Origin of the sequence: Neorickettsia findlayensis (genome assembly GCF_009856525.1) — a bacterium.
GTDB lineage: Bacteria > Pseudomonadota > Alphaproteobacteria > Rickettsiales > Anaplasmataceae > Neorickettsia > Neorickettsia findlayensis.
Map to the genome: position 1 here is coordinate 1 of NZ_CP047224.1, position 115,343 is coordinate 115,343.

Annotated in this window: 99 protein-coding genes, 2 tRNA genes, 1 rRNA gene, 2 other RNA genes and 2 pseudogenes; 57 read left to right on the forward strand and 49 right to left on the reverse strand. The window is 41.3% G+C overall.

All coding sequences use genetic code 11. From position 1 onward, the window contains the following. Positions 1-3: 3 nt before the first annotated feature. The gene (locus tag GP480_RS00005) at positions 4-774 is read left to right on the forward strand and encodes a ParB/RepB/Spo0J family partition protein (protein ID WP_160096043.1); all 771 of its coding nucleotides are present in this window, start codon (positions 4-6) and stop codon (positions 772-774) included. 65 nt (positions 775-839) lie between these two features. Continuing rightward, a complete protein-coding gene (locus tag GP480_RS00010) occupies positions 840-2,219 on the forward strand; it encodes a hypothetical protein (RefSeq protein ID WP_160094734.1) in 1,380 nt (459 codons plus the stop codon). Between the two features lie 20 nt (positions 2,220-2,239). On the opposite strand, the gene GP480_RS00015 is transcribed toward GP480_RS00010, so the two are convergent. Further along, the gene (locus GP480_RS00015) at positions 2,240-3,583 is read right to left on the reverse strand and encodes a sensor histidine kinase (RefSeq protein ID WP_160094736.1); all 1,344 of its coding nucleotides are present in this window, start codon (positions 3,581-3,583) and stop codon (positions 2,240-2,242) included. A gap of 58 nt (positions 3,584-3,641) precedes the next feature. On the opposite strand from GP480_RS00015, the gene GP480_RS00020 reads away from it, so the two are divergent. Beyond that, the gene (locus tag GP480_RS00020) at positions 3,642-4,889 is read left to right on the forward strand and encodes a hypothetical protein (RefSeq protein ID WP_160094738.1); all 1,248 of its coding nucleotides are present in this window, start codon (positions 3,642-3,644) and stop codon (positions 4,887-4,889) included. Between the two features lie 41 nt (positions 4,890-4,930). On the opposite strand, the gene GP480_RS00025 is transcribed toward GP480_RS00020, so the two are convergent. Next, positions 4,931-5,926, reverse strand: a complete 996-nt coding sequence (locus tag GP480_RS00025; RefSeq protein ID WP_336603231.1) for an extracellular solute-binding protein — start codon at positions 5,924-5,926, stop codon at positions 4,931-4,933. Between the two features lie 49 nt (positions 5,927-5,975). After that, a complete protein-coding gene (locus tag GP480_RS00030; RefSeq protein ID WP_237111348.1) occupies positions 5,976-6,401 on the reverse strand; it encodes a RuvX/YqgF family protein in 426 nt (141 codons plus the stop codon). Positions 6,402-6,700: 299 nt separating this feature from the next. Here GP480_RS00030 and GP480_RS00035 point away from each other — a divergent pair, with 299 nt between their 5' ends. After that, positions 6,701-7,825, forward strand: a complete 1,125-nt coding sequence (locus tag GP480_RS00035; RefSeq protein WP_410522088.1) for a phage portal protein — start codon at positions 6,701-6,703, stop codon at positions 7,823-7,825. Between the two features lie 75 nt (positions 7,826-7,900). On the opposite strand, the gene GP480_RS00040 is transcribed toward GP480_RS00035, so the two are convergent. Together GP480_RS00040 and pgsA are read right to left on the reverse strand one after the other, a co-directional pair. Next, entirely contained in the window at positions 7,901-8,143 is a 243-nt protein-coding gene (locus tag GP480_RS00040; protein ID WP_237111349.1) for a hypothetical protein, read from the reverse strand. A gap of 62 nt (positions 8,144-8,205) precedes the next feature. Then, on the reverse strand, positions 8,206-8,754 hold the full coding sequence (gene pgsA, locus GP480_RS00045) for a CDP-diacylglycerol--glycerol-3-phosphate 3-phosphatidyltransferase (protein WP_160094744.1): 549 nt from the start codon (positions 8,752-8,754) through the stop codon (positions 8,206-8,208). Positions 8,755-8,968: 214 nt separating this feature from the next. Between pgsA and GP480_RS00050 the strand changes: the two genes are divergently transcribed. The 4 genes from GP480_RS00050 to GP480_RS00065 all read left to right on the forward strand — a co-directional run bounded on the left by GP480_RS00050 (position 8,969) and on the right by GP480_RS00065 (position 13,045). Further along, positions 8,969-9,538 carry an NADH-quinone oxidoreductase subunit J family protein gene (locus GP480_RS00050; RefSeq protein WP_160094746.1) on the forward strand — a complete coding sequence of 190 codons (570 nt, stop codon included), beginning with the start codon at positions 8,969-8,971 and terminating at the stop codon, positions 9,536-9,538. Positions 9,539-9,749: 211 nt separating this feature from the next. Next, positions 9,750-10,049, forward strand: coding sequence for an NADH-quinone oxidoreductase subunit NuoK (nuoK, locus tag GP480_RS00055; RefSeq protein ID WP_160094748.1), 300 nt, complete (start codon positions 9,750-9,752; stop codon positions 10,047-10,049). Between the two features lie 296 nt (positions 10,050-10,345). After that, the gene (gene nuoL, locus GP480_RS00060; protein ID WP_237111397.1) at positions 10,346-12,295 is read left to right on the forward strand and encodes an NADH-quinone oxidoreductase subunit L; all 1,950 of its coding nucleotides are present in this window, start codon (positions 10,346-10,348) and stop codon (positions 12,293-12,295) included. 192 nt (positions 12,296-12,487) lie between these two features. Beyond that, a complete protein-coding gene (locus tag GP480_RS00065; protein ID WP_237111351.1) occupies positions 12,488-13,045 on the forward strand; it encodes an ankyrin repeat domain-containing protein in 558 nt (185 codons plus the stop codon). 26 nt (positions 13,046-13,071) lie between these two features. Here the strand turns inward: GP480_RS00065 and tgt are convergent, their stop codons facing one another. Continuing rightward, a complete protein-coding gene (gene tgt / locus GP480_RS00070; protein WP_160094754.1) occupies positions 13,072-14,280 on the reverse strand; it encodes a tRNA guanosine(34) transglycosylase Tgt in 1,209 nt (402 codons plus the stop codon). A gap of 495 nt (positions 14,281-14,775) precedes the next feature. Beyond that, positions 14,776-16,686, reverse strand: coding sequence for a molecular chaperone DnaK (gene dnaK / locus GP480_RS00075; protein WP_160094756.1), 1,911 nt, complete (start codon positions 16,684-16,686; stop codon positions 14,776-14,778). Between the two features lie 220 nt (positions 16,687-16,906). Between dnaK and truA the strand changes: the two genes are divergently transcribed. Then, positions 16,907-17,638: a tRNA pseudouridine(38-40) synthase TruA gene (gene truA, locus GP480_RS00080; protein WP_160094758.1), complete on the forward strand. Its 732-nt coding sequence runs from the start codon at positions 16,907-16,909 to the stop codon at positions 17,636-17,638. A gap of 898 nt (positions 17,639-18,536) precedes the next feature. Further along, entirely contained in the window at positions 18,537-20,825 is a 2,289-nt protein-coding gene (locus tag GP480_RS00085) for an ankyrin repeat domain-containing protein (protein ID WP_160094760.1), read from the forward strand. Positions 20,826-21,340: 515 nt separating this feature from the next. Here GP480_RS00085 and GP480_RS00090 read toward each other — a convergent pair. The 10 genes from GP480_RS00090 to GP480_RS00135 form a co-directional block, all read right to left on the reverse strand. Then, a complete protein-coding gene (locus GP480_RS00090; protein ID WP_160094762.1) occupies positions 21,341-21,961 on the reverse strand; it encodes a hypothetical protein in 621 nt (206 codons plus the stop codon). 229 nt (positions 21,962-22,190) lie between these two features. Continuing rightward, positions 22,191-23,066: a hypothetical protein gene (locus tag GP480_RS00095; RefSeq protein WP_160094764.1), complete on the reverse strand. Its 876-nt coding sequence runs from the start codon at positions 23,064-23,066 to the stop codon at positions 22,191-22,193. Positions 23,067-23,092: 26 nt separating this feature from the next. After that, positions 23,093-23,449: RNase P RNA component class A (rnpB, locus tag GP480_RS00100), an RNA gene on the reverse strand. A 346-nt stretch (positions 23,450-23,795) separates the two neighbouring features. Further along, a complete protein-coding gene (locus tag GP480_RS00105) occupies positions 23,796-24,617 on the reverse strand; it encodes a queuosine precursor transporter (RefSeq protein ID WP_237111352.1) in 822 nt (273 codons plus the stop codon). 186 nt (positions 24,618-24,803) lie between these two features. Next, a complete protein-coding gene (gene purM, locus GP480_RS00110; protein WP_160094766.1) occupies positions 24,804-25,772 on the reverse strand; it encodes a phosphoribosylformylglycinamidine cyclo-ligase in 969 nt (322 codons plus the stop codon). A gap of 214 nt (positions 25,773-25,986) precedes the next feature. Beyond that, positions 25,987-26,313, reverse strand: coding sequence for a cation:proton antiporter subunit C (locus GP480_RS00115; protein WP_160094768.1), 327 nt, complete (start codon positions 26,311-26,313; stop codon positions 25,987-25,989). 209 nt (positions 26,314-26,522) lie between these two features. After that, positions 26,523-26,963 (reverse strand): Na(+)/H(+) antiporter subunit B, encoded by a 441-nt coding sequence (locus GP480_RS00120; protein ID WP_160094770.1) that lies wholly within the window; start codon positions 26,961-26,963, stop codon positions 26,523-26,525. Further along, entirely contained in the window at positions 26,953-27,489 is a 537-nt protein-coding gene (locus GP480_RS00125; protein WP_160094772.1) for a DUF4040 domain-containing protein, read from the reverse strand. The genes GP480_RS00120 and GP480_RS00125 overlap by 11 nt, the downstream gene beginning before the upstream one ends. 30 nt (positions 27,490-27,519) lie before the next feature. Then, positions 27,520-27,789 carry a monovalent cation/H(+) antiporter subunit G gene (locus GP480_RS00130; protein WP_160094774.1) on the reverse strand — a complete coding sequence of 90 codons (270 nt, stop codon included), beginning with the start codon at positions 27,787-27,789 and terminating at the stop codon, positions 27,520-27,522. Between the two features lie 215 nt (positions 27,790-28,004). After that, positions 28,005-28,703 (reverse strand): RsmE family RNA methyltransferase, encoded by a 699-nt coding sequence (locus GP480_RS00135; RefSeq protein WP_160094776.1) that lies wholly within the window; start codon positions 28,701-28,703, stop codon positions 28,005-28,007. Between the two features lie 536 nt (positions 28,704-29,239). Here GP480_RS00135 and GP480_RS00140 point away from each other — a divergent pair. The 4 genes from GP480_RS00140 to GP480_RS00155 all read left to right on the forward strand — a co-directional run bounded on the left by GP480_RS00140 (position 29,240) and on the right by GP480_RS00155 (position 32,154). After that, the gene (locus tag GP480_RS00140) at positions 29,240-29,542 is read left to right on the forward strand and encodes a helix-turn-helix domain-containing protein (protein WP_160094778.1); all 303 of its coding nucleotides are present in this window, start codon (positions 29,240-29,242) and stop codon (positions 29,540-29,542) included. Between the two features lie 50 nt (positions 29,543-29,592). Then, positions 29,593-29,979 (forward strand): DNA-directed RNA polymerase subunit omega, encoded by a 387-nt coding sequence (gene rpoZ / locus GP480_RS00145; RefSeq protein ID WP_067980382.1) that lies wholly within the window; start codon positions 29,593-29,595, stop codon positions 29,977-29,979. Between the two features lie 21 nt (positions 29,980-30,000). Beyond that, complete coding sequence (gene ribF / locus GP480_RS00150) at positions 30,001-30,912, forward strand: riboflavin biosynthesis protein RibF (RefSeq protein WP_160094780.1); 912 nt, start codon at positions 30,001-30,003, stop codon at positions 30,910-30,912. Positions 30,913-31,098: 186 nt separating this feature from the next. Beyond that, positions 31,099-32,154: a hypothetical protein gene (locus GP480_RS00155; RefSeq protein WP_160094782.1), complete on the forward strand. Its 1,056-nt coding sequence runs from the start codon at positions 31,099-31,101 to the stop codon at positions 32,152-32,154. Positions 32,155-32,158: 4 nt separating this feature from the next. Here GP480_RS00155 and GP480_RS00160 read toward each other — a convergent pair whose 3' ends face one another. Further along, positions 32,159-33,892: a type I secretion system permease/ATPase gene (locus GP480_RS00160; RefSeq protein ID WP_160094784.1), complete on the reverse strand. Its 1,734-nt coding sequence runs from the start codon at positions 33,890-33,892 to the stop codon at positions 32,159-32,161. Positions 33,893-34,155: 263 nt separating this feature from the next. Between GP480_RS00160 and GP480_RS00165 the strand changes: the two genes are divergently transcribed. Further along, entirely contained in the window at positions 34,156-34,956 is an 801-nt protein-coding gene (locus GP480_RS00165) for an enoyl-ACP reductase FabI (protein ID WP_160094786.1), read from the forward strand. Between the two features lie 44 nt (positions 34,957-35,000). On the opposite strand, the gene thiS is transcribed toward GP480_RS00165, so the two are convergent. Continuing rightward, entirely contained in the window at positions 35,001-35,219 is a 219-nt protein-coding gene (gene thiS, locus GP480_RS00170; protein ID WP_160094788.1) for a sulfur carrier protein ThiS, read from the reverse strand. A gap of 39 nt (positions 35,220-35,258) precedes the next feature. Beyond that, positions 35,259-35,783 (reverse strand): gamma carbonic anhydrase family protein, encoded by a 525-nt coding sequence (locus GP480_RS00175; protein ID WP_160094790.1) that lies wholly within the window; start codon positions 35,781-35,783, stop codon positions 35,259-35,261. 327 nt (positions 35,784-36,110) lie between these two features. Between GP480_RS00175 and GP480_RS00180 the strand changes: the two genes are divergently transcribed. From GP480_RS00180 to argS, 4 genes are all read left to right on the forward strand, one after another. Further along, positions 36,111-37,607: ribosomal RNA gene (locus GP480_RS00180) — 16S ribosomal RNA — on the forward strand. Positions 37,608-37,672: 65 nt separating this feature from the next. Next, a complete protein-coding gene (gene sdhC, locus GP480_RS00185) occupies positions 37,673-38,050 on the forward strand; it encodes a succinate dehydrogenase, cytochrome b556 subunit (protein WP_237111353.1) in 378 nt (125 codons plus the stop codon). Then, positions 38,047-38,376: a succinate dehydrogenase, hydrophobic membrane anchor protein gene (gene sdhD, locus GP480_RS04070; protein ID WP_160094794.1), complete on the forward strand. Its 330-nt coding sequence runs from the start codon at positions 38,047-38,049 to the stop codon at positions 38,374-38,376. Before sdhC ends, sdhD begins: the two co-directional genes overlap by 4 nt. Before the next feature lie 4 nt (positions 38,377-38,380). After that, positions 38,381-40,096 carry an arginine--tRNA ligase gene (gene argS / locus GP480_RS00195; protein ID WP_160094796.1) on the forward strand — a complete coding sequence of 572 codons (1,716 nt, stop codon included), beginning with the start codon at positions 38,381-38,383 and terminating at the stop codon, positions 40,094-40,096. Between the two features lie 84 nt (positions 40,097-40,180). On the opposite strand, the gene GP480_RS00200 is transcribed toward argS, so the two are convergent. Both GP480_RS00200 and GP480_RS00205 read right to left on the reverse strand, forming a co-directional pair. Further along, positions 40,181-40,885, reverse strand: a complete 705-nt coding sequence (locus GP480_RS00200; RefSeq protein ID WP_410522089.1) for a Bax inhibitor-1/YccA family protein — start codon at positions 40,883-40,885, stop codon at positions 40,181-40,183. Positions 40,886-41,050: 165 nt separating this feature from the next. Then, positions 41,051-43,879, reverse strand: a complete 2,829-nt coding sequence (locus GP480_RS00205; protein ID WP_160094800.1) for a hypothetical protein — start codon at positions 43,877-43,879, stop codon at positions 41,051-41,053. Positions 43,880-44,189: 310 nt separating this feature from the next. On the opposite strand from GP480_RS00205, the gene GP480_RS00210 reads away from it, so the two are divergent. The 5 genes from GP480_RS00210 to ffs all read left to right on the forward strand — a co-directional run bounded on the left by GP480_RS00210 (position 44,190) and on the right by ffs (position 48,228). Next, positions 44,190-44,402 carry a hypothetical protein gene (locus GP480_RS00210; protein ID WP_067980387.1) on the forward strand — a complete coding sequence of 71 codons (213 nt, stop codon included), beginning with the start codon at positions 44,190-44,192 and terminating at the stop codon, positions 44,400-44,402. Positions 44,403-44,409: 7 nt separating this feature from the next. Beyond that, the gene (gene nuoG, locus GP480_RS00215) at positions 44,410-46,449 is read left to right on the forward strand and encodes an NADH-quinone oxidoreductase subunit NuoG (protein WP_160094802.1); all 2,040 of its coding nucleotides are present in this window, start codon (positions 44,410-44,412) and stop codon (positions 46,447-46,449) included. Next, the gene (gene nuoH, locus GP480_RS00220) at positions 46,427-47,437 is read left to right on the forward strand and encodes an NADH-quinone oxidoreductase subunit NuoH (RefSeq protein ID WP_160094804.1); all 1,011 of its coding nucleotides are present in this window, start codon (positions 46,427-46,429) and stop codon (positions 47,435-47,437) included. Before nuoG ends, nuoH begins: the two co-directional genes overlap by 23 nt. Positions 47,438-47,471: 34 nt before the next feature. After that, the gene (locus GP480_RS00225; protein WP_237111354.1) at positions 47,472-48,125 is read left to right on the forward strand and encodes a BON domain-containing protein; all 654 of its coding nucleotides are present in this window, start codon (positions 47,472-47,474) and stop codon (positions 48,123-48,125) included. A 16-nt stretch (positions 48,126-48,141) separates the two neighbouring features. Beyond that, positions 48,142-48,228, forward strand: an RNA gene (gene ffs / locus GP480_RS00230) — signal recognition particle sRNA small type. Between the two features lie 11 nt (positions 48,229-48,239). Here the strand turns inward: ffs and fumC are convergent. The 7 genes and pseudogenes from fumC to rpsF form a co-directional block, all read right to left on the reverse strand. Next, positions 48,240-49,622: pseudogene (gene fumC / locus GP480_RS00235) on the reverse strand (class II fumarate hydratase); the annotation flags it as partial. Between the two features lie 330 nt (positions 49,623-49,952). After that, entirely contained in the window at positions 49,953-52,229 is a 2,277-nt protein-coding gene (pnp, locus tag GP480_RS00240) for a polyribonucleotide nucleotidyltransferase (RefSeq protein ID WP_160094806.1), read from the reverse strand. A 3-nt stretch (positions 52,230-52,232) separates the two neighbouring features. Further along, the gene (gene rpsO / locus GP480_RS00245; RefSeq protein ID WP_067978495.1) at positions 52,233-52,493 is read right to left on the reverse strand and encodes a 30S ribosomal protein S15; all 261 of its coding nucleotides are present in this window, start codon (positions 52,491-52,493) and stop codon (positions 52,233-52,235) included. Between the two features lie 198 nt (positions 52,494-52,691). Continuing rightward, positions 52,692-53,990, reverse strand: coding sequence for an adenylosuccinate lyase (gene purB / locus GP480_RS00250; RefSeq protein WP_160094808.1), 1,299 nt, complete (start codon positions 53,988-53,990; stop codon positions 52,692-52,694). A gap of 11 nt (positions 53,991-54,001) precedes the next feature. Next, positions 54,002-54,484: a 50S ribosomal protein L9 gene (gene rplI / locus GP480_RS00255; RefSeq protein ID WP_160094810.1), complete on the reverse strand. Its 483-nt coding sequence runs from the start codon at positions 54,482-54,484 to the stop codon at positions 54,002-54,004. Between the two features lie 12 nt (positions 54,485-54,496). Beyond that, positions 54,497-54,751 (reverse strand): 30S ribosomal protein S18, encoded by a 255-nt coding sequence (rpsR, locus tag GP480_RS00260; RefSeq protein ID WP_067978502.1) that lies wholly within the window; start codon positions 54,749-54,751, stop codon positions 54,497-54,499. A 12-nt stretch (positions 54,752-54,763) separates the two neighbouring features. Beyond that, on the reverse strand, positions 54,764-55,084 hold the full coding sequence (gene rpsF / locus GP480_RS00265) for a 30S ribosomal protein S6 (RefSeq protein ID WP_237111355.1): 321 nt from the start codon (positions 55,082-55,084) through the stop codon (positions 54,764-54,766). Positions 55,085-55,312: 228 nt separating this feature from the next. Between rpsF and GP480_RS00270 the strand changes: the two genes are divergently transcribed. Both GP480_RS00270 and GP480_RS00275 read left to right on the forward strand, forming a co-directional pair. After that, on the forward strand, positions 55,313-56,332 hold the full coding sequence (locus GP480_RS00270) for a substrate-binding domain-containing protein (protein ID WP_160094814.1): 1,020 nt from the start codon (positions 55,313-55,315) through the stop codon (positions 56,330-56,332). Further along, positions 56,295-57,527, forward strand: coding sequence for a multidrug effflux MFS transporter (locus GP480_RS00275; protein WP_237111356.1), 1,233 nt, complete (start codon positions 56,295-56,297; stop codon positions 57,525-57,527). The genes GP480_RS00270 and GP480_RS00275 overlap by 38 nt, the downstream gene beginning before the upstream one ends. Before the next feature lie 26 nt (positions 57,528-57,553). Here GP480_RS00275 and GP480_RS00280 read toward each other — a convergent pair whose 3' ends face one another. Continuing rightward, positions 57,554-58,447, reverse strand: coding sequence for a DMT family transporter (locus GP480_RS00280; protein ID WP_164500976.1), 894 nt, complete (start codon positions 58,445-58,447; stop codon positions 57,554-57,556). Between the two features lie 309 nt (positions 58,448-58,756). On the opposite strand from GP480_RS00280, the gene GP480_RS00285 reads away from it, so the two are divergent. Then, positions 58,757-59,425 (forward strand): SURF1 family cytochrome oxidase biogenesis protein, encoded by a 669-nt coding sequence (locus tag GP480_RS00285; protein WP_160094816.1) that lies wholly within the window; start codon positions 58,757-58,759, stop codon positions 59,423-59,425. 91 nt (positions 59,426-59,516) lie between these two features. Here the strand turns inward: GP480_RS00285 and rho are convergent, their stop codons facing one another. Next, on the reverse strand, positions 59,517-61,028 hold the full coding sequence (gene rho, locus GP480_RS00290) for a transcription termination factor Rho (protein WP_237111358.1): 1,512 nt from the start codon (positions 61,026-61,028) through the stop codon (positions 59,517-59,519). Positions 61,029-61,399: 371 nt separating this feature from the next. On the opposite strand from rho, the gene GP480_RS00295 reads away from it, so the two are divergent. From GP480_RS00295 to GP480_RS00320, 6 genes are all read left to right on the forward strand, one after another. After that, positions 61,400-62,899, forward strand: a complete 1,500-nt coding sequence (locus GP480_RS00295; protein WP_160094818.1) for a YifB family Mg chelatase-like AAA ATPase — start codon at positions 61,400-61,402, stop codon at positions 62,897-62,899. Positions 62,900-63,143: 244 nt separating this feature from the next. Then, positions 63,144-63,728: a hypothetical protein gene (locus GP480_RS00300; protein ID WP_160094820.1), complete on the forward strand. Its 585-nt coding sequence runs from the start codon at positions 63,144-63,146 to the stop codon at positions 63,726-63,728. Positions 63,729-64,019: 291 nt separating this feature from the next. After that, positions 64,020-64,772: a hypothetical protein gene (locus GP480_RS00305; RefSeq protein WP_160094822.1), complete on the forward strand. Its 753-nt coding sequence runs from the start codon at positions 64,020-64,022 to the stop codon at positions 64,770-64,772. Between the two features lie 290 nt (positions 64,773-65,062). After that, positions 65,063-66,541 (forward strand): putative sodium/potassium/calcium exchanger, encoded by a 1,479-nt coding sequence (locus GP480_RS00310; RefSeq protein ID WP_160094824.1) that lies wholly within the window; start codon positions 65,063-65,065, stop codon positions 66,539-66,541. Positions 66,542-67,239: 698 nt separating this feature from the next. Continuing rightward, positions 67,240-68,307: a hypothetical protein gene (locus GP480_RS00315; protein ID WP_160094826.1), complete on the forward strand. Its 1,068-nt coding sequence runs from the start codon at positions 67,240-67,242 to the stop codon at positions 68,305-68,307. 720 nt (positions 68,308-69,027) lie between these two features. Continuing rightward, the gene (locus tag GP480_RS00320; RefSeq protein WP_160094828.1) at positions 69,028-69,846 is read left to right on the forward strand and encodes a hypothetical protein; all 819 of its coding nucleotides are present in this window, start codon (positions 69,028-69,030) and stop codon (positions 69,844-69,846) included. A gap of 776 nt (positions 69,847-70,622) precedes the next feature. On the opposite strand, the gene GP480_RS00325 is transcribed toward GP480_RS00320, so the two are convergent. The 4 genes from GP480_RS00325 to GP480_RS00340 all read right to left on the reverse strand — a co-directional run bounded on the left by GP480_RS00325 (position 70,623) and on the right by GP480_RS00340 (position 74,486). After that, positions 70,623-71,300, reverse strand: coding sequence for a hypothetical protein (locus GP480_RS00325; RefSeq protein WP_160094830.1), 678 nt, complete (start codon positions 71,298-71,300; stop codon positions 70,623-70,625). A 203-nt stretch (positions 71,301-71,503) separates the two neighbouring features. Further along, positions 71,504-72,163 carry a hypothetical protein gene (locus GP480_RS00330; protein ID WP_160094832.1) on the reverse strand — a complete coding sequence of 220 codons (660 nt, stop codon included), beginning with the start codon at positions 72,161-72,163 and terminating at the stop codon, positions 71,504-71,506. A gap of 658 nt (positions 72,164-72,821) precedes the next feature. Further along, the gene (locus GP480_RS00335; RefSeq protein ID WP_160094834.1) at positions 72,822-73,484 is read right to left on the reverse strand and encodes a hypothetical protein; all 663 of its coding nucleotides are present in this window, start codon (positions 73,482-73,484) and stop codon (positions 72,822-72,824) included. Between the two features lie 285 nt (positions 73,485-73,769). Then, positions 73,770-74,486 (reverse strand): hypothetical protein, encoded by a 717-nt coding sequence (locus GP480_RS00340; protein WP_160094836.1) that lies wholly within the window; start codon positions 74,484-74,486, stop codon positions 73,770-73,772. Between the two features lie 1,023 nt (positions 74,487-75,509). Here GP480_RS00340 and gatB point away from each other — a divergent pair. The 3 genes from gatB to GP480_RS00355 all read left to right on the forward strand — a co-directional run bounded on the left by gatB (position 75,510) and on the right by GP480_RS00355 (position 78,654). After that, positions 75,510-76,976: an Asp-tRNA(Asn)/Glu-tRNA(Gln) amidotransferase subunit GatB gene (gene gatB / locus GP480_RS00345; protein WP_160094838.1), complete on the forward strand. Its 1,467-nt coding sequence runs from the start codon at positions 75,510-75,512 to the stop codon at positions 76,974-76,976. Next, the gene (locus tag GP480_RS00350; RefSeq protein ID WP_160094840.1) at positions 76,969-77,403 is read left to right on the forward strand and encodes a nucleoside deaminase; all 435 of its coding nucleotides are present in this window, start codon (positions 76,969-76,971) and stop codon (positions 77,401-77,403) included. The genes gatB and GP480_RS00350 overlap by 8 nt, the downstream gene beginning before the upstream one ends. Positions 77,404-78,024: 621 nt before the next feature. Continuing rightward, entirely contained in the window at positions 78,025-78,654 is a 630-nt protein-coding gene (locus tag GP480_RS00355; protein WP_160094842.1) for a hypothetical protein, read from the forward strand. A gap of 421 nt (positions 78,655-79,075) precedes the next feature. Here the strand turns inward: GP480_RS00355 and fmt are convergent, their stop codons facing one another. The 3 genes from fmt to nadE all read right to left on the reverse strand — a co-directional run bounded on the left by fmt (position 79,076) and on the right by nadE (position 81,365). Next, positions 79,076-79,942 (reverse strand): methionyl-tRNA formyltransferase, encoded by an 867-nt coding sequence (fmt, locus tag GP480_RS00360; RefSeq protein ID WP_160094844.1) that lies wholly within the window; start codon positions 79,940-79,942, stop codon positions 79,076-79,078. 44 nt (positions 79,943-79,986) lie between these two features. Continuing rightward, positions 79,987-80,060 (reverse strand) — tRNA-Ile (locus GP480_RS00365). A gap of 243 nt (positions 80,061-80,303) precedes the next feature. Beyond that, complete coding sequence (gene nadE / locus GP480_RS00370) at positions 80,304-81,365, reverse strand: NAD(+) synthase (RefSeq protein WP_237111359.1); 1,062 nt, start codon at positions 81,363-81,365, stop codon at positions 80,304-80,306. Between the two features lie 280 nt (positions 81,366-81,645). On the opposite strand from nadE, the gene lipB reads away from it, so the two are divergent. Together lipB and truB are read left to right on the forward strand one after the other, a co-directional pair. Continuing rightward, entirely contained in the window at positions 81,646-82,275 is a 630-nt protein-coding gene (gene lipB, locus GP480_RS00375; RefSeq protein WP_160094846.1) for a lipoyl(octanoyl) transferase LipB, read from the forward strand. 23 nt (positions 82,276-82,298) lie between these two features. Beyond that, positions 82,299-82,994 carry a tRNA pseudouridine(55) synthase TruB gene (truB, locus tag GP480_RS00380; RefSeq protein WP_237111360.1) on the forward strand — a complete coding sequence of 232 codons (696 nt, stop codon included), beginning with the start codon at positions 82,299-82,301 and terminating at the stop codon, positions 82,992-82,994. Here the strand turns inward: truB and GP480_RS00385 are convergent. Further along, positions 82,984-83,151, reverse strand: coding sequence for a hypothetical protein (locus tag GP480_RS00385; protein WP_160094850.1), 168 nt, complete (start codon positions 83,149-83,151; stop codon positions 82,984-82,986). The two genes, truB and GP480_RS00385, sit on opposite strands and share 11 nt — an antisense overlap. Positions 83,152-83,622: 471 nt before the next feature. Here GP480_RS00385 and GP480_RS00390 point away from each other — a divergent pair, with 471 nt between their 5' ends. The 10 genes from GP480_RS00390 to GP480_RS00435 all read left to right on the forward strand — a co-directional run bounded on the left by GP480_RS00390 (position 83,623) and on the right by GP480_RS00435 (position 94,913). Then, entirely contained in the window at positions 83,623-84,564 is a 942-nt protein-coding gene (locus GP480_RS00390; protein ID WP_160094852.1) for a hypothetical protein, read from the forward strand. Between the two features lie 831 nt (positions 84,565-85,395). Continuing rightward, complete coding sequence (locus GP480_RS00395; protein ID WP_160094854.1) at positions 85,396-86,346, forward strand: hypothetical protein; 951 nt, start codon at positions 85,396-85,398, stop codon at positions 86,344-86,346. A gap of 487 nt (positions 86,347-86,833) precedes the next feature. After that, a complete protein-coding gene (locus tag GP480_RS00400) occupies positions 86,834-87,250 on the forward strand; it encodes a hypothetical protein (protein ID WP_160094856.1) in 417 nt (138 codons plus the stop codon). Between the two features lie 180 nt (positions 87,251-87,430). Then, positions 87,431-88,321, forward strand: a complete 891-nt coding sequence (locus GP480_RS00405) for a hypothetical protein (RefSeq protein ID WP_160094858.1) — start codon at positions 87,431-87,433, stop codon at positions 88,319-88,321. A 188-nt stretch (positions 88,322-88,509) separates the two neighbouring features. Next, on the forward strand, positions 88,510-89,391 hold the full coding sequence (locus GP480_RS00410) for a hypothetical protein (RefSeq protein ID WP_160094860.1): 882 nt from the start codon (positions 88,510-88,512) through the stop codon (positions 89,389-89,391). Between the two features lie 157 nt (positions 89,392-89,548). Further along, on the forward strand, positions 89,549-90,463 hold the full coding sequence (locus GP480_RS00415) for a hypothetical protein (RefSeq protein ID WP_160094862.1): 915 nt from the start codon (positions 89,549-89,551) through the stop codon (positions 90,461-90,463). Positions 90,464-90,950: 487 nt separating this feature from the next. Then, positions 90,951-91,142: a hypothetical protein gene (locus tag GP480_RS00420; protein WP_160094864.1), complete on the forward strand. Its 192-nt coding sequence runs from the start codon at positions 90,951-90,953 to the stop codon at positions 91,140-91,142. Between the two features lie 304 nt (positions 91,143-91,446). After that, the gene (locus GP480_RS00425) at positions 91,447-92,310 is read left to right on the forward strand and encodes a hypothetical protein (protein ID WP_237111361.1); all 864 of its coding nucleotides are present in this window, start codon (positions 91,447-91,449) and stop codon (positions 92,308-92,310) included. 623 nt (positions 92,311-92,933) lie between these two features. Then, positions 92,934-93,707 (forward strand): hypothetical protein, encoded by a 774-nt coding sequence (locus tag GP480_RS00430; RefSeq protein WP_160094868.1) that lies wholly within the window; start codon positions 92,934-92,936, stop codon positions 93,705-93,707. A gap of 309 nt (positions 93,708-94,016) precedes the next feature. Beyond that, the gene (locus tag GP480_RS00435) at positions 94,017-94,913 is read left to right on the forward strand and encodes a hypothetical protein (protein ID WP_160094870.1); all 897 of its coding nucleotides are present in this window, start codon (positions 94,017-94,019) and stop codon (positions 94,911-94,913) included. A gap of 465 nt (positions 94,914-95,378) precedes the next feature. On the opposite strand, the gene clpB is transcribed toward GP480_RS00435, so the two are convergent. Next, on the reverse strand, positions 95,379-97,943 hold the full coding sequence (clpB, locus tag GP480_RS00440; protein ID WP_160096060.1) for an ATP-dependent chaperone ClpB: 2,565 nt from the start codon (positions 97,941-97,943) through the stop codon (positions 95,379-95,381). Between the two features lie 339 nt (positions 97,944-98,282). On the opposite strand from clpB, the gene GP480_RS00445 reads away from it, so the two are divergent. After that, positions 98,283-99,932, forward strand: a complete 1,650-nt coding sequence (locus GP480_RS00445; RefSeq protein ID WP_160094872.1) for an Rne/Rng family ribonuclease — start codon at positions 98,283-98,285, stop codon at positions 99,930-99,932. Between the two features lie 13 nt (positions 99,933-99,945). Here the strand turns inward: GP480_RS00445 and GP480_RS00450 are convergent, their stop codons facing one another. Further along, positions 99,946-101,157: a hypothetical protein gene (locus tag GP480_RS00450; protein WP_160094874.1), complete on the reverse strand. Its 1,212-nt coding sequence runs from the start codon at positions 101,155-101,157 to the stop codon at positions 99,946-99,948. 251 nt (positions 101,158-101,408) lie between these two features. Here GP480_RS00450 and nadC point away from each other — a divergent pair, with 251 nt between their 5' ends. The 4 genes and pseudogenes from nadC (at position 101,409) to GP480_RS00470 (ending at position 104,361) form a co-directional block, all read left to right on the forward strand. After that, positions 101,409-102,251, forward strand: a complete 843-nt coding sequence (gene nadC, locus GP480_RS00455; RefSeq protein ID WP_160094876.1) for a carboxylating nicotinate-nucleotide diphosphorylase — start codon at positions 101,409-101,411, stop codon at positions 102,249-102,251. Between the two features lie 150 nt (positions 102,252-102,401). Then, positions 102,402-102,629: pseudogene (rpsP, locus tag GP480_RS00460) on the forward strand (30S ribosomal protein S16); the annotation flags it as partial. Between the two features lie 17 nt (positions 102,630-102,646). Further along, positions 102,647-103,129: a ribosome maturation factor RimM gene (rimM, locus tag GP480_RS00465; protein WP_160096062.1), complete on the forward strand. Its 483-nt coding sequence runs from the start codon at positions 102,647-102,649 to the stop codon at positions 103,127-103,129. 5 nt (positions 103,130-103,134) lie between these two features. Continuing rightward, positions 103,135-104,361 carry a DNA recombination protein RmuC gene (locus tag GP480_RS00470; RefSeq protein WP_160094880.1) on the forward strand — a complete coding sequence of 409 codons (1,227 nt, stop codon included), beginning with the start codon at positions 103,135-103,137 and terminating at the stop codon, positions 104,359-104,361. Positions 104,362-104,382: 21 nt separating this feature from the next. Here the strand turns inward: GP480_RS00470 and GP480_RS00475 are convergent, their stop codons facing one another. Beyond that, positions 104,383-105,210 (reverse strand): hypothetical protein, encoded by an 828-nt coding sequence (locus tag GP480_RS00475; protein WP_237111362.1) that lies wholly within the window; start codon positions 105,208-105,210, stop codon positions 104,383-104,385. Between the two features lie 204 nt (positions 105,211-105,414). On the opposite strand from GP480_RS00475, the gene tatC reads away from it, so the two are divergent. Both tatC and prmC read left to right on the forward strand, forming a co-directional pair. After that, entirely contained in the window at positions 105,415-106,206 is a 792-nt protein-coding gene (tatC, locus tag GP480_RS00480) for a twin-arginine translocase subunit TatC (protein ID WP_160094882.1), read from the forward strand. An 82-nt stretch (positions 106,207-106,288) separates the two neighbouring features. After that, positions 106,289-107,149: a peptide chain release factor N(5)-glutamine methyltransferase gene (gene prmC, locus GP480_RS00485; protein ID WP_237111363.1), complete on the forward strand. Its 861-nt coding sequence runs from the start codon at positions 106,289-106,291 to the stop codon at positions 107,147-107,149. 344 nt (positions 107,150-107,493) lie between these two features. Here prmC and GP480_RS00490 read toward each other — a convergent pair whose 3' ends face one another. The 5 genes from GP480_RS00490 to ispF all read right to left on the reverse strand — a co-directional run bounded on the left by GP480_RS00490 (position 107,494) and on the right by ispF (position 112,013). Next, a complete protein-coding gene (locus GP480_RS00490) occupies positions 107,494-108,438 on the reverse strand; it encodes a hypothetical protein (RefSeq protein WP_160094886.1) in 945 nt (314 codons plus the stop codon). Positions 108,439-108,724: 286 nt separating this feature from the next. Beyond that, the gene (gene atpA / locus GP480_RS00495; RefSeq protein WP_160094888.1) at positions 108,725-110,248 is read right to left on the reverse strand and encodes a F0F1 ATP synthase subunit alpha; all 1,524 of its coding nucleotides are present in this window, start codon (positions 110,246-110,248) and stop codon (positions 108,725-108,727) included. Between the two features lie 10 nt (positions 110,249-110,258). Further along, positions 110,259-110,783: an ATP synthase F1 subunit delta gene (atpH, locus tag GP480_RS00500; protein ID WP_160094890.1), complete on the reverse strand. Its 525-nt coding sequence runs from the start codon at positions 110,781-110,783 to the stop codon at positions 110,259-110,261. A gap of 112 nt (positions 110,784-110,895) precedes the next feature. Next, positions 110,896-111,444 carry a 5-formyltetrahydrofolate cyclo-ligase gene (locus GP480_RS00505; protein ID WP_160094892.1) on the reverse strand — a complete coding sequence of 183 codons (549 nt, stop codon included), beginning with the start codon at positions 111,442-111,444 and terminating at the stop codon, positions 110,896-110,898. A 62-nt stretch (positions 111,445-111,506) separates the two neighbouring features. Continuing rightward, on the reverse strand, positions 111,507-112,013 hold the full coding sequence (gene ispF / locus GP480_RS00510; RefSeq protein WP_160094894.1) for a 2-C-methyl-D-erythritol 2,4-cyclodiphosphate synthase: 507 nt from the start codon (positions 112,011-112,013) through the stop codon (positions 111,507-111,509). A 245-nt stretch (positions 112,014-112,258) separates the two neighbouring features. On the opposite strand from ispF, the gene GP480_RS00515 reads away from it, so the two are divergent. Together GP480_RS00515 and GP480_RS00520 are read left to right on the forward strand one after the other, a co-directional pair. Then, positions 112,259-112,330 (forward strand) — tRNA-Thr (locus tag GP480_RS00515). A gap of 13 nt (positions 112,331-112,343) precedes the next feature. Then, a complete protein-coding gene (locus GP480_RS00520; RefSeq protein WP_160094896.1) occupies positions 112,344-113,561 on the forward strand; it encodes a lipoprotein-releasing ABC transporter permease subunit in 1,218 nt (405 codons plus the stop codon). Positions 113,562-113,784: 223 nt separating this feature from the next. On the opposite strand, the gene GP480_RS00525 is transcribed toward GP480_RS00520, so the two are convergent. Then, a complete protein-coding gene (locus GP480_RS00525) occupies positions 113,785-114,699 on the reverse strand; it encodes an RluA family pseudouridine synthase (RefSeq protein WP_160094898.1) in 915 nt (304 codons plus the stop codon). A 96-nt stretch (positions 114,700-114,795) separates the two neighbouring features. Then, positions 114,796-115,341: a hypothetical protein gene (locus GP480_RS00530; RefSeq protein WP_160094900.1), complete on the reverse strand. Its 546-nt coding sequence runs from the start codon at positions 115,339-115,341 to the stop codon at positions 114,796-114,798. Positions 115,342-115,343: the final 2 nt, after the last annotated feature.

Genomic DNA, 115,343 nt, shown 5'->3' on the forward strand with positions numbered 1-115,343 from the left:
GATATGGGATTAAAGGAGAACATCGTTTATTTAAAGTTAAGTGAGATAGATGTAAATGATTTTCAGCCTCGTAAAGTTTTCGATGAGGCATCCATAGTAGAGTTGGAGGAATCTATAAAAAAAAATGGCTTGATACAACCAATAATAGTTAGAAAATTTGGTGAAAGATACAAGCTAGTTGCTGGTGAAAGACGTTTTAGAGCTATGAGAAACTTGGGAGAAGAAACGATCCCATCAATAATTAGGGACTTTACAGATAAGAGTTCCCTTCAGGTTGCGATAGTAGAGAATATACAGAGGAAAGATTTAACACCATTGGAAGAAGCAGAAGCATACAAAAGACTCATCGACGAATTTAATTACAAGCACTTGGAATTGGCAAGTATAGTTGGTAAGAGTCGGTCTCACGTAACGAACCACCTTAGAATACTTTCTTTGCCAAAAAGAGTAAAAGAGCTTTTAGAAGAAAATAAAATCTCACTTGGGCATGTTAAATTACTAATTAATGTGAAAGATAGCGAGAAAATAGCAGAAAAGATAGCTCGTCTCTCGTTGAGTGTAAGGCAGGTCGAAAACCTCCTAAAAGGTGCTTATGAAAAAAAGAACTCACATGTGAACAAGAAAAGTCATGAATTGTGTATGTTAGAAAACAAAATTTCAGAAAGGTTAGGAATGAAAGTGACAATAACCGACAGCGAAAAGGAAAATGGAAATGTTAAAATCACCTTTAAAAATTTAGATGAACTCCAGAATATTTTGGAGAGACTAAGTTAATGAAACATATTTAGGATTGTGGTAACATATGAGCCACTGGAAATGTAGTTGGTCTGGATTGAATAATGTTCTACAGTAAAAGACCTTTTTTAGGATTAAAACACTTCTTTTTTGGGGAAAACCAAAAGTGGAAAATTTCATCTGGTTTCTATTACTCTTCTTTCAAAAGAATATTTATCACTGATACTTCAAATAGGTTTTCGAAAGCTGAGAAGTTTATCTTATCAACGAAGAGAAACTTTTACTCTCATAATAGGGTAGTTAAAATTCCTAGTTTGGATGATATTGACAGCAAGACTGCACGCAGATCTTCCAGGGGTAAACTTGAGATTACAGTCGGTGGTGAGCCGTATACACTTGAGAAAATTAAAATAGGAGGTGGTCAGACCGTTGGAGGAAGGACATTATATGAAATAAAGGGATTAGATAAAGGGATGATAACAACTGCAAGGAGAGATTCAGCAGTTTATTGTCTGTGGTTAGATCCAGATAACAGTATTTCAAGTAGGAAATATAATATTCCAGGGAATCTTAAAATGCATTTCAATGGTCCGGTGAAAGCATTTAGTCCTGTTGTCAGGGATCCAAGAGATAAAAGCATCAATATCCTATCTACACTTATTTCTCTTCCCGTTTATACGTCAACTCTGCTTGTAAAATACACTGCTTATTTTTTATTGGAGTTGGTTTCTAAAGTACTAGTTGGTATAGTAACACGAATCGTCTTACCATCATCTTTCCTTATTTTTTCCAGTTGTTTTTTGACTGTTGGGCTTGTTGGACTACCTCTTATGGGTCCGGATAAAATAAGAGGATACCTAAGGTGCTATCCAAATGTTTTAAATATTTCTCGCAAGATGTTTTTTGTGGGGACAATTACTTACGTAAAAAGTGCCGTTCTTGGATTGGATTGTATAGGTGACAGACACAGTGGGACGATAAGTGGTTCCCTAAAGGTGTTGGACTCTGAAAAGAAAGAGTTAAAAATGAAAAGAACTGTATCCTCCTTACTTGATTCTCTATCTATAGGACTTAATGCCTTTTTGAGTGTAGTAAGGGGATCGATTAATGTATCTTGTTCTTCTGTTCGTGCATGCGCAAGCTTCTTGATTGGAGTTCTTACTCTAAACGTGGATTACTTTCATGCATCTTTATTCCTGATAAAACAGCCCTTCCTTGAAATGCGAGATGATTTCCGTACTTTATTCGGTGATGTGGTAGAACCTACGCATTGTGTGGATCAGATAATTTCCTTTGATAAAGATGCATTTACAGCTGCAATTGAGGAGCGCAAAAATAGTACCGCACCTGCTAGAACGAAAAAAATACCTGGGATCTCTACTCTTGGGTTAAATCTTAGATCCGCAGGTTTTACTGAAGTCGATATTGGATTGTGTGGTTTTGTTCCACCTAGTTGCAGGACTACAAATAGGAATCTCCAGTGAAGACTTAGCTAATTTAGCCTTTAAGCAGTGTTACCTTCTATATACGGAAGCCTTATTTTAACGGCAGTTCCGCTTCCTTCTTTGCTTTCGATCTCGAATGCTCCACCCATCAACTCTACCAGCTTTTTGCTAAGTGGTAATCCTATTCCAGCCCCATCATATTTTCTTGAGAGTTCCGTATTTGACTGACCAAATACAGAAAGCGCCTTTGCTATATCTTTTTCTGGTATACCAACACCGTTATCCGAAATTTCGATTTCAATTTCTGAAGGTAATCTGATTATAGAAATTTTTATTAAGCCATCTTCATTCGTAAATTTTATCGAGTTCGAAAGGATATTTAGGATTACCTGTTTTACCCTCTTATGATCGCTTTTGATAAGTATCTTATTTGAAAAGAAACTCTTCACTATCTTTATCTTTTTTCTCTTTGTTGTTGTCATTCTGATGCAAGTCTCGGTCAAGCGTACTAAATCAAACAATGTTGGCTTTATCTCCAGGTTGTTTAACTCTGACTTTGAAAAATCGAGAATATCGTTGATCAAATTTAGCAGGTGGTTCCCTGAATAATAGATATCATTTGCATATTCTCTATGTTCTGTACCAAGCACCTCTGCTGTGCGTATCAGATCTGAAAAACCGATTATTGCGTTTAAAGGTGTTTTTAGTTCATGACTAACATTTGCTAAAAATTGTGATTTTTGAGAGCTTATTTCTTCTATACTTTCTTTAGCTTTTTTTAGTTTCGTATTTATTGAAAACTGTTCATTCAGGACCTTAGAGCTTTCCCTGATTTTCATCACGCTCCAGAAAAATAAGGATGAACAAATGAGCAATACGACAAGTGTGAACCCTATCCATGTAACTCTGAAAGGCCTTATAAGGCTCTTTGCATCGTATGTAATTTCAATAACTGATGGGGGATTTTCTTCGGGATTTAAAGCCACTGTGACCACTATATTTCCCTCGTCGTCGATAGAAGTGGAGGAAATATTGTTTTTTAGGTCATGACTGTATACGTGATGTGTATGTTCTAAATATTTATTGAGACTGAAAACTCTTGTTTCTCCTCTGTAAAATATCTCGACTTGAATAACATCCAGTGGTTCAAAAAGTAACTTTGCTTCGCTCTCAAAATACATGAATTGTGGCTTTTCATGCATTCTTGTAGGTTCAAAATCATACATCTCAAGCATAAAGGAGTATTTTTCCCATATTAGTCTATTAAAAATATTTCTAATATTTATTGCACTTCTTTCTATACTGCTTTCGAGAAGGTTTTTCTCTGTTTTCATGTATCCAAGAAAGGAAGTCAGTAGTATTGTTACTACAATCAGGATAAACGACTTTATATAGTTAAACATTTTGAGCAGCGATCAAGTTAGCGATTAAAGTATATAACTTTTTATTTAAATCACAGAGATGTACGATTACGTAGTAGTTGGTGGAGGAATAGAATCCTTTTTGTTCTGTTTTCTGATTTTACATAACACTAAAAAAAGCAACATAGCCTTTGTTACAAAAAGTCCATCTGATATGTCAAAGCATTCTTCGCTCTCAAAAGTGGGATTTAGACATGTTAGTGCATCCGAATATACAAATCTGTTTTCAAGATTCCATTTAGAGACTCTTTCGAGAAGGGCCGTTTTAGGTGGATGGAACGAAATAGGTAGGCCATTGAAAACACAAGAAAAATATTGGCTAAAAAAACGCCTCCTAGAAGGGCGTTTTCTTTATCAAAATTTAGATCGCAAATTAAAAAACTTAGCATTCAGAGGTCCCCTTTTGTGGAAGGAATTTTTCTCTAATTACCCAGAATTTGCTGTAGATATTGATTTGATAAAGGGTATCTATGGTGTATCCAATTACTGTGAAAAGGGCGAGGATAGCACACAGCCACTAAAAATAGATGACATAGAGTGGAATTTAGTTTGTGGAAGAGATATATCTTTCGAAAGTGATGGATTTAGTTTTAATTCCCTTAAGTTTTGCAAAAAAATTGGAGACTTCTTAAGTAATAATGGAATTAGCTTTTTTTATAATACTGAAATTTCAAAAGTAGATTTCACCAGCACTAAGAAACTGAAATACATGATTTCGTCACATGGCAAAATTTTTCATGGGAAAAACTACTTTATTGCCATTGGAGACAACTTTTTTGGTTATAATGACTATTTCAATTTACGAAAATTAACACAGCCAATTATTGGTTCATGGCATCTTGTACATGATGTGGATCTAAAACATCCACTCAAATATAGTAACTACGTTGGTCCAAATCTGACTTTTTGGCAAAACTATACTCCTGTTTCCTGTAATAGTTTTACTAAATTTGAGAGTCATGGCTTCCAAGATGGAAAAAAGGCTGTCGTTGTAGGTACTGGCTGTATGTGGAAGGGATCAACCCGTGGTGAATATCACTCAAATGTGGAGTTTGTGAAAAGAAACGAGAAAGTTATAAAGGACTTATTTCCGGCAAAAGAAATAATTTTACTTGACGGAAACTGTACAAGAAATTTTTCATATAATTCTTTGCCGATTGTTAAACGTGGTAGTAGTTTAGAAGGGAAGTACCTTCTCATATCTGGCACCGGAACATTTACAACTGCGAACGCAGTAAACTCAGCATCCGAAGCGGTAGAGTTTTTTCTTGGCAACAAACAACACTAGGGCCTGTTCTTCAGAGTTCCTTTATTTACTCTTAACAGGAATTACTTCCAGCCGTTTTGGTCAGCCATGTACACAGCCGCCGACATATACGGAAAAATTTTTGAGAGACTTGACGAATCAATCTTGTACTCTCCCCAATTTTTTAAAACTTCGGGAATCTCCACAGATGTCACAACGGGGTATTCATAGTTCTTACTGACATATAGTTTCTGCGCTTCTTCAGTTACCATATACTCGAGAAATTTTATTGCGTTCTCCTTGTGCTTCGCATTTTTTGCAACACCAGCGCCACTTATATTCACAAAGGTGCCTCTGTTGTCTTGATTCGGGAATATTACTCCCACTCTCTGTGCAACCTTCTTATATGCCTCCTTGTTTGACGAAAGAATCCTAGCTAAGTAGTAGCTATTCACTACAGTCAAGTCTCCTTCTCCAGATGCAACGCCTTTAATCTGATCGGTATCGCCTCCATATGGTGGTCTAGCCATATTCCTAATGACACCTTTTATCCATGCTTCGGCTTTCTCCTCACCATTGGCAAGTATTACAGATGCTATGAGAGACTGGTTGTACGGAGAATTAGATGATCTGAGCAGAAGCCTATCTTTCCACTTGGAATCAGCTAAATCTTCGTAATTCCTAATATCAGATGGATTAACTCTTTCTTTCGAATAAACTATGACTGCCATGCGTCGTGTTAGTCCAAACCAGTAGCAGTTTCTCAGGTCTGGTGTCAATACATTTTCCAATATGGTAGAGGATACACATTCGAGGAGCCCTTCAGACTCTGCTAGAGCTAAATTCACTACATCAGCTGCCAAAAAAACATCCGCTGATGTGTTAGCCCCTTCACTCTTCATTCTTGAAATTAACTTTGTCGCATCGTCCGTGATATAGTTCACTTTTATACCAGTACGCTCTGTGAAGGCTGCAAAAATCTCTTTTACCATCTCCTCCTTTCTTGAAGAATAAATGTTAACAACATTCTCCTTTTGTTGGGTAGCTTTACTTTGTGTTGGAGCAGGCTTTTTATACAAAAAAAATAACACGCCTACTAGAACTACTAGTACCAAGTAATACAGTTTTTTATACACTGTCGAGCCTCCTCTGGTTGCAGAGATTGTAGTGCATGATTGTACATAACGTTTTTTCCAAAATACAGCAAGCAGCGATTTTATCTTTCCACTTCTTTTGCCTTGATCTGGAAAGAGAACCAAGTAAGACCATCACTTCACTGGTTGACGATGACTCATCACACATAAGGATAGGCTTCTTAGTTACCTCACTTAATTTTTGAGCAAATTTATCTATAGAATGTAACCATCCGTTGTCCCTAGTATGGGAAAACGGGGTTCCAACAATTATTCCTGAAAAATCCGGAACGACCTCCATAATATGAAAAGCATCAGCACCTCTTCCCCGGGAAGTGAACTGAAAATAGTTCTGTACATACCTAAGTTCAGGGTCACTGACCGCAACACCTATGGTACGCTTTCCAGGGTCAATGGACACAACCCTCCCTGTTCCGATAGCATTCAAGAATTTTTGCAGGTCGAAGGTTATCATTTCTTACTGGTACTCGACTAAAAGCAGCTCCAGGGTACTGAAAAAAAAAGCGATTTAAAAGCCCACCATGCAGAAGTTCCAATATGCGAAGATACATGAATTGCTTCCGTAGAAGGTTCTTAGCGTGTATCTATGAGTTCAACCCAGACGTCACAGGACAGATGCTAACAAAAATATTTAAAAAATCAAGAAGCAAAGCTTGCCGCAGTAGTAGAACCCAATTAGGAGGTGAATGTCTATACAGTATGTATACAGAACTCTGGAGCGGGAGAGACTACAGCGCATTTGCCCAAAAAGCGTACATAAGAAATGTGATCGCCTCACGTGCAATCAGTATAGTAGCAGTGGCTGCTTCTTCTGTTCCTATACAACTATTTGAATGTAGTGGGACGGAGAAGAAACGTTGCTCGGTCTCCCATCCGCTCAATGAGCTATTAAACGAACCTAATCCTAATATGTCAAGAGTAACATTGATAAAAAATGCTGTTACGTACAAGCTCATTAGCGGGAATTTATATTTTCTCAAGATTGGAAATAATTTACCAAAAGAACTGCACCTTCTAAGACCTGATAGGGTCACAGTTATACCAGGAAGTGATTGTTTACCTTTGGGATACAGATATAAAGTTGGAAACTACGAAAGGGAATATTACATGAACAAAATCACAGGAGACTGCGATGTTCTACACATAAAGAATTTTCATCCATACAACGATTGGTATGGACTATCACCAGTAGAGGCGGCAATGTACAGTATAGATCAACATAATCAGGCTAGTCTTTGGAACCAAGCTATGCTCAAAAATGGTGCTAGACCTAGCGGGGCGTTTATATCCAGGTCTAAGGATCCAATGCCGCATGAACAATTCATACGTTTAAGCAGGCAACTCGAAAATTGTTCCGGTGCTGAAAATGCAGGGAAGGCTATTCTTGTAGAAGGAGGAATAGAGTGGAAGGAAATGAGTATCTCTCCAAAGGAAATGGATTTCCTTCAGAGTAAGTACAATTCTGCAAGAGAAATAGCGTTGGCGTTTGGTGTGCCACCACAATTACTTGGCATACCAGGAGACAATACCTACAGCAACTTAATAGAAGCTAGACTATCTCTATGGGAAGAAACAGTTCTCCCAATACTCGATGAAATAGTACATAGCCTGAATGTTTGGCTTGCTCCGGTTTTTGGAGATAATTTGGAGTTTGCGTACGAAAAGGACAGTATAGAGGCGCTGTCTAAGAAGAGGGAAAGGCTTTGGGATTGTATAGAAAAAGCATCTTTTTTGACAATCAATGAAAAAAGGCAGGTCTTTGGTTATTCCACTATGGAAGGTGAAGATGAAATAGCAGAGCGCAATAAAAATTTTGAACAGTAATGTGTTTCAAGAACTTGGGGATTTAAGGAATATTTCACCTTAAACAACCCCAAGGTTAATTTGCTGTTTTATTTCCTATTCTTTGCGTGGTTCCACCATGTTTCCAAGAACATAGTCTGCTTTTTTATCTCCATCCAAGTCTATCCCAAGATAAGATGGTGTTCTCAATATGTGTATATCAGGAAGTTTATCACCGGTTAGGTCAATCCCTATCGTTATGTGCAGTATTTCTAGAAAAACTACGAACAACACAGAAATAACAATTATCCAAAGAGATTTCTTCTTTGATAAAAGTGCCACCAAATTCGATATGTTCATTTCTCTATCCAAAAATCACGACCTGATTATAGGACAGCTAATTGGGGTTGGGGCAGCAGTTTTTAACTAAGAGATTTTAGTAGTTCTTCTTTGTTCTCATGAAGATACAAATATGCTGATGCCACACTAGTTAGACCAGCTATCCATATGAAAAACGTCGGGAGAATATCTGGGATCCATTCCTTGTTTAAGAGATAGAGGAGTATAGCAACCATCTGGGATATCGTCTTTAATTTACCAAATCTATTTACAGGAAATGCCACACTGTCACGAGCAAGATATTCCCTGAGTCCAGAAATGAAAAACTCTCTACAAATGATCATGATTGCAGGAATTAGTTGGGCTCCCGTTATGTACTGCATATGTACCAACATAACAATAGCAGTAGAAACAATCATTTTATCGGCTATCGGGTCAAGAAGTTTTCCAAACTTTGATTGAGCCTTTAGCATCCTAGCGAGGTACCCGTCAAAAAAATCCGTCAGACTTGCGATTGAAAAAATTCCTACCGTTATCACCCAAGAGAATCTAGATTGAATGTAAAAACTTAAGCAGAATACTGGGATTATCGCTATCCTTAAAACAGTAAGTAAGTTAGGAAGGTCCTTCATAGAGAAAATGGCAATAAAGAATGGTCCAAAGGTTCCTTAACAGCCCCAAACCCTACCACCTAATTGCCAATCTTGAAAGTTTTTGATGAGAGATCTTATTGGCAAATTCTGTCGGTTTCTTTGTGTACACCTATATCCATCCCAGGCTTGCTACCTCATATTGCAATGGATATGCCACACGTGCTAGAAGTACCATGTTCGTGTGCAAAAATAAATGAACATACTTTGTTTTTTGCTTGTACTAGTTGCAATCTTTTCATCATTTAGGGCTGTTTCATGTAGGAATGTTGTGCACGCAGTTTTGTACTTAGTCCTTGCTTTTTTTACTTCCTCGGTGCTTCTGTTAGTATCTGGCTTGGAGGTTCTCTCGCTGATGCTGCTTGTTGTATACGTTGGTGCAATAGCGATCTTATTCCTATTTGTTGTCATGATGCTTAATTCAGATGATTTCAAGAAGGGTTTAGAGATGTCCGTGCCGAGGTACCTGGGTCTGTTTGTTATAGCCTTACTTCCATTTTTTTTCCTTCTAGCCTCACATGACGAGATACAACAGGAACGTACTTACATAAGCATAAAGGATATAGGAGCCGTGCTCTATACGGATTATGTATATCTTTTTCATCTTTCGGGAGTAGTGCTTTTATTTGCGATGGTGGCGGCAATCAGTATTGCTTTGCCGGGTAAAAGCGGCACTAAATTCCAGGTAGTGAAAGAACAAATTTCGAGGTCTTCTGTTGTGAGATTGTTAAATGTACCTTCAGGAAAGGGTGTAGATTACGACTGATCCACTACTAAGTCTCCATAGATGGAACTTGATCAATTTTTTTGTTTTACATTACTTGACCACGGTTCATCCTATTAAGTCTTCCAATGTGGAAACACGTGTCCATTCGTATGTCTTGTATTGGAGAAAATTTCCCTGGTTTCGCCTTACTTAGGTGTCAAATCATGTGGGATTTTGTTAGACTTGTCGTGTTTCCATTACGTAGAGTCTCATGAGTCCTAGTTTTGCGCTCTTTTTTGTTTCTAGCTGTTTCTTTTCTATTGGACTTTTTGGTGTGCTAATCTCAAGCAGGAATATAGTTACTATGCTTTTAGCAGTAGAAATTATGTTACTTGGTGCAATACTTAGCTTCTGTAGTGCTTCTTTCAACGCTATAGGAGGACAAGTTTTTTCCATCCTGGTGATTACAGTTGCTGCTGCTGAAGCTGCGGTGGCACTTGCGGTAGTTGTTTTGTATTTTAAAAAAGCCGGAAATGTGGATGTAAAAAAGCTCGACAAACTGGGAAATTGAGTTCATCGTTTTTCTTTGTTGTGTTGGCAAGTTTTGTTGTTTTGAACTCTAGGAAGTCCTATAGTGTAAGAATGGAGAAACGTGGTAGCTCAGAGTATTGATGTAGTTATTTCAGTAGCGCGTGTCCTACTCTTGTGGTTAGTTCTTTGAACTCCCTTTTTGAGTTTACTTTGGAGATTCGTTATCTATAATAGTTGGTTGTCCGCCCTGAGGGGTGGTACATATTCTTACTCTCTTTGGGTAAGTCTCTGTGCACTTGTCTGTGTTCTCTAAATTAAGTGTCGAACATTTTGCGTATGTTGGGTTATTCGATAGTTTTCCTGCCACTTTTGTCATGTTTGTTATGTTGTTTTCTTATCAAGTGTAGGGAATCAATCTGTTTACAGCTATCGAGCTCGTTCTTGATTGGTCTTGCTGCAGTTTTTTCTTGGAGTCTATTTTTCACGCTTAAAGATGGTGAGGCTTTTTTACTTCCCATTTTTGAGTGGATTTCCGTTATGTCATTGCAAACCCTTTTTAGGGTGAACATAGACAAATTAACGGTGCTGATGTTCGTAGTTGTTAATACCGTTTCGTTTGTTGTGCACTGTTACTCAATCGGATACATGAAGAAAGATCCTTGTAAGTCCAGGTTTTTCGCGTACCTTTCCCTCTTTACCTTTGCCATGCTTGCTCTTGTTTCCGCAGGTGATTTGTTGCAGCTTTTTTTGGGATGGGAAGGCGTTGGAGTTTGTTCCTATCTCCTTATAGGGTTTTGGTTCAGGAAGGAGTCTGCCAATGCTGCTTCTATGAAGGCTTTTCTTGTAAACAGAGTTGGAGATTTTTGCTTCTTAATAGGAATTTTCTCAGTATACAAAATTTTTGGGACACTAGAGTTAAAGAAAATTATTTCGGATGTTGGTTTGCACTCAGGTGAAACAATTTTGGGTTTTGATTCTCTCACTTTTATCAGTTTAATGCTCTTTATTGGTTGCATGAGTAAGTCCGCTCAGCTTGGCTTACATACCTGGCTTCCTGACGCAATGGAGGGCCCTACACCAGTATCGGCACTTATCCATGCAGCCACAATGGTTACTGCTGGTGTATTTCTTCTGGCGAGGTTGTCTCCTTTATTTGAGTGCGCTGAACTGGTCAGGTATATAATTATGTGGGTTGGTGTATCTACAGCTGCTTTTGGGGCTGTGGTTGCGCTCTGTCAGGATGATATAAAGAGAATTATAGCATACTCAACTTGTAGTCAGCTTGGGTATATGTTTGCTGCATGTGGTGCATCGGCATATGGCTTAGCTATCTTTCATTTATCCACACATGCTTTTTTTAAAGCACTGCTCTTTTTGTGTGCCGGTAACGTGATTCATTCCACTGGTGGGGAACAAGACATTCATAAAATGGGTGCATTGAAAAATAAGATTTTTTCCACTTATTGCATGATGTTTATAGGAAGTCTTGCCTTGTGTGGAATTTTTCCATTTGCTGGGTTCTATTCAAAGGATTTAATAATTTCCTCCCTCTCACATGCGGAGGTTCCGTTTATTTTGTCAATACTCACAGCTTTTTGTACTTCTGTTTACTCGTGTAGACTACTTATGTTGGTATTCTTCGGTGAGCAGAAATTCAGTCTTAAGAAGTTTCATGTCCCTTCTGTAAGCATGGTTTTGCCCCTTGTGCCGCTGGTCCTCCTTTCGCTCATTTCTGGTTATTTTGGGGTGAAGCTTTTGGTAAACTCATCATTTTGGATGCAAACTGGTTTAATTTTTCAGCAAGTTGTAGAAGTGCATGGGTTGATGCATTTCCTTCCTCTGCTTTTTGCTTTGGCTGGTTTCTTTTTTGTTTTTGTTCTTGGTGGTGGAAGAATTTCTTTCTCCAGAATATTCGTTTGTTTATCACTCTTTACACTCTTGTCATTTCTTTTGCACTTTTATTTAGGTGTGGTAACGTGCATTTTCTTAATCGGGTTTGTATTAGTTAATCGCAACAGTGTTGTTCTGAACTTTTTCAAAAGGATCCTGAGTTGTGGGTTTTACTTTGACGAAGTGTATAAAATGTTGTTTGTTGGTCCATTAACGCGGTGTAGTAGGTTCTTCTGGAAAGTGATTGACGTTGAGTGTATTGACCTCGTGCCGACATTGCTTGCTAAGATTTCGCAGAAACTTTCGTCTGGCGTTCTGACGTTGCAAGCTGGGTTTCTATACCATACCGTGCTCTTTTTTCTCTTGGGTATATTGTTTTTATTTTTGGTCGCGTGATTGTTCCATGCTATTTAGTTTTGTGGACGAGTGGCCAGATGTGTAAACTTTGCTTTGATTTCACACATAAATTATAAGAATTTATACCAATTTAGACTACTATTTTGGGTATATTATTAAGATCTATAAAACCCGGAGATATAAATGAAGCTTAGCAATTCTTGCTCGTTTAATGAGGTCAGGGCGTCCGTTTTGGATCAGAACACAGAGCTTTTCTGTGACCTTCTAGATAAGTTGCGGACTGATAACTTATTTAGGATGGTTGACAGTAATGGTGATACGATTCTCCATATTGCTTGCAATGCAGGTAATGTCAAAGCAGTAATCACTGCTTTGGAGAGCGGTGCAGATCTGAACGCGAGAAATGGAAGTGCTGGAGATACCCCTCTGCATGTTGCAATGAGAAGAGGAAATGTCGTCATAATAATGCACTTGCTTAACAATGGAGCCTCAGTTGTGGAGAAAAATTTCTTGGGTAACACCGCTATACACGAGGCGGTAATTTCAAAGGTAGAAAAGAAAATACTGAAAAAGGTCGTGGAAAGTTTTCTATCGAGCAATGCATTAAGTAAGCATCTTTGTCTACTGAATAAAGCTGGTAAAACGCCAATAGATATTGCAACTGAAGCGGCCGACATTGAGATTATTAACATGCTTATGCCTCTTAAAACTGCACTTGTGCAAAAAGATTGTTTTTCAGGTTCATATAAATCTCAAATCTGTTCCAATGATGTTCATCGTGGTAACTGAAAAAAGAGTTTCTTAGGAGATATCATCTATCCACAGTAGAGTTTTTTTAACTCTTCGAGATCTAAGTTCTTCTCTATTGCGTGTCTTATTTTCTCCATGAGTTTATTCATAAAATATATATTGTGGTAGGTGATTATATTGAATGCGATGTTTTCTTTGGCAGAGAGTAAATAGTTTAGGTATCCGCGAGAATAAGTTTTACAGATTTTACAATCGCAGGATTCATCGATTGGTAAGTCGGAGTTTTTGAAGATGTTGTTTCTGAGATTTATGTATTCCTTACCATTGTTTTCTGGATAAGAGGAGTATTTTATTAGAGCTCCTCCATGCCGGGCTATTCTAGTTGGGTGGACGCAATCAAAAGTGTCCACTCCCATATCGACACCCATGAAAATATCAGAGATGCCACCCACTCCAAGGAGGTGAACCGGTCTTTCTCTATTTAGGTTTGTTATAGACATCTCAACGACCTCTTTCATTTCTTCTTTAGTCCTTCCGAGGGAACCACCTATTGCATTTCCAAAGAGTTCCCTACTGTTGTTGAACTCGACGCTTTCCTTTCTTAGATCTTCAAAAGTTCCTCCATGTATAATTCCGTAGACCCCTTGCCATGCCTTACGATTTTTTTCTGCGTACGAAAGACTCCTATCTGCCCACCTTTCATTTCTTTTTAGAGCTTCCTTATTGTATTCTTTCTCCAACGAGAATTTAGTGCATTCATCTAACACAACAATGAGGTCTGCTCCGAGTTTTATTTGAACATCCATCGATTTTTCAGGGGACAGGAAAAACTTTGTTCCATCATAGTAAGATTTGCAGGTTATTCCTTCCTCCGATATTGCGATAATGCCGGAACTGTTAGATGTCCTAGAGTATTTTCTTTTTAGTTCTTGTACATTTGTCTTATCTTTTGTGTTTAGGCTGAAGGCCTGAAAACCTCCAGAATCGGTTAACATTGGTCCATTCCACCCTGTGAACTTCTGTATTCCACCGGCTTTCTCTATATGTTCTCCTCCGGGTTTAAGCATCAAGTGGTAGGTATTTGACAGTATTATTTGAGATCCGGCTTCTTTGACTTGGTGTATTTCCAAGCCCTTTATTGCTGCTCGGGTTGCACAAAATATAAAGGCTGGTGTATGTATCACTCCGTGTTTAGTTATTATCCTACCAGTCCTCGGGCGTTTTTTTCCATGTTCCAGGTAATTGAATCGAGGGAAAATTTCCGATTCGTGCATTTTGTCTTGAGTGCTAACAATCGTAGAGTTTTATTATAGCTTCACGAGCGTCTTCCACCAATTAAACATCCAGGATTTTTTTGAGTGCAAGTGGTAGGTAGTAGGAAAGTTTTAAGTATCAGCAGCCGCAGTATTTTGTTGCGGCTTCACAGATCCATTCTTTCAAAAGCGGAAAGATTAAGTGTTCTATGCTTTTTGCATACAAACGCTATTAGGTACCGGGAAGATTTGACTATTGTAGCGAGTTTTAGGAAGCTGGTTCCATAGAGTTTTTATTTGTCTATACCGGTTTACAGGAAAGCTTATGGATTGCTATGGGTCGAGGCTTCATGAATGATTCTCTTCCAATAAAAGAACCTCCCAATACGGTACCGCTTGCAATAGAGCCGATACTCGCAAGAGACAGACGCAGCACACGTAATAGCAAAAGCAAAAACGCTGCTACGCTGTACACTTGGTTTTTATGAAGTAGGGAAAACGAACCGCATCCCCTGACTACTTACTGTCCTCGTCTTTTACCTCTTCATATTCAGGATCTACTACCTTTTCTCCTTCTTCTGTGTTGTCATTCTTAGGCGAGGAGTCATTGGATGTACTTTGTGATTCCTTATACATTGCCTCACCTAGTTTCATAGAAACCCTAGAAAGAGCATCGGTTTTTTCCTTAATCAGAGAAGTATCATCTTTTGCTAGGACACCCTTCAGATCATTAATTGCATCATCTATGCTTTGTTTCTCCGACGAACTAATCTTGCTACCATATTCAGAAAGTGACTTCTCTGTAGAGTGGATCAAGCTTTCCGCATTATTTTTCGCTTCAACTAGTTCTCTTCTTTTTTTGTCTTCATCGGCCTTTGAAGCAGCTTCATCTACCATTTTCTTGATTTCTTCTTCTGTCAAACCACCGGAGGCCTGGATTTTCACTGTTTGCTCTTTTCCAGTACCTTTATCCTTTGCCGATACATGCACTATTCCATTTGCATCGATGTCGAATGTTACTTCGATCTGTGGCATTCCGCGCGGTGCAGGGGGAATACCCTCCAAGCTAAATTGTCCTAAAAGCTTGTTATCACCAGCCATCTGCCTCTCTCCCTGGAAAACTCTAATTGTCACAGCAGACTGATTGTCCTCTGCTGTGGAAAATGTTTGTGACTTCTTAGTTGGGATTGTGGTGTTTCGGTCTATGAGCTTTGTGAAAACACCACCTAATGTTTCTATGCCAAGGGAAAGTGGTGTAACATCCAACAATACTATATCTTGTGCATCGCTTCCGCCAGCTAGTATATTTGCTTGTATCGCGGCACCGATAGCGACGACTTCATCCGGGTTTACGCCTTTATGCGGCTCCTTGCCAAAAAATTCAGTTACTTTTTTGACTACAGCCGGCATTCTTGTCATCCCACCTACAAGAACGACTTCATTGATCTCCTCTCTTTTGAGTCCCGAATCCTTCAAGGCCTTTTTGCATGGTTCTATTGTTCTATCAATAAGATCAGAAACAAGCGATTCGAGTTTCGCTCTTGTAAACTTGACATTTAGGTGTTTAGGGCCTGTAGCATCAGCAGTAATGTACGGAAGATTAATGTCTGTTTCCTGGGTACTAGACAGCTCTTTTTTCGCTTTTTCTGCTGCTTCCTTGAGTCTTTGAAGAGCTAGTGGATCGTTCTTAAGATCCATGCCATTTTCTTTCTTAAATTCTTCAACCAAGAAGTTGAGTATTATCCTGTCGAAATCCTCACCTCCTAGGTGGGTATCACCATTTGTTGCTTTTACCTCAAAGACTCCATCGCCAAGCTCTAAAATTGAAACATCAAAAGTTCCACCGCCCAGGTCAAAGACAGCAATATTCTTTGTTGTTGCAGTCTTATCCAGACCGTAAGCCAGTGCTGCAGCTGTAGGTTCATTTATGATCCTGAGAACGTCAAGTCCAGCTATTCTTCCTGCATCTTTTGTTGCCTGACGTTGTGCATCGTCAAAATAGGCTGGCACTGTAATTACAGCTTTTGTGACTTTTTTGCCGATATGGGTTTCAGCTGCTTCTTTTAGTTTGATCAGTATATTTGCACCTATCTGACTCGGAGAATAAGATTTGCCTCCTGCTTCAATCCACGCATCACCATTTTTTGCTTCTACAATCTTGTACGGATAGTCCTTCTGTATTCCCTTGATAAGGTTGTCCTTAAAACGTCTTCCTATAAGTCGCTTAGAGGCAAAAATTGTGTTCTTAGCATTTGTAACGGCTTGTCTCTGTGCCGGAGCGCCAACGAGAGTCTGGCCATCCGATGTAAATGCAACTACTGAAGGTGTAGTTCTTACTCCTTCTGCATTCTCTATAACTTTATCCTTGATAGCTACACATGAATTTGTAGTTCCTAAATCTATTCCTATTGCTATTTCGCCTGCCATAAAAGTGTCTTATTATTTTTTCCCACAAAACTATATGTAATTATGAAGTCCCTGAATTACAAGATAAGGCATCACCAATGTTTTAAGGTTCTGTTTGTTGAGGCCTCAGATAGGCTTTCTCAATGACTGCGGTACTTATGGTATGTTTCCCCGTTTGGGACCGTTTTTCATTTTCTATTTGTGTATTAAGTATTTCTAGCAGGTAGTTTGTTAGGTCTTTATGCGCTACAAAGCGACCGTTGAATATGTTGGTACTGGTTTCTCTGGTTGGCAGAAACAAATGTTTGTTCCATCTGTGCAGGAAGAGTTAGAATCAGTCCTTAGTTTTTTATTAAAGGAGAAAATAGCAGTTAGTGTTGCTGGCAGAACAGATGCAGGGGTACATGCTCTTGGGCAGGTCTTTCATTTTGATGTACGTGAATCCACTTTGCAGCCTTTCCAGATAGTAAATGCAGTAAATTGCCATTTGAAAGAGAAGTTAATAGTTCTGCTGAACATGGAAGTTGTTGATGAAACTTTTGATGCCAGATTTTCTGCTATTAGGAGACACTATCAATACAGGATCATAAATAGAAAGACACCCCTGGCAGTATTTAGGAACCGTTATTGGCATGTACCTTGGGAATTGGATCTGGATTTTATGAGGGAACAAGCTCAATGTCTTGTTGGGAAACACGATTTTCAAAGTTTTCGTTCATCTAAATGTGGTGCTTCTAACGCTATTAGGACTCTAGATAGATTGGAGGTGGAGAAAAATGGAGAAGAAATCATTTTTTATGCTTCTGCCAAGTCATTTTTGCATCATCAAGTGCGGATAATGGTTGGTACTTTGGTTGCCATTGCATCTGGAAAACTCGTGAGTGTTACAGAGATTCTCTCTGGGAGAAATCGTTGTTATGCTGGTCCGACTGCTCCTCCGTGTGGTTTATATCTCTTGAAAGTAGATTATTGAAGCAAAAGCAATCTATGCCTATATAAGTATAAATAGATTTTCTTAATCTACTATGTTATAATCTTGAAAGATCTGTTTTCGATGCACTATCTGCCTTGGTGTACTTGTGAAGAAAAAGTAAATGCTAGTGACTGAATAAGAATAGTTGCTTCTGCACATGCTTAATTTAGCTTTTCCTGGCACCTGCTGTTGAGCGCGTTTTGGCGGTTGATTTCTCAGTGAGAAGCTCTTGATAGCGATAGGCCGTGTGTTTGTGAGTACAGATGTTGTGGTTACAGGTGCGGTGTTTCCTTGCAAAGTTGATTTGGAACTGGGTTTTAACATCCCTGGTGTTGATAGAGGTGTGCCTCATGGAACTGCCGGAAGAATTGTCCTCGTGAGTGGGTATATGCAAAGTGTCTGTTTCTGTTTTTCATGATAGGTGTGATTTCTTTTGAGATTATTCCGAAGGTTGAATATACCGATTATTACAGTCTGTGCTCCACTCACGGGAACTTATATTAAATATTTATCGTTTACGAATAAAGATAAAGGTTTTAGTAATTGGTCCAAGAGTAGAGTTGATCATGTGAAGGTGATCGGATTGATGTTTGAGGCCGCTAGCTGAAATGACCAAGGATGGTGCGATTCCAGGGCGTTGTTACAGCTCCTTTACTCGATTGTGATAATTGTGTTGAGGGGTAGTATTCTCTCGTTTATATAAGGCTATTTTCCTTTTTTGGTGGTGTTAGTAATGCTATTTTGGTGAATTATTGCTGGTAGGCTAGTAGATAAAGAGTGCTTTGGATACATAACACTCCCACATACATGGAAGTGTGGTTACACGTAAGTGCTAGTTGGTTTCTGTTGTGCTGGTATCATCAGGAACCAAGTGAAAAAATACTTTTTCAGGAGTGAAATGATGTTTGGAAAAATATGTGCGGTGGTCGAAGCAGGAGATACTGCTGCTTTAGCGTTGCTACTTCGAAGGGCAGAGTTGGGTGAGGACGACGGTGCTGGGTCAAGTGAATCTCTCTGGTCTGCGGTTGATTCTGAGGGACGTAGTATTCTACAACTTGCAGTGGAAACACGGAATCCAGAAGTGCTCAAATGTGTGGTAGAGGAACTATCTGGTGACTGCTTGGTGAATTTGTGCACCAAAAAAACAGGAGCGACACATTGTTTTCCTGAATGCACGCCGCTGCACACTGCAATTGCACTTGAAGAAACAAAGATTCTGAAGTTACTACTAAACAAAGTATCAAGCGCGTGTGGGCAAGATGGTAAACCACCCTTTGCTGCTGCGGCTATGTGGAGCACGGCTGATAGTAATGGGAATACGATTTTAGCTGCTGCACTTGCCTCCGGCAATGTAGAGATAGCGAGTCTAGTGGTCGGAGCAGTGAAGGCTATTGGGAGAAGGGTTAATCACGATAGTTTACATCAGACTTCACTGGTCTATATAATTGCTGCATATGATGACATTAGACATAGAGCTGATAACGCACTTGGTAAGGCTGTATCCACAGGGAAGCCTGCAATAGTTCGGAGTCTAACTGATGTTCTGACTTCTGAGGAGTTAGCATCTCTACTAACAAGGTGTAATTTGGTAGGTGACACTCCGTTCGACCGAGCCGCACGCGAAGGACATGAGGAGATTATTGGGATTCTGATCAGAAAGTTAGGTGCGCTGTATAACACGTGGGTTCATACACCTTTCAAAAAAGTTGTAGAGTCCTCTATGGAAAATAAAAATAGGAAAAATAACGAGCAAGTTTCAGAGCGCTTTTCAATGCGCTTTTTGAGTAATGCAATTTCAAGTGGTAACACACGGGCTGTTAAGCGAATTTTAGCACCTCTGTCTACCGAGGGTAGACATAAATTAATGAGTTGTACAGGTTGGGGTTATGCCCTATCTCCATTACAGCTGGCATTTTCCCTGGGTGCAGCAGAATGCGTAGAAGTAATGCTTGACTCGCTTGTTACTGGTCCCGGTGGAAGTAAGGATCTTGTGTTAAGCATACTTGAGCAACGTTCCGGTGGGCTTACACCGTTGCATTGTGCTGCTGATCCTGAGTCAGTTAGGGTACTGAAAAAGTATAAGTTGTCCAAGCAAGCTCTTCTGGGTCTAATTACGACTGGGGCTTTGGACTGTTCTCTCACAGCACCTGTTTTTGTCCCTGATGGTATGAATCCACTGCAAGCCATGCTTGCCGGTCCTAGTGGTGATGGAAGGCCTATTCGTAGGGCAGTTTATGTTATGACAGCTATGCTGGATCTTGTAGGAGATGATCCAAACTTGGTTCAGCATGCGCTTTCCTCAATGGATGCCGCAGGACGTAGCACTATGTACACTTGTGCAAGTCTTGTAGGTTCAAGAGGTCTTTCTGCCACTGATTTCATGGCTCTGGTTCACTATCTTGAAGACAAAGTAAACCTCAGGCATTTGTTCAGCCAAAAAAACATATTTGAAGGTATCTCTGTATCTGATCTTGTTCAATCTATGGAACAAGATTTGTACAGCTGGGGTTTTACTGTGAACGATTGCGTTTCCCGCGCTGTAAATAGACAAGAAAGAACTGCGAAGGAAAAGATCACTAGCCTAAGAACGAAGGCTATGTTTGTTAATTTAGCCGCCTTTTGCTTCCTCTGCATATCAATCATCGCAATAGTAGCTGGAGTTTTCTACGTTCTGTGTTCCAAACAAACTAACGACACGAGATCTGCAACAATCACTGTTGCAGTTGTGCTCTTTACAGCCGCTTTCTATCTTGTTTTATTTGCCTTAGCTTTTTTGCTGCTTTCTTCGGCTCTAAAGGAGTCAAGCGAGAAGTCTCTTGAGAAAATAGGGGTTCCTGGGGAAATCTTTAAGCCGAGTTTCAACAATGGGGTGTTGTTGGATCAAAGTCATGAGATTCATTTCAGACCTGAAGGCATTGGGAAGTCAGAAACGGCAAGGACTGATGTTAGAGGAGCGAGAGATCCGCTTAGTGTATATTCTTCGTCTCCTTCTGCCTCCTCTCTTCTTGTGTATAGTGGTACTATGGACGTTCAGAGACGCGGTTCAGGTGACGAATCTAAACTTCCCGTTGCGAAAGGAGTGTTGTCTGTGGAGGATTCTTGCCCCAGTAATACTCCCGGAGAAGGTGTGCAAGATTTGACAGTAGAGAGTATACATGATGAGCAAGCGAAAGGTCTTGGTGAGTAATCGATCCTCACTCTAGGGGAAGGTTATATAGATGCGTATTGCATGATTCCTGTAAAGAAGTTTCTGTGTACGGGATGAGTTTCCTCAAGTACTGTACAACAGAGTGGGTGTCGGTCTTATTTGTGGAATGTGTCTGTACTGCGGTTGGTACAGTTTCAGAGCGTACAAATACCTGATCTAGAAGCGTTTACTTCTAGCGGAGCGGCTTTTCTTGAGTGGCTAGGTCCGGTGAAATTAACCATGATTTTCACAGAGATTTGGTATACTTTAAGGCTGCCACGAAGTTATGAACCAGAGTGGCTCACTCGAGGGTATTCCAGGTGCAAGAAATATTGCGTCGGGCTTCTTACATGAGGAATCCTTTAATTGCAAAAGGATGTGGCACCAAAGAGAAAATTTTATCTGGGAACACCCTAAAACCGCAAAGAAGGTATAGCACTAATCTGAGGATCCTCACCCAAGAACGTTTCAGATGCAAGAAAAGATTGCACTGATGGGTTCATCTGGGAGGTGTTTTAACCTTTCTCTCTTGCAGAAACCGCAAAAAACCCAATGGGCCTGTCTAGGGGAGTAAGGGTGATTTCTATTGCTTCTTTTTCCTTGGAAAATATTGCGGAAAACTCCTTATTTAGGGAAAGGCTTTCCACGTAACCAGAGGATTGTTCATGATCAAGGTTCAGCCTTTGGAAAAATTTTTCTATACTGATTGTTCTCCAATCCTTTCCAACTCGTTCCATGCACGGTGCGTCCATATACAGGACACTATCTTTGGAGATGATCGCATAAAAAATAGTATCTTTTCTCATTGCGCTTGCAAACAAGAGATTCTGGAACTCTGTTATGACGAGCATTCTCTGCGTTTTGCAGATTAGATAGGTTGCCGTTGCAACTAGAAACATGAATATTGCTCCAATGACAATCATCGAAACTGCAAGATTGTCCAGGGAGTACTTTGATGGGTCCGCTGTCAGCATTCCTGAGGTGCAGTAGAGCAAAAAAAACGTGGCAATGATGATGATACAAAGCCAGTAGATCGTCTTAAATGGATTAAACCCTTCGGCCCTAATGTAAAAATCACTACAGTTCTTGACAATATTGTATATATTCCGATGTGAAACGATCCGTCTGGAATGCATTAGCTAACCTTATCCGATATAAACATTAGGTATATTTTAAGATGAATAAAGTAAAAATTTTGTTGAGTATAAAAATGTTAACAGAAGATGTTTTTAAAAATGACATCGCATATAGGAGGAAATACCCCTACGATATGGAAGCAACTACAAGGCGAAATACTAATAAGATCAAGATGTCGAAGCAGTGTATCTCTTTAGGCGAAAGATATCTGAGTAATGCTAATCCTTATTACAATGTTCTTGCCCTTGAATCTTTCTGAGTATATTGTGGCATATTCTCTGCAATCACAGGACCGCTGCTAAAACCTGCCTCACACTCTTTAACCAAGAGGTTTAGGTTGCCAGTAGCAAAAGGCGAGCCTACAATGTTGCCAGGCAACTTTAACACATCCCAAGCCACCATAGCCGGCCAAGCCATCGTTACAATTGGGAGCATTGTCAAACCTGCTCCAACTAATGGAATGCCACCTGGCGCGACAATAGCAATAATCACAGCCTTGACCAACGTCATGGGCATACTGATAGACTTGGCACTTGTAATTTTCTTGAGACAATCAATATCAGAGAGTGTTTTTGTAGGATCTGAATCGTTTCCTTTAGGAGCGAGTTTTGCTCCCAACGATTTCATCAAACCCGACATCCCATTAGAGATGTCTATGCCAGTAAGTCTCTCTATCTTTTCACTGATCTGTACAATGGCTGCAGATGAAGCCGAAATTTTTGCGAAATCTGCAAGCAAGGCCTCTTTTTCTCTTTTGCTTACCTCTTTTATCCTTTTTTCAGCTTGTATAATTGCTTCGTGTAGAGCCTGTATTTCGCCGTGACACTCCAACACCACCCCATAATGTTCCACTAATGAGCGCGCTTGAAGAGTTACTTCCTCCGTGGATAATTTGTGTAAATCGTTTAATCCAAGAGTGGCTTTGTGTTGTTGGCAGAATTCCGCCAGAGCAGAGCTGGTCCTTCCTATTTCCTCAAAAAAAACCTGTTGATTAGCCTCTAAGCTGCTTTTCCGGGTTCTCATTCCAGAAGCTAGATCTCCAATAATATTGGACTCCTCTATTCTCTTTTTAAGTGACTTTGGTATTTTTCCGCCATCTTGCATATTTTCCCACTCCGATAAGCTCAGCCAAAACAAGGTGCCCTATAAGCCGGGTTCTGTAGATGGTAGTCATTCATCTAGGGCACACATCACTGTGCACTTCAAGCGACCTACCCAAAGAATCTATCGCGCGAGAGCACACTCTTCTTCTGTTTGGTCTTGCTCCTGGTAGAGTTTACCTATGCCATTCACGTTGCCGCGAACGCGGTGCGCTCTTACCGCACCTTTTCACCCTTACCCGAAAAAACAGGCGGTTATTTTCTGTGGCACTTGTCCTGGGCTAAGCCCGGCGGAAGTTATCCGCTACCATTCTCCCGTGGAGCCCGGACTTTCCTCTCCTCAGTTTTTGAATTATCAAAAGAGCAGCGACTACCTCAGGCACCTCACAAGCTAGTATACCAACTCTAAACAGCTTATAGAAGGTATTAAAAAGCTTTTTCCTAAAAGAAACATTAACCGCGCCTTTATCTCAATTGTCCTTGCGTGACAATGACAAAGCGGTTCTTGAAGTGTCTTACAAAAAGAGGTGTTGATTGAGGACTTTGTCTTAATTGTTTTGAAAAATAGAAAAATGATGTTTCTCATGGCAGCTAATTACATGTGACTTGTAAAGGTGTCTCTTAGGAAGAGATATCAATTAGTTCCTACTTGTTCTGATCATTTTGCAAGGGAATTTTGAGCAGCTTAAAAAACTTGAAGATATTTTCCAAAAAGACTCCCAACTAGTCCTCTTTATGCTAATCGCCTCGCAAAATAAAGAAAGGGGGTTCCCAGTAATGCAACTAATACTCTTATCCAATATGTTCCTAGTATGTATGTGAACACTAAACTTTTCATTTCGACTGGCTCTCCTGTAAGAATGTACCATGCAAGAGTTGAAAATATTATGTTGTCTATCAACGATGACACCCCTGTACCTATTATGTTGCGTAGCCAAAGGAAACGTCGTTTTGGAAGGATCTGCTTTAAACCACCGAAGATATAGATATCGGAAAGCTGACTGACCAAATATGCAATAACTCCAGAAAATAGAAGCGTAGCATTATTTTGAAAGAGCTTTTGCATGCATGAATAGTGGACGTCTGTTTTAGGGTTATAGCTTAGCGTAATTATTATTTCTAAGGTGAAGAATGTATATAAGAGAAAACTCAAATACACATTAGTCTTTGCCGCTTTAATTCCGCGATACTCTGTCAGAATGTTGTTAGCAAGGAAAATTGATGAAAAAGAAATTGTTCCAAGTGCTACTGGAGTATCCTGAAAAAAAAACTGTACCTGTCTTAAGACCTGTATATTTGCAAGAATAAAAACACAACTGCTGAAGGCATAAATTCCCTTCTCTCCAAAGAATTTAAAACTTATAAGTATCGTCATCATGCACAGAAGAAACTCCAGCAGGCTAATTGTGTATGATGGAAGACCTTCCAAGTATTTTATTGAATCCAGAAATATTTGTTCCAAGGTAATGTAAACTGATGGTCCATTTTCATAAATATCCGAGATTTTTAAGCAGGATGGTAGATGCAAAGCGGTAGTTACACTGTTGTATGTCACATTGAGAGGTAACCTATTAAAAGACCAAATGAGTGTTTAAGATAGGTGCGGTCCAAAAGGATGGAGATTAACACCGAGGTTAAATATGATCAAAATCTTTCCTATTCCAAGGGAACTGAGTGAATATTTCGGGAAAGCGTAGCCTAAAACACGAGAGTAAACTTTGATGCTTAAATTACTGAAATCCTACCTAAGGTTTCCAAGAATTAGAGCTTCTTCCCCAAGTGCCTCCGAAACAAATTCTGCGTTTTGTGCTGCAACAACCAGAACCATCCCTATACCACAGTTGAAAGTAGTCAACATTTCTTCCCGTGGAATATTGCCATTCAACATGAGCCACTTGAAGATTTCGGGAAACTCATAAGGTTGAATGCAAATTTTTAACTCTTCAGGAAGGACTCTTTTGAGATTTTCTAATAGTCCGCCACCCGTGATGTGTGCAGCTGCTTTTATGAATTTTTTCAAGGAAAGAAGTGACTTCACATATATTTTTGTTGGAGTCAGGAGTATCTCACCCCAGCTTCTATCATCGAACAGTGTTGAGTACCCAATATTTAAGCTGGAGAAAACCTTGCGGATAAGTGAAAATCCATTCGCATGAAAACCAGATGACCTTAATCCAATCAGGATGTCGCCTTTCATAACATTTTGTGGAAGGATTTCCTCCTTTTCGACGATTCCAACAGCAAAGCCGGCCAAATCATATTCACCAGCACCGTATAAACCAGGCATTTCAGCGGTTTCTCCGCCTACTAGGGACATGGAAGCCTCTCTGCAGCCAACCAGAATCCCTGAGATTACTGCCTGTGCTACACCAAGCTCAAGTTTTCCTGTGGAGTAATAATCAAGAAAAAAGAGTGGTTTTGCCCCATGACAGATCAGGTCGTTAGCGCACATGGCCACTAGGTCTATACCAATGCTTGCATGGTTGTTGCACTCATTTGCTATCAGTAACTTGGTTCCAACTCCATCCGTTGCCGCAGCGATAACTGGGTCCTTGTAATTCAAATTACCCATGGAGAATAAAGAAGCAAAACCACCAATAGTGGAAACACAATGACTATCAACTTCTGCGTTTTTTTTTATAAAATCAACAAAGCTATTCGCGGTATCTATATTCACACCGGAGCCTTTATAAGAGAGAGTTTTTTTCATTTTAGGCAGAACTCACCGCTGAAAAAGGTGCCGCGGTGATAAATGTATACGGACGCAGGCAGACCGCGATTGTACCACAATTTGTTGTGGTATTTCCACTAGCTCGCTTTTCTCACAATTCAGGGAATTAGGATAGTACTTTTTATATGATCAGAGCAGTAAAGTCCACATTGGATGACAAGAATACTCAAAGGACGAGACCTTCGGCCCAAGCCTAGATGTTTTTTGTATTACTATCTTTTGGTGTTTGGTTCATCAGTATAACTAATGTTAGACCTAACGCTAAGGTTGCAACGCCAACAACGATTGCTGTGAGCATTAAAACATGAGGTAAGGGATTCACATAATTTTCTACACCGGGCGAAATTACCGGGGTCGCAGCGCCCTCAATATACGCGAGAGATATATAAAGCAACAAAACTGATGACTGAAAAAGCCCAAGGCCTATGAGCTTTTTTATCGGTCTGGGACTTGCCATTGTTATGTACAATCCAACCACCATTAACCATACTACTACTGCGTAATTGTAAAACGTGAACATAAGTACTTTTATCGGTTGCACTCCAGCATAGCACATTTACACAAAAGGTTTTTATCTTGACCAATAAAGTGGTTTTTATCAGCAACTGTGAAAACACGAATGAACATACTCACACAGGAAGTTCTTACACACGAGGTAGTACTAAGTGTCTTTCTCAATTGGTGAAAGTAGAAATACATATGGACACATTTGGATATGAATATTTCGCGCTAGTCGGTGTCGGATATCTTTTTCGTTAGCAAAAGTGAAAAACACATATATATAGTTAGTATTGAACTGAAAACAGTAAGTCCCACGCCCAACTCAAGAACAAAAATGCCAATTTCTTGAGACAGTATGGGCAAGCTCTCAATTACATGAGAGTGCTCTAGAAATGATGCATTCTGAAGTAACGGCACTAAGCCTGTTAATAGGTAAAGCAGTCCACCAGTTGCCCCTTGGCGGATGAGAGTCTTTGGACCAAGAAAATGAAGAAGTGGATCGAGACCAAATACAAGCGAGTACGTTATTAAAGATGCTGCAAGTAATACACCGGCTTGGAAGCCTCCACCAGGGGAAATCTCGCCATGTACTTGAATGTACACGGCAAACAAAATAATAAGTGGGATAATTCCTGAAGCGAGGACCTTCAACACTTTATCACCTATCATTTCCTTTACTGAAGCCTAATAAAATGAAAACTGATAAAGCCGCTGTGAAAACAACAATCGTCTCTATCAAAGTGTCATATCCTCTGAAACCAGCTAGCACTGCTGTAACGACATTTGGAAAACCAAATAACGGTTCTGTGTTTTCCAAGTAATACCGGTAAACTTCATTGTTCACAGCAGCAGTAGGTGAACCGTATATGGGAAGATCGACTGTAATATAAAGCAGAATGCTTCCAAGCATGATGCTCGTAAATAGAGCGAGAACGGTACTCCTCGAATAGTGAATACCTTCTCTACCGATTAAATGCCCAGCCCATAAAACGAAGATGGTCGAGATACAGCTCCCTACGGCATTCTCGGTAATTGCAACGTCTGCTGCATTCATTGCCATATATGAAAGGGTAAGAAGGAAGCTAATCAAACCAAGATAGATAACTTCTGTTAATAGATCCTCAACACGGGCCAATGCCGTGGTGACAAAAAGGAGGAGAAATAAAAGTGTGATCCTCAATATAATGAGTTCCATAGTTGTTGACTCTGAGGCGTTAATATATGGTCATCCCAATTTAGATTTACACAGGAGATATGAACAAAGCGAAGAAGTAATCCACATTATTGGAATGAGTAACAAAATCTTTAGTGTTGTAACTGAAAATCCGAATTTGAGCGCGCATCCAAGGAGCATAAGTGGTGCACCAAAAGAATCCGTCATACTTGCTGAATGGAGCTTCAAAAAAAAACACGGGAAACGCATGATACCAACAGTTCCGCTGAACATAAAGGTAACCCCTATGAAGACAATTAATAGCCACAACGATTCAATCATAAACAAAACCACACACGCGTGATAATTAAAGCATACCAATGCCGTACTGGACGAACCATCTCGAGTGTTTGTTGAGCAAGCACAGAGCCCATTACTCCAAACAGACGGGAATGTACGATCAATGCAATTCCTAAGTGGACAAAACAAGCCGCTTCCAACACTCACAAAGCAAGCATGAAGCCCATTATCTCAGATATGTGGAAAAGTTCAATTTTTCACTTAGGAAGTCGTGTTAGGTGGCTGTACACAGATCTCACTTGTGCTATTGCAGAGGTTGCTGCAGTGCTGCAACGCAATATAGTTCTACCTAATGAGATTTTTTTATCGATCAAGGAGAGCTCTTCATTAGAGAATCCTCCTTCTGGTCCAATGACTATAGTGTAAGAGCTTAAGATGGGGATATCACAAATGACAGAGTCAGAAAGTGTTTCATCGCAAATGAACACGTTTTCGTGATATGTTTCCACCTCTTTCAGGGTGATAGGTGGTAGTAGAGTGGGTATGCTCATCCGACGACATTGTTGTGCTGCCTCGATTACCCAAAGCTCAAGCTTTTCGAGATCCCTGTTCTTATTTTCTGCATGCGATGAGTATATTGGTCGTAGTGCTGTGACATCTAGCTCTGTTGCCTGCCTAACAATTTCCTTTAGCGCTTTGTGTTTTGGAATTGCAAAGCACAAATTGATTTCATATGGATAACCTGCTGTTTGTGGCTGAATTTGTACATCGGGTACCAAAAAATTTTGCTTAACTTTTGCGATCCACTCACCATTCTGGCCGTTAAACACTATAACCTGGCCTTCTTTTTGTAAGCGCATTACCGTAAATAAATAGTGCTGTTTTTTCGGATCTATATGAATTTTTACACCTTTCTCTATGGTTCCAACATTCAAAAACAACCTTGTAAGTCGCATTTCTGATTAATAAAAGTAAAAACACCGCACTTTAACATAACAAAAGGGGCATACTGTTATGTACTTACTTATTGTAAGTATCACGACGCAAAAAAGTTGTGTAGTTCAAATTGTCTTAGCGCATAGTTCAGATTATCTTAGCACTTACCGCTATCCAAAATTGATTTGCCCGATATGACAAACACATTTTTCATCAAATCATTCCTTGGAAGTGATGGATAAGAAAAATCAGTAGACATACCATAATAATTTTGTTCTAATACAGAGTGGCTCTTTTTACCCTAATACAAGCCGGCAGTTTGTAAGTATTGAACAATCCCGATAGCCACTTTGGTGAAGCTTGTCTTTTAATCTACCTTCGTAATGCGTTTAGGACTTTTATAGCGTTTGTTTATATTGCAATCTGGGTGTGAAGTTCATAATAAATATAGTATTTTTCGAAATTAGGAAGTGCCGTGTAGTATATTATTTATGGATAATTTACCTAATATTGTTTATAATACCACTTAGTGTAGTAGTTGGGACGGAAAGAAATAATGCTAAAAGATATTGTTAGAGGTGATAAAACCTCAGAAGAGGAGGTGTACGTTGATGTGGACCGTTTCAGTATCTCGGATGCCAGTCAGCTTAGTGATGTGCGTGCTATCCTTGTGAAGAGAATTTCGCAGATCATTGCTTATAACAATTGGAGTCAGAAGTATGCTGCCAGTCTTTTGAAGATCGATCAGCCAAAAGTTTCGCAGATAAAAAATTTCAAAACAGAGGGTTTTTCCTTAGAGAGGTTGCTCAAATTTTTTATCCTTCTTGGTTGGAAGGTTGATGTTAGGTTGACAAAGTAAGTTGTTGCTTCCGGTTTTTTGTGTTACTCTATGACTTTCTTTTGTCTGCGATGCGCGATTGGCGTTTCTTTGAGGATGGGAATCTGTCCTGTTCCAGATTTGAGCTGGTGATACTTGCAAGCCAGAGGGCTTACGATTTACAAAGCGGCTCCCTACCTGATGTCCAGCACGAAGAAGGTGATAAGAGCCCCGTGATTGCATTGAAGGAGCTCTATTCTCTCAACATGGATTATGGAAAGCTTTTCCATGCTGCCATAAGGAGAATAGTCCATTTTTCAGGTTCTGGTTACGCAGGTATCTCCTCAGATTCTGGTCCGGCTAGATCTCATGCTAGAGGTCTCGTAGAGCACATTAATCACGATCTTGTCGAAGAGCGTGATCCGGAAGTTTTCTCTGATTCTGAGTTTTCCTTTGCTGAAGATGAGGGGGACGAGTAGGTAGGGTTTTTGCCTCCGTAGATGCAAGTTTACCATACTCCTGAGCTACTTTCCCACCCTTCAGTCGTTACCTTTGGTAACTTTGATGGAGTGCATTTGGGGCATCTGGCTTTGCTGTCTACGCTGTCTAGTGTGGGTAAGTCAGCTGCTTTACATAGAGTTGTAGTCACTTTTGATCCTCACCCTTTTTGTTTTCTTAACTGCAAAAAAGACTTTCTTATTACAGATCAGTGTACTAAAATTGCTCTCCTCTCTCCGTATGTGGATTCTCTATATTTTGTAAAGTTCGATGATGAGCTTAGGAAGTTGTCTCCTGAGGACTTTCTGCAGTTTTTGTCTTCTTTTTTGAATTTTAGGTGCCTTGTAAATGCGGAAAATTGCAGGTTCGGGAGGTTTAGTTCCGGTAGCATAACTGAAATAAAGAAATATCAAGAGTTGCTTTCATATAAGGCTGTAATCATCAAGCCTGAGGTTAACGCTTCTGGCAGTAGATACTCTTCCACTCTGGTGCGGGCAGGCATCAAGAATGGTGATGTGTTAAGTGTAAGGCAACTCTTGGGACGGTATCACAGTATACGTGGTATTATTCGGAGAGACAGGGGTCTTGCTAGTACTATCGGTTTTCCCACAATCAATATTGCAATTCCCGAGGATATAATTAAGCCAAAACTTGGTGTGTATGTAGTTGATATTTCGATAGAAGGTACCAGGTACGGCGGTATAGCGAATATTGGTAAAAGACCCACCACCTCTGATAGTGGTGAAGTTATCCTAGAAGCACACATTTTTCACTTCTCTGATAACGTATATGGTAAAGAGGCCACAGTATACCTAAAAGCTTTTCTGCGAGAAGAAAAGCTTTTTTCTTCTCTTGAGGAATTAAAGGAACAAATCCTGGCAGATATCCGTGCCGCTCTTTCTATGAATTTTTAAGTTCATTTTCTCATTTGTGTAATCTCATTCTTCCTCAGTGTGGTGCGTCTTTTTATTTTGGTTCATGCTAAAATTTATATGTGCTAATTAAGTTTATTTAATTTTAAAATTAAAAACTTTATTAGCATTGCAATTCTTTTATCCTAATGCTATAATAAAAACATGTTAGGAAAAGAATACACAACTATGAACACAGATGAATTGGCAAAACACCTACAGAAACTCTTTAGTGAAAAATTAAAGATGAATTTTGGTCTTGATGTTTTCAAAGATGCGCTTGGTCACCTTGATCAGGTGGAAATTGGGGACCTAAGTGTCTACGTAGACAGCTTAGCGAAATTTGGCTCGGACGACAGCGTCATAAGAAAGATGTTGGAGGCCGTTTGCAGTGAAAAAGAGTGTGGTGCACAGTTGAACGAGCTACTCCAGAGGTGGAATGGTATTTTTCCACATAATCCTATACCCGTTCCAACACATGAAGTTTTCAGCGCCGCAAATAATGGGCTTATAGCCGCAACTGTGGTCTTGGGGATTTTATCTGCTTCTCTGTTGGGTTTGGGTGCTGGGTACATGATGTACCAAAGAAAGACTGGAGCTTTGAACCTTGAGCGTCATTTCAGAAACAGCCTCGATATGATCAGTATAGGTACATCTACACAAGATTTATCACATGTTTCTCCAGATGCTGGCAAACCAGTAAGTCGTCCTGGTCATGGCACGGCAGGTGTATCAGGAAATGCCTCTCCGAATGCTGGCAAACCAGTAAGTCCTGGTCATGGCACGGCAGGTGTATCAGGAAATGCCTCTCCGAATGCTGGCAAACCAGTAAGTCCTGGTCATGGCACGGCAGGTGTATCAGGAAATGCCTCTCCGAATGCTGGCAAACCAGTGCGTCCGGGTTATGGCACGGCAGATGTATCAGGAAATGCCTCTCCGAATGCTGGCAAACCAGTGCGTCCAGGTTATGCCACGGCAGATGTATCACGAAATGCTTCTCCGGATGCTGGCAAACCAGTAAATCGGGATTCTAGCACTAGCATGCAAGATTTATCACGAAATGCTTCTCCGGATGCTGGCAAACTAGTAAATCGGGATTCTAGCACTAGCATGCAAGATTTATCACGAGATGCTTCTTCAGGGGCTGACAAATCTAGCACAACTAGAGATTCGCGTAGAACCCCTTCTCCAAACTTAAATGAAGCGAAGGTTGATCAATCTGTCATTAATCGAAGTAGGATATAGGTGCCTAATTAGATTCGCTGCCTTGTTCTTTGGTTCCTATGGAGAGTTGTTTGATGATCTCGTCCTTCTCTCCAAGGAACGCGATTGTTCCTTCTTTTACAAGCATAAGCCATTCAACTTCGCTTAGCAGAGAAAAGTTATGAGTCATCAGAAGTGTAGTGATCCTTGCTTCTCTTGCGTAGCGTAGGGCTTTGGCTAGATGCGCCTCTCCACTTGAATCAAGATTTGCATTAGGTTCGTCTAGTACAAGAAGCTTTATATTTCCATAAAAAGCTCTTGCTATTCCTATACGTTGGCGTTGTCCCCCGGATAAGACTGAGCCACCCGCACCTATAACGGTGTCGTACCCACTTGGTAGGTGCAGTATCATTTCATGGACACCAGCAATTTTCGCTGCTCTCACGACTTCTGCTGGGTCTATATTTGGGTCAAATCTTGAAATATTTTCCTTAACTGTCGCGTTAAATAATTCTATATCCTGTGGAAGGTATCCCACATGCTTACCAAAGTGCTTACGTTCCCAAGTGTACGTGTCAGCACCATCAAGTCGTACTACCCCGGCTAGTGGTTTGAGAACTCCAACGATCAACCTTGCTATAGTGGACTTTCCAGCTGCACTACTGCCTACGACCCCCACTACTTTACCAGCTGGAATTGTGAAAGAGATGCCTTTGATCGTTGGCTTAGAACCACCCAATGGAGTGTATATTACTCTGTCGAATTCTATTTCCCCAGTGGGTTCAGGAAGTTCCATGGCTTGGGACCTTACAGGGGAGGTAATAAGCATGTTTTGAAGCCTACTATATGAAGTTTTTGCCTGCGATAAATTTTTCCAGTTCGAGATAGCTATTTCAAATGGTGCTAATGCCCTCCCCATTAGAATTGATACGGCAATTATCCCTCCTGCCGTCTTGTGTCCAGAAATAGCAAGGTAAGCTCCAATTCCGATTACAGCGATTTGTAACGTGAAACGTACCGCCTTTGTGAATGCCATGATTATGTATGAACGACTCAAAGCGAGTGTCTGTACGTCCCTTACCAGAGTATTTTTTTTACTCCACTTTTCGACTATAGGTTCCACCATACCCATAGCCTCTACCACTTCAGAGTTTCGTGTTGCTATTTCTATCTCATTCAGATTACGCACATTTGCTTCATTGCTCTGACGGGCAAGATTTCTAGTTGCAAAATCGTTTAAGAGTGCGATGCCGATGAGTGTGACAATACCTATGATAGCGACAATACCAAGGGTAAAATTTATTAAGAATATTGCTACCAAATATAATATCGACCATGGGGCATCAAAAAATGCAAAGACTCCATGGCCAGTAAGGAATCCACGGATGATCTGCATGTCCCGCATAGTTTCGCTACTTGACGTGCCTGGCCTAACCGATATGAGTGCAATCGCATTGTTCAGTAGACCTGGTGTTAGGGTGTCATCAAACCAGTTACCAACTTTTACGGTGATCATGGCTCGCGAGGCATCAAGGACTGATGAGCACGCGAAAGCACACAAGGTTATTATTGTAAGTGCTATTAGTGTCGAAGTGCTGCCACTTGAGAGTACTCTGTCGAGAACTTGTGAGGTGTAAAGCGGTAAGAATAGTGCCAGTACATTTATTCCTGAACTGAACCAAAAAAGAGTCCAAAATACAGATTTGCACTTATGTAAAGTTTTGTGGAGTATGGTCTCTTTGAGTTTTTCTTCAACGGCCGCGTCCGTAATTTTCATCATTTCGCATTGATTACCTATGTGAAACGTATTATCTCAGGAAAAGATGTGCCTCTCAATGTAAAATTGCTAACTCTGTGTTAACGAATTAAAATCCTTGCCTTGTGCAGACACCTGAAGTCGTTCTCGAAAGTTAAGTCCGAATAATGATCAAATTTTATAATCTTAAAATGAATTTTGTTCCTTCTTGCAATTATTAATCGTGAAGTTCTATTTCTTAGTTTATCATAGTACAATACCGTGGCGGTTTTAGATGTGGTGGGTTAATGCTAAAGGGAAAGTTGGGTGTAATATTGGGTGTCGCGAATGACCGTTCGATTGCATATGCAATAGGAAAGATTTGTAGAGAAAATGAAGCGGAGCTTGTTCTTACATATCCGGCTGACCAATTCAAAAAACGTTTAACTCCGATAGCTGAGGAATTTGGGAATTCCGTGCTTGTGTGTTGTGATGTTTCACAAGAAAGCCAGGTGGAGGAACTGTTTCGTTTCATTGGGGAGAAATATGGAAGGCTCGACTTTGTCGTGCACTCTGTTGCTTTTTCGGATAAGGAAGAACTGCAGGGTGATTATATCAATACTTCTCTTAGTAATTTTTTGAATTCAATGCACATTTCATGTTATTCACTCACTTCAGTCTGTAGATATGCCTTACCATTGATGAAGGAAAACGGTGGCAGTGTTCTCACTTTGTCGTACTACGGAGCCGAAAAAGTGATTCCTCACTATAATGTTATGGGTGTGTGTAAGGCTGCTTTGGAGGCGAGTGTCAAATACTTAGCTGTTGATCTTGGTAAGCACAATATAAGGATAAACACAATTTCTGCGGGGCCGATCAAGACTCTCGCTTCGTCTGCAATTGGAAAGTTTTCCTACATACTTAAGTGGAACAAGCATAATGCGCCTATAAAGAGGAATACTACTAAAGAAGACGTTGCTGGTGCAGCCCTCTACTTTTTGAGTGATCTAAGCGGTGGAACCACAGGTAGTACGTTACATGTCGACTGTGGATATCATGTAGTTGGGATGAGAGCAGTAGACTTGCCGCCGGATATCATGACTTCCTGATCGGTTTGTATGTGATCGACGTATAGGAGTTCCTACTAAAGACCTTACCCGCCCCCGACAAACTCTACGATTTCGACTGAATCACCTGCTTTTAGTACGTGTTTATCATGTAAAGACCTTGGTATGATGGTGTGATTTAATTCAATCGCCATTTGCGAAGTGTTGAGTTTTAGCAAATGTACCAAGCCTGATACCGTTGTTCCTGCTTCTACAGGAATATTGTCACCATTTACACTAATGGTTATTTTCTGTTCGTCCGACATTTTCCCGAGAACTGTATAAAAAATACTTAAAATGTTGCCTTATTTAGTAAATTTTTTTATATATTTCTCTGCAAGAGCAGCATACCTCACTGCGGACTCTTTTATGTGTGAGATTTCCTCTGCAGTAAGTATCCTTGCGAACTTTGCTGGTCTCCCGAGCCATAATTCACCGGATTTTATGTGTCTATTAGAAGTCACCAAAGAACCAGCTGCTACCATTGATCCACTTTCCATAATGGTGCCATCCATTATTATCGAGCCCATACCTACGAAGGTTTCGTCCATTAAAGTGCACGCATGTAACAAGCATTGATGTCCAACAGTGACATAGTTGCCAATCTCTGTGTGCCCTTTCTCATCGTGGTTAACATGTATCATTGTACAATCTTGGATATTCGTATAACTACCAATCCTTATGTAATTAACATCACCTCGAATATTGCATCCATACCAAATACTGCTTTTAGGACCAACTGTGACATCACCAATAACGAATGCATTCTCAGCTATGAAAGAAGAGCTAGCGATACTTGGAAAAGCCTCTTTCAATTCTAACAGGCTCATGATAAACGAAAAATGTTCCACGGGATTATAAAAGGTAAAAGGCTCTTGTGGTAGACATTTAGGTGCCTCTAGGTGTGGTTTTTTCGCGAAGTCGTTGTTTTGGCCACTCCTTTTGGTGGGTTCTATGTTTTTAATGATACTGCGTGCAAAATAAAAATAGAGTCTTATGGGTTGTGTGCCTCTGTTGACTCATGAAGTTTTGTGTAGTATCCATAGATCTCAGGCGTGTGTCTCACTTGAGTAACACAGCCGGTTGTTTGAATAGTGAGAAAGTAAGTAAAGACAGCGAAACGTTAATTTATAGAGTTTGAATAAATCAAATTCTCCTGATTTGAGAGTTTGATCCTGGCTCAGAACGAACGCTAGCGGTAGGCTTAACACATGCAAGTCGAACGGAATCAAAGCTGCTTGCAGCTTCGGTCCCGTGGCAGACGGGTGCGTAACGCGTGGGAACTTGCCTGGTAGTAGGGAATAACCAGTGGAAACATTGGGCAACACCCTATACGCCCTGAGGGGGAAAATTTATTGCTATCAGATAGGCCCGCGTTAGATTAGCTAGTTGGTGGGGTAATGGCCTACCAAGGCGACGATCTATAGCTGGTCTGAGAGGATGATCAGCCACACTGGAACTGAGACACGGTCCAGACTCCTACGGGAGGCAGCAGTGAGGAATATTGGACAATGGGCGAAAGCCTGATCCAGCCATACCGCATGAGTGATGAAGGCCCTTGGGTTGTAAAGCTCTTTTAGTGGGGAAGATAATGACGGTACCCACAGAAGAAGTCCCGGCTAACTCCGTGCCAGCAGCCGCGGTAATACGGAGGGGGCTAGCGTTGTTCGGAATTACTGGGCGTAAAGGGTGCGTAGGCGGTCCCGTAAGTTAGGTGTGAAATCCTTGGGCTTAACCCAAGAACTGCATTTAAAACTGTGGGACTCGAACGTGATAGAGGGCAATGGAATTTTTGGTGTAGGGGTGAAATCCGTAGATATCAAGAGGAACGTCAGGGGCGAAAGCGATTGCCTGGATCACAGTTGACGCTGAGGCACGAAAGCGTGGGGAGCAAACAGGATTAGATACCCTGGTAGTCCACGCTGTAAACGATGAGTGTTAAAAGTGGGTTATTTTATCTGCTTTGTAGCTAACGCGTTAAACACTCCGCCTGGGGACTACGGTCGCAAGACTAAAACTCAAAGGAATTGACGGGGACTCGCACAAGCGGTGGAGTATGTGGTTTAATTCGATGCAACGCGAAAAACCTTACCATACCTTGACATGTGGATCGTATCCCTCTGAAGAGAGGGAGTCAGTTCGGCTGGATCCAACACAGGTGTTGCATGGCTGTCGTCAGCTCGTGTCGTGAGATGTTGGGTTAAGTCCCGCAACGAGCGCAACCCTCATCCTTAGTTGCCAGCGGTTCGGCCGGGAACTTTAAGGAAACTGCCAGTGACAAGCTGGAGGAAGGTGGGGACGACGTCAAGTCATCATGGCCCTTATGGTATGGGCTACACACGTACTACAATGGCAACTACAATGAGCTAGCTACACTGTAAGGTGATGCCAATCTCTTAAAAGTTGTCTCAGTACGGATTGCCTTCTGCAACTCGAAGGCATGAAGTTGGAATCGCTAGTAATCGCAGATCAGCATGCTGCGGTGAATACGTTCTCGGGTCTTGTACACACTGCCCGTCAGGCCATGGGAGTTCATCTTACTCGAAGCTAGTGAGCTGACCGCAAGGAGGCAGCTATCTACGGTGGGGTGGGTGACTGGGGTTAAGTCGTAACAAGGTAGCCGTAGGTGAACCTGCGGCTGGATTACCTCCTTTTATTTAGGCAAAAGCCTAACTTGTTTCGCTGTCTTTGCGTACTTTCTTTCTCTTGTTTCTTAGCCATGAGGTCTCCTCTTTCTCCTTCTCTTTCTTCTTATCGTTTTCCTCTTGCTGCTATTTTATCGATAAGTCATAGACTCTCAGGTGCTTTTTTGTTCTTTTATACAGGCTTTTTTTCTTGGTATGTTTTTGCTCATTTTTACATGCCATCCTCGTTTTTGCACACTGTTCTGAGCCCATTTTTTTCGGGTTATTTGGGCAGTTTTCTTTTCTGTTTCTTTCTTTTCTTTTTTTGCTATCATCTTTGCAGTGGGGTTAGACATCTTTTCTGGGATTTTTGCATTGGCCTTTCCCAGGCTTCTGTTAAGGTAAGTAACTTTGTCGTTATTATTTCTGCCCTTTTGCTGTTTTTCTTGGTATTTTCTCTTGTTTTCTTATGAGATGTGCTGTTAGGAGTTGGTTGGTTCAACGTATTACGGCTCTTTTGCTGTTTTTATTGTTTATCTTTTCGATTTTCTCGCTCCGTTTTTCTGAATGGATTTTTCCATTAGATATCGAATATCTGAGGTCCCGTTGGAGCGTGCTATTTGTGTCTGCTACGTTCGTCTTAATCACTCAGTACCATGCTTTGCTTGGATTGAACGTAATAATAGAGGATTATATCGCCTCTTCTTTTTTACGGAAGATTCTTATTGCTTTGAATATTATCTTTGTCGGCTCTACTGTTTTTGCTTTCGTAGCCGTATTTTATAAATTATTTTTTTAGCCTTATGGACTTGTTCTTGAGGTTAGACAATGTACTGACTGAGGTGGTTACCTCGATTTTTAATGTGACGCTTAACGTGCAAGCTTCACTATGGAGCTCTTCAAAGAAAAGAGAGTATGGAGATTTTTCTACAGCTATTTCTTTTCTGCTTGCAAAAGAGGTTAAGCTTTCTTCGCGGGAAGTTGCTTATTCTATAGCGTGTGGTTTGGAGTCTTTTAAAACCCTTTTCAAGGATGTCTCTGTAGCTTCTGGGGGTTTTATTAACGTTTTCCTTACGAATGACACATGGTCCGAATTTCTAGCTTCGGTGAATGATGCTGCAGGTGATTATGGATTTCTAGATATCGGGCATGGTGTTCCGTTGAACCTTGAGTTTGTATCAGCAAATCCTACAGGTCCGCTTCACTTAGGACATATTAGAGGTGCGGTTATCTTTGATATCTTTGCAGAGCTGTTGGATAAGTTCGGATTCTCTATTACGCGTGAATACTACATTAATGATGCGGGAAAACAAATTGACTTGCTTGTCTATTCAGTCTTTGTACGATTTTGCGAACAGCTACAGGGAAAAGAGAGTGCTAATTTTCCGAGTAATTGTTATGCCGGTGATTATATAAGGGATATAGCAAGTTACCTAATTTCTACTTTCCCTAATTCCGTTAAAGATGCTACAGAGTTGAAAAATTTCTCGGATTCTTTCAGGGAAGTTATACTTTCGCTAACCATGGATATGATAAGGTCGGATCTAACTAAGCTAGGTATAGGTTACGATTGTTATGTCAGAGAAGAGGAGCTACATAAGCGAAATTATATTGAAAAAGTGATAGCGGTACTCGATGAGAAAGGTTACTTGGGCGAAGAAGAATTACCATCGCCTAAAGGAAAAGCCGGGGATTGGGTAGAAAGGAAGCAAACAGTCTTCCTTTCAACGAAATTTGGTGACGACACGAATAGAGCACTCCGGAAAGCAGATGGAAGTTGGACCTATTTCGCATCAGACGTTGCATATCACTATCATAAACTTGAACGTGGTTTCAGGCATATGATTGTTGGTTTAGGTGCTGATCATGCTGGATATGTTAAGAGACTTTCTGGTGTGGTCGACGCACTTTCAGGGGGTGATGCGCGCATCGATATTAAATTGTATAACCTTGTCAATCTTTTTAGAGATGGAAAGCCAGTAAAACTTTCTAAGCGCAATGGTGACCTTATAAGGCTTGAAGACATTCTTGAGAGTGGTATTACAGTAAACGAAATACGATTTGCCATGCTGACTAAAAGTAGCGAAATCGTGTTGGATTTTGATTTAGATAAATTCGTCAGCACTTCATATGATAATCCGCTTTTTTATGTCCAGTACGCGCATGCACGTTGTTCTTCCTTGCTTAGAAAATGTGAACCTTCAGTGAATAAGTGCGATGCTGCACTGCTCGTGGAGAATCAAGAGCGTGATCTCATGGTTACTCTTGCGAAGTTACCTTCCCTTCTGCAAATAATTGTAGTATCGGGTGAAGTGCACAAGCTGACCTTTTATTTACACGAAGTCGCAGAAAAATTCCATGCTTTATGGAACGCAGGCATGACAAAAAATAAGCTCAGGTTCATCATAGAAGACAAACCTGAGCTCACGAATGCAAGGTTAATATTGGTAAAAGCTGTGAGAAGAACCCTCGCCTCCGTTCTCAAGGTGATGAAGATTGAACCCGTGGAAAGAATGTAAAAACCCAAAACAGCTCACTAGGCCTTAAACTCGGTCACCCTTTCTTTACAAGGATCCAACTTTACAAGGATCCAACGCCCGCTCCTATTTACGCTCACCCATGAGATTTAATAAGCTAATGAAAATATTGATAAAATCGAAGTATAATGTAAGTGCACCGACGACAGCAATTTTCGAAAGTGCTTCTTCATCTGCGTTGACAGAGAAATAATAAAAATCTCTAATGCGCTGTACATCGTAAGCAGTAAGGCCAGTAAATATCACAACACCAAGCGCGGATACAGCGAAATAGATAGCTGGGCTACCAAGGAAGATGTTCACTAAAGCGGCGAGCAAAATACCCACAACCCCCATTGTGAGAAAAGAACCCATCCCTGTTAAATCTGTCCTGGTATTATTCCCGTATATTGCCATCACCCCGAACATTGTTGCTGCGATGAAAAAAACTCTAGCCACACTAGCACCAGTATAAGCGATAAACACCCAAGATAGAGAGAGTCCCATAAGCACTGAGAAGGACCAGAATAAGCCCTTTGCTTTTTCGGAGCTCATATTTGAGATTCTCGCACTAAAGGCTATGACAAAAACTATAGGAGCAAACATCACAACCCAGTGAAGTGGTGTTTGGTACAATAGGGAAAGCATTGCCGGAGAGCTCGAAACAAAGAAAGCAGTTAGACCAGTTATCCCAAGAGCTGCAGCCATATAGTTGAAGACCTTCACCATGTACATTCTCAGCCCCTCATTTCTGTAGGCAGAATCCACTGAAGTAGAAGAATAACGGTTGATAAAACTCATATAAGCAAAATGCTACGAACAAACACTCACTGATTATACAACAGTTGGATCTATTATTACACCCCGTTTCTCCACGAATTAACGAATTTTCCACATTTTAGGAGCAACCAGAGTAATTTGGATTGTAGGGCCTCCCGAAAGAGGCCCTTATTGCATTCAAAGTACTCTCGAAGCCTGATTTCTTAAATGCGAATTGCATCCCAAGGACGGAACACAGGTTTTGTTCTTTTCTTCCTTCATTCCACTTTCTCTGAGCTTGTCAGTTATGCCATTTTCTCTGGTCAGAATAGATTTGATTTTATTATGATCTGTACAGGTACTAAATGCATATCTGTCTTTGTAGAGATTATCTTGTCCTTTGTTTTGTTCATCGTTCGCAAGATGTCTGCTAAAGCCTTTTTCAGGAAGGGCTTCTTTTGCGTTACCAAGTTTCACAATGTTATCTTGTAGCAAAAGATGTTTCTCGGAAAGTGCTTCTCTAATCGTGCTGAGTTCTCCAGTCTTACCTGGCGTTATAGGGCGTTTTTGAGAAAGTGCTTCCTTAATCGTGCTGAGTTCTCCAGTCTTACCTGGCGTTATAGGGCGTTTTTGAGAAAGTGCTTCCCTAATCGTGCTGAGTTCTCCAGTCTTACCTGGCGTTATAGGGCGTTTTTGAGAGAGTGCTTCCTTAATCGTGCTGAGTTCTCCAGTCTTACCTGGCGTTATAGGGCGTTTTTGAGAGAGTGCTTCCTTAATCGTGCTGAGTTCTCCAGTCTTACCTGGCGTTATAGGGCGTTTTTGAGAAAGTGCTTCCCTAATCGTGCTGAGTTCTCCAGTCTTACCTAGCGTTATAGGGCGTTTTTGAGAAAGTGCTTCTCTAATCGTGCTGAGTTCTCCAGTCTTACCTGGCGTTATAGGGCGTTTTTGAGAAAGTGCTTCCTTAATCGTGCTGAGTTCTCCAGTCTTACCTGGCGTTATAGGGCGTTTTTGAGAAAGTGCTTCCCTAATCGTGCTGAGTTCTCCAGTCTTACCTGGCGTTATAGGGCGTTTTTGAGAAAGTGCTTCCTTAATTTCGTTGAGTTCTCCAGCCTTAGCGGTTATCAGAGGGTGGTTTTGAGAAAGCGCTTCCTTAATTTTGCTGAGTTTTCCATTTTCGTTGTGCAAAGAAAAGCTCTGATCGAAATGTATCTCTTTATTTTTGGTAGACCGAGTGAAAATGGAACGTAAAATAGCATATCCTTGCGAGAATACTTTTGTGATTCTGTCCAGTATGCGCCGGAACCATGATTTATTCGGAACTGTCTTATGAGTTTCCTCTTCTTGAGGTACCGTTTTCCTGGTATTAGGTAGAGTTGCTGTGATTGTTTTGTGCTGCGTTTCACCAAAAGAAACATTAACCGTATGTTCCTTGAGACTTGCACTAGGTGTTGTTATAGAAGGTCTGTCTGGGGTTATTGCGCCATCTTCTAAATTAAAAGCGCCACTTCTTACATTGTCACTTCTTTTTACTTGCGCATATATTTTGCTTTTGTCATCACTTTCCTCTTTGTAAGGATGGAGTTCTAGAGATCCTTCTTTAGCAAACTCTCCCGAAAACCACCGTAAACTATCTGATGCTAGGTAAGCTTTTATAATATCGTCAAGGCTTTCGTAAATTACTTCTTCTTGATGCGTGGAGAGAGTTGATTGATTTGCTGCTTTTTTATGTAAACTGTCAATAGAATCAGTATGTTGATACTCATCTAATCCCGGTATAGGTTTTAGGTCCCATGGCTCACAGTAGATGGGTTCACTTTCTATATCTTCATGTTTGTCATTAGAGGTGGATGTAAATCCTTTTATCCCTGAAGGTGTATTCTCAACTTGTTCTTTGTTTACGTTTGTGGAGAAGGTATTCGATTTCTGTGTGTGAGCCTCTTTCTGTGTATCTGCTGAGGGAAAAGAATTCTGGTTTTGCAGTTTAGCAATTTCTCTTTCTGCAAAATCTTTGCTTTGTTCTCTTCCGGAAATGCTGTTTACATCTGTAGGGTAGACGGTCTTACCATCTTTGTTCCGTCCTAGATTGTATAATGTGTCAAAAATCTTTGGTAGAGCTGGACGTTTTATTATGGCCTCATTTTCTACACTACTTTTGCCACCTGGTAAGGTGAGGTTCTCTTGATCATTCTGTGGTCTTCCACTTGTGTGTTTCTGTTTAGATGTCTCACTTGTTTGTATGTTGTACTCCTTTTTTACTGGCTTGATAGATAAATGGAACGGATCACCGGTATTTCTCGACGCTTCGAACAGTGGTGGAAACATGTGAGCAGCAAACTCGTTCTCACTTTTAATTCCAACTGCAGTGTTTATCCCAAAGCTAAGTCCGCTTTTTGTTTCATTTTGCTTATCTACACTCAGAATTACTGAGTCAGGTATTGAAATATCATCAATTCCTGAATCGCCAATACTGCTTTTTGTGGAATGGTTTTCATTGTTTATAGGTGCAATCTCATCGTATACGCTAGTACTTAGGTCCGATGTGTCTATTTCCTCGTCAATAAAGGGGATTTTATTCGTATCCGCATATTTGTTTGGGATTGATGGTAAAGGGCGTTCTGTATATTTCTTCCAGAGCGGTGCTACAGATGTCGCTATCGCTAGTTTTTGTGTAACGAATGTTCCATCTTGTATTTGATTCGCTAATTTACCTCCAGCAATGGCAGGCTTGTACGTAATGAATGTATCTCCATTTACTAATTTACCTGCAGTAATGGCAGGCTTGTACATAACAAATTTCTCCTCTGGTATTTGATTTGCTAATTTGCCTCCAGCAATGTCAGGCTTGTACGTAATGAATGCCTCCTCTGGTATTTGATTTGGTAATTGGCTTGCGTTTGAGTTGGACTTTTGTTGAACAATTTTCTTCTGTGGTTTTTCCTTTGGTAGCTTGCTTACAGTAGTGTCAGAGTTCGCGGTGTGGATGCTTATCGAACCGAGTTTAACGAATTTCTTCTTGAATTTTTGCATACTCTAATAAGTAAGTAGTTTATATTCTAATATTCATATATTATCCTTAATAAATTCTTTTAATTCATTATTCCTAAATGAAAATTCAAACTAAAATCTAAGATTCTTATATTTTTAGGATGTCATTATGGGTAATTCGGTATTGCTGCGTGCTATGAAGGGCTGCATCTAAGTAAAAGAAAATCTTTACAAATCTAATCTTGCGGATTTGGAGGAGAGTGCTAAACTGGAGGAGCACGGTTGTTCTGAGTGTTTTATAAGTACGCTTTTGTTGCGTGCTCAGTGTTGTCGTGTTAGAGAGGTTTTGTATATGGCTAAAGTAGCAAGCAAGACGAACCCTGGGAGGCAAAAAGGCTCCAAGGCCACCAAGACCTATAATGGTAGGCCGGTGCAGCCTTCTCTCTATATCCATAGACATACCATGGGGAAAAATATTTCCTATATGGGTGCGGAGTATGAGAACGGTGATCCTGTCGAAAGTGATGATTCATCGGGTATGCCCGTAAGGTGGGATAGTATCTAGTAAGTTTATGCCGAATGTTACTATCAACGGTAAGAAGCTTGTGGTTGGGTCTGGGTGTACTGTCATCCAGGCCTGCCAAGTGGCTGGCGTTGAGGTACCCAGATTCTGCTACCATGAGCGTCTCAAGATAGCTGGGAATTGCCGAATGTGTCTTGTTGAAGTTGAAGGTGGTCCTCCGAAGCTAGTTGCTTCTTGTGCAACCCCGGTTGTTGAAAATATGGTTGTTCATACTGACACGCCAAAAATAAGAGCTGCGAGAGAGGGTGTTATGGAGTTTTTACTTGCTAATCATCCTTTGGATTGTCCTATATGCGACCAGGGTGGCGAGTGTGATCTCCAAGATCAGGCGATGCTCTATGGAAAAGGTGAGGGCAGGTTCTCTTATGCTAAAAGATCCGTACAGAAGAAGGATTTTGGACCATTGATCTCGACCGAGATGAATCGGTGCATACACTGTACACGTTGCATTCGTTTTCTCTCTGATGTTGCCGGTGTAGAAGAACTCGGAATGGTCAACAGAGGGGCTGATTCTGAGATAAGTACCTACATACAGAAATCTCTCTCATCTGAGCTTTCTGGCAACATAATAGACCTATGTCCTGTTGGAGCCCTCACATCGAAACCATATGCTTTTACAGCTCGTCCGTGGGAACTTACTAAAATCGAGAGCGTAGACGTTCTCGATGCAGTTGGAAGTAACATCAGAATTGATGTAAGAGGTCAAACGGTGATGCGTGTACTTCCAAGATTAAATGAAGAAATAAATGAGGAATGGCTCTCGGATAGGTCGCGTTTCTCATATGATGGCTTGAGAGTACAGAGGTTGGATAGGTGTTATGTGAGAGTGAATGGCAAGCTTCGTGAGTCTACATGGAAAAAAGCAATCTCCGAAATTGTTAAACAGATTGATCACGTAAATCGTGAAGAAATTGCTGCAGTTGCAGGAGATTTGGCTGATGTGGAGTCAGTCTTCCTCCTGAAGAGGATGCTCAATAAATTAGGGGTCTCCAAGACCGAATGCAGACAGGATGGGGCAAGTTATATGGTCTCAGAGCGCGATTTTTATATCTTTAATACAACTTTCGCTGGTATAGAAGAATCCGATTTCTGTTTTCTTGTTGGAGTAAATCTACGTATGGATGCTCCACTAATAGCTGCAAGAATTAGAAAAAGGTGGTTGTCTGGCAATTATACCGTAGTTGGTTTGGGAAGCGATGCAAGATATGCTTTTGATGTCTCAAGCATTGGTAATGATGTTGCCACACTTGTTGAAATAGCATCCGGCAGAAATCAGAAATTCAAGGACTTATTAGGTGGTTCGAGAAGGCCAATGATGATTATTGGTCCCGACGTTTTAAGCCGCACAGATGCGAACTATATAATTTCATTGCTTCGAGCAATTGCTGAGAGATTTGGATTTTTTCAAGAGAATTTTAATGGCTTCTCGGTATTACAGCGTCACTCTGGAACTGTTGGTGCACTAGACGTAGGATTTTATCACCAGGATGGTTTGAAAGGCGTTCTAGATAGTGGTACGAAGTTCGTTTATCTTTTGGGTGCTGATGATTGTGTTGATAGCATACCTGAAGGTGCGTTTGTTGTGTATCAAGGTCATCATGGTGATAGGGGTGCGTCTAGGGCTGATGTCATACTTCCTGGTTGTTCTTACGTAGAAAAAGATGCGATTTATGTCAATACCGAGGGAAGGGCGCAGCTCGCTTTTAGAGCTGTTTTTCCTCCTGGCGAGGCAAGGGATGATAGGGAAATTATAGCAGAACTCGCTCAGGTACTTGGTATTCCATTTGGCAATATCAGCTTACCGCTTATAAGAGCGAAATTAGAGAAGCTAGGACCGCATTTTAAGTGTCTTGGTGTATGTGTACCTAGTGGACCTTCTAGGTATGAGTTTATGGGTGAAGCGGTTTTTGCAGATGAAGTGATTTCATTCAAAAAAAGGAATTTCTATATGTCCAATGTGATCAGCAGAGCTTCTAGTACGATGGCAAAGTGTAGTGAGGAGTTTAATGATTTATCTTATTCTCTCTAAGCTTATCTGGATAGTACTACTTTCGATAGCATTGATACTTTGTGTCGCCTATCTGACATACGCAGAAAGAAAGGTAATAGCAGCGACGCAACTCCGTATTGGTCCTGATCTTGTGGGCCCTTTTGGGCTTCTTCAACCAATTGCTGATGCCATAAAGGTTCTGCTTAAAGAGATAATTATTCCGAATGCTGCTGGCCCAAAACTGTTTTTGTTTGCACCTGTGATCATATTTGTATTGGCATTGGTAGGATGGGCGGTTATACCTTTCGGGATATCAGAAATAGATGGTGTGAAAGTGCCAACTGTAATTGCAAATATTAATCTAGGTGTTATGTATCTTCTGGCCATTGCCGCGCTTGAGGTTTACGGAACAATCATTGCAGGCTGGGCGAGTAAGTCTAGTTATTCATTTTTGGGAGCACTCAGGTCGGCTTCTCAGATGATCTCATACGAGATTGTCATAGCGCCGGCAATTATGACGGTTATACTGCTTACAGGGTCGCTTAATTTGGCTGAGATAGTTGTAATAAAGCACAGTTTTCCATATTGGGTTGATATCCTTATGTTGCCGATAAGTTTTATCTTTTTTGTTTCAATTCTCGCAGAAACAAACAGACATCCTTTCGATTTACCCGAGGCAGAAGCCGAACTAGTTTCGGGATACAATGTGGAGTACTCGTCTATTCCTTTTGCACTTTTCTTTCTTGGAGAGTATGCAAATATGATACTGAGCAGTAGCATAATGGCGACACTGTTTTTGGGGGGATGGTATCCACCAATTGATTGGTGGGGTTTATCCATTGTTCCAGGTTTCATCTGGTTTGTTTTGAAGATTCTGTTCGTTTTATTTTGTTTTCTCATTGTCAGAGCGACACTCCCACGTTACAGATATGACCAGTTGATGAGATTGTGTTGGAAGGTATTTCTGCCAGTGACGCTACTCTGGGTAGTTGTTATAGGTGGGTTAGTAGCGTTTAATATTGTCTAACAAAGAGTCGTAGGACTCTATTTATGCTTTGGTAGTGGTTTTGCGATTGTTTAGGGTTCTGCTGTCTTTTACTTCCTGCTCTCCCCTTTTGGAAATGCGTGCTTGTGTGACTTTTCTGTTCTTGGCTGTGTTTTGTTTATCCGCCTGTACCCCGTTTTTGATAGGAACAACAGCTGCCACAGTTGCGGTAACCTCTATCCAGGATAGAGGAACTGGTGAGGTCATCGACGATAACGCTATTTTATCTAGAGTGTCTAGAGTTATTTCTAGCAAGGATTTTTGCAAAGATCTTGCTGTCTCAGTAAACGAGGGTAGTGTACTTATCTACGGTAGTGTGCGTAGTTCAATGGATAGAGTGGCAGCCAGCAAGCTTGTGTGGTCACAAGATGGAGTGCGTGAGGTAATAAATGAAATACGGGTACAGGATAGGGAAGAATCTTTTGCCAAGTCTGCGTGGATCGCGGCACAAATAAAGTTAGCTCTCCTACTGAAGAGTTCTGTGAAGTCTTTTAGTTATACCGTTGAGGTGGTAGACGGGACTGTGTATCTCCTCGGGATCGCGCAAAGCAAAGATGAATTTAATAGGGTTCATGACATTGCAAAACGTATTGAAGGTGTAAAGGAAGTTGTCAGCTACGTCAGACTCAAAAACAGTACTGGGACTCCTATTCAATTGCACAAACGCTAGAAGGGTGATATTCTTTTCCGGGTCCAGGTAAGGTTTCGGGCGAACCCGGTCAGGGCAGAAATGCAGCAGCCGTAACCTAGTACCTTAAGCTGGACCCATTTTTTCTTGCTGGTCTGGCCCCAGCATGTGTGCGGGGTTGACAATCCTGTCGAACTCCTCTTCGGAGAGCACTTTGAGTTCTATGGCTGCTTCCTTAAGTGTGCAGTCCTTTGAGTAGGCGAGTTTCGCAATTTTTGCTGCGTTGTCGTATCCAATTTCCTTGTTCAAAGCTGTAACTAGCATCAGCGACCCTTGTAACATGCTTTCTATCCGCTTTTTATTTGGCACTATTCCCATTACACATTTCTCACCGAAACTCATCATCCCATCTGAAAGTAAATCCATTGATTGTAGTAGATTGTATATAATCATTGGTTTGAATGTGTTGAGTTGCAGTTGGCCCCCAGCACCAGCTATGGTTATGGCCAAGTGATTCCCAATGACCTGTGCACAGACCATAGTTAAGGCTTCGCACTGAGTCGGATTTACTTTCCCAGGCATAATTGATGAGCCAGGTTCATTCATGGGTAATATAAGTTCCCCTATACCGCACCTTGGACCAGAACCGAGTAAGCGAATATCATTTGCTATTTTCATCAACGATACAGCTAACGTGTTCAAATTACCGCTTAACTCGACTAGTGCGTCGTGTGAGGCAAGCATCTCACACTTATTTTGTACAGGGATGAAGTCTATGGAAGTAATTCTTGAGATTTCAGCAACTATCTCATGATCGAAATTCTTTCTCGTGTTTAAACCAGTACCGACGGCAGTACCTCCTTGGGGTATTTCAAGGAGCCTAGATAAATTCTCATTCAAACGGGACGCACTTTTATTGAGTTGGTCACGAAAACATGAGAATTCCTGACTTAATGTAATAGGGACTGCATCCTGCATGTGAGTTCTCCCGATCTTCACTATATCAGAAAAACCTTTTATTTTTTCCGATAATACCCCAATAAGGTAGGAAAGCGAGGGGAGAAGTTTTTCGAGTATCTTCTTAACAGCTGCAATATGCATTGCAGAGGGAAAAGTGTCATTGGATGACTGCGCCATATTAACATGGTCATTTGGATGGACCGGAGTTTTGCTGCCAACCACACCATCAAGTTTTTCTATAGCTCGATTAGAGATAACTTCATTAACATTCATGTTAGTCTGAGTTCCAGATCCTGTCTGCCAGACCGAAAGCTGAAACTGATCATCTAATTTTCCATCGATGATCTCATAACATGCTTCTTCAATTGCCCCAAGGTGGGCTTTTAACAATGCACCCGCTTTCACATTTGTACGCGCCGCAGCGAGCTTAATTACTGCGATTGCCTTTATTACTTCCATAGGAACTTTTTCTGTCCCTATTTTGAAATTTTCTATTGCTCTTTGAGTTTGTGCACCCCAATATTTATCTCGTGGAACTTTTATCGATCCGATAGAATCAGTTTCAATTCTGTAATCCATGTTCTGTAAGTGGAACCCAAACACACCAGCATAGAGTGATTATAGTCCTTCAAGCGGGGTTCAGCTAGAGTTTGTTCAAGAAGAAGGTTCACAAAATTCTTCCTCTGGCATTTAATTTGGTAATTTGCCCGTAATAATTCCAGACTTTTGCGTAATAAAGTGAGGAACTTTCACAGGGCATGGAGCGCAAAGGAAGTAATAACTGCAGGCAAGCCTTCTATTTCGAGGAGGCAAGACCACAGTTATCACGAGTGGCAAAAGGCAAGATACTTATCGAATAAAGGTAGAATTAGCTAAATTCTATTCTTTATCGATAAAACTTCTTCACGTCTAGAAAAACCGCTTCCTACCAACAGGGGAACCTTCACCAGAGTTGGATCTATCATTGAAAACCCTTTCATTACCACCAGACCGGTGATCCTTACTATTTTTTCTAGGAGGAGCTCCAAAACGCTTCTTAGGCGAGGGGCCACTTCCACTGCCTACTCTATCCTCATCAATGCGCATAGTCAGTTTAATTTTTCCATCTGGGCCTATATCCTTGATCCGGACTGTAACTGGCTGTCCTTCAGTATGGTCCGCACGTATATCATTAACTCTGCTCCTACTAATTTCGCTAATATGGACCAATCCTTCCTGCTTATTTGGGAGGGCAACAAACAACCCGAAGTCAACTATGCTCACTATTTTTCCTTCATATAGTTCGCCAATTTTGAGCTGTGAAACACTCACATTCAAATCAGAAGCGCCTGAAGCTATATCAACCCTACTCTTTGCTTCCATCAATGCTTCTTCAGTTTCAGCCATGATATAAACATAGTTATTTTGGTCTATATCAATCTTTGTGGAGGTATCAGAGGAAATTCCCCTAATAGTTTTTCCGCCACTGCCTATCACCTTATGTACAACATCTTTATCAATCTTGTAACATAATATCTTAGGCGCCGAGTCTTTGAGATTTTTCCTTGGCTCAGCAATTACATTCTCCATCTTTGCAAGAATGTGTAACCTTCCAGTTAATGCTTGATTCAATGCATCTCTAATTGTCGATATGCTTATGCCGCGCACTTTCATATCCATCTGAAGCGCGACAATACCACTTCGTGTACCCGCAACTTTGAAATCCATGTCTCCAAGCATATCTTCATCACCTGAGATATCACTTAGAATTGCAGACTTCGTTCCATCAGTCATTAAGCCCATAGCTATTCCGGCTACGTGCTTTGTAACGGGAACTCCCGTATCCATGAGAGCCAAAGACGACCCACATACCGTCGCCATAGAAGAGGAGCCATCAGATTCTGTAATTTCAGAGACCAAACGCAAGGTATAAGGGAAAACGTCCTTACCCGGTAGTATGGCCTTCACTGCTTTTAAAGCCAAGCGTCCATGACCGATCTCTCGTCTTCCAGGTGCGCGCAGAGCACCAACTTCACCAACCGCATACGGCAAAAAGTTGTAGTGCAAAAGCACGGACTCTCTCCTTTCACCATCGATGTCATCCATAACCTGCTCGTCTTGATAAGATCCCAACGTAGCTACAACCAGACTCTGCGTTCCACCACGAGTAAACAGAGCAGAACCGTGAGTGCCAGGGAGATAATCCAGAGCAATACTGATCGGACGTATTTCCGTCAAACCTCTTCCATCCGGTCTTATACCGTTCTCCAAAACGTTTTTCCTTACAATTTCTTTTTCGAGCTTTTTAATGAAGAATAAAATCTCGGATTCAGCATACCCATCAGCTGATAACTCAGCAAAGGTATCCATGTAGACCTGGCTAAGTCTGTTATGTCGCTCCTCTTTATTATTTATTTTCTCATTATAGACGTTCTCTAATTGTGCACTACAGAGCAAACGCACTTTCTCATAGAGCTCTTTATTATCATAGAGCACACCTACTGATTTTACTGTGCCAACACCTCTAACAAACTCGTTGATAAAGGAAAAAATCGGCTTTGCACTTTTCAGCGCTTCTGAAAGGGCACTGACAACTTCCTCTTCAGAGGATTCATTCGCTTCGGCTTCCACCATCACAATCGATTCCTCTGTACAAGCAACAAATACTCCAAGCCCATCTTCTGTTTCCGTAATCTCGTTACATGTTATTTCTGTCCCACGCCTGTTAACATCAACCCCAACAACAGGGCCGCTAAACGGAATTCCAGAAAGCTGCAATGCAACAGAGGCCGCAATCAGAGCCGGTACCTCAGGTAGAACTCTTTTATTGCCATGTGCGAGAAGTTTGCACACTATATTAACTTCATTAACGAGGTTTTCCTGTATAAGGGGCCTCACAGCCCTATCAACCACTCTAGAAGCCAAGACCTCTCTCTCCGAGAGTTTGCCTTCCCGTTTAAAAAAACCGTTCGGTATACGCCCGAGAGCATACGATTTAGCCAAGAAGTTCGTCACAAGTGCTAGACCCGACAAGTCGGAAGTCTTTTTAGAAGCTGCACTATCCTTCTGAAGAGTTACTACGGCCAGCACAACGGTCCCGCCATACGAAACGCAGGCAGCACCAGCAGCCTGACGCGCAACCTCACCGGTTTTTATATGTAAACTCTTACCTTCCCATTCTATGGAGGATTCTTTTATCTCAAACATTATCTACTTTCTTATATCAAGCATTTCCATTAAATTCTTACACCCTTGACGATCATTCTTTGCTAGATAATTGAGCAGCTTACGTCTCTTACTTATGATCTTAAGCAAACCCAATCTAGACGAGTAATCTTTTTTGAATCCCTGTAAATGCCTGGTCAAGTTATTTATACGCCTAGTAAAGAGCGCAACCTGCACAAAAGCAGATCCCGTGTCATTATCCGCCGTCCTAAATTTTTTTATTACCTCAGCTTTTTCATTAACCATAATCTATAAAAAGACACACAAAAATCAAGCTCTACCAAAAGTCTCCCTCAGAAAACCGCGAAGGTCGAAGGCCATTGTAATACGAATAATCATAAAGATCTACTATGACACTTTTGCGCTTATATCAACTCGTAGTACATCCCGATCACTGTTTGTACACGTCTTGTGATTACACACACAAAGGTCACACTTGGTATATTAATTTGCTTCACTAGCACCAAAGACCCGCTCAAACATGTGATCTAAATGCCTGAGATAATTCTCATAGCAAAAGAGTTTATCAACTTCCTGGAGCGTCACACGTTTATCCATCTTTATGTTCTCCATAAAAGACGTGCTTGTGTCAGTCCAGCTTCTCATCGCGTTTTCTTGCACTATGCGGTAAGCTTCTTCTCGTGTCTTCCCAGATTCTATAAGTGCCAGAAGGATCTTTTGCGAGAAAATTAGTCCACCTAGAAGCTCTAGATTCTTTTCAATATTCTTCTCAAAAATCACTAACTCTCTTATCACAGTGGAAAGTCTTTCCAATGCAAAGTCCAGCGTAATACAAGCTGTAGGAGCACACACTCTCTCAACTGAGGAATGCGAAATATCCCTTTCGTGCCACAGAGTAACATTTTCAAGAAACGGAATAACTGTGCTCCTTACGATACGAGCTAAGCCAGTAAGGTTTTCGCTCAAAATTGGGTTTTTTTTGTGAGGCATCGCTGAACTCCCCTTCTGACCTGGCGAGAAATACTCTGAGCACTCCAACACCTCACTTCTTTGAAGATGTCTAATTTCTGTTGCAATGTTCTCTACTGAGGAAGCAATAAGAGCAAGAGTACCAAAAAAGACAGCATGCCTATCACGCGGTATCACTTGCGTTGCTAATGATTCCGGTTCAAGGTCGAGCTTTTCTGCAACATACTCCTGGACAAATGGATCGATATTACCGAACTGGCCTACGGCACCAGAAATCTTACATACAGAAACCTCTTTTATTGCTTGTGAAAGTCTTAGCCGATTTCGTTTGAACTCTTGATAGAATCGAGCAAATTTAAGCCCAAGAGTAATGGGTTCAGCATGAATTCCGTGCGTCCTGGCGACACAGATAGTATTTTTGTGTTCGAGGGCTCTTTCCTTAAGCGCTTCAATGACCTTATCCAAACCTTCTAAGAGTAAAATTCCCGCACGACGAAGTTGAAGCGAAAAAGCAGTATCTATTACGTCTGAGCTAGTCATGCCCATGTGTATATATCTTGCATCAGGGCCAACGAACTCCGCCACACTTGTTAGAAAGGCTATAACATCATGTTTAACCTCTCGTTCAATGGATTCGATCCTTTCTATACTAAAGGCTGCTTTTTCCAAAATAGTACTCAAAGTTGCTCTAGATATATTACCAAGCTGAGCTTGCGCCTCACATGCAAGAAGCTCAATCTCTAACCATAAAGAGAACTTAAAATCATCCTTCCAGATCGACGCAGCTACCTCTCTGCTGTACCTGGGAATCATAGCTCAAGTGTTTATGACGTACCTGTAGTGCTTCCGTCAGCGTCTCTTCTAGAGGCGTCCAAAATGTGGATCCTGAGAGAACACTCGACTTTGGAATGTAAAAAAATCTTCACTTCATGCTCTCCAAGGGTTTTTATCGGTGCTGCAAGAACAACATTCTTAGCAGTAACTTCTACTCCTCTTTTGGAAAGCTCCGCAACAACCTGTTTAGCATTTATTGCCCCGAAAAGGACACCGCGCTCTGCTTGAGCATATATAGGAAGAACGTCAATCTCTGCAAAGGATTTTGCCAACTCCGAAGCAGCCTCTAGCTCCGCAGCTTGTTGGGCTGCTAACTTTTCCTTACTGCTCTCCAGAATTGCCAAATTTGCCTTGGTTGCGCGCACCGCTTTACCAGAAGGAATGAGATAGTTTCTAGCAAAGCCCTTCTTAACCTTGAGGACATCACCCACGTTTCCAAGTTTACGTGCTGTTTCTTTTAAAATAACCAACATACACCCTACGCTTTATTTGTGGCGGTCACAATACGGAACAAGTGCAAGAAACTTCATCTTCCGAACCTCCTTCGCCATCTTCCGCTGCTTCTTCGCACTCAAACCAGTGGCCCTTCTCGACAAGACACGCCCGACTGAGGTCATGAAACGCTTAATGAGCGCCACATTCTTGTAATCAAAATCCTCGATCTTCAAATCAAGCTCAACCTGAGACTCAACGTCCACCGGAGATGCCTGAGTTTTTTTAACTTCTTCTATACTCCCCATACTACCTACGAATTACTGCTGATATTGTGGCAGTTTAAGCGATATAACCCCATCAGGTACCTTGAACTCCCTCTTTCTTTGTAGCAAATAACGTAACACAAGATCATTATATTTCAATTTTGCCTCAAATTTCTGAAGTGCTATCGGCTCAGCAGAAATAATGAACATGAAATAATTTGCCTTCGTGTGGTTCTTTATCTTATATGCAAGAGCAAGAGATCCCCAGTTTTCCTGACGCAGAACTTTGATATTGTTCTCAGCGAAGGCGGCATTGAAGTTATCCATGAGATTGGACACACCTCCCTCAGAAAGGGAACTACTTGCAAGGAACACGCACTCATAAATGTGAGAAGGCATGTGACTAAGTGGCTACACGATAAAGGGCGAATTCTAACAGGAAAATTTTAGCTTGACAAGTGTACCGTGAATGGACTTATAATCTCGTCTGTTTGTGTCGGTACTCTACTGTGCGAACTGGCTCAGTTTTTCTGGAATGCGAGTATCGCTCCGGTTTTTGCATTAGAGTGAAGACTGGTGTGTTAGAGTGTCTTTTTGGTTTGAATGGCGCGGATTTTTCTATATCTATTTTTGCTGTTCCTCTGTACTGGTTTTTCTGATGCTAGGGAGTATGTGAGGGTTGTAGGTTCGAGTACTGTCTTTCCCTTCATGAGTGCGATTTCTGAGGAGTTTGCTAAGACCTATAGGGTTAAGACTCCTATAGTCGAGTCCACTGGGACTAGTGCTGGATTTAAGCTCTTTTGTATGGGTGTGGGTGATGCTCATCCAGATATAGTTGTGTCCTCACGCAGGATAAATGAAGTGGAGTTGGCACTGTGCAAGGTGTACTCAATTGACAGCGGAGATATAATGGAAATTGAGCTCGGTAGAGATGCTCTTGTTGTTGCAAGTAGTAGTGGTGGTGGTCTTGATTACGAATTCTCCATTCGTGACATTTTTGAGGCCATCTCTTTTTACGTACCGGAGGGGGTCAGGCTCGTTAAAAATCACAACAAGCGATGGGGTAACATAGACGATAGTAAATTCTATGATTCTGAGATTAAGATTTATGGTCCTACAAGGAATACTGGTACGTTCGAGTCAGTAAAAAAAATGATCTTACTCAGTCAGTGTCTAAATGAACCTGCTTTCAATTTAGCGTATGGGCCGGAAAAATTGAGAAAGATATGTTCAGTCGTTCGAGATGATGGTGTGTATGTAGAAGTCAGTAACAATGAAAACTTGATGGTCCAAAAGCTTGCACGTAATCCCAATGCGTTTGGTCTTCTGAGTTATAGTTTTTTCATAAGGAATTCCGATGCACTAACGGCGCATTCTGTGAATGGCGTGCGACCAACTTATGAAAGTATAATGAGTGGTCAATACGATTTTGTTCGTCCGGTGTACTTGTACGTAAAACTTACGCATTTTGGTCTTGTTCGTGGGCTTAGGGATCTGCTTAATGAAGTTCTTAGTGAGAATGCACTAGGAACATACGGCTACCTAAGGGCTATTGGTATGGTTCCGATGCCAAATCAGGAACTAGATGCCATTAGAGAAAAGGTTGCATCTTTATCTTCTTGAGTTGTTTGTGAAGCGGTTTTTGCACGTGGCTTTGATCACGTTCGCTATTTTTGTAGCAGATGTTGCAGTGGAGATTTATGTGCCTGCGCTGCCAAGCATTGGTCTTTTTTTTTCAGCCACGGCAGCAGCTGTAAAGGCGAGTGTAAGTGGTAATATACTGGGTCTAGCTCTTTCAAGCCTTTTTTGGGGTACGCTTTCTGATTTATGGGGAAGAAAACCTGCTTTGCTTTTAGGATCATCGGTTTTTATTGTCTCTAGTATTCTTTGTACTTTTTCCACTTCGATTGATGCATTGGTTTTCTTCAGGTTCCTACAAGGTATCGGACAAGGTGTTGCGGTGGTTGTCGGTTTTGCTAGTGTTAAAGATTTCTACTCTGGTGAAAAATGTGCACAAGTTATTTCTAAATTATCCTCTGTGGTTGCAATTTCTCCTACATTTGCGCCTATTCTAGGTACCGTTATCCTCTTTTATTTCAGTTGGCACTACACTTTTTTGTTTCTTGCCTTGTTGGAGTCGGTGTGTCTCCTGCTATTAATTTTCTTCTTTCAGGAGACGTTGAAGGAGAGAAATCCTGCTTCACTAAAAAGTCTTTTTAACTCTTACATTCGAATAGCGACCAACAAGAGTTACGTCCTTTATTCTGCTGTGACAGTTATTACTTTTATGTGGCTCTGGAATGTTATCAGTTCTTCTCCTTTTTTATTGCTCGAAGATATGGGCGTCACAATCGGCGAGTATGGGTATCTAGTCGCAATTAACGTAATGGGTTTCTTACTAGGGACAATCTTGAATAACAGATATATTACGAGGGTAGGTCTAAAGAAGTTGGTAGCATTTGGGTTGATTCTTCCTCTGTTTAGTGAAGTGGTGCTTATTATTCTCCACTATACTGTTGGGTTTTCGCCGCTCGTACTTGAATGTATATGGTTTTTCAGTGCTATGGGACTCGCGTTCGTAATTGGGAATTCAACGACGCTTGCTCTTGAACAAGTTGATGAATCTGACAATGGCAAGGCTACAGCACTTTTAGTGTGTTCCGAGATGGTACTTGGTGCATTGAGTGTCTACCTAAATGCACCTTTTTATGACGGGACAATAGTTCCACTGTCGTTATTTACAATTGTTTCAGTTCTTGCAAGTATGCTAGTTTTCTACTACGCAGTGAAGGATCCCACTATAAAACCAGTTGGATAGGTATTGAGTTGATTCTTATTCGTGCGTTAGTTTTGTTTTTTCAGGTTTCTTTTACGTGTCTTATGTTTGTACTCATGGTATGCAATGTAGATGGTGCTACACAAGATTGTTGTTGCTCCAAAAGATGTTTTAAATGATATACTTTCTGAAAAGCCGTAGTATCCTATTGCCGTGGAAACAATTAGTACAAGAAAATAAAAGGGCATGACGAGAGCAAGTTCGTTTGTATACATGATTGCTCCAATTCCGCTGACAAAGTAAACAGAAACAACTAATCCAAAGTAGTAAACATCTTCCCAGAATAGTTCTGGGATGCCTGTAAAATTTCTATAAGCTGCTAAGAGTCCAGAAAATAACGTAATAAAAAACATGATGAAGAATGATTGAGTCACTATGGACTCTGTTTTTCCGTACTTTGCCGTAGCCAAATCGTAAAGTACCCACAAAGAAGTCGCGAGAATTGCAAAAAAAGAGTAGTAATTGAAGCTGTAATAGTTGGGATTGACTATGATTATTGCTCCTATGAAGGCTATCACTAGTGAAATAGCTTTACTCACACCGATTTTTTCATGTAGGATGATGCATGATGCAAAACTGCAAAGAAGAGGATACAAGAGGGTTATTGCTGAAACCTGCGCGAATTCCATATTGTTGTATGCGTAGATGAGCAACAGCTGTGCAGAGACAGTAAGAGATGCTCGCAGCATGTATGATTTCCATAAAGTACTTCGCCTGATTTCTCTGTTTTTGTAGACTGCAAATGGAATGATAAAAATAAAGCCACTTGCGTTGAGGAAAAAAGCGAGTACAAGTCTATCCATTTGTGTTCCCAAAATTCTGTACGATGCGCACATTAATGCAGCAGAAAACACGTGCACAAGCATCCATAATATTGCTTTTAAATTATTATTGGGGCTCATAAACAAGTTATCTTCGACGTATGTCTGTCAACACAGAAGAACCTTCACTTGAGCTTTTGTAGAATGCAGCCATTAATTTCTCGCACTTATTCAAGCTTTTTCGTCTTTATCTAAAATAAAGGATCTGCAGTTGGGGCATTTTATATGAAAAACAAGAGATTCGTATTGGGAATTCTCTATAAAATATCATTCGGGCTACGCAAAGGGGACATTTAACATTACTGTATTAACTATCTATTGCGTTATCATCTGTGTCGTACCTCACAGTCTTTAGTTAAAAGTTTTATTTACAGTTTTTCGATTATCAATATGAAAAAGGTCTTTATTTTTTGCATTTTAATCTCTTTCTTTTTGGGTTGTTGGCAAGTGAAAAGGTTTCTTTTTAAACGTATGGCGTATGAAAATATTACGGGATGCCATATTAGCACCTTAAACGATCCACGCGAATACTGTAATTTTGTTGGTAAGCTTAGTTTCTATGAATGTGATGATATTTACCTTTACTATAGAGATTCCATGCATTTCAATATACTCGTTCCATTTGTTACTGAGGGGAAAGTTGTCCTAGTGAATGTGGGTTATGTGAGAAAAGAAGAAAAAGATAGGGCGAGGGAGATTGTTCTCCAGATCTTAAAATCTCAAAAAAAGTTTGGCTTTAAAGGTTACTTACTCCCAGTAAAAGGATCTAGCATTCCTCTTATCAGAAACGACGTTACTAATTTAGAGTTTTATTCTCTGGATATGGAAGAAATTGGATCGAATTTTAAGCTGCCAGTTTTGAAATATATTCTGTATTCAACTTCAAATGATTTCATCGAGATCTATCCTAAGATGATTTTGTCACTGCAGAAGCCGCAGCTGAAAATAATGATGCACTTTTGGTATGCGTTCATGTGGTATGCAGTTGCATCTATCGGACTGGTTTACTATTTCTTGGGCTCGAGAAAGAAAACACAGGCCTCGCCTTTTAGTAAATAACGGTATTTGTTTTCCATTCTTTTGGCAGATATCAGCAAAAACCCACACAGGCTGATTTTTTTGTAGATCCTACTTAGGAGCACAAGCTTTTCTAGTTGTTAACTTTTTTATCCATAAAGAGAAAAAACTCTTCGTTATTTTTCGTTCTTTGTAGCTTATCTATTATGAACTCGATCGCATCAGCGTCCGTCATCTGGTTGAGAATTCGTCTCAAAACCCAAACTTTGTTCAGAACGGAACGTTCTAGAAGGAGTTCTTCCTTTCTTGTTCCTGACTTAGTTATATCGATCGCGGGGAACAGACGCTTTTCTGCAAGCTTTCTGTCAAGAATTATCTCGGAGTTACCGGTACCCTTAAACTCTTCATAAATGAGTTCATCCATTCTTGAGCCAGTATCTACAAGTGCTGTTCCAATAATAGTCAAAGAACCACCACCTTCAATATTTCGTGCTGCCCCAAAGAGACGCTTTGCTTTCTGAAGGGCATTAGAATCCACACCACCACTCAAAAGTTTACCAGAAGACGGAACAACTGAATTGTACGCCCTAGCCAAACGAGTAATCGAATCAAGTAAAATAACGACGTGTTTTCCCTGTTCGACTAGTCTTTTTGCTTTTTCGATCGCAAATTCAGCAACATATACGTGTTTATCTGCTGGTTCATCGAATGTTGAGCTCACCACCTCTGCATTCACTGACCTACGCATATCAGTGACCTCTTCTGGTCGCTCATCGATGAGAAGGATGATCAAGTGTATATCAGGATAGTTCGCGGAAATAGAGTGCGCAATGTTTTGCAGTAGAATGGTCTTACCAGTTTTTGGTTGTGCAACTATCAATGCCCTTTGTCCTCTTCCGAGTGGAGCAACGATATCAATAATTCTGCCGCTTAAGTCACAGTTTTTTGAGTCTAAAGGCCGTGCAGACTTTTCGCACTCAAGCTTTATCTGAGTGTCGGGATAAAGAGGAACCAAGCTCTCGAAAGCAACGTACCTTCTAGCAGCAGACGCTGGGCTATTGTTGATTTCCAATGCTTTAGAAAGTGCAAAATATCTTTCGCCCTTTTTTGGAGCTCGCACTTCACCATAGATCAGATCGCCTGTCCTAATACCGAGTCTTCGTACCTGTCCTGGTGAGATATAAATGTCATCTTGGTTCGCAAGATAGTTGTATGCTGAAGACCGCATGAAGGCAAAACCCTCGTTTAGGACCTCAGCTACGCCGGAACTCATTATAACCTTTTCAGCTTGGCTGTCTGCGCCTCCGCTCTGTGCGATAAGGATTATCAGATCCTGCTTTGACATCCCAGCTAGATTCTGCAAATTTAGTGACTCTGCCATTGTTAAGAGTTCCCGTGCACTCTTTGAGCGTAAGTCAGACAAATCAATGAGCTTTTCATGGTCACCGATTGCATCATGCTCACGTCGTGTTTCTGTTGTTACAGGTTTTTTTATTTCTTCAGCTTTACAGGGTTCAGCTTTCTTTACGAGCTTCAAAGTATTTCTTTTTGTTGGTGGATTGCTTTTATGTTTTTCTACCGGCGGTGTTTCTCCCGCTAGTGATTCGCTTACGGCAGAATGGTGTAAATCTTTCAGTAGTGTCATGGGTCGACCTAATAGTGTAAGTGCTGCAAAAAAAACAAGGTGAATTGCGATTCAAAGAAAAAATAGAGAAGAGAAAGAACTCGGCCAAACCTAAACATTTGCAAAGCGACACAAGGCCGGCCCAACTAAAGGGACTGACTAACATGTTTTTCATCTGTAGTCAATAAACACAGCAAGCCCACTGGGCGCTACTGATCCCAAACATACACTTAGGCGCAGATAACTATCTAGTAAGAGCTAATTCAGATCCTAAGTTTACGCTTTTCTATCTTCTATTTCAAGAACCTAGAAGCCTAAACAACAGAAGTGGATTATGATAAAGGGAACTCTAACGCAAATAAGTTAATATTATCTTCCAGTAGGTACAATTTTTGTTTACAGAAATTCATACAATTTCAATTCAAGGAATTAATTTAGTTAAAATAGGAGTTCAGGTTGCCATATCACCTGGATTGCCGTGTTTTAATATTGTTGGGTTACCTGATAAAGCAGTCAGTGAGTCCAAGGAAAGGGTCAGGGCAGCACTACTGCATATAGGTTTGCTCTTACCTAAAAAGAGAATAACAGTGAACCTTTCCCCGGCAGGTTTGACAAAAGTAGGTACACATTATGATCTTCCAATAGCACTTGGTGTAATTCAGTTGTTGGATAGCAATTTTATCAATAGTGATTTTTCAGAATTTGTCGTACTTGGTGAACTTTCCCTTGACGCTTCGGTAAAGGGTGTTGTAGGAGTCCTTCCAGCAGCTGTTTATGCTAAAGAACGTAATCTATGGCTAGTTTGTCCATGGGAAAATAGGATAGAAGCACGTATCTCAAAGAATAAGAAGCTTTTACCGATTTCTTCACTGAATGAGTTGATATCGTTTCTAACGGGAAAATCTACACCTAGGAAGATCTGTGATGCTTTTGTGCTCGAAGAAGATTCTTATCCAGATATGAAGGATGTCAAGGGGCAAAAAATCGCAAAGCGTGCAGTTGAAATAGCTGCTGCAGGTGGGCATCACCTCCTTATGCGCGGACCTCCAGGTACTGGTAAATCAATGCTTGCTAAGAGAATTGTTGGCATCATGCCACCCCTCTTGCCCAAGGAGATCATGGAAGTGAATACAATTATCAGTGTTTCTGGGGAGTTCACAAATAAGATTTATAGAAAACGTCCTTTTCGAGAGCCACATCAATCGGCTTCAGTTGCAGCAATGATTGGTGGTGGTGCAATACCAAGACCAGGTGAAGTGACTCTTGCACACAACGGAGTGCTTTTTCTTGATGAAATGGCTGAATTTTCTAGTCATTTGCTGGATACGCTCAGACAGGTACTGGAGACAGGTGAGGTAACAATATCCCGCGCAAATATGAAATTGACTTATCCTGCATCTTTTCAGTTAATAGGGGCTATGAATCCTTGCAGATGTGGCTATTTGGGTTATCTTCCGGAAAAGGAGTGTAAAAACTCAAAGAAATGCGGATTGGACTATATGAAAACGATCTCAGGTCCTATTCTTGATAGAATAGACATCTTCGTGAATATGGAACCGATAAACAGGAGTCAGTTTTTCGAGTCACAGGATGAAGAAGCATCCGCTTTGATCAGAAAGAGAGTCGTTGCTGCACGAAACAAGCAATACGAAAGGTACAAGAAAATGAAGTTCAATTTGAACTGTCACATGGATAATCGTGCGCTTGCCGAATATGTTTCACTTGATAATGAAACAAAGGAATTCCTGAAGGTTACTTTCGAGAAGGGTTACATTTCCCTACGTGGTCATGACCGTATACTGAAGGTGGCACGCACGATTGCTGACCTTGATGGTTCAGATGAAGTGAAAAAAGCTCACCTGACAGAAGCACTCTACTACAGAATGAGTTGAAATTAAAACTTCTGGGTTCTGGGTTGTGGGTTGTATTTTTATAAGTTTATACTAGTATGAACATATTACTTTTATAAAGAATGTTGTGCACGTTAGATGCTTTGTTTTTCTGCAACCATTGTATTTAGTGGCGTTTAGGCGGACTGCCCTGGTGAGTTGTGTTGGTTTTTAAACTAAAGTTGCTAAGGAGTGTACAAGAATGAGTAATAGCTCAAGTGTAGTCTCGCGTTATTTAGAGATGTGCATGGAAAGAGACATGCAAAAGCATAAAAGGACTGCAATTGTTTCGCTTTTCTTTTTTTTGCTGAGCTCTGTAACCATCCTTGCTGTTCAAATGGCGATAAGAATACCTTGGAAGCCTGATTGGCGGATAACAAAGAGCTGGTGGTGTTTTCTATACCTAAGTGTTCCGGCTATTGTATGGTGTGGTTCTCTGTGTGGAGTGATAAGTGTACTGATCTCGGATGTACACGAAAAACGGGCTACTAGTGATGTAGCTGATGCAATTCGGAAGTATCTAGGCATTTCTTCTTTGTTGCTGATTGCTGTCCTTCCTTTAGTGCTTATTCCACTTGGAGCGGTCTTGGATCATAAGAAAAACTTATCTTTGACTCAAACGCAAGTGCTAGCTGGTATAGAGTGTGCGCTTTTGGGTCTCTTCTTTTTGGCCTTCTCATCATTGGTGGTTATTTGCTTGTTGAGTGGACTCTCGTATAAGACCAACTCCTTCCAGATTAACGTTCGTGCCCCATCAACATTAGGTGTTGAACCTGCTGCATCTCCTCCTGCTGCACTAACCGAGAGGGCTATAGATAATCGCAGATCTTGATGGTTTAGGTGAGGTAAAAAAGCTCACCTAACAGAACCGATTTTTTTCAGAACAAATTGTAACTAATGTACTGAAATCGAGTGTTTAGAAATGTTTTTATAGGCCAGTTATACCGATACTAGGTATTGAAGCTGGGTTTGCGAATAAGTAAATTATTTTACAGGTACAGTGTTTTTCGTGTACAGTGAGTGATGTGGGATCTCATATCTGCAGTGTTTTAGATTGCAGTACAAGTACTGCTGACGCTTGTGTTAGTATCATGGTCGGCAATAGTGCGAGGAGTTAAAAAATATGAAACCTAAGAGAAAACAGGATCAAGTCCTTTCAGCGGCTGAAAATCGTATAGGCGCTTTGATTTTATTTGTATTAGCTCTGGTTATTCTTGCTGTTCAAATGGCGAAAAGGATACCTTGGAGGTCTAACTCAGAAGTAACAAAGAGCTGGTGGTGTTTGGTATACCTTCAGTTGGTTATTGCTGGCTTTATTATGGTGTTGATATCTTGGATGGGTCTCATACTGACGATGTCTGCATTTTCAGCAGAACCTGATGCTCATAAGGATAAAGCAGTTTCTGATGATCAAAATCGCAAGAGGAAGGCGAGTAATATGGTTTGTTATGTATTGGCATTTGTTATGCTCCTTGTTCTTCCTGTGGCACTTAGTGTCGTTACAGCATTCTTGGACCACAGAGGGAGCTTGTCTTTGACTGAAAAAAGAGTGCTTGCAGGTGTGGAAACTGTACTTTTGGCATTAATTTTGCTTAGCCCAGTAATGCTATGTTTTTGTTATTCAATGTCTTTAGTACGCTGTCCTCCTGCTGAACCAGAGCCATCTTGTGATGACGGTATGCGTATGCTAGCTCATACTGCTACAGTATTAGATGCTACATCGTATCCATGCTGTACTGAGTATGTGTCTCTGCCGGATGAGATTGCTGCAGCATTAGGTGTTGAACTTGCTGCATCTCCTCCTGCTGCACTAACCGAGATTGGAGCAACTCTTGGCAATGGGACCGAGAGGGCTATAGATAATCGCAGATCTTGATGGTTTAGGTGAGGTAAAAAAGCTCACCTAACAGAACCGATTTTTTTCAGAACAAATTGTAACTAATGCACTGAAATCGGGTGTTTAGAAATGTTTTTATAGGCCAGTTATACCGATACTAGGTATTGAAACTGGGTTTACAAGTGAGTAACTTGTTTTGCAAGTGTAGTGTTTTCAGTGTAAAGTGAGTGATGTGGATCTTATATCTGCAGTGTTTTAGATCGTAGTACAAATGCTGCTGACGCTTGTGTTAGTATCATGGTCGGCAATAGTTCGAGGAGTTAAAAAATATGGAACCTGAGAGAGTACAGAATCAACAGGCTGTAGGGCCTGCAGAAGAAGGTCAACCGCTTGAAGGACCTGAAGGAGCACAAGATCAAGCACTTGTGGAACCTGAGGAAGAACAGAATCAACAGGCTGTAGGGCCTGCAGAAGAAGGTCAACCGCTTGAAGGACCTGAAGGAGCACAAGATCAAGCACTTGTGGAACCTGAGGAAGAACAGAATCAACAGGCTGTAGGGCCTGCAGAAGAAGGTCAACCGCTTGAAGGACCTGAAGGAGCACAAGATCAAGCGCTTGTGGAGCCTGAGGAAGAACAGAATCAACAGGCTGTAGGGCCTGCAGAAGAAGGTCAACCGCTTGAAGGACCTGAAGGAGCACAAGATCAAGCGCTTGTGGAGCCTGAGGAAGAACAGAATCAACAGGCTGTAGGGCCTGCAGAAGAAGGTCAACCGCTTGAAGGACCTGAAGGAGCACAAGATCAAGCGCTTGTGGAGCCTGAGGAAGAACAGAATCAACAGGCTGTAGGGCCTGCAGAAGAAGGTCAACCGCTTGAAGGACCTGAAGGAGCACAAGATCAAGCGCTTGTGGAGCCTGAGGAAGAACAGAATCAACAGGCTGTAGGGCCTGCAGAAGAAGGTCAACCGCTTGAAGGACCTGAAGGAGCACAAGATCAAGCGCTTGTGGAGCCTGAGGAAGAACAGAATCAACAGGCTGTAGGGCCTGCAGAAGAAGGTCAACCGCTTGAAGGACCTGAAGGAGCACAAGATCAAGCACTTGTGGAACCTGAGGAAGAACAGAATCAACAGGCTGTAGGAGCTAAGGTTAAAGGTCGTTCAGGGGTCAGAGGTGCTGCACCTACAAAATTATGGGTTGCTTCAGTTTGTTTAGCACATTTACTCGTTCTGGTTATTCTTGCTGTTCAACTGGCAACAAGGATACCTTGGAAGTCTGATTCAGCGGTAACAAAGAGCTGGTGGTGTTTTCTATACCTTCTGCCGGCTGTCCTCATCCTTGTTTCTGTTCTTATGTATGGCCTATTTAAGCAAAAAGAGGTTGATGTTTGTCAGAATAAAGCAGTTTCTGGTGGTCAAAATCGCATGGGAGATGCGAGTGGTAGCGTTCTCTCTTTTGTTGTGTTCTGTGTTCTTCTTTTGGTACTTGCTGTCGTTACAGCATTCTTGGACCACAAAATAGACTCGTCTTTGCGTGAAAAGCGATTGTTTGCATGTATTGAATTTTTGCTTTTGGCAACAATTTTTCTCATCTTAGTGATGCACTGTTTGTATAGTCCTGCTGTAGCAATATCGGGCGTTGGTGCCTCAGAGCATGATTCGAGTGTTGCTGGAGACGGAGTAAAAGGTGGGGTAGATCCCACGCTAAAACCCGCTCAGAGTTCAGAAGCTTCGTCTGGTGATGTGTCCTCTGGTATCCGGGTAGATGTCGTTGAAGGTAGGGCGGAACGGGAATGCAGAAGTCGGTGCGCATAGGTTGGTGAAAAAAGTTCATCTGATAGGGACCGATTTTTTTCGGAATGAACTGCAGCTAGTATGCTGAAATCCGGTCTGTGTAAATGTATTTATGGACCAGTCTCAATACCTAGTATTGGGACTGGGTTTGCAAGGGAGTAAATTGTTTTACGAATGTAGTGTTTTCGGTGTACGGCGGGTAATGTAGGTCTTGTATCTGCAGTGTTTTAGATCGTAGTACAAGTGCTGATATCGTCTCGGTAATAGCTCGAGCAGTTAAAAGGCATATGGAACCTGAGGGAGAACAGAATCGAGCGCTTTCAGAGGCTGAGGGTGAATGCCATTTGAAAGTTAGAGGTATTACCCTCAGGCAATCATTCATTGCTTCAGTTCCTTTTGTATCTTTACTCCGGTGCGGATTCAATCGATCTTGATAGTTTAACTAACGCGAAAAGCCTTGTTTTTATCGGCTAGGCCTTTCTGAGTGCATGCTTTTGCTGTGCTGGTTTTTGGGAATAATAGCATGATCTATGGGAAGTTCAGAGCTACGGTGGCTTTTGTTGATCGTAAGATGCTAGAACTGACAGGGTACCGTGCTTTGCTTGGTATTGGCTAATGGTGCACCTCTTGAATTACGTAGAGCTTGTGGAGGTGATGTGGTTTAGTTTTTTTGCTGAAATCTGTAAAGATTTAAGTTGAGCTGTATGTTGAGCTGTATTGTGAGTCTTGTCAATGGCTATCAGAAAGTAGCTAGAGTTGCGAGAGTCGTTACCCTTTCTTGTGTCGTTGTTTTCTGTGCGATTATTTTTGCCGTTTGGATGGCAAAACGTGTACCTTGGGGTGATCGCCCAGTTACAAAGAGCTGGTTTTGCCTTGTGTATATTCACGGAGTCGCCCTGTGTCTGGTTTACGCTCTTGTGTTACGTAGTCTGTTCGTCATGGTTGAGAGAAGTGTTGGTATTGCTAATGCAGGCGGAGCAGAAGCCTCTTCTGGTAGGCAGGGTGCTCGCACGACTGAAAGAAGCCTTTTGCCCACTGTTCTGAAATACCTTTCAACACTGTTTTTCTTAGCATTCCTCGTGGTTGTTATAGTCGTAGACAGAAGGAATGACCTTAGCTTAGTTACAAAGAAAGTGCTTGCTGGGGTAGAGTGTAGCCTGTTGTTTTTCTATCTGTTGTTGTTAGTATACCACTCTTTTTATGCAGCCCGGGATAAAAAGACTGTTCCAGCAGCTTCTCCTAGTGCTTCTCCTAGTGCTTCTCTCAGTGCTTCTCCTAGTGCTTCTCTCAGTGCTTCTCTCAGTGCTTCTCCTAGTGCTTCTCTCAGTGCTTCTCCTAGTGCTTCTCTCAGTGATTCTCCTAGTGCTTCTCCTAGTGGTACTGTACTTTCACTTGCTGGGGCTCCAGTTTGGGTTAGGGTTATAGCTGCTGTGGTGCTAGAAGTGGCTCCTCAGCTTTTCGAGAATGTGTCAAGTTCCCATCGTGGGGGTCTTGTCGTCGATGAATGTAATGGTAACACTACAACGAATGTGTTCGACTTTGGTTGCTCTGATCCATTTTCGCGAGATCGCAGAGTAATGGCGCGTCTCGGAGTACGTGAATTAGAGAATTCCAACTTTACTGCTGTAGAAGTGGTACTAAGAGTAGCTCGTGGTGATCCTGCGGCGATGAGACAATGGGTTGTAGATAGTCCGAGCGCTTCATTGCTGGGGCTAGAAGATACGGCACAGCAAGCAATTACGGAAGGATCGCAGTGTGCTGAGGAGAGGCGTTTGAGTCTAGGTTAGTAAGTTTTGTGCTCACATGTTTGTTTATAGTGTGTAACTTGTGGGTAAAGGGGTAGATTGTCTGAGTAGTGTGTGTACGCTCGCACTCAGGCAGTGCATTTAGAGCAGTTGTATTACTTGTCTGAAAGGATTTTTCTGTATTTTGTCTCATACGCTTTTCACGGCTTGATTCAGGAGTTTGCTGTAATGTGTGGCTTTGTTACTTTTAATTGAGTATGTCTGGGTGACTGAAGTAGACTGTTGAAAAGTCGTGTGTTGTTGATGTTAACAGTTTCGAAGTTTTTTCAGTGAGTTTTCCATTCTCTATGATTTTTGAGTATTAGGTTTTCATACACATTCCCAATAATTATGGTGTCGGTGCATAGGACAAACCACTTTGGAATGAATTGTTATATCTGTCTTTGCAGTTTTTTGGCATATTTGTTCGTGTTTTCACCCAAATTATTTTTGGAGAAGACCCATAAGTCTTAAAGTGAATTTAAACCTTTCTCACTAATGTTCCGGTTGATTAATTGTCGTTGGGTATTCTGATCCATTTATATCCTCTTGGTGTTTGAAAGCATTGGTATTTGCGTTACTTCAGAAATAAAGTAAATTTTAGAGGTATAATTGAAATAAAATTCAATACTTTTTAAAGAATATTATTTCTTTGGTATTTGGTATTCTTTTAATTTTAAGATATAAATATGCAGTCACACATAGTACATGACTGCTAAAAATATGAGGAGAAACTCGAGGAATGATATCAGAAATTTCCAAATAAGTTTACCAGATGGGCTTCAAACCTGTGGGTATATTGAAAGTGCAAGCAGTAGTCCAGGAGGAGGGGTTCACTTTTATGCCGCAGATAGTGATAACCAAACTGGAAGTGAACATCATTCAAGCCGGAGACTTGTCTGGCAGGAGCTGCCTACTGAGATACGTAAATGTATATTTAATTGGCAGACGAATCTTCAGTTTGTATTTCTCGGGTCTGCTTGGCTGGCAATAATAGCAGCGCACGTTGCTATCGAACGAATCGCTATCTTAAAAAAGAGTTTCTCTCTGAATTTGCGTATATCTTACCTATTGGCTCCCTCCCTTTTTCTTTGCGTTCTTTCGCTAATGAGGGCGGTAATGTGTGATCCAATTTTTCCCTTTAACTCGGTCTGTAGAGAAAAGGTGTATAAACTGAGGTGCCGTATCAAAGAATTTCTTCGTTATAGAAGGTTGGACGGATGGGATCCGATTGACGTGATATCGATAGTTGTCCGGCCCCATTTTTCTTTTTGCAATATGATGCTTGTTGTGGGAGGAGTTCTTTTTGTTGTCTCTATGACTGCGTTTATTGTTCTAGAGTGTTTTTCTGTGAATGGTCTATTTAATAATATGGATCCAGGGTGCTTAATTGCCTTGCAAAGCACACTACTAGCTATTTCATTCGGTTCAATTCTCACGGTTACAGCACTGTTCCTATACAGGGATCAAGTACCGTATGCTTTTGAGTTGGATAGAGTTGATTGCCAGAAAGACATAGTTGTTCAATATACTGTGAATTAAAGGAGTAATCCAAATGAGATTTGAGGTATCAAGATTCATCTCATGTGCCTAAGGAATGGTTAAGGCTTTCATTTGCTACCGAGGGTAATGACGGTTTAGTCTTGTGAGTCCCGGTGTAGGTGATTTTTGCCCTGTTTTGACCTTGATTAAGACATATTAAGCTGTACCAGCTATTTTACTACAGGTAGAAAAATATGACCCGTTAATTGAACTCTGCTGATTTGGGTATACTAGCTGATTTTCTGTTGAAACTGTCCTCTTAGGTTGAGATTATTGTTGTAACTAGGGGTCCAAGATATGCAGCTGCATGCTATTTTTATCAAAATTATCAGTGCCCCAGATCTCGCATTATTTTACAACGGAAAACTCTTGCTGGTGTTGCATAAAAATATGAAATCTCAAACGAAAGGATTTTTGATACCTGTGTCGAGGCATTACGCTTTTCGGAATCCTTGAGATTCAATTTGTGAGTATTCCAGTCTTTGTGCTCAAAAATAGTGTCTGCAGATTATGGTGACTTTTACTCTTTTTGTAAATTCCTAGTTTTCAACGGACGATATTATTTTTGGTAAACTGCCTACATATAGGTGGGTATGACATACGAAAAGCTGAATGCACGGTTCACCTCATTTATATTCAACCTGAGTATTTTTCTTTCATTTAAGATTATTAAATAAAGAGGAACTTCCTACCTATGAGCAGAAATACGTTTTCTTAACAGTGCACTGTGTGTTGATAGGCTTAGTGGATATATACAGGATTTTAGTAGATTGTGTTCATGAGAATGGAGTCAAATGTGCTAGAGGATCTGCGAGTTGAAGTGTTTCTATGATTGCATAAATCCTTTTCCTTTGTTGAGGCTGATCATTTTGTAATGATTTCGCTGCACGAGTGAAATACAAAGTGATACATAGAGCAAGTAAGCTAACAAGAGTACTACCCAAGAGTGCAGATTCGATAATTGCTAGGGTTTTCACTTTTGCAGGGTGTGTCGTGTTATCCAAACAGCCCGCAACAGTGATACAGGCAACCGAGAGTATAGCGGAGATAATCAACATTGTTTCTCTTCTTGGTTTAAATGATTGTTCTAGAGAGTATGCTGTCTCATTTATTTTGCCCATCATTTCTGATATTTCCTCATTTCTGCTCTTTATTGTTCCCTTCTTTACTCCATTATTGTACATTTCTTGCACTGCTGACCGAAGCTTTACAGAAGTTAGCTCTACTCCTTGAACGATCTTAAACGCACCTATTAAAGCCACTGCAAGTATCGGAGGGAAGAGGTATAGCCAAATACATCGACCATGCGTCATAGTGTTGTTTTTCCAGGGGAATCTGAAGAATATGTGTTCTCCAAGTGCGAACGCTGAGAGGAAGGTCATTACGGAAAACAGGGCAATGGTCTTTTTATCGAGTAATCCCCGTTTGAGTAAATCTAAATCGTTTTTTTGCATAACCGTAAAACTTGTATTGTGGGTTTTACTATATTCAAAAAAACATAATAAAGAGATAACAAACAAGAAATTGGCCAAAGAGTCGTTAGAAACTAAGCTCTACTCAATGAAAGCACTACGGAGTGGTAAAAATCCGTAGTGCCCAATAAAGAATGTACTGCCTGCGAATATTGCTTTGGGCTAGAAAGAAACCTATCTTGTTCTTATGCCCTTACCGTGCAGCTGGATTCCTGAGTAACCAGCTCTATACGTTGTTCTCCAAGAGCTGGGACTGGCTCTTCCTTGAAGAATCCAAGTTTGCCAGCAGCACTGTGCACAACCTCAGCCCTCTCCGCCGCTAGTGATAGATACACCACAGCAAGTAGCGTGAGGACAGCTATACAACACAGAGCAAACTCGCACGCCTGGTAATAAGGAGCGCTTGACGCTGCCGAGACTCCAGCGAAGTGAAACACCATTGGGGCCACGCCCAGCATCGCAGCTGATACTAGAGCTACAGCAAAAAGCACAAGCTCTGTCCTGATGTTTGACATAGCTTGCCTTGCCTCTTCCTTTATATACTGCCCGACCCCCTGTGTCTTAGAGACGTCTTGCAGCCGTCTCACGACGGTGTCGTGGCTTTTATTTTTAGACCCGACCACGAATGTTACAAGAGCTGCAAGCAGAAGTGACGCAACAAGAAGAGTACGTGCAACATGCCCATCAGCTCCACATACTTTCCCCAATTTATTATCAAAAAATAGCACAGCGGCATACATCGCCACGACCGCCATCCAAGCTATTACAAGCGCCGCATATCGGACGTAAAATGGCCGTCCACGCATAATAGCTTTTACGACTTTCCTATCCTCTTTTGTAACCATAAAGCAACTGATAAAAGTGCAAATAAACTATTGAAATACTAATCATTTTTTTAACCTTATGTCAAGAAATTAGCATATTTTGACATATTTGCGACGCAAATACCTAACTTTAATGGGGTTGGGTTTTTATGACAGTGTAAGTTTTCAGTAGAATCAAAGACAATTTCCGCAATTAAGTTGAGATATAGGACTCATTTCTGAGCATTAACGGAGTGCATCGTGTTTGTTAATTGTAAAGTCCATTCTTGGGTCTCTTGCTTTGATATGGTTATTGTTTATGTTCTATGCATTGGCAGTGTATGAGCGCATTTTATCATTTTGGCCGGAGAGTGTGTTTTGAGGATTTCTCGTTATTGGATGACTAAAGTAAGCCAATGATCTGAGAAGCTTATGTGCGAGATCTAAGGTGTCACACTGATTATTCTAATTGTGCAGATGTGTGGATTCGTTGCACAGACTCTGCACAAAAACAGCTATGGTTTGGATTGTGTGAAGGTGCTTTGCCCACACAGCAATCCACACTAGATGGTGGAATGCATGGGAAGATTCAACAACACGGCGCTTGTCGGAGTGTCTTACTGCTGAACACAGGGAGCTGAAGACCTCGAAACAGAGACCGAGCAGATCGACACACAACAGTTTGGTTGGGTGTATGAGATTAGGACTTACCTAGAGTTCGAGCATTAGTAGCTAATTGTTCAAGGTAAACAGCCTGCACGATCCCGTTGACTTGCTCTTCTGAAAGCTCAAGCACGGCTTTAGCCATCCTGGATTGCTGATGCGGTATCAAGAATGCAACAAGACTAGCACAAGCTGCTACTACGAGTGCTATTTCTAGGAAGAGAAGTGGGGCATGTGTACTTGTTCCGACCGTAGCTCCAAGAGAAACACTGATCATTACGAATGCAACACTGAAAAAAACCGCATAAGCACCAACAGAGGCGAGTGAAGGTTTTTTGTTCTGTTTTAGTTCAAAAGCGGCAGAATGTAATGCTTGGTAGCCGCCTTGGGCATGAATTTCCGATATTGTTTTTGCAATAGCGGTATTTTTTTCACTAATCGAAGGAAGTCTGCTTAGCGCAAAAAAAGAAAACACAGTCGCTCCAATGATGGGGATCAAAAGAACAGAGACGGATTCACCAAACGACCTGACACGCCCATACCGCGGTGTTTGAAGAATACAGTATGCTAGGATGATACAGACCCACAGAGCAGCTACAACGATAACAGCTTTTGATGAACTTGGATGCAAAATAGCCCATCTTAGCTTTTCTGCAGAAGGAGAAACCGGCCTAAAGAAAATAGATGAAAAATTTGCCATGACAGTAAGTAAAGCACCACAATGGGTGAAGGATTGCGAATAGGAAGATATGTAATAAGTATATCACACTCTTATTAAATTTGTCAACTTTAATTTATCTTAAGATAAGTCTATTCCTACTGTTTCAGGTAATTGATAGGTTTGTGGTGCTTGCCCAAAACAGCTTTCACATTAAAGTACCTTGATTGACACTCTAGGATCAGATTACCATTTGCAGCTGTAAATCTTTTACCTAACTTGTGTGCATGATTTAGGTAAATGCGGATCAACTGATGTAGTAAGTTGCTATAGACTTCGTCCTCCCTTAATGTCCGTCAAAAAAGCTGAGCGTCCGGTTTGTTCGCATTGCTCTACAGTAACGCCATCACGAAGCGAATACCCATAGGTTAAATAGTTACATTTCTTTTCAGATAAATGCGAAACCATTGGTGAGCTGCGCCTTCTCTGATCGGGTTCGTCACAGGCGGGTGGCTTATATGTTTCTACGTTCTGAGAGCCAGACTCTATTCCAGAGTATCTCTCATCGGGAGTGTCACTCAAAAGTGAGTACCTTCTTGAAAGCAATCTTTTATCCAAATCGTCAAAGAAATGTTCCATTTGGCAAAAATCGTCAGTGCTGTTGGCAGTTCGATTTAAGGTCAGAAGGTCAGATCGTCTTGTGTTTGGAAGGCTATCTTCTTCTATAAACGTACCCCAGCTCACTTTGGTGCCTGGGTATGTCTCTATATAGTCCCAACTCATACCATCAGCCGATGGTTGAGCTAGGTTTTCGGCTAATGTTCTCTCCCCTATTGTGTGTGTCTTGTTTTTCCACTGGATTTTGCCTACTGCACCTTCTTTCAAGAACATTGAAAGAAGGTAATTCTGTTGTATGGCGTACTGAAGGATGATCGATATTACGAAAATGCTATTGAGGGACAAAATGAATAATGGACGCTCGTTTATATCGGTATTGTTGATATTGACATTCCCCTTATGTAGTGAAGTGCTTATAAGACTCACAGTTGAGATCACAGAGCATACGCACTGTAGGGCAATCAAAGAGATGAGGATGTAATTTAGTTTAGAATATGGTGAAGAATGTGTATGCATCTTAAACAAATTTAACTCCAATCTAGAAAGCAGTAATTACTCTCTTCTATTATATTGGCATAATATTGTTATGCTAATATTAAAATAACTATATTGCAGATTACACATAAATTGAATAGAGTTGCACTCCGAACAGATGAAGCAGAAAAATCAATATGAAGATGAGACAGGATACGGTGAAGCGCTATGTTTTAAGACGTGTTATTCGGGTTAGCACACCTAGATCGCTAAATTGCGAATTTAGTTCTTGCATGTGCTGGTTTAGTAGAGCCATAAAAAATCTAAGCTTTTTTCTTTGCTCTTGTACCATTTAGTTCGCTGACATACGGGGTTTAGAGAGTTCTCATGTTTGGTCTCGAGGTATCTCAACTAAGAAACATGGATAACCTCAGTTATCTGCAATGGGAGTGAGTGATATAACTAGCGTTATCGCGCGTATAAGTATGAGAGTAATAGTTGAGATAATTGATTAGGGTTCCGCATGTTGTAAATTTATGTTCGGATTATTTTTGAGGGTTTGGGACCATAATGGCCAAACACTTTACTTATGATCATGCGGGACCTTGTAGGTTGGTTGTTGATAATAATCGAAACAATAAGCAGGTGCCTGTCTCATTATTTTAATCCAATTCCGAGATCGAGCGTTTTCTTGTGTACTTTTTAGCGATGAAAACAGTTTTCCTTGTATTGATGGATAAGACATGTTTCTGTAAGTGTTTTGTGATCTTCACCGATGTAGGAGTGAAAGTGATACTCCGCATATCCTATTGTCAATAAATCCTCCTATTTTCTTTTGTAATGTTCTAAACTAAGTTATTTATGAATTGGACATTTATTGGTGATGTAGTATCTGCATTTTGCATATCATGGAAAGGGGGTGTACCTTTGGTCGTGGTTTGCATAGAATGATCCACTTGGAGGTTATTTGAGGTCATGTATTGTATAGATGGAAAGACTGCTAAATGGGAGGTTGTTATCGGGCTGGAGGTGCATGCACAGATTCTCTCCAAAAATAAATTGTTTTCTGATGCCCCATGTGATTCCACGAAAGGGCCTAACACGGCAGTGACTCTTTTTGATGCTGCGATGCCAGGAGTCTTGCCAGTTTTGAATTTTAACTGTGTTGAAAAAGCTATTAGGGCTGGTTTGGGTCTTGGTGGAAGAATTAATTTATATTCGGTATTCGAGAGGAAACACTACTTTTATCCCGATCTTCCACATGGCTACCAGATTACACAAAATAGTTATCCGCTCATAACCGGTGGATGTGTGCGAATAAGAAATCCCGATAAAGTCATTAGGATAAATCGCATACACATCGAACAGGATGCAGGTAAAAGTATACATGATCTCTCACCTGATAAAACATACATAGACCTCAATAGGGCCGGAATCCCATTGATGGAAATAGTCTCCGAGCCCGATATGTCATCTCCAGCTGAGGCAGTTGCTTATATAGATAAGTTGAAGCTCATTCTGCAGTATGTTTGTGCTTCGAACGCTAATATGGAAAAAGGTGAGTTCCGTTGTGATGCAAATGTTTCAGTTCGAAGAATAGGTGAACTGGGATTAGGTGCAAGATGTGAGATAAAAAATCTCAACTCGACTAAAAGCCTGGCTCAGGCCATAGAGCATGAAGCTAGAAGACAAGTAGAAGTTCTTGAAAGTGGTGGTACGATTGCAGTCGAAACAAAACTTTTTGATGTAAATACCTCAAGTACTATTGCCACCAGGTCCAAGGAATCTGCAACCGAATACCGTTATTTTGCGGATCCTGACTTGCTTCCTCTTGTTTTGGAGGAAAAGTATATAGAGGATATTAAGGCTTCGATGCCTGAGTTACCTGACGAGAGAGAAAATAGGTATGTGAGAGAGCTTAACTTATCCCCATATGATGCGAACGTGCTTGTTTCAAATGTCGATGCCTCGCGATATTTTGATGCCCTCTTGGAAATTGGTCATCAGCCAAAACTTGCTGCAAGATGGATCACTGTTGAGCTTTTCGGTTTGCTTAATAGGCGTGGTATCAAAATCGTGGAAAGTCCTGTGACTCCAGCTTTGATGGATGAACTTCTGAGACTTGTGCATAGCGGGGAAATATCAGAGCGAACGGCAAAAGAGGTTCTGAGAAAAAGCTTTGAAGGTATGGGTTCGCCGAAAGAAATTGTGGAACGCGAAAACTTGCGACAAGTCACGGACGATAAGGTTATTCTCGGGTATGTAAAAGAGATATTAGATGAAAATCCCGCAAAGCTTAGAGAGTATCTCATGGGTAAAGAAAAAATACTTGCCTTTTTAGTCGGACAAGTGATCAAGAAAAGTAATGGGAATGCAAGCCCTCATTTGGTCAACAAGGTCTTACTTGAGGAACTCGAGGGGCGTCGCGTGCAGAATGGATAAGAAGTTTATGGAGCTAGCAATTAGTATTGCTCGTCAGTCTGATTGTGAAGTGCCTGTTGGGGCTGTCCTAGTTAGGCAGGGTGCTGTTATTTCTTCATCTGGTAATCGCGTTTTTCAAGATTCTGATCCTACAGCACATGCGGAAATGCTTGTCATAAGAGAAGCAATCCAGAAGCTGGGTGTGAAGTTTCTTATGGATTTCGAACTGTATGTAACATTGGAGCCGTGTCCGATGTGTATGTATGCGATGTCTTTAAGCAGGGTTGGCACACTTTGTTTTGCTGCGTACGACGAGAAACGTGGTGCTATTTCAAATGGTTGTCTTGGTACGGGGACTTATTTTCACGTACCAATGATATACGAAGGTCTTATGGAGGATGAGGCTAAGGAGCTTTTATCTGGTTTTTTCCGTATTTTAAGAAATTAAAGTTTCTCGTGGTTTCTGGTTTGCACCGTATGGCGATAATGAATAATCTGTGGTTAAGCATGCACCTACTCCATATCTGGTACAATAACGAGTCCGTTTTTGAGGTAAAGTAGTCCTCATACTCAGCCAAGTTCTTGTAACATATTTTTGAACTTTACCAAGAAGCGCATGATTTACTTAGATATTCATTTTTTCTTATTTCTGCGAAGACAGATGAAAGAAATGGTTGCATGACAGAGTTTTTCTTACTCATGTATTTCTTAGAGTGCTTTGCTCAAAGATGAGTATAAATAGTATGACAGTTTTTGCTTACCTATCACTTTATAGCCGTTCTACTGTTTCTTATGTTTTTATTCACCGGCTCCAAATCTGAGAGGCCAAATGTTGCTGGTATCTTGTTAATTGTTTACTTTATTTGTATCTCATCAGCTGTGGCTACCCAATCAACGCGAATCCAATTATCCTCATTGGTTGATTAGGTGTAATTAGGATCTGGTAGTGTGTTATTTACTGTGTATTATCAAATCTTTTTACTAAAAAATTCACTTTATAGATATTGAATAATAGAATATTAATTGTTAATCGTTACAGCAATTCTTAACAATATTAACCACTTGTGTTATGAAAACTAAAGTAGTTCGCTCTGGTGTGCTATCTCAAGCCAATGAATCACGTAGGCCTGTAAGACCACATAGATCTGGAAAACCAGTCGTTAGGTCTGTCCTCACTTTTTTCGCTGTGGTTTTCCCGATGATGGCTGGTGTGCTTATTGCTCATCTTGTGTGTAGGCTAAAGTTTAGCTTCGATAGTTCAAGGATTGTTATGTACCTTTGCGTGCCTGTCTCTTTTACTCTTCTTGTTACAGTGCTTCTTGGGTCAAGAGTTGCAGGAGATGTGGGAAATGAGCGTGCTATGGAGGCATTTGTTAAGAGTGCTGGTGGAGCAGGACGTGTGCTGTTCGTGTTACCGGGGATCGGTATGATGCTCTTAGCTGGGTTGGGGCTTGCATGCGCGTTTCTTGCGTATCCTGCTAACCAGGAAATTGCATCAGGCGCTATTGGACCATATGTAAAGGCTGAATCAGCGTGCGTGAGTATGGCTGTTATTCTGGCATTTTTCATCCTTTTGTGTCACCACTACATAGTTAGTAGGGGAGTTCATGAGGCTAATTGCTCTGGTCAAATGGAAGATTGTGCCGTTGAGGAAGGCGGACGTTTGGCTCCTGTGGGTCAACTACCTACTGCACAATAAAATTACACTTGCTATGGAGGAAATTTTTTAGCTATACGGAAACTCTATGGTAGGTACTAATATTGCGGTGGCTGTGTGCCTCTTCAGCTGATAAAAAATATGGTAGAAACCGGTTAGTGCAATGGTTATAGGGTGCTGCATTTTGAGTTTTGGTTTATGATTGGTATCTGCGATTCTTGAAATTACTTCAATTGGATGGGCTTGTAGGATCTAATTCTTTTTAAAATAGTGTACACGACAATTTGTCTTTTGCTGGTTTTGCAACTTTTGCCGTGAAAAAGCTGCTTAAAGTCACGCATCATTAGTGAAAAAGACCCATACGTTCGGTGTGAAACTCTATCGGAAGATTAAAGCCTTGCTGCTAAGGCAATGCACTAGATTAATGTTCTTTTCCACAGTCTGTGGAAATGGATGGGTCAGCCTAAGTTGCACATTTGTTTTGTACTCCATTGAGGAAATCTTCCGTGGACATTTCCTTTTTATTCTCTGGTTTCACAATTTTTACAGTTGCACACCCATCTTTAAATTGGAGAAAGATCTTTTTGGAGTTTTTTATAACACCTACCTTAGTATTTGGTGAATCTGCAGTCCTACAAGCTTCTATTACTTTTACATGTTTGCCGAATAGCTCAATTGAAACGGCACCGAAAACTCTGAGCTTCCTCAAGAATAGTTCTATTCCTTCAGAGAAATCAATGCTCACTGAATTAGGAAGTTTCTTTGAATATGTCGCGTTTCCTTCCGCTTGCGGTACAGGTTTGATTGCATCTAAAGTTTTTAATACACCGTGCAACATTGATGCACCAAGGTTAGCAAGCCGATCATGTAAGTCTGAGTATGTCTCGGTTCCATCGAGAGGGATAGCTTTTTGCTCATATACCGCCCCAGCATCTAGTTCGGATGTGATACGTATTATAGACACGCCTGCCTCTTTATCTCCCTCCAAGAGTGTATATTGAATTGGAGAGGGACCGCGCCATCTCGGTAAAAGGGACGGATGAATGTTAAGAGGTGCTAACTTCGGATGTGATAGTAACTGATCTGGTATAATAAGACCATAAGAAACAACAACAATGACATCACAAGGGGTGAGTTTTTCTCCTTTTAAAGAAAAAGGTGTTTTTATAGATAAGCCATATTCTAAAGCCTTCGAATGTACCGGAGTAATAGACGTTAAGAGGCCTCGGCCCTTAGGTTTTGGAGGTTTGGTATAGACTTCTAACACCTCGAATTGCGGGTCCGCTATAAGTTTCAAAAGCGTCGGAACCGCAAACGCCGACGATCCCATAAAAAGTATCTTCACTGAGTCCGAAACAAGCTAGAACCATCCAGTAGGGCTAACTGGACTTGAACCAGCGACCTCTCCGTTATAAGCGGAGTGCTCTAACCGACTGAGCTATAGCCCCGAAGACTGAGATTCTATCAAGAATCCTTAAACATTACAATTTTGTAGACTTCGTATGGCTTTTTCTTCATGAGATGGTGCTATCGGTTGAGAAAATTTTTGCAAGGCAACTTTATACCTAGGGAGGAAAGACAAGATGTTGCCTTGCAGCATATAATGCGGCATCAATGCACAGTTGATATTATAGGGTAGAAATTAAGGAATAGTTGCAATATATGCTCAATTTAAATAAAAACCTAAGATTCTAATTCATCTCAAGTAAGTCAGGTCCAATAGGTAAGTATCTTCTCTTGTATTCAGATTTTCTAACGCGTTCAACAACCATTGAGACTGTTTCTTGATCTATACTGAGAGTTGTTAAGTCTTGTTTACATGAAATGGCGGTTAAAATTTGGTCGAGTATGTCATATTCAGGAAGTGTATCACAATCTTTTTGGTTATACTTCAGTTCAGCGGTCGGAGCCTTTCTTAATACTGAGTCTGGGATGACATTTTTTTTTTGTAGCGTACTACTTTCTGGTATATTGTCGTTGCGCCATTGTGCAAGTTTGTAAACCTGTGTTTTTAAAAATGGTGAAATAGGTGCATACCCACCGTATGAATCACCATAGAGAGCAAAGTAACCTGTAAGAATCTCAGACCTGTTACTGGTCGAAAGTACAATACTATTGGTTTTGTTTGAAAGTCCCATTAAGATGACAGCGCGTATGCGTGATTGCAAGTTCTGCTCTGTAATATCCTGTTCTTCCCAGGTCATGCACTGCGAGAAAACCTCTTTGAATGACTGAAGCAATCCATCGATACGGATAACCATATGCGCCACGCCCAACCTATGAGCGATCTCTAGTGCATCATCAATACTATTAGTGCTTGTGTAAGGAGAAGGCATCATCACAGTTTGCACGTGATTACTACCAAATGCGTCAGTTGCGATTGTTGCAACTAGGGCCGAATCTATTCCTCCAGAAAGTCCAATGATTACGTCTAATGTGTCTGTGTTTTTTAAATACTTCCTTAGTTCGTGAAGTATAAATGAATAGTATTTTCTCAATTTGTGGTCATGTTCCCGCATGTAAGCATTACAAATAACCTTTACTTTGTGTGAGGTAAAGGAGTCCAATTGTATTTCTTGGAAGAACTCGCTGTAGGTTGCATAGGTTTTATTCGCATCTAGGATCCATATGAAAGTCTCTAATTGGTATTCTGTGCCGTATTTTACTACATGACCGAAGTATTTGCTAATAACGCATGATTCTTCAAATAGGGTATTTGTAAACTTGTGGTTTACCTTTAGGAATCTCTCCATTTTGCTAGAAAGATATTCCAGCCCTCATACTCAATTCTAGTAGAAAAGTTTGTTTCGATGAGTAGAGGCTGTTAGAATTTTCAGACTGCGTTAATTTGTTGGATTCGAAAAATTTCGTAGAGTTGTACTTCAAGTGCATTAGCTTCGAAAGTTGTTTCAGTAAGTTCTGAATATCAAGCGTGTCTTGATGTTCGATCTCATAAAAGCAACGAGTTTTGTGCAGTGTTGATATTATGAATTTGTTTAATGACTTCAAGCGTGTCTGTGTAAATGGTTTCTGATGGAATGGAAAGTTGATAAAGACTGTATCGATTACCAAATGTCACTCATGTTTATGCAAGAGCGGGTAAAGCAGATCATTAATGGTTCAGGCGATGAGTTGGTGTGGTTGTTGCAATATGAAGCGCTCTATACAAGTGGTACAAGCGCGGATCCACAGGATCTACGCAATCCAGATCTTTTCCCAGTTTTTAATGCTGGAAGAGGAGGAAAGTATACTTATCATGGTCCTGGGCAGCGTGTTATCTATCCAATACTCAATTTGAGAAGCCGTAATATATGTGATCTTCATAAATATATTTATTTGTTGGAAGAAGTAGTAATTATGACGCTTGATAACTTTGGGATTAATAGTCACAGAAAAGATGGACATACTGGAGTATGGGTGGGAACAAGATGTCAGCCGCTAAAAAAAATTGCCGCAATTGGTGTAAGAGTGAGTAAGTGGGTGAGTTATCATGGTATTGCTGTTAATTTGTATCCGGATCTGAGCCACTATGATGGGATAATTCCTTGTGGAATTAAGAATTTTGGTGTCACTTCTGTAAAGGAAGTAGGTATAGAAATAAAGAGTTTCGATACATTTGATAAATACTTTAAAAAATCATTTATAAAAATCTTTGGCGAGTAAGTGAGAATGCCATGGTGTTGGATGTGAAGTTAGATACCATTGAAGGTTGGCTTAACTTAGATAAGGAAAGTGGAATCTCCTCGTTTGGCGCATTGAAACTTTTAAAACGTAAGCTCGGTGTCAAGAAAGCCGGCTATGTGGGCACATTGGACCCTATTGCAACAGGAGTTCTGATTATTGCTCTTGGCAGGACAACAAAGCTCATCCCGCAGTTTGATGATTCTTTCAAAGAATACGAATTTACGATCGAATGGGGCACAGAAACAGATACACTAGATTCGGAGGGTACAGTGCTACGAAGCGGTGGTCTCATACCAAGTATGAGTGCAATTCTTGCGGTTTTACCGTCTTTTCTTGGTGAGCAATTACAAGTCCCACCCAGGTTCTCAGCTATCCACGTGAATGGCATTAGAGCCTATTTGCTTGCTCGAGCTGGTATGGAGTTTCAAATGCAACCCAGGAGAATCATTATACACAGTATCGAGTGTATAAAGCATTCATCTGGGCAATCAGTCCTAAGAGTATCATGTAGTAAAGGAACTTACGTTAGGGCGATCGCTCGGGACATTGCACACAAACTAGGTTCACTGGCATTCGTTAGTAGGATACGCAGAACAAAGTCAGGCGTGTTCGACATCACCAGTGGGAACAAGCTTTCAGAAATTACAAAGGAGCATATAATTCCACCGAGTGCTCCATTCAAAACGCTTAGTCCATAAGCGTTTTGCCTTGGCTTTTGTTTGTACCGGACACATCTAAAGTCCGCTCCAATGATGAGTTCTGGATGCTCAAGCGTACGAGAAGTGCAATGGCGACCGCTACAAAAACAGCCAAGCAACAAAAAGCACAGAGCAGCAAGAGTTTGTTGGTATTCATGCAATCCACCTGCTGTAGCAACGCTATACCACTAAGTGTAGGGCCTTTCTGAGGTATAGTCAAGAAATTTACCTATTTTTATAGGTGGTTCTGCTTCTATAACGCGCGCTTTTGCCATGGTAAGACGGTTATATTTCCTATTTACTAAGGGGCAAGTGATTCGTGATTTTTTCGTTTGTTCTCGCAAATAGAGCGTTTCCCTTAAAATAGGGGTCCGTTGTCGTTGAAGGAGGTATCACTGAGAAACTAGGATAGTTCAAAATGCTATAGGAGAGAATTGCACGTATATATAGAAAGGTATTACAATACTATTATTCAGTGAGATTTTTTGGGTACATCCCCTATGTAGGGGATGGTGCTTTGATCGTTTATTCTGAGGGTTTGGCTTGCTTATTCTGTGCCAGTTGTGTGGAAGATACAGAGCTGAGCCCAGCCATTTTACTATTTTCCCGTAAGTATTGGAGGTTGAGAATGTCGGCTGTCGAGTTATGTGAGCCAAAGTGTTTGATTTCCATATTGCTTATCGCTGTAGTGAGTTTGTTATCTCTACTTGTTGTTCTTGCCATATGGATTATTTCTTTGAGAATGGTCAAAGCAGAAATTAGGACACTTAAAAAGAGGGTTGAGGATTTTCATGAAAGATTAGATCTCTATTTTGCAATGAGTACAGACATGTCTTGCGATCAAGAAGTTAGCATGCAGTATGTGGACGGTTTACACCAAACTCACTGGATACAGAGTAGTGGTGACTTATCAAACGCGGCTTATTGTACTGCGGATGGTGCTGAGAGAATGCCCACTAACGAGCACACGCTTGTAAAACAGTTAAAACCTGAAGCGCCATTACCAAACGTGGCTTATTGTACTGTGGATGATGGTGAGAAACTGGCCATATACCAGAAGATGGTTGAAAAATGGTTAAGGTATGAAGCGCCATTATCAAACGCGGCTTATTGTACTGCGGATGGTGCTGAGAAACTGTCCATTTACGAGAACATGCTTATAAAATGGTTAATGGATGAAGCGCCATTATCAGACGCGGTTCATTATACTGCGAATGCTGCTGAGAAACTGGCCATTTACGAGCACATATTTGTAAAATGGTTAACACATAAAGCGTCATTATCACTTAAGAATGTTGAGTCGCAAAGGTATGATCACACCGTCAATGTCTCTGAAAGCCTCAAAACAGATAGCTGCAACAATGCTAAGCCAATGGCGGGCTTTTTGAAGGTAAAGTATATCAAGGATCCTATATTCATGCACTTTATGCGGAGTGAATTATCCTGCTTCAGTATGATAGTTCCTCCTTTGAGTGATGCTAGTGAGTCAGAAGAACAGGAGACGTCTGTTGAATTGCCCAGTGTTACTGAATCTGGATCGCTCAATATAAGTAGGGTTCTTTTAGCGTGATGTGTTCAGTAATGTACATAATGTGCTAATTTATTCGTTTTGTAGTCTATTTGCATCTGGCGGTCCAACATTAGTCTCGCGTGGTGTGTTTTGACTGCCCGAATTATTTTGCTGAAGCAGGTAATTGTACTCTTCATCTTACATGCCTGGTGTACATACTGATGTTTCCAGTTTCGTACGTCCTTGTACCGCATAATGACTTGCCTTCCGGTGCTGCTTTTTACGAGACGAATATATCTGTTTTATGAGTTGTTGTAATGCTACTACGTACCAATTAGGGATTTCTCTAGGTATTGTATGTATACAAAGAGAGAAATCTCCAGTACTAAAAGAGCTGCATGAATCAACAAACGAATTGGTGTATGTGAGGGCAATTAAAGTTTCTTTGCAGTACAAGTATTGGTTGTTGAATACGTGATTCCTGAAACATATAAGTCTGATCTATCCAGGTGTGAAGCAGGCTGATCTCCGCTAAGGTTGTTTGTCATTTCTTCCATTCAGAATATTAAAAAGATGGTGTTTGCTGGGTTTTTCTCGTTATGTCACTGTCTTTGCTTAGTCACAATTATGGGTAGTAATCTGGAAAGAATGTGCAAAACGGTTGAGCTCCTTGATGTACTGGAACACGTTTAGGTGTTTACCCGTCCGAATATGTTTCAGTTTTTTCTATAAGAATGTTTTAGGGTGCAAAAATGGTGAACTGATCAATAGCATAAGTAAACTTTTTCATTCTCTATGCACCAAAAATATGTAGGAATTTATCTGTGTTTGTATGGAACTTTATTCTATTGTATTTTAGAATTGGTATTAACCAATGATTCAATCAATAAGATGAATTTCTATATCAAAATAGGTGTAATAGTTGGCGGTGTGGTTTTACTTGTAGCTGCGCTATCAACATTTATAGTGTTCACAAAACGTACTAAGCGCAAATATCCATTAGAGGAGATTCTCCCTAGTCAGTTTGTAAAAAGAAGTGGAACTAGTCAACCAAAGCCAACAGTCCAAAAAGAAGGAGAGGGGCATAGTAAAGAGCATGTGGATTCTTACGGACAGCTAAATGCTCCGAATTCTGTGTTCAGTGAGTCAGCACTTTCACAAGATATTCAAGTTCCTGGTCTGAAAGGTTGTTTTTTGAGTTCAGATGGAATTTTAGGTGCTGAAAATGAAGCAACTCAACCCAACTGGTGTGGTAACGTGATCATTGTTGACCTCTCTGCAAGTGTAATAAAGGATTACTGCTACAGTAGAACAGGTAGTTCAAGAAGGTTGTATGAAGTTCTTGGAATCAGTGAAGGTCCAATCGAGGATAGTATGAGCAAAGCATTGCGGTTTCTATATGAAAATTCATCTATCAATTCAAGGGTTTTTAGTGGTCAAAACTGGAAGGCTCGTGTTTTACATATTGCTCCTCCGGATACACGTCCCATAAATCATCGTATTGTGCAAGATTTGGGGGTGCCTTACACGGCCTTTTCTTGCACTTTCGTGGATATATTGCATTGCATTAAAACCGGATTGCGCAATTTTGCTCGTGAAGCCACCCTTTTAATACCGGTGATGGATTTGCCAGAGCGCGGCAAAGATTTGTTGAAATCTGATCAGCTGAAAGTTTTTGCTAAAGCATTTCTGGATATTGCCAATAAGGGTTTGGATAAACCTTTGACCGAGGCTTTAGGTGTCAAGGGTGTGAAGATTTGTTGCTACGGTACGGATACACAACGTGCTTTAGCTGAAGTAATGGCCCAACGAGCTATTACAGGCAGAGGTGCACTTGATTAGTACAGGTTGGCGCTCTTGCTGCTCTGGAAGGTAGCGTTTCTATAAATGCTCTTTACAGTGTGGCTTGCTCACCTAAAGCGTGGTGGAATACTGACGTAGTAATTATTGGTACAGAGAACGTGGGTGCTCTTATTTATCATCGTACCCTAGGTGTCCTTTATACGAGGCTCTCGGAATTGTTGGTACTAAAATCAAAAGATCTGCACCGGTCACGATTGATGGTGTTCAAGTTTTCTGCGGTCCACGAGGTCGCACTCCTGCAGGGAGAAACTGGATGATTGTGCATGCTATTCCTAATGCCTATTATCAGATTGATCGAATGAAAAATGCGTCTGTTGTGCGGCATCATCTCAGTAGTTTTGCAAATATTCTCTCCGGTTAGGAGTTTGCCAAATATGTTAATGGGGAGGTGGGACAGTCTTTGGGTCCAGGTTGTGTGCCCCCAACTATCTTGATAGAGTCCCCATTGTTAACAGAGCCTGACGAAATGCGTCATTTTGCTTGGTGCCTTGCTACTCAGCCTGGTGTGGAGAAGGATGGTATTCTGTCCTATATGAATTTGCCAGTTAAGGTTTGGTGGGCTGCTGTGGCGACCATGGCAAACGCTTTCTCCAGTGAGGATTTTGCCACATATGTTAGGAAGCAGACGCGACCGCATTGGGGTCCAGGTTGTATGCCCACTGTCTTGGTAGAACCTCCGTTGACAGATCACCCTGTGGTGCCACGGTCTGAGCAAATGCGTTATTTTGCTAGGTGCCTTGCTGGTGCGTACAGGCATGGTATTCTGCCATGTATGAAGGTGCGAGCTACGGTTTGTTGTGGTAGTGAAGAGCTGCATGCTGCTGCTCTCGAGGGAGTAAGAGATGCTGTACAAGAGCGTTTACAAGAGGGGAGAGGGACATAGTAGCCATCCAATATCTTGTGTTTTAGCTAGAACGATAGTTCAGCGGTTGGTATCTTTTCCTTAAGTAAATATTTTAAAAAAATTCTTTGGGGTCTCTCAAAATTTACTATTTCACGTTACAACGTTTAGTGAAAATAATAAGATAATTAAGCTTTTAATTATAGCTGGTTAGGGGGGTTTATGGGAACAAGTGAGAAGATAGCATTAGGAGTCGGAGTTGTATTAGGCGTTCTGCTCTTAGTAGCTATGCTGTATTGTCTCCATTGGTTATTTAGGAGACGTGCCGCATTGAGAGCTGCTTCAGAAGAGGAAAGTAAGCAGCCTGCAGCTAAAGAACCTCCGGTTCCTCGTCTTGAAGAAGTAAAAGTTGGCACTCTTGCTGCTCTGGAAAGTTGCATTAGTCAAGATGAGCTTTTCGGTCAGCCTGACTTAGCTTATGGTTCGCTTTGGTCAATGGAAGCGAGCTGGGGTACTGATGTAGTGATTGTGGATACAGAACCTAGATGCTCTCTTCTACCATCCTACGGTGACACTCGTTTATACAGAGCCCTCGGAATTCGTGGTCGTCCGATTGACAAATCTAAATGGACTATGATTAATGGTGTTGAAATTTTCTGCGGTTCACGAGGTCGTACTTCCAGAGGACGTCGCTGGGTGCTTGTGCATGCTGTTCCTAGTGCGTGTTATCATACTGATTCAATAGAAAATGCGGCTGCTGCGCGGCGTCATCTTGGTAATTTTGCAAGTGTTCTTTCCAGTGGTGAGTTTGCAGAGTATGTTAAGGGGCAGGTGCGACGGCATTGGGGTCCAGGTTGTATGCCCACTGTCTTGGTAGAACCTCCGTTTGCAGATCACCCTGTGATGCGATGGCATGAGCGAGTCCGTCATTTTGTTGGGTACCTTGCTGCTCAGCCTGGTGTGGACAGGCGTGGTATTCTGCCACATATGAATTTGCCAGTTAAGGTTTGTTGTGGTAGTAAAGAGCTGCAGGCTGCTGCTCTCGAGGGAGTAAGAGATGCTGTAAAAGAGCGTTCACAGGAAAGGTCTTCACAAGGAGTGGGAGGAATATAGCAGCTATCCTATATTTCGTGTTTTAGCTAAAACGATAGTTCAGTGTTTAATGAATATTTTAAGCAAATTTTTTAAGATTTCTCAAGATTTATTGTTTTACGTTATAATATTTGATAGAACCACGTTGCAATCTTTAATAAAAATAGCAAAACAATTGAACTTTTAATTATAGCAAGTTAGGGGGGTTTATGGACAAAAATCAGTGGATAGCATTAGGAGTCGGACTCGGATTAGGCCTCCTACTCCTAGCAGTTATGATTTATTGTATCTGGCGGTCACGTGGGAAGGTGCTTCCTGGAGAGGGTACTGTGGAGCATCGCATAAAAGCTGCCCTTGGAAGTGTGAGCAGCACAGTTAGAGTCGAAGATGTCGCTGAGTTTCCTGTTACGAGAGATTGCTTTAGTGCAGATGGGCTTTTAGGTCCGGCTGGGTCAACTGAACTGAACTGGGATACTCACGTAGTAATTGTGGATACAAGTCCAACTCCACTCACCCATGATATCTACCCTGGTGATGGTCCTCAAGGTTCTTTGTATAAGGCTCTCGGAATTGTTGGTGCTCCGGTTTCTAAAGTTGAAAGGAAGCTTAGTCGTCGTTGTTGTGCCGAAGTTGTCCGTGGTCCACAAGGTTGCACTGCTGCAGGGAAAAGCTGGATTCTTGTGCATCTTGTTTGTCCTGACTTGCATGAGCCTAGTGAGGGAGTGACTGGGGATGATATGGGGGAGATGCTCGGTCAATCAGCGGCGGCTCTTGCTGGATCCCTGATTGCTACCTGTGTTGATGATATAGAAAAGCAACATGGTAAAGGTGCTTGCGCTATCTTGGTACAACCTCCGTTTTCACAGCAACATGCTGGTGTGCTACCACGGGAAGGCCAAGTCGCTCGTTTTGCTGAGTGCCTGCGTGTTATGCTTAGGTCTACTGGGCGCTGCGCTTTTAAATCACTGAACGCGCCAATTAAGGTTTGTTGTGAAAATAAAGAGCTGCAGAAGGCTGCTGTTAAAGCAGTGAAAGAGGCGGAAAAAGAACTAGGAGAAGGAGGTGGCTGGCTCTCCAGGCTATTTTGTTAGCAAAACGATAGTTCAGCGCTATTTGCTTTAAGTAAATATTTCAAGATTTCTTAAGATTTATTATTTTACGTTATAATATTTGATAGAACCACGTTGCAATCTTTAATAGAAACAGTAAAATAATTAAACTTTTAATGATAGCAAGTTAGGGGGGCTTATGGACAAAAATCAATGGATAGCATTAGGAGTAGCTTTGGGTCTATTAGTCTTGCTACTCTTAGCAGCTATGTTCTATTGTCTCCATTTGTTATTTAGGAGACGTGCTTCGTTAACAGCTGACAAAGAAGAGGAAGGCGAGCAGCTTTTACCCGAAGGATCTCCGGTTCCTCACCCTAAAGATCAGGTTCCAGTGAAACCGGCAGCACTTCCGCCTTTTCATCTTGCAAGTCCCGAACTCGGACCGCAAAAAATACAAATTTATGGGCAACGCAATTGTTATCTATCCCAAGAGGGAATTTTAGGCGTGAAACCTGGAGAACAAGGACACAAGTGGAGAGGTAATGTGATAGTCCTAGATCCAAGTGGGACAATTTTCCAGACACGTTGCTATTCTGGAGGTGGTGCCTCGGGTGCCTTGTATGCAGCTCTGGGAGTTTATGGCGAAGCGGTTGGACAGGTTGTGTCAAGTGCTCTTGCTAGGTCGCGTGTAGTCGTTAACCCATCTATCTTTATTGGTAGGCATTACCGGGTGCATGTTGTACACCTTCAGTCTCCAGATATGCGTAGGCGCGATGGTGGCGAAGCCAGTGTCCGTGTCCTGAAAATGCAGCTCCTGCTTCTATTCCTTGAGGCTTTTTCAGTTATTCGGCGCGAGAGTTTTCCTGGGGACTCTATTATCATGATGCCGCTGGTGGCTTCGGGTATACATTCTGGAGGGATAGGAACTCAAGATTATTGTCGTGCTTTTTGTGATGCGTTTTGTACTGCTGCTGCGGAGCTTGGCGGTGGTGATCTAGTTGCAGCTTTAGGTGTACAAGAGCTGAGGATTTGTTGCTACGGTACGGATACACAACGTGCTTTAGCTGAAGTAATGGCCCAACGAGCTATTACAGGCAGAGGTGCACTTGATTAGTACAGGTTGGCGCTCTTGCTGCTCTGGAAGGTAGCGTTTCTATAAATGCTCTTTACAGTGTGGCTTGCTCACCTAAAGCGTGGTGGAATACTGACGTAGTAATTATTGGTACAGAGAACGTGGGTGCTCTTATTTATCATCGTACCCTAGGTGTCCTTTATACGAGGCTCTCGGAATTGTTGGTACTAAAATCAAAAGATCTGCACCGGTCACGATTGATGGTGTTCAAGTTTTCTGCGGTCCACGAGGTCGCACTCCTGCAGGGAGAAACTGGATGATTGTGCATGCTATTCCTAATGCCTATTATCAGATTGATCGAATGAAAAATGCGTCTGTTGTGCGGCATCATCTCAGTAGTTTTGCAAATATTCTCTCCGGTTAGGAGTTTGCCAAATATGTTAATGGGGAGGTGGGACAGTCTTTGGGTCCAGGTTGTGTGCCCCCAACTATCTTGATAGAGTCCCCATTGTTAACAGAGCCTGACGAAATGCGTCATTTTGCTTGGTGCCTTGCTACTCAGCCTGGTGTGGAGAAGGATGGTGTTCTGTCCTATATGAATTTGCCCGGTAAGGTTTGTTGTGCATGGGAAGCGCTGCAGGATTCTGCGCTCGATGGAGTGAGAGATGCTGTAAAAGAGCGCTCACAGGAAAGGTCTTCACAAGAAGGGAGAGGAATATAGCAGCTATCCTATATTTCGTGTTTTAGCTAAAACGATAGTTCAGCAAACAGATATGGATGCTGCATCAGCGAGTTAGTGTAGCGTTCAAGTGATGGGGGTCACAGCATTTATGTGGTGAGCTGCAGGGTTTAGGTGTGTGAATCTCATCTTCTCAATCGTGATTCGGTTGCGGTTTGTGTGTTATTAGTCTCTTTTTAATCTAAAAAGTATATGCTGATTCTACAATCAAAACTTGGGTAGTTGATCGGATTAAGTAAAACTTGTAAAGGAGAATAGTATGTGGTGGAGGTGCTTGTGTGTCGCTTTGCTGCTGAGTGCAGCGTTTTTGTTATTCTCCTTTCTGCTATCTTTCGTATTATGTACTTATAAGATTCCGTTAGGGCGTGGAAAAGACGTTGTTCATGCCGATCCGCCGCGGTCATTTTTTAGGCAGATCGATGCCAAGTTATTGCATGTAGAGGATTTTCAAATGCACGGATGCTATCTATCTTCGGAGAATCTGTTGGGTTGCGATAATGATGAAGAGGTTTATCCACAATGGGGCGGAAGTGTAATAGTTGTTGATCCAAATGAAAGAATTGTTTTACATGGAAAGTATGACGGATCAGGTGTGTTTGGGAAGATGTACCACAGTCTGCGAATCTTTGGGCATAATCCTTTTTATTATGTAAGTAGGGAGTGCTTGTTAAAGTACGGTGTGTGTACGTCACTTCAATTTAGCACTTATACTTCGTGCGTTTTTCTGTTGCACTCCAGTCCTCCATATATACCTCTTACCCGTAATGAGAAAGAGTACTCATTCGCATGCAAGGTGCTTAAAAAGCGATTTCTACTAATCTTGCGGTTAGCAAAAGATCAGAGTCATTCTTATATCGGTAAAATTACGAACATTTACATCCCATTTTTGCATAATGTAGAAAGTTTTACTGCTAGTGAGAAGGAACTGTATATGGATTTATTCGCAAATGCGTTTAGTGAAGCAGTAACCGAGCTTTTACGTCAAACTACCGAATCCTTATCCGAGTTCATAAAGATACCCGATATAAGGATTTGTTGTGGAAGTCTTGCTATGCGAGACATGCTGGAGTTAGCATTTGAGCGTGAATTTGAACGTAGTCGCTCGGTTGCGGAAGCTTCCTTAAAAGGTTGTATTGCCAGGATGATTTAGCAACTCAATGAGAAATGTGTTATTGCCAGAGGAATTAGATTTCGGAGATTGGTACAGCAGTTCTATTTTCTTAGTTTTGACTTATGGGACGCGTTGTCTGTCGTGATTCCTGCTGTTTGTGTATTTTGATAAGTACATTTCTAAAGTGATCGACCATAGTATCAACGTGTGAGTTCTCACTGCATGGTGATAATTTTTTCTGTTTTGGCGGACCTTTGTAGGATAAACGTCCTCTGCCCGAATCTCATCGGAAGTTCTAGGTATGCATAAGGTACTCATTTGTTCTGGGAGTCAAGTAAAATTGTTATTTGGTACTCGAAGAGATATGTATGGCTGGTAATAAACAAGTCGCACATAGGTAAACCCACTCAAAACAAAAATAAGTTAGCCTGCGGTATAATAGAAAAATTAAGTTTCTTGTTATATTGTAAAATCTGTAATACCGTACTACAGATATGTGACATCATATAGAATAAAGTGCTGGGATGTGAGCTGTAGTTGCATGCTTTTTTCTGCCTATTTCTTGGGACATACAGCTAAAATATTTGAATGATTTTGGCTTATGTCATAAAAGGATAGTGTTGGGTTTTGCTCCATTGTCTTAAGTATTACGCGCGTAGGCTATGTTTCCTGCCGATAGAAATGACGTTCTTGTGTCTTGCCTGGCAGCAGTGGTGCTTTTATCCATTGTTGCGTTTTACTTTTCGCACAAGGTTATCTCAAAAAAACGAAAATTTAAGGAACGAACTGCCGTACCGTCAGTAGAAAGGGCATCTTCAACACCGCAATCTGAAGGGAAACCAAATGCTCAACCATCTGTCCCAAGTAATGTTGTTCAATGTTGCCATCCAGTTCTTCCGATTTCTCTTCTTAGAAAATTAAGTGGTTGCATAATATCGCAAGAAGAGATAGTAATTTTTTGCAACCAAGGTAAAAAATTTTCAGGTAGGAGAACAGTTATTGCGGAAGTATCCAAAGGAGACTTTTCTTCACAGGATGGGTTTCAATGCGATGGTAATATTATGAGGGTCCGAGGGGTTCTTCCGACTGGAGTGCCATTGTCAGATGCGTTTACGCGGTTTTTCACGTGTGTTTTTACAACTGTAGCAACACGGGGCGCATTATCTGGTGTGACAAATGGAGCAACGTTATACATTCCTTTTCCAATACAGCCTCTAGAGCAGGGAGAAGCATATGATGCATATGCCTCAGCATTCGTGGAGGGATTAGTTTTTGCTTCTGTATCATGTTCTGGTTCTGAAGGCTTGGTTCGTGCATTGGGTTTAGAGGAGATAAGATTCTGTTGTGGGAGTTCCAGTGCGTTTCAAATACTTGTCAGTGCATTTAATAACAGCACAACAGTTCAACAGGCTGTAGGGTACAGGGCCCTAAAATAACAAACTATTTTATATTTTTCTATAAAACTGTTTATTTTTTTAAAAAAAATGCTAAACTGTATCCTATCGCATTGTTGTAATCCTGCACGGTAAAACTGTGTAGGTAGGCGTGTATCGGCAGTCGTAGTAATGCTTTGGTGGAATGTTTTACGTGGTCCTGCTTGGAGAAAGAGTGCGGTACTGTATATGCGAAAACAGTATAGTGTTCACCCGGATTCATCTATCAATGTGCTATCTCTTGGGTTTTAGCAGTTATAAGTTGCCGGTCGGTTTTCAGAACGTATTGTATTTGGATTGTTTTTTATATTTGTGATTTCGCCTTATTTGTTTTCCAACCTCACACCAGATCAGGAAAAGGCACTGTGTCTCTTTATAGCTATAGTACTTTTCATCCTGTTTACTGTGCTTACGACATATATGCTGTATAGCTGTTGCGAAGCAAGTGAAAAAGTGGTGCATACTCAACAACGACAGTTACAGGCACCAGTATGTGTTGTTTTTATACCAGAGACTAAGGTCAGTGCACCAAGTGTTACTCCAGTTGGCGGTGTCGGGCCTGCTCTTCTTGATCAATTTAAGCGATACGTGTTTATTGATCCATGTGGTAAAGTGTCTTCAACTGTTGCTAAACTTAGCGGAGAATCTGTCTCTGTGCTAACGAATCCCGCCCTACCTGTTGCTGTAGCTCCCTCTACAATAGAAGGGCTTATAGGGGCTGGTGGTGTCGATGTAGGTACTCCGTTTGCCGCTCAAGTGGATAGTATGTCTTTGCATTTGGCTGCTTCTGTTACTCAGGCTCTTGGACATGTTACAGAGCCCAATCAAGGGTACCTTCTAACGTCTGCTTCGGAAAACCGCTTATGTGTAGTGTGTGATTCAAGATTTTTCTCATCTGGAGTAACTCGGCATGGATATGCAGATCATGCTCCTGTAGTGCCATCCCCACATGTTGCGGCGAGTGCATGGGCTAGAGGGATCTTCGGGTGGATGCAGCCGCTGAGGCAACCGGGTGGTATTTTAGAATCTCTGAGAGTAAGGGTTGTAGTGCCTAATCCGGAGTTTCGGTATCATTTTATCACTATTTGGCGCAACCTTGCTGCTTTTTCTGGTCATGAAATGAGGGATGCGATAGAGGTTTGCTGTGCGTCGGAGCTTTTCCTTGCATCTGGGCCGTCTTGTGATGTACAAGGTCCATTAAGGAATTAGTGCTTAGGGCACCATAGAGGGGGTTGTCTCTGGATTTTTCCACAGCGGTAAATTAGGAGCCCGCTTTTGTATGCTAGAAGCTCTCCATGTCCGTCTTTTGGATCGCTTATTTTTAAGCATCTGAGCTGTTGTGCGCAGTTTAGGATTTGTTTCTCCAGAAATATTATCTTCGTGGGTGGTGCAACCTGTACAAACAGCTCTATAGTTAAATACTTTACTTAGAATGCCGTTCTGCCTTAGTGCTTTTGATTGAACTGTGATTCAGTGATTAAGGGAATCTATGATGGTGAGTGTACTTTTTTGCTTTTAAGAAGAAGCTTTAGCCTATATTAGGTATCCCGTGTGTATATTTGGCTTAGTTATACTGAGGTGTTGACATATAGAATAGGATTGCGGTGTCCATACAAGACGAATGTCTGCAATCCTATTCTTCATAACGCACCAAATGTTTATATCCAATTCTTGCTAAGATTGGATTTCTAGCTTGTCACCAATTTTATCGAATGTAATCTTGCCATTTTCAGGTAGGCTACCCGACAGGATTGCTTGTGCTAGTGGATTATGAACGTATTGCTGAATCACACGTTTTAATGGTCGAGCACCGTATACTGGATGATACCCCTGTTCACACAGCCACTTCTTGGCTTCGTGAGTAAAAGAAAGGTGGAGGTTCTTGCTTTTTATGCGTTCCTGTAGCTTATGCAATTGAATCTCCAGTATCTGTTCTATGTTTTCTTTGCTCAAGCGATTGAAGAAAAGGATCTCGTCAAGGCGGTTCAGAAACTCAGGACGGAAGAATTGCCTGACTATCTCTAATATTTTAGTTTTCTCAACCTCAGTGATTTGTGTAGCTTCCGATAAAACATCTGATCCCAAGTTTGATGTAAGAATTAATATTGTATTTTTAAAATCAACGACATGACCTTGGGTATCGGTTAGTCTGCCCTCGTCTAATACTTGAAGCAATATATTGAACACATCATGATGTGCTTTTTCTACTTCGTCGAATAGGATTACTTGATATGGACGCCGTCTTACTGCTTCGGTAAGTATTCCACCTTCCTCATACCCGACATATCCAGGAGGTGCGCCTATCAATCGTGCTACGGCATGTTTTTCCATATATTCGGACATATCAATGCGAAGCAGTGCTGTTTCATCATCGAAAAGGAACTTTGCTAGTGCTTTGCTTAGCTCTGTTTTTCCAACACCTGTTGAACCTAAAAACATGAAAGATCCAAGCGGACGATTCGCATCTTGGACACCAGCTCTAGAGCGTCTTACCGCACTGCTGACTGCTTCTACTGCTTCATCTTGTCCTATGACGTGCTTTTTCAGCTCATCTGCTATCTTTAAAAGTCTTTGTTGTTCACTCCCCATCATTTTTTCAACAGGGATTCCTGTCCATTTGGCAACGACGTTTGCTATGTCGTCCTCTGTAACCTCTCTCTTTAGAAGTGTACCGCCCACTTGTTTTTCTTCATTGGTCAATCTATTTTCCAAGTCTGGAATGGTACCGTATAGGATCTTTCCTGCGGTTGCAAGATCACCGTTCCTCTGTGCAATCTCAAGCGAATACCTTGCTTCGTTGAGTTCCTCTTTCAATTTTTGTATCTCCTTAAGCTTTGACTTTTCAGCTTGCCAGGCGCTTTCGAGATCCGCTTGTCTTTTTTCAAGACCTTCTAGATCCTGCTTTATTTTTTCCAATCTGCCAATAGAATTGGCATCCTTTTCTTTTTTCAGTGCTTCTGCTTCTATTTTTAGTTGTATGATTTTCCTGTCGAGTTCATCTATTACCTCAGGTTTGCTGTCAGATTCAATCCTAATCTTACTTGCAGCCTCGTCCATTAAGTCTATAGCCTTATCTGGAAGGAATCTGTCTGTGATATACCGATTTGAGAGAACTGCAGCGGAGACAACTGCGCTGTCAGCAATTCTTATTCCGTGGTGGACTTCATACTTCTCTTTTATGCCGCGCAGTATTGAAATGGTATCCTCTTCTGTAGGCTGTCCAACGAAAATCGGCTGAAATCTCCTTGCTAGTGCGGCATCCTTTTCTATGTGTTTCTTGTACTCATCCAGTGTAGTTGCACCTACGCAGTGTATTTCCCCTCGTGCAAGTGCTGGTTTTAATAAATTCGAAGCGTCCATTGCACCTTCTGTTGCACCCGCACCTACGAGCGTGTGGAGCTCATCTATAAACAGAACGACGCTACCTGCAGAATCTGCAAGTTCGTTGATTACTGATTTTAATCTTTCCTCGAATTCACCTCTATACTTCGAACCTGCTATTAGTGCACCTAAGTCAAGTGAAAGTAGAGAAGCGCCTGCCAAATTTTGTGGGACATCTTTTGCAACCATCCGCATTGCAAGACCTTCAACTATTGCTGTTTTACCAACGCCTGGATCGCCAATAAGTACCGGATTATTCTTTGTTCGTCTAGAAAGGACCTGCATCACCCTCCGGATTTCTTCGTCTCTGCCGATAACTGGGTCAAGTTTTCCCGAGCGCGCAATCTCAGTTAGGTCTTTTGTATAGCGTCTAAGAGCATTGAAGTTGCTTTCCGCATTTGCAGAATCAGCCCTCCTACTTCCTCTGTTTGCATCAATGACCTGTTGTAACTTCGCTGCGTCCACACCTTGTTCTCTTAGAATTTTAGATGCTTCAGATTCTGTTGCTGCTACACCTTGCAAGAGTCTTTCTACAGTGACGAAACTGTCCTGTGACCTTCCAGCTATTTCAATTGATGTCTGTATTGTCTGTGCTGCATCTGGCGTTAGATGAATGTGTCCTGCACCTTGACCACTTACGGATGGCAGCTTTTTCAGTGTCAGGTCTACACTATTTAGGATCACTTCTAGATTTGCACCACACTGTTCTAGCAGTTGGTTGATAATACCATTGGTATTCTTCAGCAGCGCTCTCAATATGTGAAGCGATGTAAGCGTCTGGTGACCCATGCTTACTGCGTCTAGTTGTGCGTTTTGAATGATCGATGCTGAATTATCTGTAAATTTGTCGAACCGCATGCTCATAGTAAATAGCCTACAGTATATATAAGCATAAATTTGGCATTTTCATTAGTTAGTGAATGGTAACTTTTTCAGACTAACCAACCGCAGTAATGTATAAGCTAATGTATGCTGTTTGAGAGAATTTCCCTCATATATGGTGGATGATTTTGCAGAAGTGTCTGCTTGTTCATTCAGTTGTACACTCATGGACATGAGCACTAAAGTCCTCATGAGATATTCGGCTTACCGGTTTTCCATCTTGGTATTCTAAGGTGAACTCTTTGCTCATTGATTGCTGAAACTATACAGGTTAGGTAGAATGGAGGGATCGTCTAGCATTTTAAGGGAAGTGACTTGAAGAAAATACTGATAGACTCAAGAGAAGGTGAAACCAGGCTTGCTATTCTTAGGGGTGGTCTCCTTGTTGGATACGATTGTGAGCATACTACTAATTTACCTCAAAAGGGAAATATATACCTGGGAGTAATTTTTAAGGTTGACGATTCTCTACAAGCCGCTTTTGTTGAGTATTTACCTGGTGAATACGGCTTTTTGCCATTTTCTGAAATTCCAGTAGTTTACTTTGACCTGCTTGAAGAAGTTAAAGCAAATGCGATAGCTGAGGGCAAGCACGTCAACTTATACAAGCATTTTAATGCGACCGAGGTGGTCAAAAAGGGACTTGTTCTTTTCGTGCAAGTGACAAAGGAGAAGAGAAGGGCCAAAGATGTTACTTTGACAGCATATGTAAAACTGCCTGGTAGGTATTGCGTCCTGATGCCATTTTTGAAGGATTTGATCTTGTCTAAGCAAATTGTGGACGAGCAGGCCGTCAGTAGGCTAACGCGTTTTGCTGAGGAAGAAATGGCAGATAGGAAATACGGTGTTGTATTCAAGTCGTATTGCGCAAATGCTGATAAAAAAAATGTTTTGGGGGACTACTGTTCGTTGCTTTCCGAGTGGGAGAAGGTAGTTTTGCAGAGTGATAAAAGCAAGGCACCAAGACTCGTTTTCCGTGAAGCCAATCTTGTGAAAAAATTCTTGAGAGATTCATACGACGGAAGTGTAGGGGAAGTCATCGTTAATCACAGTGATGTCTACCGGGAAGCAAAGGATTACATACAGAATTCTCTTCACTTTGAAAATCCTAATATCACACTCTATTCAGATACTTTCCCTGTATTTGATAAGTACAAAGTTGAACCTCAAGTTGAAAGTTTATATGAAGAGACAATTTATTTGAGAAACGGTGGTTATATCGTCATCAACGGTACTGAAGCTCTAACAGCAGTAGATGTGAACTCTGGGAGGATGAAGAAAGAGAGCAATATCGAGGAGACTGCTTATAAGGTGAATATGGAAGCAGTTGCTGAGATTGTCCGCCATCTTGAACTTAGGGGAATTGCTGGCATTGTCGTGATCGATTTCATTGACATGAATAATTCCAAATACATGTTGAATGTTGAAAAAGCGTTGCAGGATGCTTTCAAAAGATATAGGGCGAGGGTGCAGATTGCCCCAATTAATAAATTCGGACTTATTGCGCTTTCTAAACAGAGGACCAAACACAATATTCTTGACTCTCACACTGTGAAATGTCCTTACTGTGAAGGCAAGGGTAAAGTGCTAAAGCTTGAGCATCAGGTTCGTAAGGTTTTTTCAGCTATATACTCAGCACCTCGCTGCAGGGAAGTTATTGTGACTGCCAATCCTGAATTAGCGATAGCCATATTCAATGGTTATCGCAAGATGCTGGCTCAAGCAGAAGAAGTTGTGGGAGGAAGCATAGTTTTCAAGATTGATGAAAAACTCGGGCTTGCAAAGGGCTTCGAGATTGCCTTTCACGAAAAGGATGATTTACAGATATTAGAGGAAGATCAGGCTGTAATCACTGTGGAAGAGCGGGCAGATGAACAGACAGTCAAAAAGGGAAGTGCTGTGGTAAAAGTGGAATCTAGGAGATCGTGGCTTGCGTCTTGGATAAAGAAGCTCACGGGGCTGTAAGGAAAGTCCGTATTCAAGAACCTTGATCTCTTCTTTTATGCTTAAGGAGAGTCGATGTAAGCAGTATTACGAACAATCCACCGGATAAGATACTAAGGCTGCCCCCGAAGAAAAAGATACCCTTAAACAATGTGGTACTTTCTCCTACCATTCCAGCGCTTTTTCTGAGTGCACCGTATCCGCCCATGAGAAGTAGGCCGGTAATGTGTGCAAATTGCCCAATGCTATATGTAGTAAGCTGCGCAATAGGGAGTTTTGAAGATAATGTTCCCGTAATATGGTAAGCGAATGCCATGAAAGCAAGAGTGATCCCAATGATTGAACCGTGGTAGTGAGCTGGGATAACGACATTGCTTTCCCTAATGAGAAAGCCTAAAAGTCCACCATAGATGAAAAGGCATGCTGAGAAAGCAAAAGCAGCAATATTAGGCCAATCCACTTTTTGTTTTGGAAGAGAGAGTAGGTAAAAAGTAAAAATGATTGGCGCGACACTACCTAGAACACGCATGTGATAAGTGAAAATCTGCATGAGAATTTCACTATCAGAGGAGAAGAAGAAATATAATACTGGAGTTGGCAAAACAGCTAGTAAGTTAAATAAAGACAGCCCGTGCAAGGTCCTATCAGACGTATTTATACCTAGGAGTGTCGCGTATACTAGCATCAGTGCTTGGCAAAACACAAACTGCAGTATGTGTCCGCCTCCCCAGAAGAGATACTCATAAAAGTTATACAATGTGATGCCACTTGTCATCCTCGTGTACGCAAGACAAATGCACAGTTGTGAGATTAAAAAAATTAGCGCGGTGATTCGTTCACATTCTCCTATGGTCCTACTGCACAGCGTGTTGATGGCGCTTACAGAGAGTCCAAATGAAAGTAGTGATAGCCCTAAAGCGTAAGGTAGATTGTCCAAGAAGGGGATGTAGTTGTTTTTTAATACGTATGTCTCCGGGATAAAGCCTGCAAGAAAAATGAAAATCACTCCTAGCAAACATAACTTGTAGCTGAATTTTTGAAAATGCCCATCGCCTACTGTTGTAGCAGTGGTAATAGCTAGCATCCACGCGTTGATTCCGAGTGTCACATGTACGACGAGTGAAACATCAAAAATATTTGGGAGTAAACCAACGAAGAATGGTAACCTCAGTAGGACGACAAATAGGGAGAAAATCCCTGATAGGCCTAAAGCCAGGATACCGAGAGAGAGCCATTTCTGCTTCATAATAGACGTAAAAAGGACAACTCCTGTGTATAGCACCGAAATTAACTAGACGGAAGAGATATCACGCTTCACAAAAGGGTGTAGACTTAGTCCGGCCGATTGGCAAATAGGTTTGCTGCTCACAATTGGACGCAAGTTCCTGATACAAATAGTTTTTCTAATACTTTTAGTGTTCTAGATGAATTAGTAAGATAGCATGGCACATAGAAACTGTAGTATACTCTTCGACTCTGTAGCTCACCGTTATTTCTATGGATTACGAAGCTTTGGAAAAAATAGTTGAATTTGCGCTCAATGAAGATCTAGGTCTCGGTTGTGATATAACAACTGAGAATACACTTTCCTGTGATTTAGTTGCGTCTTTCGAGGTGAATGCACGCAAGGAAACGGTAGCATGTGTGGAACCCTTGGCAAAAGTAATTTTTGGTCAATCAGGAATAGAATACTTTCTCAACAAGGAAGATGGCGATCGTGTTCTTCCTGGGGAATGTATTATACGAGGATGTGGTAGTGCCCGTCTGCTACTTAGAATAGAACGTGTGTTTCTCAATTTTATTCAAAGGAGTTGCGCAGTCGCAGCTGCAACAAAGCAATTTGTCGACGCGGTGTCTCACACAAAAGTAAAAATACGAGATACGCGGAAAACGACGCCAGGTATGCGCTGTGTGGAAAGATACGCTGTTAAGGTCGGTGGAGGAGAAAGCTATCGTAACTCACTAAATGATATGGTCTTGTTGAAAGATAATCATATAGCAATTTGTGGTAGCGTGACCGCTGCTGTATACAATTTGAAGGAGTCGCTTGGGGATATTTATATCACCGCCGAGTGTGACACATTTGATCAGGTGAAAGAAGCATTATCCGTGCACGTTGACTCAATTCTTTTAGATAACATGTCGGTTAAGGAAATTGTTGATTGTGTTACGTATATAAGAAATGTATCACCACGTGTGAAAATTGATGCTTCTGGGGGTATTACGCTTGCCACAGTGAAAGAAATTGCTGAAACAGGTGTAGATTTTATCTCGGTGGGAATGTTAACGCATTCTATCGTCAGCGCAGATATTGGTATCGATATAAAAGCAAGGCTCTGATTTACACGGAATGTCTCTTGGGGTGTACTAAAGGATTTTTTGAGTTCTTCCGCTTTGAATTATGAAGTTCTGAAGCCGGAAGCTCCCTCTTTGATAATTGAAATCTTCCCCGTAGTTGGTTAGAATCACCTGATGTATTACTTAGTGTTTATGCTCAAAATAAGGCTAGCAAGATTCGGGAGAAAAAAGCGTCCGTACTACAAGATTGTGGTTGCGAACAGTTCTGCTCCAAGGGATGGAAAGTTTTTGGAACAAGTTGGCAGTTATAATCCCCTTTTGTCGAAGGATGATCCTCTGCGTGTTTGTTTGGATGTGGAACGTATCCGGTACTGGACCAGTGTTGGTGCAAAGCCTACTGAGAGGGTTGCTAAGTTTGTTACCTCCGTTTGAATGACATGGTTTGTGCGGGGCGAGTCACTTCTACGCATGGCGTGAGGGGTTGTGTGCGCTTCCGTTCCTACATGAGTGCTGATTTTAAATTTCCGGGAATCGATCTGTCCATTGGCGGTGTTTCTTATACCGTATGTGGCGCGTTTAGCCGAAGGTTCCCTATGCTTGTCCTTACCCTGTCACGTGTTGGTAGTGCATGTGAGGCCGAAAAGCTGGTAGGACTTGATGTCTTTTTGTCTAAGTCGTTGCTTCCCACATTACAAGCAGGTGAGTATTACTGTGGGGATCTAGTAGGTCTAGCCGTGTATTCTTCCGAGGAACATGTCGGTTATGTCTCGATGTTGTATAATTTTGGTGCGGCAGCTGAGGTGCTCGAGATTATTCTTCTGTCCGGTAAAAAAGTCATGGTACCTTTTACTAGCGCATGTGTGGCGGACATTGATTTGAATAAAGAGCGTGTAGAAGTTGTGTTCCCTCAAGAGATATAGTTGCCATGTTGCTGTTTCTTGTACTAACCAACGTCCTATTAGTGTTGATATCTCTTTACCTGCTTTATGTTAAGGTGCGCACAAGTACCATTTTAGAAAATGAACAGGAAAAACTCGATAAAGCTCTTCTCGAGTTGTCTGAGTTTGAATCTATCTGTAGAAAGCAGGAAGAAGAGAATACTAACCTTATGAGACAGGTTGTCCAACTTGAGTCGGAGAAAAAAAGTTTTGAATATTCTCAAAAGGCCATGTATGCTGAGTTTGAAACCATGGCTAGCAAGATCCTTGAAAGTAGTGCAATTCGCCTTAAGGAGCAGTCTGTTAGTGATATAGGTGGGCTCTTAGAGCCACTTAAACTCAAGATAGCTGAATTTGAAAAGCGAATAGAGGAATCATTTCATGCTGATATCAAAGAGAGATATTCTCTGGCGAAAGAAATTGCACGTATGGCTTCACAGACCGATAGAATGATTGAAGAGGCAAACAAGTTGGGAAGGAGTTTGCGAGGTGACAGTAAGACCCAAGGTTCGTGGGGGGAACTTGTATTGAGCAAGATACTTGAGTGTTCGGGTCTGCAAAAAGGGCGAGACTACATGCTTCAGCAGAAGCTTGAGAACGATACTATTCCGGACGTGATCATCAATCTTCCTGATGGTAAGCACCTCGTAGTTGATGCAAAAACCCCTCTTAAGCATTATGACCTGTACATCAACACTCATGAAAAGGGACACCTAGAGAATTTCTTAAAATCCGTGAGAAACCACGTAAAAAATCTTTCAGGAAAAGAATACCACTCTGCACAGGAACTTTTTACTCCAGGTTTCGTATTTATGTTTGTTCCGGTCGAGAGCGCTTATGCACTTGCCCTTTCTAGTGATCTTGAATTAAAAGAATTGGCCCTACGAAGTAGGGTAATGATTGTTTCACCGAACTCACTTGTAGCGATGCTACAAGCTGTGTCTTCTGTATGGAAAATAGTTGATCAAAATAAAAACGCGAATGAAATAGCTAAAAAGGCAGGTGCTATGTACGATAAATTTGTTTTATTTGTGGATGAGTTAGTGAAGATTGGGCACTCTATTGCAAATTCTGACAGACTTTATAGAAGCGCTATGAATAAGCTTAGAGATGGAAGGGGTAGCCTACTCAGTAGGGCAGAGGACTTAAAAGGTATGGGAGTCCAAACCAATAAGGAAATCAATGAAGATCGTCTATATTTGAAGTCGGAGTGATAAGTGTAGCCTGAACCGTGACTAATACTGTGAAAGGTGAACCATTTTGGCGAAGATTCTTTTCTGTTGAAGTAGGTCGGTCTTGAAATCAAAAACTGGGTGCTCGAATAGGTTGAAGTATCTAAGTGTTGCTTTGTTATCTATTCTCTTTACCACTCCTGCTATCCGAGACATGGGGCGGTCTGCGAACTCTGGACTGCATCCGATAGTAAAAATTACCAAAACTTTTCCAACGATACCAACCTGGTCTCCGTATCTCATTGTTCCTTTAATGATGTCTATGACGTTACGCATCATTGTCACTGAGGTATCAGAGAGCTGTAAAAGTCCTGCTACACAATTTTCTTGATGTTGCTGGCAAAAATGTGAAAGAAGGACGAATTCTTCTCCAGTTGAGAGTGGGTCCATTATCCTGAGAACTTCATCCATTGAATACTCATAGTGATGTCTTGCCCTTCTAAATTCCGTAAGGTGGTCCAAGCACGAACGCTCTCTTGCTAATATCTCGTACCTCTTCTCTCTGCTGGATGTGCTACTAGAAGGGAAGATTTTTATCTTCAGTTTGATAGCCGCTCCATGCTTAGTTTTGAAATGGAGTTGCCTAGTTTTTGCAAGTACAGTTCCGATATCGATGTTGTAATCTTCGTACTCTAGATGTTCAGTGACCTTCTTTCTATCTGTACTCTCTAAGATATCAAGAAACGGCTTTCCTTGAAGCTCGTAATAATCATAAGATAGTAACGAGAGCATAGCATTATTTGCACCAGATATGAGAGCCGTATCGTCGTCATTTCCATGAACAATCGACACGACAAGATCCCCTTTTCTCCGTGCAGCCAATGCTTCCACAATCGTGACTTAGAAACTCCAGCTAGAGATGTTACATTAGCTTGATTAAGTTTAAATAAATTATCTTTCGTATTTTTTTGCCATAAACAACTGGGTTTTTTCAATGTTATACGCCCCAGGATATACTATAATTTGTAATCTCCCAATTGGGTCTTTAGAAGGTCGTGTGACCTTGGATTAATGTTAACGCGGTGGATTAGAAATATGACTTTTGATAGTCACCTCTCTGAATTAAGGTACAGAATGGTAGTATCCGTAATTTTTTTTCTTACTACTTTCTGCTTCTGCTACTATTTTTCCGAGGAGATATATAAGTTTCTGCTCAAGCCACTCGCTGAAGTAGCAAATCAGCCAGAGCGCATAGCTGGTTTGAACAGTAGTTTTACCCTTATTTACACTGGTTTAACAGAAACATTTGTCGTTTATCTCAAGGTTGCTTTCTTGGGTGCGCTTTTAGTCTCTTCTCCATTCTTCATATGGCAGATGTATATGTTTATTGCGCCCGGCTTATATCCTGGTGAGAAAAAGGCCTTTCTTCCTTATTTAATAGCAGCACCAGTTCTTTTCATTCTTGGATGTGCAGTAGTGTACTACTATGTTTTCCCGCTTGCTTGGAGGTTCTTTGTAAGTTTTGAGTATGACGGCAGTAAACCTGGAACTCTGCCAATAGAGTTCATGCCATCTGTTTCCGAATATCTTGACCTTGTTGTCCAATTCATGTTTGCCTTCGGTATAGCGTTCCAGTTGCCTGCTATCCTAACTTTATTGTCTCATATGGGGTTGCTTGATCATAATGTCTTGGTAAAAAAACGTAGGTTGTCGGTTGTGTTGATATTTATTGCTGCAGCTGTTCTTACACCTCCAGACGTGCTTAGTCAGATAGGATTGGCGATTCCAATGCTATTTTTGTATGAGCTTTCAATTTTTAGTTGTAGATATGTCAGTAAAAAGAGGACGGCGCTTGAGAAGGAAAGTAAAGAGAATTCAGAAGAATAGGAACAATGTTTTTAACGTTGTGATTATGGTCGGAGTTCTAGGTGCCATAATCTAGGTATGGACTTAATCTATGGTACCTCAGATGAAAGAGAAGAATTATAATTCAGATATGGGGATCAGAGATATACTAATGACAGGGAGCAGGTATCTTGCAAACTGGTCCTCTACTCCACATCTCGATGCAGAGCTTTTACTTGCTCATGTGTTATCTTTGAAGCGTGAGCAGCTGATACTGTATTACAATGAGGAGGTAACAGAAGCACAAGTAATGGACTTTAGAAGGTTGTTGGAACTTAGAAAAAGTCATTCTGTTGCGGCCATTGTCGGTGAAAAAGAGTTCTGGAAGTACAGCTTTGCCGTTAATAAGGATGTTTTAATCCCGCGTCCGGATACAGAAACGATACTGGTAGCTCTTTTGTCTCGCTATCAAAAGCTTAATCGCCCTTTAAAAATAGTGGAGTTAGGTACTGGAAGTGGTTGTGTTATTATTTCGATACTGAAGGAGTTCAGAAATGCGTTGGGGTTTGGTTTTGAAAAGTCAAGGGCCGCTTTTCATCTCAGCATGCGTAACATGCTCAAATATGGTTTGTGTGCTCGTTTGAAACTATATAGGCTCGACTTTAACACCGCAACGAGGGTCCTTTCATGCAAAGTGGACGTAATTGTTAGCAATCCCCCTTACATAAGACGCAGTGAAATTCCCTATCTCCAGCCAGAAGTACAAAATGAGCCTCGCATTGCATTGGATGGAGGGTTCAATGGTATATTGCCCTATTTCTCTATCTTGAGGCTTGCAAGCAAGATACTATGCCCGGGTGGAGAAATTTTTCTAGAAATTGGCAGCAGCTGGAGAGATTCAATAGTGTCGGCCGACTGTCCTTTTAAAATTGTTGAAAGGTATCGTGACTTATCCGGAGCGGAACGTGTTCTCGTTTTGAGATAAGTTTATCGCAAAACATTTAAGTGTGATTTGTTGATCTCGTTTTTCATTTCATTCTGCTGTCAAGTAGCTAAAAAATACATTTCAAAATATATTTTTTAAAAAAGTGTACTTTTCAAAAAAGTGATGATAAAATCGCGTGCGTGTTGATATAATTTTATAGCAAGTAATGGATTTAAGCCTACTGTCGTTGGAAATTGGGGCGTGTCACTGTGTACCACCTGAAGGTGAAGCTTCTGTTGCGATTTGTCCATGTTTAATTGTAAAATCTGACCTTGGTACAAGTGAATAGCGTCTTTGTAGGTCCTTTTTTCTTTGTAGTACGGTAGTAGAAGTACTACCCCCCACTATCTTATGCACTGGAAGTCTGGTAGTCCGTTAGCGACATCGCACTCGTATAGCTCTGGAGCTATACGAGGTCTGCTAGCAAGTGGTGTTATGGCCGAAGTATACCATGCGTTAGCCATGACACATACAAGCGACGTTGCTAAAATTGCTAGCACGATCGCAAAAGCAAGTTCCGCTCTCAGCCCTCCTGTGTTCTCCACGATATCCCCCGCTGCGCACAAGCAGGCCATAAGCACAATTGTGGCAGATGAGAATAGGTATAGTGCGACGGGGTTGCGCATAATATGCGGACTCAGTTTGTCCAGTAGTGCTTCCTTTGAGCGCTCGCCGGGTTTGTAATTGTCAAAGTCCTTAGGTTTTGCTGTTTCCCAAAGGTACAGAACTGTACTAAGCAGTGCTATTACGCCAATTGCAATCATCAGAGTAATCTTTTCGGCCGACCTAGTTGGAGTTGTGCATACATCATGCATTTTATTTGCGAGGTGCAGCGCAAACAATATCACGAGTCCCAAAGTAACCAAGAGAAGAATGATGGATGCTGCTGCTCTTAGGATTCTCAGTTTGTGCAGAACGTTGTGCCTTTCTCCACTATAGTACCTAGCAAGCAGACTCAAGCCGATAGCTTCTCCAATTCTTGCAAACTTCTCTTTATCCTCTTTCGTAAGAAAACAAGTCTGGTAAGAATCTCCAAAATGCTCCCTGAGGAAAACTAACATAATGGTCTGTACTTCCACACTGTTTGGATTTCCTAAAACTCTTCCGAAGACACTCCTTTGTGCCTCAGGACTAGCCAAATCTCGTTTTGTTGTTAACTTGAAGTATCTTGCGAAATAAACAACTCTGTCGTAGGCGCGAGCATTTTTACTCAACAGAGCCTCTTTCAAGTTTGTATGGAGGGTTTGTGCACCAAAGATGCTCTTAAGATTCATAGTAAGGCGTTTCATACTGCCCATCAGTTTTGTCCAAGTTGGATGTTATACGATAAAATAATTACTGAAATTCTAACAATGTTCTACATGATGACATTAATGAAATTCTAACAGTGTTTTACATGATAATATTAATTTTGGTTAGGTCCTAAATTATATGTGTTCTTACATATATGGCGAAGCAAAAGGCTGTCTATTACCCAAAATGTGCCTTGTGTAAAAATGGGAGAATCAAATATACCCATGAACCAAGAACATGCAACACAACGATAAAGTTCTTCAAGCCAAGTTTGAAGGGGTACTAGTGCTCTTTGCAGTGTTGCAGTGCACTCGAGAGCAAAGCTGAATCTCCAATTACAGTTTTTTTCCTAATGTCTTCCAATAAATCTTGGTGATGTACACGAAAAGACCCTAATAAATTCTTTGCGGCGGCACTTATTCCTGTTACGTCGATATCATCAAAGTAACCTTCGTTTGCAGCGAAAACGAGAACTACTTGTTCTTCTACTGGTAAGGTTTCATGCTGATTTTGTTTTAAGAGCTCAGTAAGCTTTCTGCCTTTTTCTAGCAACGCTTGCGTTGTTTCATCGAGGTCTGCGCCGAATTGTGCGAACGCTTCCATTTCTCTGTACTGAGCTAGCTCTAATTTGATAGATCTGGCAACCTGCTTTATTGCCTTGATCTGCGCAGCTGAACCAACACGGGATACAGAGAGACCAACATTTACAGCTGGTTTCACGCCTTTATTGAATAACTCACTTTCCAGAAAAATCTGTCCATCAGTAATGGAGATTACGTTAGTCGGAATGTACGCAGACACATCTCCAGCTTGTGTTTCTATGATTGGGAGAGCTGTAAGCGAACCTGCACCGTTTTTATCAGACATTTTTGCAGCACGCTCAAGCAACCTTGAATGAATGTAAAACACATCGCCGGGATAGGCTTCGCGACCAGGTGGACGTCTTAAGAGCAATGACATTTGCCTGTACGCAACGGCGTGTTTAGAAAGGTCGTCATATACAATGAGACAATGCATACCGTTGTCACGGAAGTATTCTCCTATAGAACAACCCGCGTACGGAGCTAGGAACTGCGACTGTGCAGAATCAGATGCCCCTGCTAATACAATGGTAGTGTACTCCATGGCACCTTGTTCCTGCAAAGTCTTCATGATTCTTGCGACTGTTGAACACTTTTGACCAATCGCCACGTAAACACAGTATAATTTTTGCTCATCAGGAAGATTCTTATTGATATCTCTCTGATTAATTATGCTGTCTAATGCAATAGTTGTCTTTCCTGTTTGTCTATCTCCAATTATAAGCTCCCTCTGGCCGCGACCAATAGGAATAAGCAAGTCAATTACCTTTATTCCTGTTTGAAGGGGCTCTTTTACGGGCTGACGGTCCAGAATTCCTGGTGCTTTTACCTCGATTGGAGAATACGCATCTGCGAAGATTTGTCCACCACCATCTAGAGGATTACCCAAAGGATCGATAACTCTACCAAGTAACTTTTTTCCTACCGGGATGCGCAAAGGTTCTTTCGTACGTCTAACTGTATCACCCTCTTTTATGTCTTGTGTATTAGTTAAGATCACTATCCCTACGTGATCGTATTCTATGCTTTGTATAAGCCCAATTTCACCATTTGGAAAAACAACCTTTTCGTTAAACTCTGCATTTTCAAGACCGCAAGCTATTACAACACCATCCTTGACCGAGATCACTTCGCCTACTTCTTCGGAAAAAAGCTGCTGATCAAAATCTTCGATTTTTTCCTTTATTATCCTTAAAACTTCGGATGCATTGACGTCTAAACTCATTTTTTCCTTCCTATTGAAATGTCTTGAGAATTGTACTTTGTCCCATACTTTTACACTTTGCTAACCTTCCGGCGATGGAAAGGTCTATCATCATGGAATTTATTTTGATTGTTAGTCCACCTAGAAGCGAGCGGTTCACTTTTTGGGCGATGTTAATCTTTTTCAGATAAGGGAACCTCACAAGCAGTGCACCTGCAACTTTCTTTTTAGCTGTGGCACTTAAGCGACTATATGCTTCCACCCTTGCATCCGCCTCTTTCCTATTTCTTTTCACTATTTCTATGTACTCCAGCAGTACCTTAGTACAAAGAAAACCACGGTGATTTGCAAGCAAGATTCTACACAAATTCCTGAGTTCGCACGGGAGATCCAATCTGTCAAGTACATATACCTTAGTGCTAGTCTTTATCCTTGCGAAAGAAAGAAAGTTGCTTTCACTGAGCAAACTCAAGAATTTATTTACATCACTCTCCAACCTGGGACCACACACTGCGTACAGGGACTGCGCATACCTACCGGCTATATACTGTTGCATTTACTCTACTGCACGACCACACAGGCACATTCTCTTACAGCTTGAGTATTTTTGCAAATCCGACTGTATCTCTTTTTACTTCGCACAAGTTATCTTTGAGGATAAAGTGCATCTAGTACACTGTTGTTGATGTAATAATTGAGTCAAGAGCTTGATCGTGTGCTTCAATTACTAGATCATGGCAGAGTTGTTTGTCATATGCTAATCCAACGTATAGTATATTGTCGCCGTTCGATCTCGAATGACTAATAAATCTATCAAAGAATCCCATACCAAAACCTAATCTATGACGGTCACAATTAAAGGCTACTAAGGGAACAAATACCAATTCAGGTATAATGCTTTCGTCTCCCGCAGGATAACAGATGTTAAGTTTATCGTGTTTCACTAAGATATCACCTTTTTTCCATGTTCTGAAACACATTCCTTGATCACTCAAAATGCATGGGAGGGAAAAGACTTTATCATCCAATTCATCCAGAAGCGGTGTCGGATCAACTTCTCCATCAATTGGCAAATAGAGTCCGATGGTTTTATAGTTCCTGAAGTCCAACGTTTTAAGGAGATTTTCCACTGTGAGCCTGTCAATCAATGCTCTGTTTACAATGCTTTTCCTTATTTTGCGATATTTCTCGCGTAACCCAGCTTTATCTTCAATCATGAATAACGTCTTTTTGAATGAATTGTCACTAATGAACTTTTAAAAATACGTCGAAAGGTAGGCTATGGTTTTTTCCCGGCTAATGAAACAATCGCATATGCTGAGATTCCTTCCTTACGTCCTTCAGGGCCTAATTTTTCGGTTGTTGTTGCTTTTACATTAACCTGGTCTTTTCTAGTACAGAGTAGGTCCGCTACTTTTTGCTGCATCTTGTTTCTGTATTGCTGAATTCTCGGTGTTTCACACACTATTGTGAGATCCGCATTATTTACCATGTATCCAGCTCTTTGAATTAGTGTGACCACGTGCTCTAAAAAGTAAGATGATGACTTTCCACTCCATTTTTCATCTGTGTCAGGAAAAAGCATACCGATATCATTTGCACCTTCTATACACGCTGCACCGAGTAGTGCATCAACCAATGCGTGCAGTGCAACATCACCGTCCGAGTGTGCAATGACGATGTACTCGCAGGGCACGGACACTCCGCATAGGACAACGTGCGTATCGCTGGTCTTTAGAGGTTTCTCTATTTTGTGGACATCATACCCGAATCCAATACGGTACATAGCAAGGCTGAATGGTGTATCAGGAGTGATAGATTCCTAACACGAATTCTTAGAAAAAGAAAATGTTTCCTTTCTTTCTATTCCCAATACCACCTGGTCTATTTGGCATCTGAAATCCATTGTTTCGTGCTTGGTGTGCGTTCAAGTGAGCATTTCAAAATAGGTAGTCTTTATAACTCAAAGAAGTGCCACAGTTGTGGAATGGTAAGTCAAAGGGTATTATGTGTGGGATCGTTCCTCGTTTTGCCGCTATGGCTCAGTGGTAGCGCGCTTCATTGGTAATGAAGAGGTCTCAAGTTCGATTCTTGATAGCGGCACCGCCTTTTCCAAATGTTTATTATAAAACTGGAGCTTGAGCTTGCATGTAATTATTTGATCTCCAAGAGCTTCAGGGGACTTGTAACGTTTCTTTCTCTTGTTGGCGTAACAATTGGAGTTGCTTCGTTAATAGTTGTCACGTCTGTCATGGACGGTTTCAAGGCAGAGCTTATTTCAAATATTGTGGGCATAAGTGGTCACGTGAACATTTGGTTTCAGAAGGGCGGAAATGAAGATGTGATGCGTCTACGCTCACTCGTGACTGAAATGCCACATATTGTGAGGGTAGTTCCGGCTCTTGAGGCAAGAGCTATCATTTCAAATGAGCTGACAAACGTAGGTGTCCTTGTTAGAGGAATGGAGCTAAACGATTTTGCTAGGGAATCACTTGTTACGGAGAAAATTATCCAAGGGAAGGTTGCAGATTTCGAAGATGGTATCGTAATTGGTGCGAGGATGGCAGAAGAGCTAGGAGTAAGTGTAGGTGATAAGGTGAAGTTTTTATCTGCATCATATACCAATACGATGCTTGGTCTAATACCCAGGATAAAACATCTGAAAATAGCAGCCATCTTTGCTCTTGGGCTTGTTGAATACGACAGTGCGTTTGCATACATGCCGTTTAACGTGGCATCAGCTCTTTTCCGTTCTGAAATGAACACGGCAAGTATCTACCTGGACGATCCCTATTTTGCTTCTGATATATCAGAGCTCATAAAACAAAAGTTTCCGGATTTGCATGTAACTAACTGGCAAGATGTTGGTAACCCTTACTTCCGTGCCCTGAAGGTTGAAAAAGCAGTGATGTCGATCGTTTTATTGATGATTGTGCTTGTGGCAGCATTCAATATCGTCTCTGGGTTATTCATGTTAGTGGATGAGAAGAAACAATCCGTCGCTATTCTGCGTACCATGGGCATGACAGAAACAAGCATTGTTAGGATCTTTATTTTCTGTGGCTCCATAATAGGAGTAGTTGGCACTGGTCTGGGGGTGATGTTTGGTCTGTTGATAGCCGTGAATATTAACAGGTTGAGGCTTTTTATAGAGTGGCTTACTGGAGAGACTATTTTTGATCCGTCCGTGTATTTTGTCGATAAAATACCAGTTTTGCTCGACCCTGAAAGTATAGGATTGATAGCTCTATCGACAATTTTAATAACATTCTTTGCGACCATTCCGCCAGCTTACAAAGCATCGAAACAGAGTCCTGGGGCTATTTTGCGCTGAGGTTTACCTTAGATGATTTTCCAGTAAGATCATTGTGCAATTTGCTTCGTGCGAATAATTTCTACCTCTGTTTCTAATGTGTATGGGTGGTGCTTCTAGTAATACTAAATTCTACTCAGGATGAGGTGCGGGACGATTCCAGAATTCATGCTATTTCTAATACACCTTAGGATTACGCTGGTTGTGTAATACCTCTGTCTTCTCGAGATGTCGCGAATAGACCTCAGCTGATAGGAATTTTTTCCAAAAAGGGCTGAATTATACTCGCTGGCTCGACGTAGAAGGTCATACTCTTGTCTGTGAATGGATGCTTAAATTGAAGAGAATAAGCCCATAAAGCGTGGTGTTCAGCACAAAGATCGGCATCTCTATTGAGTCCATACAGCTTATCTCCAACAACAGGGCAACCTATGGATTTCATATGCAACCTGATTTGATGTGTCCTTCCGCTCCCTAATCTGCAATGAACAAGAGTATATTTTCTGTCAACCGTACGCGCAAGGACATTGTAGTAAGTCAAAGCGGGTTTTCCGCTACACTTTCCTATCATCATTTTTCTTGGTCCCCTTTTTATTGGTTTTTTTATCTCTCCGCACAAAGGTACTGGAATTGAATGGACAAGTGCAAGATATTCACGCCGAATGACTCCTTCTTTTATCATCTCGCAAAGGCGTACATGTGCATGGTTAGTTTTTGCTACAATAAGGAAACCAGCGGTGTCCTTGTCTAGTCGATGTACTATTCCTGGGCGTGAGGAATCAAGATTGCTGAGTTGTGTTATGGGGTAGTGGTGCTCGAGGACGTTGACAAGTGTTTGCTCTCTGTTGCCTATTCCCGGGTGCACCACAAGACCAGCAGGTTTATAAACCACGAGCAAAGAATCATCTTCATATCTTATATCTAGAGGTCGTACAAACGCGCGTCTAGGTTTTTGTTCCAGAGGTAGGTCCAGCAAGCGATATTCCTCACCTACTAAAACGCGCCTAGATGGTTCCACCTGAATCTTTCCATTCGCTTCAACCCTACCACCTTTTATGCAGTGCTTAATGAAGGTCCGAGAAAACAATTGCAAACAGCGATGTAAGAAAACGTCTAAACGACTTCCTGCATCACATTCACCTACAATACATCTGTACAAAGCGCTGCACCTTCGTGGGTTGTATTTCCCACGAAGGCTAACCTAAAAGAAGAACGCTAACAAGATAAGCAATGCCAAATAGTTTAAAGATTGACACTACATTTGGAGATGTGCTTCCCTTTCCATGGTAGCAGACGGTACAACAAGAGAAGAAGGAGTACTGACAACCTCTTCTGCAGCTTCAAGATCCGAATGCGATTCTACATTCACTGCTTGAGTACTTTCCACGTTAGGAGTGCTGACAACCTCTTCTGCAGCTTCAAGATCCGAATGCGATTCTACATTCACTGCTTGAGTACTTTCCACGTTAGGAGCATCGACATCTGCTCCAGGTAATTTTTTCATGAATGGTTTCTCAGTCGAACGTCGTCCATGGAGGGCAACGGTTATAACTAGTGACAGTAATGTCATGGAGCACAACGTGACCAGAGCAATGCTTTGCGCAAGTTCCTTTAGAGATTCTCTTCTAGCAACTTGTTGGTACAAACGCACCGCACAGAATGAAAGAGCTGCCAGTGCAGCTGCTGACGATAGAACAAACGCAGAAAGCACCAACGAAGATAACACTTTCTTTTTGCTCTTCGGATTTGAATCATACAAACTCTCCGGATTTGAACCATACAAAAGGGCGCGACTTGCCATTG

Bases quoted from the DNA above. Each gene is read 5' to 3' on its own strand.
- GP480_RS00310 (WP_160094824.1), top strand. From the start codon at position 65,063: ATGGAACCTGAGAGAGTACAGAATCAACAGGCTGTAGGGCCTGCAGAA.
- GP480_RS00010 (WP_160094734.1), top strand. From the start codon at position 840: ATGTTCTACAGTAAAAGACCTTTTTTAGGATTAAAACACTTCTTTTTT.
- GP480_RS00405 (WP_160094858.1), top strand. From the start codon at position 87,431: ATGGGAACAAGTGAGAAGATAGCATTAGGAGTCGGAGTTGTATTAGGC.
- ispF (WP_160094894.1), bottom strand. From the start codon at position 112,013: ATGTACCGTATTGGATTCGGGTATGATGTCCACAAAATAGAGAAACCT.
- dnaK (WP_160094756.1), bottom strand. From the start codon at position 16,686: ATGGCAGGCGAAATAGCAATAGGAATAGATTTAGGAACTACAAATTCA.
- GP480_RS00205 (WP_160094800.1), bottom strand. From the start codon at position 43,879: ATGCAAAAATTCAAGAAGAAATTCGTTAAACTCGGTTCGATAAGCATC.
- GP480_RS00090 (WP_160094762.1), bottom strand. From the start codon at position 21,961: ATGCATTCCAGACGGATCGTTTCACATCGGAATATATACAATATTGTC.
- GP480_RS00450 (WP_160094874.1), bottom strand. From the start codon at position 101,157: ATGAAGCAGAAATGGCTCTCTCTCGGTATCCTGGCTTTAGGCCTATCA.
- GP480_RS00035 (WP_410522088.1), top strand. From the start codon at position 6,701: ATGTATACAGAACTCTGGAGCGGGAGAGACTACAGCGCATTTGCCCAA.
- nadC (WP_160094876.1), top strand. From the start codon at position 101,409: ATGGATTACGAAGCTTTGGAAAAAATAGTTGAATTTGCGCTCAATGAA.
- nuoH (WP_160094804.1), top strand. From the start codon at position 46,427: ATGATTTATCTTATTCTCTCTAAGCTTATCTGGATAGTACTACTTTCG.
- GP480_RS00505 (WP_160094892.1), bottom strand. From the start codon at position 111,444: ATGATTGAAGATAAAGCTGGGTTACGCGAGAAATATCGCAAAATAAGG.
- GP480_RS00020 (WP_160094738.1), top strand. From the start codon at position 3,642: ATGTACGATTACGTAGTAGTTGGTGGAGGAATAGAATCCTTTTTGTTC.
- pnp (WP_160094806.1), bottom strand. From the start codon at position 52,229: ATGTTTGAGATAAAAGAATCCTCCATAGAATGGGAAGGTAAGAGTTTA.
- GP480_RS00470 (WP_160094880.1), top strand. From the start codon at position 103,135: ATGTTGCTGTTTCTTGTACTAACCAACGTCCTATTAGTGTTGATATCT.
- GP480_RS00400 (WP_160094856.1), top strand. From the start codon at position 86,834: ATGCGTCATTTTGCTTGGTGCCTTGCTACTCAGCCTGGTGTGGAGAAG.
- GP480_RS00275 (WP_237111356.1), top strand. From the start codon at position 56,295: ATGCCATTAGAGAAAAGGTTGCATCTTTATCTTCTTGAGTTGTTTGTG.
- GP480_RS00420 (WP_160094864.1), top strand. From the start codon at position 90,951: ATGCGTCATTTTGCTTGGTGCCTTGCTACTCAGCCTGGTGTGGAGAAG.
- GP480_RS00015 (WP_160094736.1), bottom strand. From the start codon at position 3,583: ATGTTTAACTATATAAAGTCGTTTATCCTGATTGTAGTAACAATACTA.
- sdhC (WP_237111353.1), top strand. From the start codon at position 37,673: ATGAGGTCTCCTCTTTCTCCTTCTCTTTCTTCTTATCGTTTTCCTCTT.
- GP480_RS00415 (WP_160094862.1), top strand. From the start codon at position 89,549: ATGGACAAAAATCAATGGATAGCATTAGGAGTAGCTTTGGGTCTATTA.
- GP480_RS00490 (WP_160094886.1), bottom strand. From the start codon at position 108,438: ATGAAACGCCTTACTATGAATCTTAAGAGCATCTTTGGTGCACAAACC.
- rimM (WP_160096062.1), top strand. From the start codon at position 102,647: ATGGTTTGTGCGGGGCGAGTCACTTCTACGCATGGCGTGAGGGGTTGT.
- rpsO (WP_067978495.1), bottom strand. From the start codon at position 52,493: ATGGTTAATGAAAAAGCTGAGGTAATAAAAAAATTTAGGACGGCGGAT.
- GP480_RS00140 (WP_160094778.1), top strand. From the start codon at position 29,240: ATGCTAAAAGATATTGTTAGAGGTGATAAAACCTCAGAAGAGGAGGTG.
- argS (WP_160094796.1), top strand. From the start codon at position 38,381: ATGGACTTGTTCTTGAGGTTAGACAATGTACTGACTGAGGTGGTTACC.
- GP480_RS00520 (WP_160094896.1), top strand. From the start codon at position 112,344: ATGTTTATTATAAAACTGGAGCTTGAGCTTGCATGTAATTATTTGATC.
- GP480_RS00160 (WP_160094784.1), bottom strand. From the start codon at position 33,892: ATGATGAAAATTACGGACGCGGCCGTTGAAGAAAAACTCAAAGAGACC.
- GP480_RS00320 (WP_160094828.1), top strand. From the start codon at position 69,028: ATGAGGAGAAACTCGAGGAATGATATCAGAAATTTCCAAATAAGTTTA.
- ribF (WP_160094780.1), top strand. From the start codon at position 30,001: ATGCAAGTTTACCATACTCCTGAGCTACTTTCCCACCCTTCAGTCGTT.
- GP480_RS00270 (WP_160094814.1), top strand. From the start codon at position 55,313: ATGGCGCGGATTTTTCTATATCTATTTTTGCTGTTCCTCTGTACTGGT.
- GP480_RS00300 (WP_160094820.1), top strand. From the start codon at position 63,144: ATGGAAAGAGACATGCAAAAGCATAAAAGGACTGCAATTGTTTCGCTT.
- tatC (WP_160094882.1), top strand. From the start codon at position 105,415: ATGACTTTTGATAGTCACCTCTCTGAATTAAGGTACAGAATGGTAGTA.
- GP480_RS00350 (WP_160094840.1), top strand. From the start codon at position 76,969: ATGGATAAGAAGTTTATGGAGCTAGCAATTAGTATTGCTCGTCAGTCT.
- purM (WP_160094766.1), bottom strand. From the start codon at position 25,772: ATGAAAAAAACTCTCTCTTATAAAGGCTCCGGTGTGAATATAGATACC.
- GP480_RS00305 (WP_160094822.1), top strand. From the start codon at position 64,020: ATGAAACCTAAGAGAAAACAGGATCAAGTCCTTTCAGCGGCTGAAAAT.
- atpH (WP_160094890.1), bottom strand. From the start codon at position 110,783: ATGCAACAGTATATAGCCGGTAGGTATGCGCAGTCCCTGTACGCAGTG.
- GP480_RS00175 (WP_160094790.1), bottom strand. From the start codon at position 35,783: ATGAGCCTGTTAGAATTGAAAGAGGCTTTTCCAAGTATCGCTAGCTCT.
- GP480_RS00115 (WP_160094768.1), bottom strand. From the start codon at position 26,313: ATGTTCACGTTTTACAATTACGCAGTAGTAGTATGGTTAATGGTGGTT.
- GP480_RS00130 (WP_160094774.1), bottom strand. From the start codon at position 27,789: ATGATTGAATCGTTGTGGCTATTAATTGTCTTCATAGGGGTTACCTTT.
- GP480_RS00040 (WP_237111349.1), bottom strand. From the start codon at position 8,143: ATGAACATATCGAATTTGGTGGCACTTTTATCAAAGAAGAAATCTCTT.
- GP480_RS00285 (WP_160094816.1), top strand. From the start codon at position 58,757: ATGAAAAAGGTCTTTATTTTTTGCATTTTAATCTCTTTCTTTTTGGGT.
- GP480_RS00125 (WP_160094772.1), bottom strand. From the start codon at position 27,489: ATGGAACTCATTATATTGAGGATCACACTTTTATTTCTCCTCCTTTTT.
- GP480_RS00280 (WP_164500976.1), bottom strand. From the start codon at position 58,447: ATGAGCCCCAATAATAATTTAAAAGCAATATTATGGATGCTTGTGCAC.
- GP480_RS00210 (WP_067980387.1), top strand. From the start codon at position 44,190: ATGGCTAAAGTAGCAAGCAAGACGAACCCTGGGAGGCAAAAAGGCTCC.
- atpA (WP_160094888.1), bottom strand. From the start codon at position 110,248: ATGAGTTTAGACGTCAATGCATCCGAAGTTTTAAGGATAATAAAGGAA.
- tgt (WP_160094754.1), bottom strand. From the start codon at position 14,280: ATGCACGAATCGGAAATTTTCCCTCGATTCAATTACCTGGAACATGGA.
- lipB (WP_160094846.1), top strand. From the start codon at position 81,646: ATGGAATGGAAAGTTGATAAAGACTGTATCGATTACCAAATGTCACTC.
- GP480_RS00355 (WP_160094842.1), top strand. From the start codon at position 78,025: ATGAAAACTAAAGTAGTTCGCTCTGGTGTGCTATCTCAAGCCAATGAA.
- GP480_RS00335 (WP_160094834.1), bottom strand. From the start codon at position 73,484: ATGGCAAATTTTTCATCTATTTTCTTTAGGCCGGTTTCTCCTTCTGCA.
- nuoL (WP_237111397.1), top strand. From the start codon at position 10,346: ATGTTGGGTTATTCGATAGTTTTCCTGCCACTTTTGTCATGTTTGTTA.
- GP480_RS00155 (WP_160094782.1), top strand. From the start codon at position 31,099: ATGAACACAGATGAATTGGCAAAACACCTACAGAAACTCTTTAGTGAA.
- purB (WP_160094808.1), bottom strand. From the start codon at position 53,990: ATGATTCCCAGGTACAGCAGAGAGGTAGCTGCGTCGATCTGGAAGGAT.
- rplI (WP_160094810.1), bottom strand. From the start codon at position 54,484: ATGTTGGTTATTTTAAAAGAAACAGCACGTAAACTTGGAAACGTGGGT.
- truA (WP_160094758.1), top strand. From the start codon at position 16,907: ATGCGCTACAAAGCGACCGTTGAATATGTTGGTACTGGTTTCTCTGGT.
- pgsA (WP_160094744.1), bottom strand. From the start codon at position 8,754: ATGAAGGACCTTCCTAACTTACTTACTGTTTTAAGGATAGCGATAATC.
- GP480_RS00530 (WP_160094900.1), bottom strand. From the start codon at position 115,341: ATGGCAAGTCGCGCCCTTTTGTATGGTTCAAATCCGGAGAGTTTGTAT.
- rpsR (WP_067978502.1), bottom strand. From the start codon at position 54,751: ATGGGGAGTATAGAAGAAGTTAAAAAAACTCAGGCATCTCCGGTGGAC.
- prmC (WP_237111363.1), top strand. From the start codon at position 106,289: ATGAAAGAGAAGAATTATAATTCAGATATGGGGATCAGAGATATACTA.
- rho (WP_237111358.1), bottom strand. From the start codon at position 61,028: ATGACACTACTGAAAGATTTACACCATTCTGCCGTAAGCGAATCACTA.
- gatB (WP_160094838.1), top strand. From the start codon at position 75,510: ATGTATTGTATAGATGGAAAGACTGCTAAATGGGAGGTTGTTATCGGG.
- GP480_RS00120 (WP_160094770.1), bottom strand. From the start codon at position 26,963: ATGATAGGTGATAAAGTGTTGAAGGTCCTCGCTTCAGGAATTATCCCA.
- GP480_RS00410 (WP_160094860.1), top strand. From the start codon at position 88,510: ATGGACAAAAATCAGTGGATAGCATTAGGAGTCGGACTCGGATTAGGC.
- nadE (WP_237111359.1), bottom strand. From the start codon at position 81,365: ATGGAGAGATTCCTAAAGGTAAACCACAAGTTTACAAATACCCTATTT.
- GP480_RS00395 (WP_160094854.1), top strand. From the start codon at position 85,396: ATGAATTTCTATATCAAAATAGGTGTAATAGTTGGCGGTGTGGTTTTA.
- GP480_RS00095 (WP_160094764.1), bottom strand. From the start codon at position 23,066: ATGCAAGATGGCGGAAAAATACCAAAGTCACTTAAAAAGAGAATAGAG.
- GP480_RS00430 (WP_160094868.1), top strand. From the start codon at position 92,934: ATGTTTCCTGCCGATAGAAATGACGTTCTTGTGTCTTGCCTGGCAGCA.
- GP480_RS00325 (WP_160094830.1), bottom strand. From the start codon at position 71,300: ATGCAAAAAAACGATTTAGATTTACTCAAACGGGGATTACTCGATAAA.
- thiS (WP_160094788.1), bottom strand. From the start codon at position 35,219: ATGTCGGACGAACAGAAAATAACCATTAGTGTAAATGGTGACAATATT.
- GP480_RS00390 (WP_160094852.1), top strand. From the start codon at position 83,623: ATGTCGGCTGTCGAGTTATGTGAGCCAAAGTGTTTGATTTCCATATTG.
- GP480_RS00330 (WP_160094832.1), bottom strand. From the start codon at position 72,163: ATGGTTACAAAAGAGGATAGGAAAGTCGTAAAAGCTATTATGCGTGGA.
- GP480_RS00050 (WP_160094746.1), top strand. From the start codon at position 8,969: ATGAACATACTTTGTTTTTTGCTTGTACTAGTTGCAATCTTTTCATCA.
- GP480_RS00135 (WP_160094776.1), bottom strand. From the start codon at position 28,703: ATGCGACTTACAAGGTTGTTTTTGAATGTTGGAACCATAGAGAAAGGT.
- nuoK (WP_160094748.1), top strand. From the start codon at position 9,750: ATGAGTCCTAGTTTTGCGCTCTTTTTTGTTTCTAGCTGTTTCTTTTCT.
- GP480_RS00085 (WP_160094760.1), top strand. From the start codon at position 18,537: ATGATGTTTGGAAAAATATGTGCGGTGGTCGAAGCAGGAGATACTGCT.
- GP480_RS00165 (WP_160094786.1), top strand. From the start codon at position 34,156: ATGCTAAAGGGAAAGTTGGGTGTAATATTGGGTGTCGCGAATGACCGT.
- clpB (WP_160096060.1), bottom strand. From the start codon at position 97,943: ATGCGGTTCGACAAATTTACAGATAATTCAGCATCGATCATTCAAAAC.
- sdhD (WP_160094794.1), top strand. From the start codon at position 38,047: ATGAGATGTGCTGTTAGGAGTTGGTTGGTTCAACGTATTACGGCTCTT.
- nuoG (WP_160094802.1), top strand. From the start codon at position 44,410: ATGCCGAATGTTACTATCAACGGTAAGAAGCTTGTGGTTGGGTCTGGG.
- GP480_RS00385 (WP_160094850.1), bottom strand. From the start codon at position 83,151: ATGAATACCAACAAACTCTTGCTGCTCTGTGCTTTTTGTTGCTTGGCT.
- fmt (WP_160094844.1), bottom strand. From the start codon at position 79,942: ATGGGATCGTCGGCGTTTGCGGTTCCGACGCTTTTGAAACTTATAGCG.
- GP480_RS00005 (WP_160096043.1), top strand. From the start codon at position 4: ATGGGATTAAAGGAGAACATCGTTTATTTAAAGTTAAGTGAGATAGAT.
- rpoZ (WP_067980382.1), top strand. From the start codon at position 29,593: ATGCGCGATTGGCGTTTCTTTGAGGATGGGAATCTGTCCTGTTCCAGA.